This window comes from Prevotella corporis DSM 18810 = JCM 8529, assembly GCF_000430525.1.
GTDB lineage: Bacteria > Bacteroidota > Bacteroidia > Bacteroidales > Bacteroidaceae > Prevotella > Prevotella corporis.
On the sequence record NZ_AUME01000007.1, the window covers coordinates 1 to 111,167 of the forward strand.

At 46.3% G+C, this 111,167-nt stretch carries 88 protein-coding genes, 1 tRNA gene, 1 pseudogene and 1 riboswitch; of the genes and pseudogenes, 51 read left to right on the top strand and 39 right to left on the bottom strand.

Features of this window, described 5'->3' with window-relative positions; translation table 11 throughout:
- Positions 1–672, top strand: a pseudogene (locus H515_RS0101835) (relaxase/mobilization nuclease domain-containing protein); the annotation flags it as partial.
- A 372-nt stretch (positions 673–1,044) separates the two neighbouring features.
- On the opposite strand, the gene H515_RS0101840 reads toward H515_RS0101835, so the two are convergent.
- Entirely contained in the window at positions 1,045–2,367 is a 1,323-nt protein-coding gene (locus H515_RS0101840; protein WP_028901504.1) for an SLC45 family MFS transporter, read from the bottom strand.
- Between the two features lie 246 nt (positions 2,368–2,613).
- On the bottom strand, positions 2,614–3,639 hold the full coding sequence (locus H515_RS0101845; protein WP_025875153.1) for a LacI family DNA-binding transcriptional regulator: 1,026 nt from the start codon (positions 3,637–3,639) through the stop codon (positions 2,614–2,616).
- 265 nt (positions 3,640–3,904) lie between these two features.
- Here H515_RS0101845 and H515_RS0101850 point away from each other — a divergent pair, with 265 nt between their 5' ends.
- The 5 genes from H515_RS0101850 (at position 3,905) to H515_RS0101870 (ending at position 13,165) form a co-directional block, all read left to right on the top strand.
- Entirely contained in the window at positions 3,905–7,012 is a 3,108-nt protein-coding gene (locus tag H515_RS0101850; RefSeq protein WP_081410106.1) for a SusC/RagA family TonB-linked outer membrane protein, read from the top strand.
- Between the two features lie 21 nt (positions 7,013–7,033).
- Entirely contained in the window at positions 7,034–8,650 is a 1,617-nt protein-coding gene (locus H515_RS0101855; RefSeq protein ID WP_025875152.1) for a RagB/SusD family nutrient uptake outer membrane protein, read from the top strand.
- A 72-nt stretch (positions 8,651–8,722) separates the two neighbouring features.
- Positions 8,723–9,922: a SusE domain-containing protein gene (locus H515_RS0101860; RefSeq protein ID WP_028901506.1), complete on the top strand. Its 1,200-nt coding sequence runs from the start codon at positions 8,723–8,725 to the stop codon at positions 9,920–9,922.
- A 52-nt stretch (positions 9,923–9,974) separates the two neighbouring features.
- Positions 9,975–11,027 (top strand): Outer membrane protein SusF domain-containing protein, encoded by a 1,053-nt coding sequence (locus tag H515_RS0101865; RefSeq protein ID WP_025875151.1) that lies wholly within the window; start codon positions 9,975–9,977, stop codon positions 11,025–11,027.
- 122 nt (positions 11,028–11,149) lie between these two features.
- The gene (locus tag H515_RS0101870) at positions 11,150–13,165 is read left to right on the top strand and encodes an alpha-amylase family glycosyl hydrolase (protein ID WP_025875150.1); all 2,016 of its coding nucleotides are present in this window, start codon (positions 11,150–11,152) and stop codon (positions 13,163–13,165) included.
- 213 nt (positions 13,166–13,378) lie between these two features.
- On the opposite strand, the gene H515_RS0101875 is transcribed toward H515_RS0101870, so the two are convergent.
- The 4 genes from H515_RS0101875 to H515_RS0101895 form a co-directional block, all read right to left on the bottom strand.
- Positions 13,379–13,951: a hypothetical protein gene (locus H515_RS0101875; RefSeq protein WP_025875149.1), complete on the bottom strand. Its 573-nt coding sequence runs from the start codon at positions 13,949–13,951 to the stop codon at positions 13,379–13,381.
- A 703-nt stretch (positions 13,952–14,654) separates the two neighbouring features.
- The gene (locus H515_RS0101885) at positions 14,655–15,587 is read right to left on the bottom strand and encodes a peroxiredoxin family protein (RefSeq protein WP_028901507.1); all 933 of its coding nucleotides are present in this window, start codon (positions 15,585–15,587) and stop codon (positions 14,655–14,657) included.
- 37 nt (positions 15,588–15,624) lie between these two features.
- Positions 15,625–17,331 carry an ABC transporter ATP-binding protein gene (locus tag H515_RS0101890; protein ID WP_025875143.1) on the bottom strand — a complete coding sequence of 569 codons (1,707 nt, stop codon included), beginning with the start codon at positions 17,329–17,331 and terminating at the stop codon, positions 15,625–15,627.
- Between the two features lie 19 nt (positions 17,332–17,350).
- Positions 17,351–18,238: an NAD kinase gene (locus H515_RS0101895; RefSeq protein WP_025875141.1), complete on the bottom strand. Its 888-nt coding sequence runs from the start codon at positions 18,236–18,238 to the stop codon at positions 17,351–17,353.
- Positions 18,239–18,439: 201 nt separating this feature from the next.
- Between H515_RS0101895 and H515_RS0101900 the strand changes: the two genes are divergently transcribed.
- The 4 genes from H515_RS0101900 (at position 18,440) to H515_RS0101915 (ending at position 23,127) form a co-directional block, all read left to right on the top strand.
- Complete coding sequence (locus tag H515_RS0101900; protein WP_025875139.1) at positions 18,440–19,009, top strand: DJ-1 family glyoxalase III; 570 nt, start codon at positions 18,440–18,442, stop codon at positions 19,007–19,009.
- Positions 19,010–19,024: 15 nt separating this feature from the next.
- Positions 19,025–19,696, top strand: coding sequence for a 2-C-methyl-D-erythritol 4-phosphate cytidylyltransferase (locus tag H515_RS0101905; RefSeq protein WP_025875137.1), 672 nt, complete (start codon positions 19,025–19,027; stop codon positions 19,694–19,696).
- 78 nt (positions 19,697–19,774) lie between these two features.
- Positions 19,775–21,871 (top strand): ATP-dependent DNA helicase RecG, encoded by a 2,097-nt coding sequence (recG, locus tag H515_RS0101910; protein ID WP_025875135.1) that lies wholly within the window; start codon positions 19,775–19,777, stop codon positions 21,869–21,871.
- A 263-nt stretch (positions 21,872–22,134) separates the two neighbouring features.
- Positions 22,135–23,127, top strand: coding sequence for a peptidoglycan DD-metalloendopeptidase family protein (locus H515_RS0101915; RefSeq protein ID WP_025875133.1), 993 nt, complete (start codon positions 22,135–22,137; stop codon positions 23,125–23,127).
- 302 nt (positions 23,128–23,429) lie between these two features.
- Here H515_RS0101915 and H515_RS13685 read toward each other — a convergent pair whose 3' ends face one another.
- The 11 genes from H515_RS13685 to rplM form a co-directional block, all read right to left on the bottom strand.
- The gene (locus H515_RS13685) at positions 23,430–23,855 is read right to left on the bottom strand and encodes a hypothetical protein (protein WP_025875129.1); all 426 of its coding nucleotides are present in this window, start codon (positions 23,853–23,855) and stop codon (positions 23,430–23,432) included.
- 98 nt (positions 23,856–23,953) lie between these two features.
- Positions 23,954–24,724 carry a glycosyltransferase family 2 protein gene (locus tag H515_RS0101930; RefSeq protein WP_028901510.1) on the bottom strand — a complete coding sequence of 257 codons (771 nt, stop codon included), beginning with the start codon at positions 24,722–24,724 and terminating at the stop codon, positions 23,954–23,956.
- On the bottom strand, positions 24,721–25,995 hold the full coding sequence (locus H515_RS0101935) for a glycosyltransferase family 4 protein (protein WP_028901511.1): 1,275 nt from the start codon (positions 25,993–25,995) through the stop codon (positions 24,721–24,723). The genes H515_RS0101930 and H515_RS0101935 overlap by 4 nt, the downstream gene beginning before the upstream one ends.
- Before the next feature lie 403 nt (positions 25,996–26,398).
- A complete protein-coding gene (gene ispF / locus H515_RS0101945; RefSeq protein WP_025875125.1) occupies positions 26,399–26,893 on the bottom strand; it encodes a 2-C-methyl-D-erythritol 2,4-cyclodiphosphate synthase in 495 nt (164 codons plus the stop codon).
- Between the two features lie 20 nt (positions 26,894–26,913).
- On the bottom strand, positions 26,914–28,098 hold the full coding sequence (gene porV / locus H515_RS0101950; protein WP_028901512.1) for a type IX secretion system outer membrane channel protein PorV: 1,185 nt from the start codon (positions 28,096–28,098) through the stop codon (positions 26,914–26,916).
- 85 nt (positions 28,099–28,183) lie between these two features.
- Positions 28,184–31,738 carry a type IX secretion system sortase PorU gene (porU, locus tag H515_RS0101955; protein ID WP_025875123.1) on the bottom strand — a complete coding sequence of 1,185 codons (3,555 nt, stop codon included), beginning with the start codon at positions 31,736–31,738 and terminating at the stop codon, positions 28,184–28,186.
- A gap of 43 nt (positions 31,739–31,781) precedes the next feature.
- On the bottom strand, positions 31,782–32,399 hold the full coding sequence (locus tag H515_RS0101960) for a fumarylacetoacetate hydrolase family protein (protein ID WP_025875121.1): 618 nt from the start codon (positions 32,397–32,399) through the stop codon (positions 31,782–31,784).
- Positions 32,400–32,900: 501 nt separating this feature from the next.
- Entirely contained in the window at positions 32,901–33,899 is a 999-nt protein-coding gene (gene tsf, locus H515_RS0101965; protein WP_025875117.1) for a translation elongation factor Ts, read from the bottom strand.
- 104 nt (positions 33,900–34,003) lie between these two features.
- Complete coding sequence (gene rpsB, locus H515_RS0101970) at positions 34,004–34,852, bottom strand: 30S ribosomal protein S2 (protein WP_025875115.1); 849 nt, start codon at positions 34,850–34,852, stop codon at positions 34,004–34,006.
- Positions 34,853–35,095: 243 nt separating this feature from the next.
- Entirely contained in the window at positions 35,096–35,482 is a 387-nt protein-coding gene (gene rpsI, locus H515_RS0101975; RefSeq protein ID WP_025875113.1) for a 30S ribosomal protein S9, read from the bottom strand.
- 9 nt (positions 35,483–35,491) lie between these two features.
- The gene (gene rplM, locus H515_RS0101980; RefSeq protein ID WP_025875111.1) at positions 35,492–35,956 is read right to left on the bottom strand and encodes a 50S ribosomal protein L13; all 465 of its coding nucleotides are present in this window, start codon (positions 35,954–35,956) and stop codon (positions 35,492–35,494) included.
- Positions 35,957–36,643: 687 nt separating this feature from the next.
- Positions 36,644–36,828, top strand: a riboswitch (cobalamin riboswitch).
- Positions 36,829–36,990: 162 nt separating this feature from the next.
- Here rplM and H515_RS0101990 point away from each other — a divergent pair.
- The 9 genes from H515_RS0101990 to H515_RS0102030 all read left to right on the top strand — a co-directional run bounded on the left by H515_RS0101990 (position 36,991) and on the right by H515_RS0102030 (position 49,304).
- The gene (locus H515_RS0101990) at positions 36,991–39,003 is read left to right on the top strand and encodes a TonB-dependent receptor plug domain-containing protein (protein WP_025875109.1); all 2,013 of its coding nucleotides are present in this window, start codon (positions 36,991–36,993) and stop codon (positions 39,001–39,003) included.
- An 11-nt stretch (positions 39,004–39,014) separates the two neighbouring features.
- The gene (locus H515_RS0101995) at positions 39,015–40,169 is read left to right on the top strand and encodes a YncE family protein (protein WP_028901513.1); all 1,155 of its coding nucleotides are present in this window, start codon (positions 39,015–39,017) and stop codon (positions 40,167–40,169) included.
- Entirely contained in the window at positions 40,166–41,410 is a 1,245-nt protein-coding gene (locus H515_RS12805; protein ID WP_051274617.1) for a hypothetical protein, read from the top strand. The genes H515_RS0101995 and H515_RS12805 overlap by 4 nt, the downstream gene beginning before the upstream one ends.
- A 38-nt stretch (positions 41,411–41,448) precedes the next feature.
- Positions 41,449–43,164 (top strand): DUF5074 domain-containing protein, encoded by a 1,716-nt coding sequence (locus tag H515_RS12810; RefSeq protein WP_081410103.1) that lies wholly within the window; start codon positions 41,449–41,451, stop codon positions 43,162–43,164.
- A gap of 149 nt (positions 43,165–43,313) precedes the next feature.
- Positions 43,314–44,408, top strand: a complete 1,095-nt coding sequence (locus tag H515_RS12815; RefSeq protein ID WP_154653617.1) for a PKD domain-containing protein — start codon at positions 43,314–43,316, stop codon at positions 44,406–44,408.
- 39 nt (positions 44,409–44,447) lie between these two features.
- Positions 44,448–46,070, top strand: coding sequence for a DUF5074 domain-containing protein (locus tag H515_RS14785; RefSeq protein WP_081410104.1), 1,623 nt, complete (start codon positions 44,448–44,450; stop codon positions 46,068–46,070).
- Positions 46,071–46,564: 494 nt separating this feature from the next.
- On the top strand, positions 46,565–47,521 hold the full coding sequence (locus tag H515_RS0102020; RefSeq protein WP_025875096.1) for a glycosyltransferase: 957 nt from the start codon (positions 46,565–46,567) through the stop codon (positions 47,519–47,521).
- A 35-nt stretch (positions 47,522–47,556) separates the two neighbouring features.
- Entirely contained in the window at positions 47,557–48,276 is a 720-nt protein-coding gene (locus tag H515_RS0102025; RefSeq protein ID WP_025875094.1) for an IspD/TarI family cytidylyltransferase, read from the top strand.
- Positions 48,273–49,304, top strand: coding sequence for an NAD-dependent epimerase/dehydratase family protein (locus H515_RS0102030; protein WP_028901514.1), 1,032 nt, complete (start codon positions 48,273–48,275; stop codon positions 49,302–49,304). Before H515_RS0102025 ends, H515_RS0102030 begins: the two co-directional genes overlap by 4 nt.
- A 443-nt stretch (positions 49,305–49,747) precedes the next feature.
- Here H515_RS0102030 and H515_RS0102035 read toward each other — a convergent pair whose 3' ends face one another.
- From H515_RS0102035 to tsaB, 7 genes are all read right to left on the bottom strand, one after another.
- The gene (locus tag H515_RS0102035; RefSeq protein ID WP_025875092.1) at positions 49,748–50,578 is read right to left on the bottom strand and encodes a LicD family protein; all 831 of its coding nucleotides are present in this window, start codon (positions 50,576–50,578) and stop codon (positions 49,748–49,750) included.
- Positions 50,579–50,613: 35 nt separating this feature from the next.
- Positions 50,614–52,014, bottom strand: coding sequence for an RIP metalloprotease RseP (rseP, locus tag H515_RS0102040; protein WP_025875090.1), 1,401 nt, complete (start codon positions 52,012–52,014; stop codon positions 50,614–50,616).
- 60 nt (positions 52,015–52,074) lie between these two features.
- On the bottom strand, positions 52,075–53,232 hold the full coding sequence (locus H515_RS0102045) for a 1-deoxy-D-xylulose-5-phosphate reductoisomerase (RefSeq protein ID WP_028901515.1): 1,158 nt from the start codon (positions 53,230–53,232) through the stop codon (positions 52,075–52,077).
- Positions 53,233–53,296: 64 nt separating this feature from the next.
- Entirely contained in the window at positions 53,297–53,818 is a 522-nt protein-coding gene (rimM, locus tag H515_RS0102050) for a ribosome maturation factor RimM (protein WP_025875088.1), read from the bottom strand.
- A 148-nt stretch (positions 53,819–53,966) separates the two neighbouring features.
- Positions 53,967–55,280, bottom strand: coding sequence for a UDP-N-acetylglucosamine 1-carboxyvinyltransferase (gene murA, locus H515_RS0102055; RefSeq protein WP_025875086.1), 1,314 nt, complete (start codon positions 55,278–55,280; stop codon positions 53,967–53,969).
- Between the two features lie 2 nt (positions 55,281–55,282).
- Positions 55,283–55,888 carry a DUF4290 domain-containing protein gene (locus tag H515_RS0102060; RefSeq protein ID WP_028901516.1) on the bottom strand — a complete coding sequence of 202 codons (606 nt, stop codon included), beginning with the start codon at positions 55,886–55,888 and terminating at the stop codon, positions 55,283–55,285.
- 131 nt (positions 55,889–56,019) lie between these two features.
- A complete protein-coding gene (gene tsaB, locus H515_RS0102065; protein WP_025875084.1) occupies positions 56,020–56,712 on the bottom strand; it encodes a tRNA (adenosine(37)-N6)-threonylcarbamoyltransferase complex dimerization subunit type 1 TsaB in 693 nt (230 codons plus the stop codon).
- Positions 56,713–57,201: 489 nt separating this feature from the next.
- On the opposite strand from tsaB, the gene H515_RS0102075 reads away from it, so the two are divergent.
- The 13 genes from H515_RS0102075 (at position 57,202) to H515_RS0102135 (ending at position 70,544) form a co-directional block, all read left to right on the top strand.
- Complete coding sequence (locus H515_RS0102075; protein WP_025875080.1) at positions 57,202–57,438, top strand: hypothetical protein; 237 nt, start codon at positions 57,202–57,204, stop codon at positions 57,436–57,438.
- A 41-nt stretch (positions 57,439–57,479) separates the two neighbouring features.
- A complete protein-coding gene (locus H515_RS14390; RefSeq protein ID WP_154653618.1) occupies positions 57,480–57,677 on the top strand; it encodes a hypothetical protein in 198 nt (65 codons plus the stop codon).
- Positions 57,678–57,944: 267 nt separating this feature from the next.
- A complete protein-coding gene (locus tag H515_RS0102085) occupies positions 57,945–58,823 on the top strand; it encodes a YicC/YloC family endoribonuclease (protein WP_025875078.1) in 879 nt (292 codons plus the stop codon).
- A 319-nt stretch (positions 58,824–59,142) separates the two neighbouring features.
- Positions 59,143–59,715: a guanylate kinase gene (gmk, locus tag H515_RS0102090; protein WP_025875075.1), complete on the top strand. Its 573-nt coding sequence runs from the start codon at positions 59,143–59,145 to the stop codon at positions 59,713–59,715.
- Positions 59,716–60,291, top strand: a complete 576-nt coding sequence (gene nadD / locus H515_RS0102095) for a nicotinate (nicotinamide) nucleotide adenylyltransferase (RefSeq protein WP_025875073.1) — start codon at positions 59,716–59,718, stop codon at positions 60,289–60,291.
- Positions 60,292–60,363: 72 nt separating this feature from the next.
- Positions 60,364–62,220, top strand: coding sequence for a phosphoethanolamine transferase (locus H515_RS0102100; RefSeq protein WP_025875071.1), 1,857 nt, complete (start codon positions 60,364–60,366; stop codon positions 62,218–62,220).
- A gap of 37 nt (positions 62,221–62,257) precedes the next feature.
- On the top strand, positions 62,258–63,379 hold the full coding sequence (locus tag H515_RS0102105) for an acyltransferase family protein (protein ID WP_025875069.1): 1,122 nt from the start codon (positions 62,258–62,260) through the stop codon (positions 63,377–63,379).
- Positions 63,376–64,401: an acyltransferase family protein gene (locus H515_RS0102110; protein WP_028901518.1), complete on the top strand. Its 1,026-nt coding sequence runs from the start codon at positions 63,376–63,378 to the stop codon at positions 64,399–64,401. The genes H515_RS0102105 and H515_RS0102110 overlap by 4 nt, the downstream gene beginning before the upstream one ends.
- Positions 64,398–65,276 (top strand): decaprenyl-phosphate phosphoribosyltransferase, encoded by an 879-nt coding sequence (locus tag H515_RS0102115; protein WP_025875067.1) that lies wholly within the window; start codon positions 64,398–64,400, stop codon positions 65,274–65,276. The genes H515_RS0102110 and H515_RS0102115 overlap by 4 nt, the downstream gene beginning before the upstream one ends.
- Position 65,277: 1 nt before the next feature.
- On the top strand, positions 65,278–66,240 hold the full coding sequence (locus H515_RS0102120) for an HAD-IB family phosphatase (RefSeq protein WP_025875065.1): 963 nt from the start codon (positions 65,278–65,280) through the stop codon (positions 66,238–66,240).
- A 561-nt stretch (positions 66,241–66,801) separates the two neighbouring features.
- Entirely contained in the window at positions 66,802–68,148 is a 1,347-nt protein-coding gene (locus H515_RS0102125; protein WP_025875063.1) for a DUF6080 domain-containing protein, read from the top strand.
- Complete coding sequence (locus tag H515_RS0102130) at positions 68,145–69,578, top strand: DUF6080 domain-containing protein (protein WP_036891443.1); 1,434 nt, start codon at positions 68,145–68,147, stop codon at positions 69,576–69,578. The genes H515_RS0102125 and H515_RS0102130 overlap by 4 nt, the downstream gene beginning before the upstream one ends.
- Positions 69,579–69,581: 3 nt before the next feature.
- On the top strand, positions 69,582–70,544 hold the full coding sequence (locus tag H515_RS0102135) for a glycosyltransferase (protein WP_025875061.1): 963 nt from the start codon (positions 69,582–69,584) through the stop codon (positions 70,542–70,544).
- Here the strand turns inward: H515_RS0102135 and H515_RS0102140 are convergent.
- The 7 genes from H515_RS0102140 to H515_RS0102175 form a co-directional block, all read right to left on the bottom strand.
- Positions 70,541–71,983 (bottom strand): lipopolysaccharide biosynthesis protein, encoded by a 1,443-nt coding sequence (locus H515_RS0102140; protein ID WP_028901520.1) that lies wholly within the window; start codon positions 71,981–71,983, stop codon positions 70,541–70,543. The genes H515_RS0102135 and H515_RS0102140 overlap by 4 nt on opposite strands.
- A 114-nt stretch (positions 71,984–72,097) precedes the next feature.
- Positions 72,098–72,907, bottom strand: a complete 810-nt coding sequence (locus H515_RS0102145) for a TIGR02757 family protein (RefSeq protein WP_025875059.1) — start codon at positions 72,905–72,907, stop codon at positions 72,098–72,100.
- A gap of 20 nt (positions 72,908–72,927) precedes the next feature.
- Positions 72,928–73,392 carry a thioredoxin-dependent thiol peroxidase gene (gene bcp, locus H515_RS0102150; RefSeq protein WP_025875057.1) on the bottom strand — a complete coding sequence of 155 codons (465 nt, stop codon included), beginning with the start codon at positions 73,390–73,392 and terminating at the stop codon, positions 72,928–72,930.
- Positions 73,393–74,128: 736 nt separating this feature from the next.
- On the bottom strand, positions 74,129–76,282 hold the full coding sequence (locus H515_RS0102155) for a helix-turn-helix domain-containing protein (RefSeq protein ID WP_025875056.1): 2,154 nt from the start codon (positions 76,280–76,282) through the stop codon (positions 74,129–74,131).
- Between the two features lie 522 nt (positions 76,283–76,804).
- Positions 76,805–78,220, bottom strand: a complete 1,416-nt coding sequence (locus tag H515_RS0102165) for an aspartate ammonia-lyase (protein ID WP_025875049.1) — start codon at positions 78,218–78,220, stop codon at positions 76,805–76,807.
- 666 nt (positions 78,221–78,886) lie between these two features.
- On the bottom strand, positions 78,887–79,876 hold the full coding sequence (locus H515_RS0102170; protein WP_025875047.1) for a GNAT family N-acetyltransferase: 990 nt from the start codon (positions 79,874–79,876) through the stop codon (positions 78,887–78,889).
- 54 nt (positions 79,877–79,930) lie between these two features.
- Positions 79,931–80,746 (bottom strand): glycerol acyltransferase, encoded by an 816-nt coding sequence (locus H515_RS0102175; RefSeq protein ID WP_028901521.1) that lies wholly within the window; start codon positions 80,744–80,746, stop codon positions 79,931–79,933.
- Positions 80,747–81,007: 261 nt separating this feature from the next.
- Here H515_RS0102175 and mraZ point away from each other — a divergent pair, with 261 nt between their 5' ends.
- From mraZ to ftsZ, 13 genes are all read left to right on the top strand, one after another.
- A complete protein-coding gene (gene mraZ / locus H515_RS0102180) occupies positions 81,008–81,493 on the top strand; it encodes a division/cell wall cluster transcriptional repressor MraZ (RefSeq protein ID WP_025875045.1) in 486 nt (161 codons plus the stop codon).
- Positions 81,490–82,446, top strand: a complete 957-nt coding sequence (gene rsmH / locus H515_RS0102185) for a 16S rRNA (cytosine(1402)-N(4))-methyltransferase RsmH (protein ID WP_028901522.1) — start codon at positions 81,490–81,492, stop codon at positions 82,444–82,446. Before mraZ ends, rsmH begins: the two co-directional genes overlap by 4 nt.
- A complete protein-coding gene (locus tag H515_RS0102190) occupies positions 82,427–83,095 on the top strand; it encodes an FtsL-like putative cell division protein (RefSeq protein ID WP_028901523.1) in 669 nt (222 codons plus the stop codon). Before rsmH ends, H515_RS0102190 begins: the two co-directional genes overlap by 20 nt.
- A gap of 3 nt (positions 83,096–83,098) precedes the next feature.
- Positions 83,099–85,252, top strand: a complete 2,154-nt coding sequence (locus H515_RS0102195; protein ID WP_025875043.1) for a penicillin-binding protein — start codon at positions 83,099–83,101, stop codon at positions 85,250–85,252.
- 42 nt (positions 85,253–85,294) lie between these two features.
- Positions 85,295–86,752, top strand: coding sequence for a UDP-N-acetylmuramoyl-L-alanyl-D-glutamate--2,6-diaminopimelate ligase (locus tag H515_RS0102200; protein ID WP_025875041.1), 1,458 nt, complete (start codon positions 85,295–85,297; stop codon positions 86,750–86,752).
- Positions 86,753–86,801: 49 nt separating this feature from the next.
- Complete coding sequence (locus tag H515_RS0102205; protein WP_028901524.1) at positions 86,802–88,073, top strand: phospho-N-acetylmuramoyl-pentapeptide-transferase; 1,272 nt, start codon at positions 86,802–86,804, stop codon at positions 88,071–88,073.
- A gap of 78 nt (positions 88,074–88,151) precedes the next feature.
- On the top strand, positions 88,152–89,483 hold the full coding sequence (gene murD, locus H515_RS0102210; RefSeq protein ID WP_025875040.1) for a UDP-N-acetylmuramoyl-L-alanine--D-glutamate ligase: 1,332 nt from the start codon (positions 88,152–88,154) through the stop codon (positions 89,481–89,483).
- Between the two features lie 43 nt (positions 89,484–89,526).
- Positions 89,527–90,792: an FtsW/RodA/SpoVE family cell cycle protein gene (locus tag H515_RS0102215; protein WP_025875039.1), complete on the top strand. Its 1,266-nt coding sequence runs from the start codon at positions 89,527–89,529 to the stop codon at positions 90,790–90,792.
- A gap of 460 nt (positions 90,793–91,252) precedes the next feature.
- Entirely contained in the window at positions 91,253–92,356 is a 1,104-nt protein-coding gene (murG, locus tag H515_RS0102220; RefSeq protein ID WP_025875038.1) for an undecaprenyldiphospho-muramoylpentapeptide beta-N-acetylglucosaminyltransferase, read from the top strand.
- An 8-nt stretch (positions 92,357–92,364) separates the two neighbouring features.
- Positions 92,365–93,744 carry a UDP-N-acetylmuramate--L-alanine ligase gene (gene murC, locus H515_RS0102225; RefSeq protein ID WP_028901525.1) on the top strand — a complete coding sequence of 460 codons (1,380 nt, stop codon included), beginning with the start codon at positions 92,365–92,367 and terminating at the stop codon, positions 93,742–93,744.
- A 3-nt stretch (positions 93,745–93,747) separates the two neighbouring features.
- The gene (locus tag H515_RS0102230) at positions 93,748–94,596 is read left to right on the top strand and encodes a hypothetical protein (RefSeq protein WP_025875037.1); all 849 of its coding nucleotides are present in this window, start codon (positions 93,748–93,750) and stop codon (positions 94,594–94,596) included.
- 24 nt (positions 94,597–94,620) lie between these two features.
- Positions 94,621–96,066, top strand: a complete 1,446-nt coding sequence (gene ftsA, locus H515_RS0102235) for a cell division protein FtsA (RefSeq protein WP_025875036.1) — start codon at positions 94,621–94,623, stop codon at positions 96,064–96,066.
- A gap of 50 nt (positions 96,067–96,116) precedes the next feature.
- Positions 96,117–97,430, top strand: coding sequence for a cell division protein FtsZ (gene ftsZ, locus H515_RS0102240; RefSeq protein WP_025875035.1), 1,314 nt, complete (start codon positions 96,117–96,119; stop codon positions 97,428–97,430).
- 588 nt (positions 97,431–98,018) lie between these two features.
- Here ftsZ and recO read toward each other — a convergent pair.
- The gene (gene recO, locus H515_RS0102250) at positions 98,019–98,744 is read right to left on the bottom strand and encodes a DNA repair protein RecO (RefSeq protein WP_025875031.1); all 726 of its coding nucleotides are present in this window, start codon (positions 98,742–98,744) and stop codon (positions 98,019–98,021) included.
- Positions 98,745–98,859: 115 nt separating this feature from the next.
- Here recO and H515_RS0102255 point away from each other — a divergent pair.
- The 5 genes from H515_RS0102255 to H515_RS0102270 all read left to right on the top strand — a co-directional run bounded on the left by H515_RS0102255 (position 98,860) and on the right by H515_RS0102270 (position 102,981).
- Positions 98,860–98,931 (top strand) — tRNA-Glu (locus H515_RS0102255).
- Positions 98,932–98,958: 27 nt separating this feature from the next.
- On the top strand, positions 98,959–99,213 hold the full coding sequence (gene rpsT, locus H515_RS0102260) for a 30S ribosomal protein S20 (RefSeq protein ID WP_025875030.1): 255 nt from the start codon (positions 98,959–98,961) through the stop codon (positions 99,211–99,213).
- A gap of 31 nt (positions 99,214–99,244) precedes the next feature.
- Positions 99,245–99,373 (top strand): hypothetical protein, encoded by a 129-nt coding sequence (locus H515_RS15180; RefSeq protein ID WP_262499219.1) that lies wholly within the window; start codon positions 99,245–99,247, stop codon positions 99,371–99,373.
- A gap of 161 nt (positions 99,374–99,534) precedes the next feature.
- A complete protein-coding gene (gene gyrB / locus H515_RS0102265; RefSeq protein WP_025875029.1) occupies positions 99,535–101,505 on the top strand; it encodes a DNA topoisomerase (ATP-hydrolyzing) subunit B in 1,971 nt (656 codons plus the stop codon).
- Between the two features lie 609 nt (positions 101,506–102,114).
- A complete protein-coding gene (locus H515_RS0102270) occupies positions 102,115–102,981 on the top strand; it encodes a helix-turn-helix domain-containing protein (RefSeq protein ID WP_036890555.1) in 867 nt (288 codons plus the stop codon).
- A 109-nt stretch (positions 102,982–103,090) separates the two neighbouring features.
- Here the strand turns inward: H515_RS0102270 and H515_RS12830 are convergent, their stop codons facing one another.
- The 5 genes from H515_RS12830 to H515_RS15185 all read right to left on the bottom strand — a co-directional run bounded on the left by H515_RS12830 (position 103,091) and on the right by H515_RS15185 (position 107,856).
- Positions 103,091–103,726, bottom strand: a complete 636-nt coding sequence (locus tag H515_RS12830) for a DUF3109 family protein (protein ID WP_025875027.1) — start codon at positions 103,724–103,726, stop codon at positions 103,091–103,093.
- A gap of 136 nt (positions 103,727–103,862) precedes the next feature.
- Positions 103,863–104,528, bottom strand: a complete 666-nt coding sequence (ung, locus tag H515_RS0102280) for a uracil-DNA glycosylase (protein WP_025875026.1) — start codon at positions 104,526–104,528, stop codon at positions 103,863–103,865.
- Between the two features lie 67 nt (positions 104,529–104,595).
- Positions 104,596–106,116 (bottom strand): 2,3-bisphosphoglycerate-independent phosphoglycerate mutase, encoded by a 1,521-nt coding sequence (gene gpmI, locus H515_RS0102285; protein ID WP_025875025.1) that lies wholly within the window; start codon positions 106,114–106,116, stop codon positions 104,596–104,598.
- 420 nt (positions 106,117–106,536) lie between these two features.
- On the bottom strand, positions 106,537–107,697 hold the full coding sequence (locus tag H515_RS0102290; protein ID WP_025875024.1) for an energy transducer TonB: 1,161 nt from the start codon (positions 107,695–107,697) through the stop codon (positions 106,537–106,539).
- 27 nt (positions 107,698–107,724) lie between these two features.
- On the bottom strand, positions 107,725–107,856 hold the full coding sequence (locus H515_RS15185) for a hypothetical protein (RefSeq protein ID WP_262499218.1): 132 nt from the start codon (positions 107,854–107,856) through the stop codon (positions 107,725–107,727).
- Positions 107,857–108,152: 296 nt separating this feature from the next.
- Here H515_RS15185 and H515_RS0102295 point away from each other — a divergent pair, with 296 nt between their 5' ends.
- The gene (locus tag H515_RS0102295) at positions 108,153–109,325 is read left to right on the top strand and encodes a hypothetical protein (RefSeq protein WP_036890551.1); all 1,173 of its coding nucleotides are present in this window, start codon (positions 108,153–108,155) and stop codon (positions 109,323–109,325) included.
- Positions 109,326–109,560: 235 nt separating this feature from the next.
- Here H515_RS0102295 and H515_RS0102300 read toward each other — a convergent pair whose 3' ends face one another.
- Together H515_RS0102300 and H515_RS0102305 are read right to left on the bottom strand one after the other, a co-directional pair.
- Positions 109,561–110,748 carry a nucleoside recognition domain-containing protein gene (locus H515_RS0102300; RefSeq protein WP_025875022.1) on the bottom strand — a complete coding sequence of 396 codons (1,188 nt, stop codon included), beginning with the start codon at positions 110,746–110,748 and terminating at the stop codon, positions 109,561–109,563.
- A gap of 100 nt (positions 110,749–110,848) precedes the next feature.
- The coding region (locus H515_RS0102305) for an IS30 family transposase (RefSeq protein ID WP_028901526.1) at positions 110,849–111,167 on the bottom strand (319 nt) is incomplete at its 5' end.

Sequence of the window (111,167 nt, forward strand, 5' to 3'; positions counted from 1 at the left end):
AATAGGGCAGCAAAAGTGGCGGAAGAAATAAGCAGAGAGAAAGGCTTGACCATTGCAAAGGAGGTCAAGGCAGAAAAGAAATATCAAAAGACAAAAGCAAGTCCAACGAGAGAGCAAACCAAGAAAGAGGTGCAGCAAATCTGTTATGCCCTGCTTGACAAGTACAAAGGAACAGGCGTCACGGGGCATTCCATGTTCCTTTATGAATTGAACAAAAACGGCATTACCATAGAGCGTATGAAGAACAAGCAGGGCAAGGTATATGGCTTGAAGTTCTCATACGCAGGGCAATCCTTCAAGGCTTCCGAAATCGGCAGGGAGTTCGGCTACCATTCCTTGCAGAAGAACTTTGAAGCAACCAACAAGGAAGAATCAAGGAAACCACATCTAACAGTACAAGAGCCGACAGAAAGGAAAGAACAACCTGATGCAGGCTATCAGCTCTTACCTCCAAGCCGTTCCTCTATCTCACGAGACAATGACACCTCACAAGTGCAGAATCCCATTGGTGCAGTGGCAGACACCATCGTTAGTGCAGTCGATAATGTGGTGGAAGGGTTGGGCGATTTGATTACACCTACTACGCAAGGCAATGACTATGCCGAAGCTGCATGGCAGCGCAAACTCAGATACCAAGCTAACAGAAAGAAGAAACGTGGAAGGGGATTATAACTCACGCCTGAACAAAATGCAGAAAGAAGAATATCTCATTAAAAATGCTTGTTATTCGGTAACAAAGTATTATCTTTGCAAACAGAATAACAAGCGTTCTTTGTTAGGCAAAAAACAGCGAAGCCAAGTAGCTCGCTCGTTTCCAAATCGTTACCTATTTAGTTTCGCCAACATGGTAACTTCTTTATTTTCAATGAGTTGTATTTTAAGAATTATCTTGCCATGCGAGAGACCAGCTTTTAAGAAACGGCTGTGAAATTATTTGACAAACATAGCCACTTCACGGTGCGAAAAACCGCAGAAAGAACGAGCCCCACCTATAAAAATAAATGGGAACTCGCTGCTGATAATTGAAAATAAAGGTTGTCAAACTTACTCACTACTGGTATCTTTGATGATGGAGACGGAGAGCGCTCCTAAGCCGAGGGCCACACCGGCAACTATCATCATGTTACTCTGAACAGCTCCCACCATGCTGAAGATGACTCCACCGATGGAGGCTGCAATAATTTGGGGTATGCAAATCGTACCATTGAACAATCCAAGGTAAGCTCCCATGTGTCCGTAGCCCTCCAGCGCGTTGGTGACGAAAGTGAAAGGCATGGCCAATATAGCCGCCCAAGCGCAACCAATGAGGATAAACGGCACGAACATGACATACTGGTCGTGGACGAAAGCCGTCATGACAAAGCCGACACCACCGATGGCAAGCGAAAAACTGTAGGCCAACTTGCGATTTTTGAACTGCGGCAACACCATCGCCCAAAGCACCGATCCGACAGCCTGAACAGCGAACAACACTCCCACCCAGTTGCCGGCAGCCTGATAACCCTCGCTGGCCACTTCGGTAGTATTCCAGCAGTTGGCTGCAACAGTTCCGTTGGTGTAAGTCCACATATACATGAAGGCAAACCACGAGAAGAACTGAACGAGGCCAACCTTCCAAAAAGTTGACGGAGCATTCTTCAGCAAGTCAATCCAATTCGCCTTCGACTCGTTGTCGGCTTCTTTCAAATTGTGATACTCAGCATATTCCTTGGGAGGCATCTCCTTCACCTTGGCAGTGGTATAGATCACACAAAGAATGAGGATGGCAGCACCGATATAGAATGAATATATCACCGAATCGGGAATAACACCCGACGGAGCTGTGTTGGCAATGCCGATGGCCGTGAAAAAGAACGGGAAAACATAACCCACCAGCGAACCGGCATTGCAAAGGAAACTCTGGATAGAGTAAGCAAGGGCTTTCTGATTCTCGTTCACTTCGTCGCCTACAAGCATCTTGAACGGCTGCATGGCCATGTTGATACTCGTGTCGAGGAACATCAATGCAATCAGCCCAAAAACCATCGCCGTCGAAACCGTCATGCCCAACGAACCGGCATTAGGCAAGAGGCACATGACCAGAACCGCAACCGCTGCTCCTACGAACAGGTAGGGAATGCGACGGCCGAAGCGTGTCCATGTCTTATCAGAAAGAGTTCCCACGATGGGTTGAACAACGATACCCATTAAAGGAGGCAAAATCCAAAAGTAGTTCAGATTGTGCGGATCAGCTCCCAAAGTAGCGAAGATTCGAGAAATGTTGGCACTTTGCAAAGCGTAGGCGATTTGCACACCAAAGAATCCGAAACTGAGATTCCAAAGCTGCCAGAATGTTTTGTCCGAGCGCAATTTTAATTCATTATTCATAGTTCACAATTCATAGTCGCTCATCACAATCTGCTTTAAAAGTGAGTGTGTGGGCTGTTATATACTGATTTTTATCAAATTTTACCTTTACCTTAACCCTTATAATTCATGATGCATAATTTATCATCAGTAGTGCATCCATACTATATTTTAAGTCATTGTGCACAATGTAAGTAAATTTTCTTTCCACGTTTCCAAATCAGAGGATATTCACTTTGTCATTGTTCGACATTCATGAATTAAAAATTACTTTGTCGTACCTCTCACAATCAATCTTGTGCGAACCACCCTCTTCTCCACAGACTCCATAGGCAACACGCCTTCCACCTTATCAATGAGAATGGTCACAGCTTCCTCCCCTACCCGTATGCCACGCTGTTCGACAGTAGTCAACATGGGGTCGCAAGCGATAGCACGCTCGCCGTTGGTGAATCCACAGATAGAGACGTCGTCGGGCACACGCAAGCCATGCCGCTTGCATGAGTAAAGAATACCGATTGCCGTGTCGTCGTTCACGGCAAAAAAGGCATCGGGCGGATTCGGCATATTAAGCATGTCGGGGGTGACGACCTCTGCATCGGTACGGTTGTCGCAAATTCTCATCAACTGTTCATCTGGTTGCAAGCCGTGTCGCAACAAAGCATCCTTGTAACCATTGTAACGGTTCTTTCCAATTTCAAGATTGAGCGACACTCCGTAATAAGCAATACGTTTGCAACCTGTGTCAATCAAGTGTGTCACCGCCGAATAAGCCCCCATATAGTCGTCCACCACCACACGGCTGGCATTCACCCCCGTACTGATACGGTCGTAGAAAACCAAGGGAACACCCTGACTCATTAAGTATTTGAAGTGGTCGTATTTCATCGTGTCTTTTGCCTGTGATACGATTACACCACACACTTTGTTCTCATAGAACGATTTGCATATCTTCACCTCGCGCTCGTATTTCTCATTGCTCTGCGCCACCATGATGCGATAGCCGCGTGCTGATGCCTCCTCCTCTATGCCTGCAAGCACTGACGAGAAATAAAAATGAGCAAATTGAGGCACGATAACCCCTATAATTTTCAGCGGTTGCACCTTGCTTTTGCGCAAAGTCTCCGCAAGAACGTTTGGATAGAAATTGTGCTCACGGGCATAAGTTTTAATCTTCTCTCGCTTTTCGGCGGAGATACGGGGACTGTCTTTCAATGCACGAGAGACTGTTGCAACAGAAACACCCAGTGCCTGTGCAATATCTTTCATTGTCAAATTTCCACCTTCTTTCATAGATTCGGTCTGTTTTAGTCAGAACTTTCATTGTGATAGGGCAAAAATACACATTTTTACAATAATGTTGACCTATATCAATTATTTATTATACATTTGTCAATGCAAACGATTGCACAAGTTAAATAGCATTTTTAAAGAAAAAAAAGTGCAAAACATGTAGAAGAAGGCTAACTTTGCCAACAGTAAGCCCTAAACAGGCAATTAACCTAACGTATAGACAAAAGTATTAATTTAATCAATTTATAACTTTACTAACAAAATGATGAAGCAGGTAAAAAGCAAAATTCCCGTCAGAATGCTGACCCTTCTACTTGGGCTCATTCTGTCAATCAGCGCCTTTGCACAGTCAACTGTCAATGGCCATGTTAAAGATGCTACCGGCGAACCTGTGATCGGTGCCTCCATTCTAATCAATGGAACCACTGATGGCACAGTGACCGACCTTGACGGTAATTTCGTTCTCAACGTACAGCCAGGTGCCACACTGACTATTTCCTACATCGGATATCAGAAGCAGCAGGTAACGGCCGTTGACGGTATGGTAGTAACCCTTCAGGAAGACGCTGCACAGCAGCTGAACGAAGTGGTAGTAATCGGTTATGGAGCCGTCAAGAAGAGCGATCTCACTGGTTCCGTACTCGCTATGAAACCAGACGGAAAGAACAAGGGTGTGATTGTGAACCCACAGGACATGCTGGCCGGAAAGGCAGCAGGTGTGAGCGTCATTTCAAATGACGGTACTCCAGGTGGTGGTGCACAAATCCGCATTCGCGGCGGCGCATCTCTGAACGCATCAAACGACCCTCTTATCGTGATCGATGGTCTGGCCATTGACAACAATGGTGTAAAGGGCGTTTCCAACATCCTCTCAACAATCAACCCTCAGGACATTGAAAGCTTCAACGTCTTGAAGGACGCATCGGCAACAGCCATCTATGGTTCACGCGGTTCGAATGGTGTCATCATCATTACGACAAAGAAAGGTCGCCGTGGTCTCAACATTTCTTATGCAGGAAGTGTTACCATGAGCATGAAGAAAAAGACAATCGACGTGATGGATGGCAATCAGTATCGTGACTTTATCAAAAACATCTTCGGCGAAAACAGCGACCAATACAGAATGTTGGGTACAGCCAATACCAACTGGCAAGATGAGATTTATCGCACGGCATGGAGCCACGACCATAACGTTACTGTCTCTGGCTCAACACAACTGGGCGAGGCCAACAGCCTGCCTTACCGAGTTTCAGTTGGCTACACAGACCAGCAGGGTATCTTAAAGACATCTGATTTCAAACGCTACACAGCTGCTGTGAACTTGAGTCCTTCGTTCTTCAACGATCATCTGAACATGAACTTGAACGCAAAGGGCATGTATGCCAAATCTCAATTCGCTGATGGTGGTGCGATTGGCGCTGCTGTTTGGATGGATCCGACACAGGCAATCAACGCATTCACATCGCCTTTCCACACGGCTATGCCAGGAATCGATCAGACTCTGAGCAACTTCGGTGGTTACTTCCAGTGGCCAACCGACGGTTCTGCACTGAACGACAAGACGTGGAAATACACCAAATTCAATGAAGCCACAGCCAATCCTCTCTCACTATTGAATCTCATGGACGACCATGCGAACAGCCGCCAGTTCATCGGAAGTGCTGACTTCGACTACAAAGTTCATGGTTTCGAGGACCTACGCCTCCACCTCACATTGGGTGCCGACATAGCAAAGGGTAAGCAAACGACTAACAAACTTCCAGCTTATCCAGGCTCTATCTACTACGGATCATACGGTTCTGAAGAGATTTTCAAGCGCAACCTGTCATTGAGTGCTTACGCTCAGTATTTCAAAGACTTCAACGAAAAGCACCACTTTGATATCATGGCCGGCTATGAATACCAAAGTTTCTATCAGAACAAGAACAACGACTACGTAGGCTATTATGCTTCAACCAACAATGATGCGTCATTGGCTGGAACAGCTTGTCCACACACTCCTTATTACTTTGCAACCGACCACTATCTGGTGTCTTTCTTCGGCCGTGCAAACTACACGCTGATGGATCGCTACATGATAACAGCTACTGTACGTGACGACGGTTCTTCACGCTTCAAGAATCACTGGGCAATCTTCCCTTCATTCGCCTTCGCATGGAAAATCAAGGATGAAAACAAGTTCAGAGATATCAAGTGGCTTTCTGACTTGAAGCTCCGTCTTGGCTGGGGTATGACTGGTCAGCAGGAAGGAGACGTTGCAGACTATGGATGGGTTGCTACCTACGAAAAGAGCACTGGTACCAACGGCTACTATCCACTCATCGATATGAACGGCGACGGTAAGATTACAGCTGAAGACGGTATTCTCTATCGTCCGGCTAACCGCACTCCAGACTTGAAGTGGGAAACAACCACGACTTACAACGTAGGTCTCGACTTCGGATTGTGGAATCAGCGCCTCTCAGGAACAGTGGATTGGTACTTCCGCAAGACTACTGACTTATTGAATTACGCACCATACGCAGCTATGGGCTTGTTCAAGAACCAAGCATGGCAGAACATCGGCTCGATGAACAACACCGGTGTTGAAGTTCAGCTCGACTGGAAAGCTGTTCAGGCAAAGGACTTCTACTGGACTATCGGCTATAACTTCACTTACAACTACAACAAGATTACCGATTTGAGCGGTGTTACAACTGGTGGAATGCCCGTTCAGACAGGCGACGATGCTGGAGGAATTTTCAACAAAGTCTTGGCGCACCAAGTTGGATACGCAGCCAACTCTTTCTACGTTTACCAACAAGTTTACGACAAGAATGGAAAGCCAATCGAAAATCAGGTGGTTGACCGCAATGGCGATGGCCAGATCAACTCTGCCGACCGCTATATCTACAAGACAGCAGCTCCTCCTGTTACAATGGGCTTGACTTCTCGCATGGATTACAAGAACTTCGACTTCGGTTTCACACTCAGAGCAAGCATAGGCAACTACGTATTCAACAACATTGAATCGACATCTGCCAACATGAGCCCAGGCTCTATCTATGCTCAGAATGCTTATCTCGCCAACCGCCCAATCATGTCATTAGAAAAGAACTGGCAGACAAACGAGAATACTGCACAGCAATCAGACCTCTATGTCCACAATGCCAGCTTCTTGAAGGTTGACAACATCACATTGGGTTACAGCTTTACCGACCTTTTCAAGTCTGATTCATGGAAGGGAATTGGCGGACGTATCTACGCTACAGCAGCTAACGTATTTACATTCACCAAATACAATGGAATCGACCCTGAGACAAAAAATGGCATCGACAACAACCTTTACCCACGTCCATTCTCAGTTATCTTAGGTTTGAACCTCAATTTCTAACACATTTTAATTGAAGTAACAATGAAAATATTTATAAAAAATATGATTCCAATGGCAACACTCGCATTAGCGATGAGCCTCTCGTCATGTGTCGGTGACCTCGACAATGCTGAGAATCCTAAGGATCCCAACATCAGTACGGAGTACAAAGCCGTAGGCGAGTATAACAAGTGTTACGCAAACTTGGCTCTTCCAGGCAATGGCGGTGCCAACGGAGACTCCGACCTCGATGGTTACGATGGTGGAACAGCGGGATTTATCCGCCAAATGTGGAACGCCAACGAGCTTTCCACTGATGAGGCCATTTGTAGTTGGGGAGACGCTGGCATCGCAGAGTTCGTCTATAATACATTCGGAGCTTCTCATCCGATGACTGCAATGTACTATTATCGCCTGACAACGGGTATCACTTATTGCAACGATTATCTCCAGAAAGCCAGCGATTACGACAAGACTATGACGGCAGAGATTCGCTTTATCCGCGCTCTCCATTATTTCTATCTGATGGATGCCTTCGGAAACATTCCTTTCAGTCTGACAACAGTGGAAAAACCCAGACAGGCTACACGAAAGGAAGTTTATGACTTCTTGGAGAAAGAACTTTTGGAGATAGAGCCAGACTTATTGGAAGCAAAAGCTCTCACCTCAGATCAACCTGGTTATGGTCGTGCCAATAAGGCTGCCGACTGGATGCTGTTAGCACGGCTTTATCTCAATGCCGAGGTTTATACAGGTACTGCGCAATGGCAGAAAGCGGCAGACTATGCCAAGAAAGTCATGGACTCTGACTTCCAGCTCAACACCACTCCCACTGGAAGATGGAGTGCTTACCAGAAACTCTTCATGGGCGACAATGGCGAGTCAAGCGCAGCGAAGGAAATCATTTTCCCAATCAAGGCCGACGGTTTGACCACGACGAGCTATGGTGGCTCGCTCTATGTCATTGCATCTACCTTCGACGGCAAGATGCATGCTGACAAGGAGAACCCAGATGCAACAAACGGCACGACAGGAAACTGGGCAGGAAACCGCGCCCGTCCTGACCTCATTGCCAAGTTCTTCCCAGCGGGCAATGCGCCACAGGTTCCATCTTACGAAATGACTGCCAAGGCATCTGACGACCGCGCCATCTTCTGGGGTGCTGACCGTTCGCTTGACAATGCCACACAGTCAACCTTCACTGATGGTTATGGTGTTGCGAAGTTCCTGAACTTCCATTCTGACGGCACAAGGACTCACGATGCGCAGTTCCCTGACATGGACTATCCTTTGATGCGTGCTGCCGAGGCTTACCTCATGTATGCTGAAGCACAGGCACACCTCAACGGTGGAACAGCAACGGGTAACGCTGCCAAAGCCATCAATGCTCTTCGTGAGCGCGCCAACAACCCTAACCTCAAGACAGCTTACACGCTAGATGAGATCTGCGACGAGTGGAGCCGCGAGTTCTACTTTGAGGGAATGCGCCGCAACACCCTTATCCGCTTTAACAAGTTTGGTGGAAACAACAATTACAACTGGACTTGGAAAGGCGGTGCAAAGAGCGGCCGCAACTTCGCAGCAACACGTAACATCTACGCCATACCAGACAAGGACTTGAGTGCCAACACTAACCTCAAGCAGAACCCTGGTTACTAAGAGTAAACAAACAAGGGATAGTCGGTTGAATCCCGACAGTTCCTTGCAATAAAAACAAAATACTGAATAGAAATGAAAAAGATATTTAGTCTAATCATGTTGGTTTGCTGTGTAGGCATGTTCACAGCCTGCTCCGATGACAGAGACGACAATCCTGTTCTTCAGCAGCCAGAGACATTCACACTCAACCAACCGGCTTATTCTGCAGGCGTAGATCTCCAGAATGCCAAATCAATCGCTTTCACATGGTCGCAACCTGCCTACGGGTTCCCAGCAGGAACAGAGTACCAGCTACAGGTTTCCAACAATGGAAAGTTCACCAAGGAGCTTGATGTCAACGCTGACCCAGCAACACAGCTCGGTGTAGCCGACCACGTGACGCTGCTCGAATCATACAAAACTTGCGACGGTCCGTTGTTCACCAAGGACATGGCCAAGGCTCTTCAGCAACTAAACGCCTACGAGGAAGGCAAAGTTCCTGCCACAGACGATGTGTGGGTACGTTGCGTTGCTAGCACCAAGGGAGCGGAGAAGGTTTATTCCAACGCTGTCAAGCTCAGCGTAGTGCCTTACTATGTTGAGCTCAAGGATGCTGTTCCTGCCACATGGTACCTCATCGGCAGTTGCATTGGGGACGGCAAATGGACCAATGCCGAGGCAGCTATTGGCGTTTCGATGATGCCACTTTACACAAAGGCTGGCGAAACCTACGACAAGGCAACCGGAGACGGCAAGTTCGAATACACAGGCTATTTCCCTGCTGATGCCAACTTCAAGATTGTCAAGACTCCAGGCGACTGGGATCACTACGTATGGTGTACCGACGGAACACCTCTTGGAACATCTCTCCGCAACGGTGGCTCTGACCCAGGCAACATCACTGTTCCTGCAGCAGGCTATTACACCATCACGCTCGACACGAAGGCTCTGAAATGCGTCATCAAGCCCACTGCCTCTACACCGTCGGCAACCTATGCAATGATTACGATGCCTGGCACACCGAACGGTTGGGATGCAGCTAATGGAAACCCAATGACACCAGTATCGGCATCACCCGAAAACCACGACTGGTTCACCACAATTACCTTCGATGCCAACGCACCTGCCGACGGCGGTACCAAGTTTGCCAAGGGTAGCTGGGACGAAAGCTGGGGTATCGCGGAATTCCCATTCGGAATCGCATCTGGATCAGCTAACATTCCTTACAAGAAGGGAACTTTCAAAGTGTTCTTCAACGATTACACCAAACAGTTCTTCTTCATTGAACAGTAATAAATAAAGTTTTATGCGGAGCTTCGGCTCCGCACACTTAATAAGATTCAACATGAAAAAGTTAGTATATTTATTAGGTCTCGTCCTTCTCGCAAGTTGTGGAGGCAGTGAGGATTACACCGATTGGGCCAACCCTATCTCTCACGAACAAGAGGCTGGCAAGACTGTGAGCTTCACCGCAACAGCCGAAACTTCGACCATCAACTTTGCAAATGTCACTACAGACTCTGTGAAGTTGTTCACACCCACGGTCAACTCTGAGGATGCCATTGCTTCCCAGACCATGACCATCACTCTCTATAATGCGGACAAGACAGCAAGCTACGTGCTCTATCCCAACGCAAACGGATATGTCAGCACAAGTGAGTTGCAGAAAGCCGTTGAGAAACTTTATGGCAAGGGGGGCGACCTCCGCAACATACCAGCAACTATCAAGAACACCACTGTTCTCACAAGGGGAGAAGCGTTCACCAACACGGTTGACGTCACCATCAAGGCCCAGCTCATAGCACCCAAGTTCCCTGAATTCATTTATCAGGTAGGCAACAACAACGGCTGGGGCGACGCAGGTGTTAACAAGATGCGCAGCCCAGAAATGGATGGCAAGTACTTGGGTTACTGCTACCTCGACGGTGAGTTCAAGTTCCGCAGCCATGAGACTACATGGGACGCTCCTGACTGGGGAATGGGAAGCACAGAAGGCTCACTGGTTGAGGAGGGTGAGAAGAACATCCCTGCCGTAGCAGCTGGATTCTATCGTGTCGAGGCAAGTCTCGCCGACGGTACCTACAGCTACAGCCCTATCATGATCGGCATCATCGGAAGTGCAACACCCAATGGTTGGGACTCTGACGTGAACATGACTTACGACAAAGCAGAGAAGGCTTGGACATGGACGGGCAATCTGGTTGCAGGCGAATTGAAATTCCGCGCCAACGACGACTGGGCTATCTCTTGGGGTGGTGCCAACGACGACGCTTTCAACTTCAACAACCTGACGGAATTCAATGGAAAGAACCTCAAGATCGAAGAGGCGGGCAACTATACTGTCAAACTCTATATTTCTTACGAAGGCAACCATAAAGTAGTCTTCAAGAAGAACTAACAGACTGACATTGCTTTCATAACCACAATGAGGAGAGAATGCTCAGTGCATCCTCTCCTTTTTTTCGCAATATGCCAGACAAATAAATACCAAACATCAGACAAACATAGAATAGAAACATCATGAAAAAAATATTTACGCTGCTTACATTATGCTGCATTGCTCTTTCCTCACTCGCGCAAGGGTGGCAAGACAACTATAAAGGTGTAATGCTGCAAGGATTTTATTGGGATTCCTTCGACGATACAAAATGGACCAACTTGGAAGCACAGACAAATGATATCGTGGACTTCTTCGACCTTGTATGGATTCCTCAAAGTGCCAAACCAAGCCATAATCCTTCAATGGGCTACGACCCTCTCTATTGGTTCAGCGACTACACCAGTTCGTTCGGAACGGAAAAGGAACTGCTTAGCCTCATCGACACATGGAAGAAAAATGGGATAGGTACGATTGCCGACATCGTCATCAATCATCGTGGGAACGTGAGCAACTGGTTCGATTTCCCTACGGAGACCTACGAAGGAGCAACCTATACCATGCGAGCAACCGACATCGTGAAAGACGATGACAAAGGAAAAACTCAAGCCGAAGCCACGAAGCAGGGCGTCTCGCTCAGCCAAAACAACGATACCGGAGAGGGATGGGATGGCATGCGCGACCTCGACCATCACAGCCCTAACGTACAAAAGACGGTAAAGGCATACCTCAATATGCTGATCAATAAATTTGGTTACTCAGGTTTTCGCTACGACATGGTAAAAGGCTACGCCGGTAGTTTCACCGGGCTTTATAACACTGCCACACAACCACAATTTTCAGTAGGTGAATATTTCGACAGTAACCTTGCGAAAGTGAAAAACTGGATAGAAAGCACCCGGACAGGGGGCGTCATCACCAGTGCCGCTTTCGATTTCCCACTGCGATATGCCATCCGCGATGCGGTGAACAACGGCAATTGGGCTGCATTGGACGGACAAGGATTGGCAAAACTCCCCGATTATGCTCGCTATGCGGTAACCTTCGTAGAGAACCACGACACGGAGGATCGAGGAGGCGGCAACACGCAAGACCCGATAAGAAACAACATTTCGGCAGCCAACGCTTACATCATGGCCATGCCGGGAACACCTTGCGTTTTCCTGAAGCATTGGCAAAGCTGCAAGAAGGACATCAAGAACATGATAACCGTGCGCAAACTATTAGGCATCAGCAACCGAAGTACGTCAACCAAACTCGTCAGTGGCAACGATTTCTATGCCATGGTAACAAAGGGCGACATGGGCAACCTGTTGACTGTCGTGGGGCCGGCGGCTACTTTCGCCACACAATCGAAATGGATAAAAATCACCGGTGGAGAGAATTGGGCATATTATGCCGACAAGAACACGTCGAGTTTCGCTTGGGCGGATCTGCCAAGTGGAAGTTACGATGGCGTACAAAGCGTCACGCTGACAGCTGTTACGGGAAATCCGAATGCGAAGATTGTTTATACTATAGACGGAAGCGACCCCAAAGCAAGCAGCTCCATGGCTGAAAACGAATCGAAGATAACCATTCCGGAAGGAAAAGCCACCACGCTGAAAGTCGGTTTGCTCATCAATGGGACTGTTACCGGCATTAGCACTCGCCACTACGACATCGTTGATTTCCAACCTTACGACATCAGTGTATATGTAAACGCAGATAATGCGGACGACACATGGGCTGAAGCTAAGACCTCAAGCCCGACTCCTTCCATCAACTATTATTACTGGGGAAGTGCGACAAGCAGTCCGTGGCCCGGCAACGCGGTAACAACTACCACGGAGATAGGTGGAAAAAGATATTTCGTAAAGCAATTCCGCATCAACTCTTCGTCAGATGCCATCAACTTCGTGTTCAACATGGGGATGAACAAATCGCAGACAGTGGATGTGATGAACATCCGACAAGACACCTTCATCGACATTTCATCGCAGAAAGACGATTGGAAATACAAGGTAAACACCACGACAGCCATCCGGGGCATCAAGTGCGAGAAAACTGGAAACAAAAACGAAAGTTCCTATTATTACACTTTATCCGGGCAACGACTCAAGAAGCCGGTACAACCGGGAATTTACATCCATAAAGGCAAAAAAATAATAATAAAATAACGGCACATTCCGAATCGAAACAGAGATTACTAAAAAAAGGAATGCAACTCTTCAAAACAGAAAGCTGAACACTCAAAAGATTTTTTTTGCGAAAAATACTTGCGAAAGGTAAGCACTAAAAGTCTAAAAGGTCATCTTCCACAATACGAAAGATGACCTTTTTTCTTCGTCCAATGCTCATCACCTCCGCCAAAGACGACAGATGAGCGACAATCAGAACGTTAAACCAACACCAAACGACAGCGAGTGACGCGTGGCAGCTTCCTCGCTAAAAGTCGCTGTTCTCGAAAATGTTTCAATCCTGTAGGTAGATACGTCGTCAAAGCATTTCAAGTTGTATGCAATTTGAAAGTTCACTCCTAAATGCTTTGCGAAGTTATAAGTATAACCAATACCCAGACTACCGGTGAAGCCTTTATTATAATCCCCCACCTTTACGGCATAGCCCAAATCTGAGAAAGCGTAAAGCTCCGGAACAGTCTTTATGGCTTTACATCTCACTGTGGCAAAAATCGGCATGGAATTGTGCGAAGGATTCGTATAACAATCCAAGCCCAAGCCCACTCCTGCAGACCAAAGAGGAGAAAGGTCGTAACGAGCAGTGAAACGCAAAGAGTTTCCGCCCATTTTGTAAGTGTCGCGATGGAACGTTCGATTCATAAATTTTTCAGATAAGCCCAAATAATAGTGGTAATCTAAATCAAAATGAAATTTACTCTGCCCTTGTATGGCTGACACACAACCGAAGAGCAAGAATATCGCCAAAAGTCTTTTTCGTAGTTTCATATCAATTGCTTTTATGTTATTTTTTTAGTTTAATATCAGTATCCCGGCATAAATAGAACATAAGCACACAAAGTAAAAATAAGAAATCTGTTTTTAACTTCGTCATACTTTAATGGTTCAAAATGAATTTAATAGTAATATGCTGCAAATGTAAAAAAAAAAATCTTACTAACAGAAATCTTCTGTTAAATTATATGAATATTATTATCACGAAAACTAAAAACCGGGAGGCTGCCAAGAATCATTTGTTGGTTATTACCGTTGCAGTACTCGGAAGCCAACTTGTCCGTTCCGCCGGCAGGCTAATGGGGTAAAAAACACAGCAATGATGAGAGGAAAATTACAATAAGGTAATCTATCGTAAATCAGCTGTTTACAAACCATCCCGCAAAAGCTAAGGTATTGCAGCGTAAAAGCTGAGCGTTTGAAGAGGAAAAGCTCAGCTTTCGCAAACTGATAGTTTTCACATGAAAAAAACTGCCGACCGTTTCAATGTGTTGATGTCTCAAAAGCAATAACTGAAGGAAAGAAATCTACCCTGCGAAGTTTTCCTTTCGGGATAAAAGGCATTGAATGTTATGTCCTTGTATATCATGTGGCGACGCATTGTGAAAATGTCGGGATTGGAACAAACATAACCTATCAAAAAAATTGAACAGACGGTAAAGAGGACCTCCCTATGAGTATAGGGAGGAGAAAGCTATCAGTCTTTCTTTTTACCAGCTTTCTGATAAGGATCGAAAGGAACGGTAAGAGTGATTTTCCCCATTACGAGGCGCCCGTTCTTCTCCGCCGGTTTCCAATTGGGCATTCGCTGCACCAAACGCACGGCTTCGGATTTGAAGAATGTTTCCGCATCGATTAAGATTGCCTGTTGTTCTTCGGGTGTGAGTTTCTCGAATTTCGGGTTGTTGGCTTTCAGTCCGTTCACCTCCAAAGCTCTTGCGCCGGAAGTACTGCCATCAATCTCTATGTTCAGCGATACCAACACATTGGCTTCCACTCGCCACTTGCGCGTCTTCATCGTATAAAGCTCGTTCTCCATAAAATAGGCTTGCATGGCGGAATCACCACCAACGTATTGCGGAGCCACGTCTGGGTTTGAGGTATTTAGCTTATTTTTCAATCCTTCTAAGACCGCATGCAGCTTTTCTATCTGCACTGTGCCCAGCATCACTCGCCCATTGGGGTCGATGAGATACAGGGTCGGAATCCAGTCAACTTTGTAGAGACGGTCGATGTTGGTCTCCTTCTTCCATTTCTTGAGTTCGCTCACCTGCGTCCAATTCATCTGATACTTATCCCAGTAGGTTTTAACCCACGATTCCTTGTTGATGTCGAATGAAATGCCGATAAACCGGACATTATAATCGCGAAAATCATTCCACAATTTCTTGACGTCGGGGATTTCCTTTCTACAATCAGGACACCACGAAGCCCAAAAGTGGAGAACCACGTAATTGCCACGGTAGGTGTTCAACTTGATTTCCTTGCCATCGGCAGTGAGCAATGTGAAGTCGGGGGCCATTGTGCCTGGTTTCAGAAGTTCCTTTGCATACTGTGCATCGGCATCTTGCGCCCTCATGATTGCGATGGCTGCGAAGATAAAAAGTGCTGATAAAAGTATTCGTTTCATATCTTGTTTATTTGGTTATTACTTATTCAGCCAGTGGCTATAGTGTCGGTTCGGAATTGTGGGTCACCTTCTCAATCGTAAGCGTCTGGTCGCAGTAATCTACAAGGGCCGGACGATGGGTGACGAATATGACCGTCTTGCCATGGTTGGCGAGAATGTTCTTGAGCAACTGGCGTTCTGTTTCGGGGTCGAGTGCCGATGTAGCCTCATCGAAAAGCATGATGGAGCGGTTCCTAAGCAACGAGCGGGCTATTGATATGCGCTGCGCTTGTCCCTCGCTCAGGCCTCCTCCCTGTTCGGAGCATTGTGTTTCGAGCCCTTCGGGAAGGTCGAACACGAAGTCGGCACAACTTTTCCGCAGCACCTCTTTCATCTCCGCTGTCGTTGCATTCATCTTTCCCAACAAAAGATTCTCACGTATCGTACCACTCATGAGGGTGTTTCCCTGTGGCACATAGACGAAATTGGCCCGGAGGAGCGGACTGAGGTTGCGGCTTTCCTTATCGTTGTAGATTTCAACCTTACCCGTCTGTGGACGGAGCAGTGCCAGAATCATCCTAATCAGCGTTGTTTTCCCAGAGCCTGTCTCGCCTAAGATTGCAGTGCAGGATCCTGGATGGAAGTCGAATGAGAAGTTGTTGATGACGTTTCCATCGGCCTTGTCGTAACAGAAGCTGACGTTGCTGAACCTGATGCCGCACGTTCCTTCCATCGTGATGGAGTCGCCCTGCTCTTCCAAGGGGTTTTCCTCAAGTTCCATCAATCGCTCGACGGCTGTAAACACTGACACGAATGACGGCACGAGGCGGGTCAGTTGCCGTGCAGGACTCTGAATGCGGTTGACCAATTGCAGGAAAGCCGTCATTCCACCAAAAGTAAGCGTAGCGGCAGAAAGGCGAAAAGCTGCCCAAGCGAAAGCTACCAAATAGCCGAAAGAGAATCCAAGGTTGAGCACGAGATTGGAAAAGACCGAGAATTTAGTGCGCTTCACCACCTTGTTGCGAAGCTCACTCTGCGTGTCTTCGAGCCTATCTACGGCCGCACCGTCGCCCTCCAGTGTCTTGATGAGCATTCGGTTCTGTATGGTCTCCTGCAAAACGCTCTGCACCTTCGAGTCGGAATTTCTCACCTGACTCGTCAGACTACGCATCTGTCTGATATAAATCTTGCTGAGGAGCACGAAAAAGGGAATCATGATGACGATGAGCACCGCCAATCGCCAGTCCATGAGCAATAAGTAGCAGAATGCTCCGAGGAACATGGCCAACGTTGACAGGGAGCTGGGAATGATTTCGGTGAGAAAGTTCACCACGTTCGTGACATCGAACTCCAATCGGTTGAGCACGTCGCCCGAATGGTGGGTTTCCTTTCCATGCCATTCGGAGCGTAAAATGCGGTCGAGGAGTCGCTGTTGCATTCGGTTCTGAGCCTTGATGCCCAAGATATTGGAAACCCACACCGATGCGATGTTAAGCCCAAAACTACAAAGGATGAGCATCCCCATCAGCAAAACCGCACTGATGATATCGCCTTCCACCTCGTGTGATGCCACATCGATGGCATGCTGCACCGCCCACACTGACGCAAGCGACACCACCACACTCAAAAGACCGATGGAGGCATTGAGCACCGCCTGCAAACGGTTGCCCCGCCAGGCAGTCCACAGCCAGCGGTAGATTTCTCCCGTCTTGTATTTCGTGTCGGGAATTCTCAAAAGTGCTCTTATCTTTGAATTGAAATGCATAGTCGAAAGAATGGAATTATTATTCCCTACTGTCAGCTCCCCACATCAGTTTGGAACGCAGCGTCGAGAAATAACGGTGGTTGTGCCGCTTGACAATCCGTATTCGGAAAGGTGCTTTGGCAATGGTCACCGTCGTCCCCTCATCAACACGCTCCGAACGCCCATCTATGGCAGCGAGGAAGCTGTGACTGCGACTCTCCACCTCAAGCTTGATTTCCATGTCATCGCCTATCACGATGGGGCGAATATTCAGACTGTGTGGCGCAACAGGTGTCAGACTGAGGATACCACTGCGTGGAACCATGATGGGTCCGCCGTTGGAAAGCGAATAGGCCGTTGAGCCAGTGGGAGTGCTGATGATCAGTCCGTCGGCAAGATAGGTCACGACATATTCGCCTCCCACGCTCACACGGATGGAAATCATTGAAGCTGTGTCGCGCTTCAGTATGGCAATGTCGTTCAGGGCAAAGGGATAGTCACGGAATTTCTCACTGTCGGTTGACAATTTGATGACTGACCGCTCTTCTATATCGAAGTTTCCCACATAGATCTCGTCGAGCATCTCCAGAACTTCGCCAGGCAATACGTTCGCAAGGAAGCCAAGCCGCCCCATATTGACACCGATAATAGGGATATTTTTCGCACCTACCTTGCTGGCAGCACGGAGAAACGTGCCGTCGCCACCAAGGGAAATGGCATAGTCGGTTTCGAAACTGTTGCCCTCAAACACCCCCGCCACTGGTAAATCCCCGTTCAAATCACGACAAAGGTTCCGATAGAAGGTTTCCTCTATGAACACATCGGCATTGCGCTTGGACAAATAGTCAAGCATCTCCCACACCTGCATCAACTCCAAAGCCTTCCGATCATTTCCAAAGATAGCAAAACTCAGTTTCTTGTCAGCCATAGAATATTATGTTTTTTAAAATCTTTTATCGCTCCTATCCACATTATCACGTGAATATTTTGTATATTTGCATGTGTTAAAAAAGAGCTGGAGAAGATGGAGTTTTCAACATCGGCAAAACATCCCAACTGCTTTTGACAACATATTGCTATGCAAAAATAAAGATTTTTGTTGACAACATGAAGATAAAACCAAAATATTATGGCTAAAGTATATGAATTCCTTGCCAACGGCTTCGAGGAAATAGAGGCTCTGGCGCCACTGGACATCCTCCGCAGAGGAGGTGTTGATGTTAAAACCGTGAGTATTACAGGCAGCGAATTTGTCGAATCGGCACATGGTGTCACCGTCAAGGCTGACCTCATCTTCGAGAACACCACTGGTTTCGGCGATGCCGATATGCTGATGATTCCTGGTGGCATGCCTGGAGCGGCGAACCTAAACGCCCATGAGGGGCTTCGCAACCTGTTTTTGACACACAACGAGCAGCACAAACTTATCGGAGCGATCTGCGCAGCCCCAATGGTGCTGGGTTCGCTGGGCATCGTCAAGGGCCGTAAGGCAACCTGCTATCCAGGATTCGAAAAGTTTTTAGACGGCGCAAGCTACACAGCCGAGCTGGTTACGGTGGACGACAACATCACAACGGGCAAAGGTCCGGCTGCGTCATTCATGTATGGCTTTTGCATTCTTGAGCAACTGACCTCGAAAGCAGTAGCCGAGGACGTGAAAGCGGGCATGCTCATTAATGAATTGATTGCATTACGTTAAGACTTCGCCCTAACTATGAACTATATTATTATTGTCGCAGGCGGAAAAGGACTGCGCATGGGCAGCGAGACTCCTAAACAATTTCTGCCCATCGGTGGCAAGCCCATACTGATGCGTACCATAGAGCGTTTCAAGGCATACGACAAGGAGATGAAAGTAATCGTTGTTCTGCCCGAAAGCCAACAGTCCTATTGGAAGGAACTATGCGGAGAATACGACTTCAACATTGAACATCAGATTGCCAACGGTGGCAACACACGCTTCGAATCGTCAAGGAACGGACTGGCGATGATTCCCGAAAGCGAGGATGGGCTGGTGGGAATACACGATGGAGTCAGACCTTTCGTATCACTACAAACCATCGCACGCTGCTACGACGAGGCTCTCAAAACATGTGCGGCCATTCCAGTGATGCCAATAACCGAGACACTGCGCATGATCGAGAAGAACGGAAACTCCAAAAACGTGCTTCGTAGCGACTATCGCAGCGTACAGACGCCACAGGTGTTCAACATCATGATGCTGAAGATGGCCTATGCACAGGAGTTCCAAGATTCGTTTACCGACGATGCAAGCGTGATGGAACAATTTGGCTGCAAGGTGTCGATGGTGGAAGGCAACTGCGAGAACATCAAGATAACGACACCAACCGATTTGAAGTTTGCAGCAACTTTGCTGAATGAATGACAGAGGGAGCATGACGCAAAGGATGGATTTCCCACGCAGCGAAGGATAGTCGCCACAACAAACAGCAGTCTATCAATAATGGATATACTCTCACAAGACATCATGTACCTGACGGGTGTTGGCCCGAAGCGCAAGGAGATTCTGAGCAAAGAGCTTGGAGTCAGCACCTACCGTGACCTTCTTGAGTATTATCCTTACAAATACGTTGACCGAACCAAAATCTACCTCATACCAGAGCTGGTGCCCGACATGCCGTTCGTGCAGATCAAGGGACACATCCTCAGCTTCGAGGAGTTCGAGATGGGCAGACGCAAGAAACGGGTAGTGGCCCATTTCACCGACGGGCATGGAATCTGCGACCTCGTATGGTTCAACGGAACGCAATATGTCTATAAAAATTACATCATCGGCAAAGAATACGTAGTTTTCGGCAAACCGGGCGTCTTCGGCGGACGCTTTCAGTTCACCCACCCCGACATTGATGATGCCTCGGAACTGCAACTCAACGACATGGGGATGCAACCTTTCTACTCCACTACGGAGAAGATGAAGAAATCGGGGTTGACCTCGCGCACCATCGAAAAGCTGACGAAAACCCTCATTGGCAAAATAACGACACCCCTGAAGGAAACCCTTCCCGACTTCATCATACAGCGTCTGCATCTCATTTCGCGCGATGAAGCCATGAGAAAGATCCACTATCCGAAATCAATCGAGGACACCCAGAGAGCGAAAGTACGCCTGAAGTTCGAAGAACTCTTCTATGTGCAGCTCAATATATTAAGGTATGCGAGCGACCATAGACGCAAATTTCGAGGATACGACTTCAAATCGGTAGGAGCACAGTTTAATTGGTTCTACTCGCACAACCTACCCTTCGAGTTGACAGGTGCACAGAAACGTGTGATGAAGGAAATTCGGGCCGATATGGGTAGCGGGCGACAGATGAACCGTCTGCTACAAGGCGACGTTGGGTCAGGAAAGACACTCGTTGCCTTAATGTCGATGCTCATTGCCATAGACAACGGCTACCAAGCCTGTCTCATGGCGCCGACGGAAATACTTGCCGAGCAGCATTTACAGACCCTCAAGGACTTCCTGAAAGGCATGAACATCAACATTGAGTTGCTGACGGGCATCGTGAAGGGCAAGAAGCGCAAGGAGGTTCTCGACGGACTTATCGACGGCTCGACCAATATCGTTGTGGGCACGCATGCGATTATTGAGGACAAAGTACAGTTCAACAATCTTGGACTTGCCGTCATCGACGAGCAACACCGCTTCGGAGTGGCGCAGCGTGCCAAGCTGTGGAGCAAGAGCGCCAACCCACCACATGTGCTTGTCATGACAGCGACACCCATTCCCCGGACTTTGGCAATGACCATCTATGGCGATCTCGACGTCAGTGTCATCGACGAGCTACCTCCAGGGCGCAAGGCCATCCAGACAATCCACAAATACGACAACCAGACAACGAGCCTCTACAACGGCATTCGACAGCAAATCAACATGGGCAGACAGGTTTACATCGTCTTTCCACTCATCAAGGAAAGCGAGAAGATGGACCTGAAGAACCTTGAGGCAGGCTACGAAGGGCTGAAAGAAGTCTTTCCCGAATTCCACATGAGCAAAATCCATGGGAAAATGAAAGACAAGGAGAAGGAGGCAGAGATGAGACAGTTTGTTGAGGGCCAGACACAGATTCTCGTTGCCACCACGGTGATAGAAGTAGGTGTCAACGTCCCCAACGCCAGTGTGATGGTTATCCTCGATGCCCAGCGGTTCGGCCTCTCACAACTACACCAGTTGCGCGGAAGAGTGGGTCGTGGAGCGGAGCAAAGCTACTGCATACTGGTCACCAGTCACAAACTCACGAACGAGACACGACGGCGCATCGATATCATGTGCGAGACCAACGATGGTTTCGAGATTGCCGAGGCTGATCTGAAACTGCGTGGACCAGGCGATCTTGAAGGCACACAACAGAGTGGGATTGCGTTCGATTTAAAAATTGCCGACATAGCGCGCGACGGTCAAATCGTACAAATGGCACGCAATGAGGCACAAAAAATCATCGATGACGACCCCACTTGCACGAAAATTGAATATAATCTGCTCTGGAATAGACTAAAAGAGTTAAGAAAAGCAAATATAGACTGGGCAGCAATATCATAAGAAAAGATTACAAAAACGTTCGGTAACCGTCGGTCGTATAGGAATTACAAGTTTATTTTCTTGAAGCAAATTATTTTCGTTTTTATGTTAAAAACCACCTAAAAACTGTTAATCAGAAAATGTTTCCTTGATTTTTTTGTTAACTTTGCAACGCTTTAATACATTTAGTTGGCCTTTTGTATTGTTCAACTTTGGGATTTAAAGGAAAGGAACAGATGTATGTTCCCATTTATTTTTATAACCGAAAACAAAGTAACTGAAAAATGACTTTCGAGAAGATAGTTAAAACATTCGCATTATCAGCAGTATTAGCTTTTGCAGGAACATCTGCAAACGCACAAGACTTGATAGCCAGACAAGCTCCAGTTGACCGTAGAGCAACAAGCATCGATACCATCGTTATCAATCGCTTGCAAGAAGCTGAGGAAGCAGAGAGCCCCTCGGCCATGTTATACAATGACTGGAACACAACGAGAACACATAGTTCAGGAACACTTCCAGATGTTTTCAGAATAGACTTGAGAGGTTTCCACATGCCTACGCCAAGCCGTGTCATCACGAGCAATTACGGTCGGCGTTGGGGACGCGCCCATAAAGGCCTCGATATCAAGGTCTATATCGGCGACACTATTCGCGCAGCTTTCTCTGGCAAGGTGAGAATCGTAGGATATGACGGCCGAGGATACGGAAAGTACATCGTGATTCGTCACAATAATGGACTGGAGACCTACTATGGACACCTATCAAAGCAAATCATTCATAAGAACCAATTGGTAAGAGCTGGCGACCCGATTGGCTTGGGTGGCAACACAGGCCGGTCAACGGGTTCACACCTCCACTTCGAAACACGTTTGTGTGGCGTAGCCATCAACCCAGCATTGATGTTCGATTTTGCCAATCAGGACGTCACAGGCGACTTCTACACTTATCGTAAAAGCACTGTCAACAGCGAGTCAGCGCGCGCAACAGCTCTACGTGGCAAATCATCGAGCCTTGGTTACTCACGCAAGAATATACAGGGAAATGGCAGAGGCGGCAGCTACTACAATCGGCAGACGACCGACTATTCCACAAGGAACTCACACGTTGTAACGACATCTAACGGCGGTCAGATTCTATACCATAAGGTTTCTGACGGAGACACATTGGAATCGATTGCCGAACAGCACGGAATCAGCGTGGAGAAGCTCTGCAAACTCAACCACCTTGGCAAATACACACGCGTGGTGAAAGGGCAGATACTTAGATACAGTTAAAAAGGACACACCTAAAGCATTTGAAAAACTATCGTTTCTGAAAAGCAATGGTGCATGGATAACCGTCCATGCACCATTGCTATAATAGCAAATCACTTCATCCCAATTTATTGCTGATCGGTGAATTATTTCGCTCAGCTGATCTCTTGTATGGTAAAAGCTCATCTTTCGCCTTGCGAAAGGTGAGCTATCATATCACGATAGATGACCTTTTAGAAGAGGCCATCTATCACATTGAATATCAACACCTTTACAAAGAAAACATTTTAATGACTGCTTCAACCTATTAGAATTCAAATGAACTAATGATTTATCTGATGGTTGGAGACTGCATCGCTTGCTTTGTTCAAAGTGTTGCTTACTCCCTTGCCGACCTTCTTGAGAACCTTTTTCCCACTGTCGCCAGCCTTTTTGGCTATCTTGCTGATAGCCTTAGCCTCACGCTTCATGAAGTTATTCAAACCCTCGCCAACCTTGTCAAGCCCGTTCTTTATCTGCTGCTCTGACGAATCACGCTTGCAAGTTTGCCGGTTGTCGGGACACTGGCACTGTTTTTTTGCGCACGCAGCAGTATCAGAGCAACAAGAATGACAATGTATGGGCTTTTGCGCCTCAACTGTCTTTACCTGTTGGGAGGAGTCACACACCACATTTGACTGCGCAGCGATAGGATTTGTACAACTCAAAGCAGCGAACAATAGGGCTGCCACTGTCATAATTTGCTTCATAATCAATTCTGTTTTAACGCCATATAGATTTCTCCTAAACGCTATAAGCAGTAAAACTGATATATGGAAATGTTGGTTTTAAGAAAATCTAACAACTTTTATTTCCTGACAATAAACCACAAGTGTTTCAGTATGGTTGTGAAAATACCGTAATGACGGCACATGACGCGAAAGCGCTCAATGAGCGATGCACGGTGGTGGATAGTTGTCTGTCCCTCCTGCATGTAATAGGCTACCACGGCATGAATATTTCGCAGCAGGAGTCCTTGTTCTTGTCCAGCTTTCATGACCCGAATACACCAGTCCACGTCAGCGGAATACCGGAAATGTGTATCGTAAGGAATGCCACGGGCAATGTCTAAACGTGCATAAAAAGCTTGATGGCACACAAGCATACCGTCCTTGAACGATTCCCATGTGAGGTCCTCTGGAGGCTGAAGATGGCGATGAAAGAGGAAATTACCATTCTCATCGACGATATCAGTGTCGCCATAGAGCACCGCTGGGCGTTCCTCGCCGTCGCCAGCCTCAGCAGCCAACGCCACCAACTCCAACGTATCGGCAGCGGGGAAACAGTCACCGGCATTCAGGAATACGATGTAATCGCCCGTAGCACGCTGAAGGCCCTTGTTCATGGCATCATACAACCCATCATCGGGCTCACTGGAAATCCTTATCTTGTGCCCATTCTCGGCCTCATCGGACGCAATCTTGTAAGTCTGGGCAATTTTCACGGTGCTGTCCTTCGAAGCCCCATCAACAATCAGGTGCTCCACATGAGGAAAATCCTGCATCATGACACTGTCCAAAGTGGATTGCAATACTTCGGCAGCATTATAGGTAATCGTTACGACTGAAATTGTAATCATATCTGGTAGTTATTCATAGCCAAAGCCTGGTTGTAAATCTCTATATACCGCATGGCCACATTGTGCCGGGAATAAGAGCGCTGCACCTTTCGCACAGCTGCGACAGAGATTGCCTCATAGTCTGCTTCGTCGAGCACCCAGCGGATTCCACGGGCAAGGTCGTCAGAACTTCGAGCCGAAGCCACATAGCCATTGGTATGGTGGTCTATCATCTCAGGGATGCCACCCACACGGAAGCCAACACATGGCACACCGCATGCCATTGCCTCCATGATGGTGTTTGGGAGATTCTCCGAGAGTGACGGTAGAACGAATGTATCCACAGCATTGTAGATATTGACTATCTGCGCCTCGTCACTGACATAGCCCAAAGGAAACATCTGCATGCGGAATTGCCCATCAAAATCATCGGATTGTCCGCCGAGAATGACAAGTGCGGTATTGTCGCACATCTCTGGATAGGTATCTGTCAGTTGGTTGCACGCCTCTATCAGATAGCTCATACCCTTGTTGACATTCGTAGCTCGTTGAGCAACAAAGAGTATCAACCGCTTCCCTTCTGGAAAGCCACACAGTTGCCGTGCCAGTCTTTTATCATTGGGGTTGAACATTTGTGTGTTGATGGGATTGGGGATTGCTGTGACAACCTGATTCTTCAGCAGACCGCTCGCCTTTGCCTCATTGGCAAGCCATCGGCTGCAAGCGACGAATGAGATATTGGAAGCGTTGTAGAGTTTTTCTTTCTTCTTCCATACCTGATAGGAAAGATCGTGCGACGAGCCACCATTGGGCAGATACTTGCAATGACCACAGTGAGTCTTGAAGTTGTTGCACCCCAGCGACAAATGACAGATGGCTGACGCAGGCCATAAGTCGTGCATGGTCCACACTACTGGCTTGCCAGTTCTTAATATCTTCCTGATGTTTGAAAGGGAGAGCATGCCTTGGTTTATCCATGAGAGGTGGATGACATCGGCTTCCTTGAACTCCCTAAGCGACGTAATATCTGTTCCAGAATTGGCGATGTCTAAGGCGAAAAGGTGCTTTCGAGAGAAACGCAACTTGAAAAAAACGCAGAAGCGCTCCCACAGGAAATGCCACTTGGTACCCAAGCCTTTTCGCAAACTGACGACTGTAATGTCATCGGTAAGTTTGTCGCGGACCAGCATCTTTGCCTTTATCCCATTATGGTTGAGTGCGTCCTTCAAACGGCTGGCTGCAACAGCTGCCCCACCAGTCTTTTCGCTTGTATTAACAATCAGTACTCGCATTGTGTTACAAAGGTAATGTAAAAAAAATAAATAGTAGAAAGATAGAGAAAAAAATGATAGTTGTAAGAAATCACCCTTCCTTTGGAATAAGAATCGAGGTTGATTGTGAATTTGACATACATCAAGAAAATGCTAATATTCCGACAGTTGTCAAACAAATATTTGGTTTTACTTCAAAACCACAGTAACTTTGCAACGTCAAAAGGTTAATAGATTGTTTAGGTTAGTAGTAATAGATTTAGGTTTTTAGTTATTTATTAAAGGTGAAGTTTAACAGATTGTTTAAAGGATGACAAAGGAAACCGTGAGGTTCCCTTCTAATTAGAAACATTTTCGTTAAACATAAAAAAAACGCTGAAGCTCGCAGAGAGTTTCAGCGTTTGCTTTATTTCACGGTTTGTATTCAATACTTGCTTATCAAACAAACGGCATAAGCAGCCATACCTTCTTCGCGCCCCACAAATCCCATGCGCTCTGAAGTTGTTGCCTTAATGGAGATATCATCCTCATCACAGCCGATAATTTCAGCCATGCAGACTTTCATAGCGGGAATATGAGGATTGATTTTCGGTTTTTCGGCACACACGGTCGCATCTATGTTGCCCACCTTATAACCGTTGGTTTCCAATAATTCAACCGTCTTTCGCAGAATCACTTTAGAATCCATGCCGAGAGTCTCCCCTGCAGTATCGGGAAAGTGATAACCAATATCACGCAAGTTGGCCGCTCCCAGCAGAGCATCACAGATTGCATGAATCAAGACATCTGCATCGCTATGGCCCAAAAGACCCAGGGAATGATCGATTTTGACTCCGCCCAGATAAAGATCACGGCCTTCTACCAATTTATGGACATCATATCCCATGCCCACACGAATGCGGAGAAAAGAATTTGACATAACCTACCGTTACTTAAAGTTTATCTTCTGTTGAACAAGTCCTTAATTCCGTCCATATCAAATGCCAGCGAGAAACGCAAGGTCTGGTCGAGTGGATTGCTCTTTGCTGTTGCAATAACGTAGCCAGCATCAAGAGAGAACACACTCATGCGGAAGCCAGCACCAACGGTGAAATACTTGCGGTTACCCTTGTTCTGACTTTCATTGTGATAACCGGCACGAAGCGAGAATTTGTCGTTATACACATACTCTGCACCAACGCTCCATTGGATTTCCTGAAGCTCTTCCGACACACCATTGGGGGCATCGCTGAAGCTCTTGAATATACCAGAAATGGATGAAATATCGTAATAATCTCTTTGCAAACGGTCCTGATAATCAGTCTCTGACTCATTGTTCTCAATATCGCGCTTGGGATAAGTGGGAACCAAAAGTTTATTAGCATCAGCAGAGATTGTGAAACGATTGAACTCATCAATAGGTATCATCAAGGCAGCACCCAGACGCAAGTTGGTAGGAATGAACTCTGAACGACTGTCACCGCCAAAAGTAATCTTCGAACCAATATTTGAGATATTCAATCCCAAACCTAACTGACACTCACGGCTGCCCAAGTTGATGTAATTCTGGTAATAAGCCGAAATATCCGCTGCAAAGGCAGATCCAGGAGTCGTCTCTTCTGTGAAATCGTAGGTAAGATCCGAATAAATCCAACGTACGGCGGCACCCAGAGAGAACCTTTCGCTCAACATCAAGGAGTAGGCCACATCCACCGACATCTCATAGGGCTTGATAGTCATATCGGCAGAACCGTCCTGACTGCTGCTCGTCTGCACCTCTCCCAGCGAGAAGTAACGGAGAGAGCCTGACACAGCACTGTAATCGCCTATTCGATAATATCCCGCCATATAGGCTAAGTCCATATCGCTCACCAGCTGACGAAGCCATGGAGTATAGTTGAGCGATACGCCGGCACGAGAAATCGTAAAGGGATATTTAGCCGGATTCCAGTATTGTGAATAAACATCAGGATCTGTCGCAACGCCCACATCTCCCATACCAGCAGCACGGGCATCAGGAGCTATCATCTGCGATGTTACAGCATGATTGACTGGATTAAAAATATCCTTCTTGTCCTGTGCCGAAGCGGTAATGGCAAAAAGGGTAAGCAAGAACATGCTCACTATTCTAAAAGACTTATTCATTCTATTGTTCAATTTTTCTGATTCTTTATCAACTCCCAGTGCGCCGGTTTAGGCGGAACACCGATGTGAAAACGCACAAGTAGGACTATTTATTGTTTATGACAATCAGTTTCTTTGCCTTCGACTCCTTCACCGCCCCGCCATTACTTAGGCGGACACGATAAAGATAAACACCTGTTTGCAAGCGTGCGCCGCCTTTCACAACCAAGTCCCAATCTACCGTGATGGCATTCCCTGTAGAAGTTCCACTGGCAGAATGGCTCCAAAGGAGACGACCTGTAGTATCAAATACATCTATCTCAACACCCACATCCGAACCGGTATAATTGTGGGTGACAATAAATGTGGTATGCGTCGTAGCGGGATTGTTGGTGCAGCTGATTTCCTCAATATCGGGGGCCAGACCCTTAACAACGTTAAAGTCGAGGACAGCCGTTGACGAGTTGTTCAGGATGTCCCACACACGGAACCTCAGCTGATGCCGGCCTTCTGGCAGCTCTGGAATACTGAAGTAGGTCTTTCCCTTCGTATAACTACCGAAATCAAATGTGAAATTGTCATTCAGATTATAAGTGCGGGCCATCTCACCGTCGATAACAAGCTGGATATCATGTCCCACACCGTTGCCTGTAGCATTGATACCATTTCTGTCTGTCACTTCCGCAACAAAGTATGGTGTGCTGTTCACATTGCCACCATTGACAAACGAAGGCTTGTTAAGGTAACAATAGATAGACGGTCCTATAGAATCATTGCTTACTTGTTCAGAACCGTTGACGTTGAACCTCTCCTCTGATCCATTGGCCATGAGCGTGTGGTCATTGTTAACCGCATAGATATTGATCAATCCTGCGCCATCGGCGTAGTTAAGGTCACGCGGAACAGCAAAGGTAAAGCTGAAATCGCCATTTTTCACACTGTCTGAACCATTGTAAAGAATCTTCTGACGATCATAATAGACAAAGGCAGAGTTGGATGTTTCCTCTTGCTTCTTACAGGTAATCAGCTCTCTTGTATCCCGTACTGTTGCCGTCATCAAGCCATTGAAATCACTGACCTTATCATTTCCGCGTGCTACATGACCTTTCACCTTTACTATCGCCCCACCTTTAAGAACTATTTGACTGCCTCCACCCACAGGAATTCCGTTAATGGAATCGATAACAGTAATTAGAGCCGGAAGATTCAGCGAGAGTGCGGGGTCGCCCAACAAAGAATATTGCAACTTATTGCGTGTCTTGTCCTGTCCAGTGTTTATCATTTCCATCTTCGCCAACCGCTGCGCCTCTCCCAAAGTGGTAGGTTTTCCGTCAGTGAAACTCAGCACATGCTTCAAGAAAGCCGTATTAATGGATTTATTATAGTTGGCAAATACTGTGCGTGTCGTGCCCCAAAAAGCCACTGAACCACCCTTTTTATTCAACATGGCCTCCTCTCCCAACGTGGCAGTAGTACCATCAAACGGCATGATATCGCAACTTGCTGTAATCCATAATGGGAGATTCTCATTGGTGAAATTGGTGAAATCGGTGATTCTCAATACCGCCTCATGCGAAATTTGTATCTCTGATCCATGCCCGGCATAATCCATGATAAGCGCACCCTGTGCCTGTTGCTGCTTGATGAGTGCCGAAACATCAGGGTATGTGTTACCTGTCGATGACGTAACACGCTTGTAGGCATCCCACATCACTTTCTTCACCAAATATCCTGGATAAGAACTCATGATGGCTTCGGCTGTCTGATTCACGTCATGCATGTGCAGATTGTCGTTACCATCGTCCCCCATGAACATTATGACATTCTGCCACGCACCAGCGTTCTTGTTGGTTGCGTAGTTGATAGTCTTATCCACCATTGTTCGAGCATCAGCAGCATTCGAAACAGGGAATCGCCCTACCCCAATGTCTTCTTTGTCGCGGCTAAGCAAGTCGGCACCTTCGCCGTCGTCCATCAGTGTGAACCACCCATCGTTGACATAGCAGTCGGTTGCGCTGAATGAGTTTTCACTCTCGTAAGCCAGTAGATAATCATTTGGATTGAGCTGGCGACAGTCGGGGGTCAGCATACGGTTGTCCCACACACAATCGCCGAACAAGAGGAGCGACTTCGGCAATTCCTTCTCTGTAGATGCTCTGTCGTACATCATCTTCATGTAACGGCGATATGCCATTGCATCTGGCGTACCGCTTGAGAACTCATTGTAAAGTTCGTCAGCAGGCACAATGCGGACAGATATCGAATCGTGCTGTTCGTGGAATGCCGCCAGTCGTCGGGCCTCCTGCAACCATTTCTGACTCGTTGGGATGATAATCACCATATCAACATTGTCATGTGCATGGAGGTCTTGGTTCGTAATGTTGTGCACATACTCAGGAACGGCAAACGAACCACTACCCAAACGAGGCGCAGGTCTTGGAGTGTCGTACGTCATTGACAGATAATCGAGACGTGCAGGACCACCAGAGACAGTTGAAATCCTTACAGAATCGACATTCTGAAGGCCTCGCACATCGAAAACACGCTCGGTCTCATAGCCAAAATCGTAGGAGTCGCTCGGCTTTATCTGAATTTTCCCGAGCGAAATACCATTCACTTCCACATCCACTACCGTTGTATTCTTACCCGTCGTCACACCTATCGCCAGTTTTCCGTTGCTGGCCTTGGCTGCGTTTGTCAAAGTATAGATGTGTGATTTACCCACGGCTATCGGCGTATTCTCAAAGAGATTCCGTCCACCATGATACCAACTGAAGTTATCTACCTCATGAAGGGTGTGATAATCATCAGCCATAGGATAGACACTGGCCAGAAATTCGGCAGAATCAACGGTCAATGGTGCACTCTCATTTTCAGTAAGAAAGTAATATCCGTAATCGGAATAGGGGTTTCGGGTTCGCTTCGTGGCGGTGTTACTGTCCCAACTGACTGGGCCACGACCATAAAAGAGCCTTTTCCCACCGACAAGACAAGTCGGAATCTCTCTTAAATCGTCAGTAGCTTGTATATGAGCAGCTGTCAGTCGCTCATTCTGCATATTGCCACCATAGCCATAAATCTTCACTTTGCTCAAGTCGGAGAAGCCGGCCTGTTTGGTGACAGCTGCCGTTAGGTTATAGATGCCATTTGCCGGCACACGTATTTTCGCCCACTTGCCAGAAGCCAGCACCGAATGTTCAGCATATTTTGGCATGCCAGCAGGGACTTTGGCAGCCCTCAAGCCATGAGTTTTCTTATTATAGCTGACTGGCTTTGACGTCAGTGCTATCATGAAACTAACCAAAAACTGCTTTTTCCCTCCCCGTTCAACAATCGGAACAAGCGAGAACTCCAATACTCCTCTCTTCCGCTCCACCACAATCTGCTGGTAAATTTCAGGCAATGCCGGCGGCACTTCAGCTGTCAGGGCATGATAAAGAGCCACATCGCGCTTGTTCATATCAATGAACTCCGGATACCTGATTTCCAATTGATAGGTGGAGTCAGCATAATTTTCACCTATGGGAATGGAATAAGTGAAGCGTGGCAGAACGGAGTCAATGGTTACATCCTCAACCGTCAAGTTGAAGAAGCGTTGTTTTTGAGCGTAAGCAGAAAAACAAAGCATGAACAGAAATAAGCCTAATATCGATCGTTTCATTTATGTTGCTATTAATAGTTGAGGGATAACGGCCGAATAGTAATTACTTACAGCGAAAGTCAAGTACTTTTCGATCCTCTATATATCCTTCAAGGTGGTCGTTAATCTGAACCGGACCACAGCCTGTCGGGCATCCCGTATATAACAAGTCACCTGTCTTGAGCGTAAAGTAACGGCTGATGTAGCTAATCACTTCATCTATTTTGCAGAGCATATCGCAAGTACAGCCTTGCTGCACGGTCTTTCCGTTGATATCAAGATGAAAGCGAAGTCTTTGTATGTCAAGAAGCCTCTCTTTATCCACCCAACTGCCTAAGACGGCAGCCCCATCGAAACTCTTAGACAATTCCCACGGGTGTCCCTGCTCCTTCAATTTCTTCTGCAATTCGCGTGCCGTGAAGTCAATCCCCACCGTAACGGCATCGTAATACCGATGTGCGAAACGTTCCGGGATGGTCTTTCCCAACCTACAAATGCGCACCACGACTTCCGTTTCGTATTCTATCCGCCCCATGTCGTCAGGGATGAAAAACGGTTTACCGTCTTTTAAAAGTGCGGAATCCGCTTTTAGGAATATCACCGGCTCATTTGTTTTTGATAACGTGCCGTGCAACGATTTATTGTGTTCGGAATAATTCATTCCTATCGCAAATATTTTCATCTTAAATTATTTTGAAGATTGAATACAATGGATTAGTCATCGGGTGAGAACCGAGAAGCGATTCTTTTCCCTGCAAAGATATGCAATTTGTCAGAAAATAAGGAAGCTGACGTCCTAAAATTATCTATCGCCAACCATTTCCAACATAAAACAATCCTAAAATTTCTCCATTGAAACACCAAGTCTAACTTGTAGAATACTTATCCTATAAGACGCTTAAAAAGAAAAAAGTTTAAAAGAAATCGCTCATTTGAAAAATTCGCTTTCTTTATGTTTTTAGACAGAACGAAAGCCACGTGTTGTGTTGGCATTCAGATACCATTATGATGACTATAAGCTATCCTTTGCTTTCTTTTAGCATGAGAAAAGATATAATGACAGATTTGGGTTAAAAGCAAACGAAGAGAAACGACTGACCACCGCTTTAAATAAAAGGAGTTGTAAAAGTCGAGATTCGCACTTTTACAACTCCTTTTTTTATATCCTCAGTAAAGGAAAAGCTTATTCCGCAGCGAGAGTGAAGCGTTTGTAAGCAACCACTTTAAGGTCCTTATCCTGACTCTTCAACCAGTCTGCCACGTTAATCTTATCGCCATCGCCAAACTGGAACTCCTGATCAACAAGGCAATTGTCCTTGAAGAACTTGTTCAAACGACCCTTAGCGATATTCTGAATCATGTTCTCGTTCAGGTTGGCAGCCTTCTCCGCACCCACAGTCTTCTTGATTTCGAGTGCTTTGTCGGCATCCTCACGAGTCAGCCAACCTTTATTGATGTTCGACTCAATGTGCTCTTCGCTATCAACGAGGTTGGCATTGATGCCGGCTTTTTTGATAGCCGAGTTAACAGCCTTCTCCACCTGTTCTTCCTTTGTTTTTTCAACAGCCACCTTGTATTCCTCTTCTTTTACCGATTGTGGAACGGAAGCTTCATCGAGAGCCACCGGTTTCATGGCAGCCACCTGCATGGCAATCTTGTGAGCCGCATCCTCATTATTACCACTTAGCTGAACGATGGTGGCAAGCGTGTGTTTGCCCATGTGGTCATAAACAGAAAGGTTATCGCCCTCAATGAAGTTATAACCATCCAGTTCCATCTTCTCACCCGTGATTCCGGAACGCTGCTGAACGGTGCTTGCGGCATCCTCGCCGTTCGCCAATTTCAACGCCTTCACCTCATCGAGAGACTTAGCCTTAGCTGCAACAGCAGCGTCGAGAATTTCACGAACCATATCGACAAAATCCTTACCATTGGCAACGAAATCGGTCTCACACTTAACAGCCACCATAGCAGCAAAGCCATCAACAGCTTTCACGAGAACGCAACCATTGGAAGTCTCGCGGTCGGAACGTTTTGCGGCGATTGCCAAACCACGTTCGCGGAGCAAATCTTTTGCCTTGTCGAAATCGCCCTCTGCCTCGGTAAGAGCCTTCTTTACATCTGCAAGACCGGCACCGGTCATGGCGCGGAGCTTCTTAATATCATCAATAGATACAGCCATATTCTTTTTTCTCTTTAGATTTATGTTTAAAAATGTGGGCGTTGGCGACCATCAGCGAGCATGTTGCTCACAAGCGTTCACCAATGCCCAGATATAGTTATTGATTATTCAGCAGCTGGAGCTTTCTCTTCAGCAGCTACTTCTTTAGCCGGAGTCTCTGCCACGGGAGCCTCCTCAGCAGCAGCCTTGCGTGCGCCACGCTTTGGTTTAGCCTCAGCGGCTTCCTCTGCCTGTTCTGCAGCGGCCTTCTCATCGGCCTTTTCTGCCTTACGCTCCTCAAGACCTTCGGCAATGGCACCGCAGCATGCGTTGAGGATTGCCTCAACAGAATCCTTGGCATCGTCGTTTGCTGGAATCACGTAGTCGATGTTGCGTGGGTCTGAGTTGGTATCAACAATACCAAAAACAGGGATACCCAGGCGGTTGGCCTCTTTGACAGCGATGTGTTCCTTCATTACGTCGATAACGAAAAGTGCAGACGGCAGACGTGTAAGGTCGGAGATAGAACCTAAGTTCTTCTCAAGCTTGGCACGCTGACGTGAAATCTGCAAGAGCTCACGCTTTGAGAGATTAGAGAATGTTCCATCGTTCATTAACTTATCGATGTTCGTCATTTTCTTAACAGCCTTGCGAATGGTAGGGAAGTTGGTGAGCATACCACCAGCCCAACGCTCGTTCACGTATGGCATGTTAACCGATGCTGCCTTCTCTGCAACAACGTCCTTAGATTGTTTTTTAGTAGCGACGAACAAGATTTTCTTACCGCTCTTGGCGATACCCTTGAGAGCCTCTGCAGCTTCGTCAACCTTAGCTACTGTCTTGTGAAGGTCAATGATATGGATGCCATTGCGTTCCATATAGATATATGGCTTCATGGCTGGGTTCCACTTACGATGGAGGTGGCCGAAGTGGCAACCTGCCTGCAACAATTGGTCAAAATTCGTTCTTGACATGTTTTTTCTTTTTTGTTTGTTTACTTTCTTTTTAATTCTTTCTTGGCGAATAAGCTTCGCCAGGCTTTGTTAGAATCAACCGGTGGGTAGTCCCCGATTTGGAATCTCACCAGTTTAGATACTAAACCATTCTCCCCAGACTTTGCCATTTAAGCCCTGCCTCTGAATCGGCTTGTGGCCTACACTGAGGCCAGCAGTTGGATATCACGCACAACGACCAGTGGGCAAAGTCCACAGAAAATATTAACGCTTGCTGAACTGGAAGTGAGCACGTGCTTTTGGCTGACCTGGCTTCTTACGCTCCACAGCACGGCTGTCGCGTGTCAGGAATCCGTGATCCTTCAAGTTTTTCTTGTCTTCAGGGTTGATTTCAACGAGTGCGCGTGCGATAGCGAGGCGGAGAGCTTGGCTCTGTCCTGTAAAGCCGCCACCATAGAGGTTAACCTTGATGTCGTACTGGCCTTCTACACCGAGCAACTGCAATGGTTGTTTAACCACATATTGCAGGATAGCTGATGGGAAGAACTCAGTTATATCTTTCTTGTTGATTGTAATCTTGCCTGTACCTTCTGAGAGGTAAATACGAGCTACAGAGCTCTTGCGGCGTCCAATTGTATTAATTACTTCCATCTTTACCTATTATTTATACTGGTTAATATCAATTGACTTTGGCTTCTGTGCCTCAAGTCCGTTGAGTTCTGTACCCTCAATAACGTAGAGGTTGTCCAACAAATGACGACCGAGAGGGCCTTTTGGCAACATACCCTTAACAGCGTGGCGAACCATCTTGTCGATACCACCCTTGCGTGCGCGGAGCTGGGCAGGTGTGTTGAAGCGTTGACCGCCTGGATAGCCAGTATATCGTGTGTAAAGCTTGTCAGTTTCCTTCTTACCTGTGAAAACTACTTTTTCGGCATTGATAATAATTACATTGTCTCCACAATCAACGTGCGGAGTGAAAGTTGGCTTGTACTTTCCGCGAAGCAACTTAGCAACTTTAGAGCAGAGACGACCAACAATCTGGTCTGTAGCATCGACTACAACCCACTCTTTCTTGGCTGTTTCCTTGTTCACGGAAATAGTCTTGTAACTTAAAGTGTCCATTCTAAAAAATTAATAATTTTACTACTAAAAAACGTTTTCTAATTTTGCCCGTGTGATTCTCTAACCGTGCGGCTCGGCCAAAAGCCACTACTATTAACACACATCGTGCAGAGGGCTCTAAGTACACCCTCGAAAATAATCGGTCTGCAAAATTACTCATTTTATATACCAGAATCACTATCGTCAGGGATTAATTCCGTTCATTTATTATTATTTAACACGAATCACATTTATTAACAACCAATCGCTGACATAACATTATTATATGTGTAGCCATTCAGAACGCATCTTACCGACACCCAGCGTCACGATTTTGCCAACCATGAATCGGAAGGGCACCAACTGATGTGCGATAGGTCAGCAATGACCGTGCGAAAGCTTACCTTTTGACACTCGTTTGATGACCAAATGGTGACCAAAAGCTAAGCTTTTGAAAAGCAATTTCCAACATACTGATTTACAACCAATTAGAAATCGCATTCCAAAATCTTGTTTTTCTATTCGCTTTATCCCCAACAGCAGCTCGGAGCGGAACTACAATCCACCCACCTGAAACAAGCATCCACTACCTCCCTCATGGTTTTACAAGAAATAGGAAAATGAACTCAGATTTCAAAATGTCCTCGTTATTTTTCCCCATTCACTTGATATTTATTACCTTTGCATCTGTGAATGAACCGCATAAAGCATTATGAAATAATAAAAGATGTCACGAACTATGCGGTTAAAGGGAATCCGGTGTGAATCCGGAACAGTACCTGCTGCTGTAAGTCCTAATTATTATCGCTGCACAAAACCATTGGTTGCACCAACAACTGAGAAGGAGCAGAGAGATAGGGATAAGTCAGAATACCTGTTCACCAATCAAGAAAGCTACCGCGGGTTTCGGTTAGAGCAACAGTAAATAGTATTTTCACCAACAATTTCTGTTTCTTTATTTGAATGCTTGTAGTACGCTTTGATGCTGCCACAACTAAAAGCCGAGCTCATAATTTTCGGAATTATATTTTTAATCGCAATCAATAAAAACATATATGTATAGAAAGAATCTTTTACTGATTATTTTTTTTAGTATCGCATTAGGGGGATTTGCTCAAAACGAGAACAAAACAAAGAGCAAACTGGACAGCCTTCATCACTTGGAGGAGGTTACCATTGTCGCCAATTATGTGCAAAAAACAGTCGTTCCATCGCAGCAACTTAACGGAAAGGAGTTGCGCAACATGAACTCTCTAAATGTTGCTGACGCCTTACGCTATTTCTCTGGTGTACAGTTGAAAGACTATGGCGGTGTCGGTGGTATCAAAACCATCAACATCCGAAGCATGGGCACCAACCACATGGGAATATCCTACGACGGCATTCAACTGGGAAATGCGCAGAACGGACAGATAGACTTGGGGCAATTCTCACTCGACAATATAGAGTCCATCTCGCTCTATAACGGTCAGAAAAGCGACATACTACAAGCAGCTAAAGATTTCGGTTCGGCTGGTTCTGTGTATATACGAACAAGAGTTCCGGTGTTTGCCCACAAAGAGAGCTATCATGCACGGGGAACCATACGCATAGGTTCATCTGACCTCATCAATCCTTCGGCACTCGTAGAGCTTAAGCTCAGCGAGAGGCTGAACGCTCAGCTCAGTACGGAGTGGATAAACGCAAGCGGCAAATACAAGTTTCGCTATCGCCGCGTAAATCCTGCCGGCGAATTGGCCTACGACACCACCGCAATACGACAAAACGGAGACATCAACGCTACTCGTCTGGAACTCAACCTGAACGGACGTACCAACCATGGCGACTGGCATGCGAAACTATATAACTACAACTCCGAACGTGGAGTTCCCGGTGCAATTGTAAACAATGTTTGGCGCAGAGGCGAGCGCATTTGGGACACCAACTCATTCGCACAATTCAGCTTCAACCATACCATCAATAAATTTACAACACTGAACCAAGGGAAATACTCATTCTATCGTACCCACTACGTAAACAACGATGACAAACAGATAAAGATAGACAACCTCTACAAACAGCGGGAAGTTTACTTTTCGTCAGCCAACATGTATTCTTTCCTTCCGGAGCTGAAAGCCTCTGCCAGCTATGACTTCCAATGGAACTCGCTCGATGCGAACGTTTATGGTTTTGCGAAGCCTACCAGACAAACCCACATGCTGTCATTGGCAGCAGCCTATCATTTAGATTGGATAAAATTACAGGCAAGCGGTTTGGCGACTTATATCCACGATGCACTCGACGGTCAGGAAGCTCCAAGCGATAAATTTGTGTTCACACCTGCCGTGATTATGGCCATCCACCCATTCAAGTCGAAGGATTTCTCTTTCCGTCTGTTCTACAAGAAAAGTTTCCGTATGCCCACATTCAACGACCTTTATTATGCTGACATGGGAAACTCTAAACTGAACCCCGAACACGTAACCCAATACAATGTAGGAATGCTCTACGAGCACCAGTCGCCGGAACGATTCTTCACCAATCTTCGTTTCAGCGTTGATACGTATTATAATAAGGTGAAAGACAAAATCGTGGCTTATCCCAAAGGGCAACAGTTCCGTTGGACAATGCTGAACCTTGGCGAGGTGGAAATCAAAGGTATTGACGCTTCTGCCCAAGCAACTATCAATCCCATCAAAGACCTTTATCTCACGCTGCGCACCCAATACACCTACCAACATGCAATCGATGTCACCAATCCCGCTGACAACTATTATCGGGACCAGATTCCTTATATTCCGCACCATTCGGGTAGTGCCATCTTCAATGCAGAGTACAAAGGCTGGAACTTGAACTATAGTTTCATTTATGTGGGTGAACGCTACAACCAGCAAGAAAACATTCGCTACAATTACACACAACCATGGTACACAAGCGATGTATCTCTTTCAAAGACTTTCAGAATAAGGAACGTGAACATGCGGGGATTGTTGGAAGTCAATAATCTATTCTCGCAAGATTATGATGTCATTATCAACTATCCAATGCCCAAGCGCAACTATCGGTTCACTGTAATGGTGGAAATCTAACATAAAAGACTATGAAGAAATTTTGGTTTATCATGATATTAGCGATATTCGTATTCTACTCTTGCAGAGAGGACGAATTGGTAGTGCCCACCGAATACGACATCATCAATGATCCACCTCTTCCGAACAGCAAAGTGCGCGGTTTCTACCTTGTGAACGAAGGAAACATGGGAAGCAACAAATGCACCTTGGATTACTTCGATTATCAGACAGGACTCTACGCACGTAATTTCTACGCGGAACGAAATCCTAATGTCATCAAGGAATTAGGAGATGTGGGAAACGATATACAAATATACGGCTCAAAGCTCTATGTTGTGGTCAATTGCTCACACAAGGTTGAGGTATTGGACGCTCGTACAGGTGTCAGGATAGGGCAAGTAAACATCCCCAACTGCCGCTATATCAGGTTTTACAAGGGTGCGGCGTATGTCAGCGCATACGTCGGACCGGTACTCATCGACCCTACAGCACCCAAAGGCGCAGTATATAAGGTTGATACGACTTCTTTGGCAGTGAAAGCAAAAGTGACTGTGGGATATCAACCTGAAGAAATGGAAATAATCGATGACTATATGTATGTTGCCAACTCCGGAGGATACCGCCCACCTGTTTACGACAATACTGTGTCGGTCATACAAATGGAGGACTTCAAACAAGTTCAACAGATACCTGTGGGCATCAACCTCCACCGACTGAAGAAAGACAAGTACAAGAAACTGTGGGTAACCTCTCGTGGTAACTACGAGAATGTGCCTTCACGTCTCTTTGTCCTGAGCAAGAGACCGGGCTACAATCAGATGATTGTTACCGATACCATACCGGTAGCATGCTCAAACATGGCTTTCTATGGAGATTCCCTTTATTATTATGCAACTGAATGGAACAACTACACCCAGAAGAACACAATAAATTATGGAATCATCAACATAAAGACCAAGAAAGTGGTGAGCAAGAACTTCATCACCGATGGAAGCGAAAAAGACATCACAATCCCCTATGGCATAGCCATTCACCCGGAGACAGGCGATATTTTCGTCACCGATGCTAAGAATTACGTGTCGTCCGGAACGCTCTACTGTTTCGACCGGAATGGCAAACGAAAATGGAGTGTCCGCACCGGGGATATACCTGCACACATTTGTTTTTTAAAGACTCGAAAATGAATAAAGTAAAACTATACCTCATAACTATTCTCTGCGCAACCTTTTCGTTCTTCATGACAGGCTGTACGGAAGACCCTGCTATGGTGAATCTCGGAATAGATGACACGTATTACATCTATAGAATGCAGAAATTGGGACTCCATTCGGAGTTTACCGGCGAAGAATACAAGTGGACGTTACACCTGCCCGATGGCAGAGACTCGCTCTTAAGTACTCAACGTGACTATATTTTCCTTGCAAAAGACGAGGGAAAATACAAGATAACTTTTGAAGTCATTGATCCAAACACCCCCTACCACCACGATTTTGAAGTAAACGTGATGCATGAGGAAGTAGAATACAGCCGCTATATTAGCCATGTTTATGAGTATATGCCGGCCCCGGGACAATTTGTAAATTATATTCCCGAATATTTAAATGGGGACAATGCAGAGGCTATGCGCATCAGAGCGGAAGAAAGCATTACAGGAAAGAACGATGTATTGGTATCCTTAGGAGGCTTTGGAGGATACATCATATTTGGGTTTGACCATACTGTAGTGAATGTTCCTGATGCGTTAGACTTTTATATCCAAGGCAATGCCTTTTACGAGCTTATTGAACCGGAAAAGAAGGGTGGGTCATGCGAGCCCGGCATTGTAATGGTCTCCTACGACACCAACATGAATGGGAAACCCGACGATGAATGGTACGAGCTGGCGGGTAGCGAGTATTATAAACCCACAACCATTCATAATTATTCCATCACTTACACACGACCGGATCCAAACAAGAAACCGGTGAAAGACGACTCTGGCTTCCTGACCGATTTGACATACGTGCCGTGGACGGATTCAGAGGGGAAGAGTGGCTATATTGCCAAAAACAGCTTCCATACCCAACCATATTTCCCACAGTGGGTTGCCAACGATCAACTGACATTTACCGGCACGCGACTGCCAAACAATGCAGTGGACAAGAGTGGGCAAGGCAGATACTACGTACTCTATTCCTACGAATGGGGATACGTGGATAATCACCCGGCTGAATTAAAGGATTTAAGCAGCTTTGACATCTCATGGGCTGTGGATAAGAATGGGAAGCCTGTCCACCTGCCTGGTATTGACTTCGTAAAGGTCTATACGGCAGTAAATCAGTATTGCGGTTGGATTGGTGAAACAAGCACAGAGATTTGCCGAGGAGAGGATCTTCACATCAAGGAGCCCAATGGAGTACCTGACGACCCAATCCCCGGAAATTAATATTTAGCGAAACAATTCCATCATAAAAAATTAAACTTATGAAAAAGAAGCTACTCATCAGGTTATTTCTGCTACTGACGATGTTCCCGGCATTTACAATAGGAGCATTGGCACAGACAGATGATATAGACTACACCACCGGAGTCTTCTTTGTCAATGAAGACTGGTACGGTCATCAAAATTCCACGGTCAACTACCTCACGGAAAAAGGAGAATGGGTTTACCGTGTTATCCAAAAAGAAAATCCGGGCATGGAGTTAGGCTGTACCAATCAGCACGGCATCATCTATGGCGACCGGTTCTATCTCATTGCCAAGCAGGAACGAGACCCGGGATCCAAAATTAAAGGTGGACGCATTACGGTTACTGATGCCAAAACCATGAAAGTTATAAAGCAACTGGACAAGATTGATCCTTCGGGGAACACTTGCGATGGACGTGGATGTTTAGGAGTTGATGAGAACAAAGTCTATATCAGCACGAGCAATGGCATCTGGATATTCAACAGCAATACTTTGGAAGTAACAGGTCAAATAAAGGGCACTGAAAATCCATTCGCAGCTTCAGGAACAGGTGGCAATGCCAATCCTGGCAACAAGGCACTCTACTGGGGACAGTCAGGTTGCATGGTTCGGATTAACGACTATGTATTCTCTGTTCATCAGGAATACGGCGTTCTTGTGATAGACCCCTCTACGGATAAGGTGATTAAGGTAATTGACATGAAGTCGCTAATAGACACATTCAACGAATATCTCGCAGAGAAAGCCAAGCTGAAAGATGACGCCGAACCTTGTGTTGGCAGTTCTTTGGTAATGGCAAAAGATGGCAGCTTATGGGTTTCTGTTACTTTGAACAAAGACGGCTATGGCAATATGTTGCCATTTATTGTGCGAATCGATCCCATTAGCTTTGGGACGGAAGTCGTTTACATTAGTCCCGACACCGGAAACTATCCCCCTGCATCATCATGGTACGCATGGACACCTGACGGTTTCTGTGCCTCCAATGTAGAGAATGCACTCTATTGGAATGGGGGTGAGAACTCATGGTTCAGTAATAGTAAGATTTTCAAGTTTGATGTTGATACTCGCACGGTAACCAATATTATCGACCTTGACAAGCAACCTGAGAAGTGGAAGCTTTACGGTTGCTCCATGCGTCCACACCCCATAACCGGAGATTTGTACATGTCGCTATTCAAAGGAGACTTTGCCGACAACACCTACAAGACTGTGAGAACCGACAAAGACGGCAAGATGCTTAAGGAGTATCCCATGATAAAGAACTACTGGTTCCCATCTCTTCCGGTATTCCCCGATCTAGAGGCACCAATCCCCAATGACTTGGGCATAAAGAATATAGATACCGATGAGGCTTCCATAAAGATTTCCCTTTCAACACTGGCACATGATGCTGACAATATGGATGCAGCAATGGTAAAGACTGTTGAGAAAGTGAGCGACAATAGCAAATTCAACGCTGAGATAAAGAATGGGGAACTCATCGTAACTCCAAAGACAAAGTTTACATCTGAAGAATTTGTGAAGATAAAAATCAACAGCAACGGAAAGATAGCTTACGCAACCATCAAGCTCAACTGTACTACCAATGGCATTGAGAATGTTCAGAACAATGATGTCAAGGAAATTAAACGCTATAATTTATCCGGTCAAGAAACAAACAAAAGAAATGGAAGGATTCAGATTATTCGCATGAGCGATGGTACAGTGAAGAAAGTATTTGTGAAATAACTTGAGGGTTTGTCATCGGAGATAAAAGGCTCTCCGATGATGAATCTTGTAAAGTTACCACAAAGATGATGAATCCTGTAAAGGCCTGATAGATGATATGGAAAGAAAAGTATAACTACCTAATTTATATAACCAATAAAAGCAAGATAATGAAAAGAAAGGTTTACACAAGCATTTTATTCAGCTTGGCAACATTAACGGCAACAGCTCAAACACAGGAGATAGAAGTGTTGGAGTATCATCCCGCACCGGGACAGTTTGTCAACACGCTTCCAAATGCCGATGAGACAACCACACACGAAGAGATTTGTCAAAGGGCAACTAAAAACCTCAACAACAAGGAAATGGTTCATCTTGGCACTTACGGAGGGTATGTAACCGTAAAGTTCGACCATCCCGTACAAAACAAGAAAGGTTCCGACCTCCGCATCTTGGGCAACGGCTTCTATGCCAATGCCGATCCGGTCTATGGAAAGGAGACAATAGGCGGAAGCATTGAGCCGGGAATCGTCTATGTAGGCGTGGGCGACAATGTGGAAACAGCACAATGGTATGAATTGGCAGGATCGGAATACTACAGAGGACGGCAGATTTTCGACTTCACCATCACCTATCACAAGCCGACGGCAGAGTCAGGGGAGCACAATCAAGAATGGTCCACATACGACAACTACATCAAGTGGGAAGCCACATGGACGGAAAACGGTGTAAAGAAAGATTCTACGGGCTATCACATGAAGAACTCTTTCCATGCCCAGACCTATTGGCCTTATTGGGAAAAGGGAGAGACAATGACCTTCTCCGGCAGCAAGTTGCCCAACAATGCCATCGACCAATCGCACGTTGGCAGATATTGGGTGCTGTATCGTTACTCAAAAGACAGCTACGGCTACGTGGATGGCTCCACCAACGAAGAAGACGCTGCCACATTCGATCTCGACTGGGCAGTAGATAAGAACGGAAAGCATGTGGACCTGACGGAAGTTAACTTCATAAAGGTTTACACAGGCATTTTCCAATACTGTGGCTGGTTGGGCGAGACCTCGACAGAGGTTGCCGGTTTTGAAGACCTGCACTTGATACCGGGCTACGATGACAACCCTATCATCATTCCGACAAGCATCACTGCGCCACAGGCTGAAAGGAAATACGATGGTGCTTTCTACGATTTGACAGGACGCAAGGTAGAACACCCGAAGAGAGGCATTTACATACAAAATGGCAAAAAGATAGTTATCAAATAGGAATAGATATATCAACCAATAATTTTAAAACTTATAGTTATGATTAAAAGATTTTACATTTTCTTGGTTGCGTTGCTGTCGATAACGGTAATGCAAGCACAAAGTTTCAGAGAACAAAAAACGCCTTGTGTGCAGACAAATAAAGCTCCGGTGGATTACACCAATGGTGTTTTCATCGTAAACGAGGACTGGTTCGGTCATCAGAATTCAACGCTTAACTTCATTAGCAACGATGGAGAATGGACTTACCGTGTCATTCAGAAAGAAAATCCAGGCAAGGAGTTGGGAGCAACAGCGCAGTATGGTACCATCTACGGAGATAAATTCTACATCATCTCGAAGCAGGAGAAAGATCCAGGTGCATCAATTGTGGGTGGTCGTTTGACTATTGCCGATGCCAAGACCCTGAAGATGGAGAAGCAACTGACCACGTTTGCAACCAACAGCGAAGGCAAGAGCATTGCCGACGGTCGTTCGTTCCTTGGCGTTGATGAAACCAAGGCATACATTGGTACAACCAACGGTATTTATATCTTGGATTTAACCACCAATGAAATCAAAGGACAAATCAGCGGTGCCGAAGGCAGTGCCACCGACCTTTATTCCGGGCAGATTGGCAACATGGTTCGCGTTGACAACAAAGTATATGCCGTACATCAAACCAAAGGCTTGATTGTCATCGATGCAATTACAGACAAGGTAAGGAAGGTGATTCCGGCAGAGGAAGGCTGGGGCTTCGGCTCTGTGGTTCTTTCCAAAGACGGAAACTTGTGGCTCAGTCTTGCAGATAAAAATGGAAGCGGTAAGGCCGACACACGCATTGTTAAGCTGGATCCGAAATCACACAAGAAAGAAGTTATCACCCTTCCGAAAGGTACGTTCGGCCCTGCCAACTCTTGGTATGCGTGGACTCCTGACGGCTTCTGCGCAAGCACACAGCAGAACGTTCTTTATTGGAATGGTGGCGAAAGCAGCTGGTTCAGCAACAAGACCATCTTCAAGTACGACATCGACAAGAAGGAATGTACTAAATTTATCGCAATCGATGACCCATGGAAACTCTACGGCTGCTCCATGCGTGTACACCCCGTTACAGACGAATTGTACGTCAGCCTGTATCAAGACTTCGGTAACCAAAGCTATACGTTGAGAAAATATGACACAACCGGTACCATCATCAAAGAATACCCAATGATTGCCAACTACTGGTTCCCGTCATTGCCCGTATTCCCCGACAACTTTGCTCCTACTGCAAAAGACCTTGGTGTCATTCCTGTTAGCAATACAAAGAGAACAAACATCAAGTTGGATGATTTTGTTGAAGACAAAGACAACTTGCCAGCTTCTATCATCATGACAGTGAAAGAAATTAGCGATGCCGATCTCTTTGATGCCAAGATTGTTAATGGTTATTTGTCTATCAATCCTTTGGTTGAACCTGAAGGCGAGCAGACAGTTACAATCAAGATTAACAGCAATGGCAAGATCATTGAAAAGGTGGTTACCATAGAGTTTATGACCAATGAAGCACTCGGTGTTAACGAAATTGAAACTGAAAACGAAACGAAAGAGAAGGTAATCTACGACCTGCAGGGCCGTCGTGTGAAGAATCCACAGCATGGCATCTACATTGTAAACGGCAAGAAAGTTGTTTTCAAATAATGAATAATCTCACACCCGCCAATCGGTTTCACAATCCATGAGAACCGGTTGCGCAGTGTGTAACCGAAATAGAAAAGGCAGCGACCCATTGACAAAGGTCGCTGCCTTTTCATTTTTGAAACAGCGAGTGCCCTGCACCCACAGAAAAAAGAATCGTTTGCCGGAGGATTTCTGATTCCGAACCATCGGGCATTAGATACCGAAAACCGCCTCGTCATCACCATGAAATAACATGACAAAAAAGGGACCAAAACACTCTTTGCAACCTATTGATAATCAGGGTGATACAAATTGTGATTTAAAAGGTTAGCTTTTGCACTCCAAAAGGTAAGCATTTACGACGCAGAAGGTAAGCTTTTAAAAAGTGAAAGGTAAGCTTTCAGAATGAAAAACAAGCGAAAAGATTGTGGCAATTAATTTTGAGCATCTACTTATTACGCAATATTACGCTGACTTTGGATTATTTTTCATACATTTGCAGTACATTATCACCTATGGCAAACAACAATTTCAAGACCGTATCGGTAATCGTCTGCACATATAACGGTGCCAAATACCTGAAAGAACAGGTAGATTCCATCATCGGGCAGACCTACCCCATTCGGGAAATCATCATACAAGACGATGGCTCGACCGATGAAACCGTGGCAATGGCACAGGCTTACAAGGCAGAGTACCCAAATGTTCAGGTGTTCAGCAACACAAAGAACATGGGCTTCAATGCCAATTTCGAGACAGCCGCCCGACGAGCCACGTCCGACTTCATTGCCATTGCCGACCAAGACGACATCTGGTATCCGACGAAAATAGAGAAACAGGTGGCTGCCATTGGCGACAAGGACATCTGCTTCTGCTGCCATCACAGAGGCAAATCACCCGAAAAGTCGGTCTATGTTACCCCACAATACAGCCTTGAGGCACTCCTCTTCACGGGATTTGCCGGACACACGATGCTCCTGCGCCGCGAGTTTGCCCACAATCATGCCAACTGGATAAGCTACATCCACTACGACTGGTCGCTGGCCATCAATGCTCAGCTGCAAAGAGGCATCGTGCGCATCGACGAACCACTGAACTGGCACCGCTCCCACTCGGAATCCGCCATAGCACAGGAGAACAAATCGCACGGAATAGACAACAGCCGGATGTCGAAAACGGAACCTTACACAAAGGGCTATGCCAACTATCGGCAACTGCAAGGAAAACGCAACTGGCAAAAGCTCTATCAATACATCTGCGAAAGAAGCACAACAACACAGCCGTTGGCTCACCGCATGGCGGGACTGATGCTAAGAAAAGACTTGTGGGCACTCGTGCAACTGTGCCTCATCTGCGCACGGCACCGCGACAGCATCTATTACAACGGGAACGCAAAAGGACTCATGGGCTGGATTCGCGGATTCTTCTATCCGCTCATCTTCACCTATCACAACGTGCAGTACGACTTGTGAAACAGAAATCATCGACAACCAACAAAACGAACAATATGAACATCGCATTATTAACCGCAGGCGGCACGGGCAACAGAATGGGACAGGACATTCCCAAACAGTTCATGACAATAGACAACATCCCCGTCATCATCTACACGATGAAAGCTTTTCAGGAGCATCCGGAGATAGATGCCATGGCCGTGGTTTGCCTTCAGGGCTGGGAAGTGGTGCTGCAAGCCTATGCCAACCAATTCAACATAACGAAACTGAAATGGATTTTCAAAGGCGGCAACAGCAACCAGCAGTCCATTCTCAACGGTTTGGAAGGCTTGAAAGCAAAAGGTTGCAAAGACGATGATATTGTCTTGGTACACGACGGCGTGCGTCCATTAGTGTCGGAGCGCATCATTTCCGAGAACATCGCCAAATGCCGGGAGTTCGGCTATGCCGTGACGGGACTCGTGTGCAAGGAAGCCATCATGGAAGTGAAGGGCGATTGCCTGTCGAACATTTCCATACCGCGCGAGCGACTCATCCGAACGCAGACGCCACACACCTACCGACTGAAGACTTTACTCGATGCACACGCCGAAGCCAAGGCACAAGGCATAGAGAACACGGTGGCATCCTGCACCTTGTTGGGTGCATTGGGCATCGACGACCAGCACCTTGTCGCCGGTTCTGAGCGCAACGGACTGAAACTGACGCAGACGGAAGACGTTGAGTTGTTTAAGGCATTGAAAAATACGGATAAGGAATATTGGTTGAAATGACAAGCGACTACCGACATCAATTGGAGCATGTGGCCAAGACTGATTTGCCTTGGCAGTTGCTCGACGGAGCAAACATCCTCGTCACAGGGGCAACCGGGCTCATCGGAGGATGTATTGTCGATGTGCTCATGTGCCGTACCACTGGTGACTTCCACGTTTATGCGGCTGGCAGAAATGAGGCAAGGGCGCAAAAAAGATTTGCCAACTACTGGCACTCTCCCCGATTCCACTTCCTCGCCTTCGACGTCACCAAGGAACTGGATACCGACATCGATTTTCATTTCATCATCGACGCGGCAAGCGGTGCCTCGCCAAGCGCCTATGCCTCCGACCCTGTAGGCGTAATGAAAGCCAACTTTTACGGAGTCAACAATCTGCTTTGCTACGGCAGCAGTCACGGACTGCGCAAGTTTGTGTTCGTCTCATCGGGCGAAATCTATGGCGAGGGCGACGGCAGCCCATTCACCGAAGACTATAGCGGCTATGTAAACACGGCAACACTGCGCGCCTGCTACCCGTCGTCGAAGCGTGCAGCCGAGACGCTCTGCGTCTGCTATGCCCATCAGTACGGTTTGGATGTGAGCATAGCCCGTCCGTCGCACGTCTATGGCCCTTATTTCACCGAAAACGACAACCGTGTCTATGCCCAGTTCATCCGCAACGTATTGGCAGGCGACGACATTGTGATGAAGAGCAAGGGTGAACAGTTCCGCTCATGGTGCTATGTGGTCGATTGTGCTTCAGCCCTCCTCTATCTGCTGTTGAAGGGCGAGAACATGACTCCCTACAATATAGCCGACCCGCACTCAAACATCACCATACGAGAGTTGGCTGAAACCATTGCGTCAATTAATGGAAAGAAAGTGGTTTTCGACATTCCTGACAAGCGGGAGAAGTCGGGCTTCTCAATCATCAAGAAGGCAACGTTCGACACCTCACGGCTTCAGGCATTGGGCTGGACCATAGAGGGGAGCATAAAAGACAAGCTGCGGTTCACCATAGAGGAGCAGAAGCACAACGGCCTTTAGCCCTTTGCGTGATTTTGCGTCATCGTCGGCTTGCCCCGCACAATGGTTGGTCAGTTGGCGGGGCGATGAAGTCGGGATCGTTGTTCTTCTGTTTTTGTAAATATTTTTCAGAATCGCATGGTAATGACTTTGCCATCGCATGCCAATAGTTCATCTTTCGCATTGCAATAGGTCACCTTTCGTATGCCAATAGATCATCATTCGCATACCAATAGCTCACCCTTCGCCAAAGAAAGCACAACGCACTAATTACAAACCACTTACAAAGCATTGGATAAAAGACTTATTTGTAAAGATTTTTCACCCAGCCACGGTGTTCGTCGGCTCAACGAATCAGTGTGGTTCGTTGCGTGGCGATGATACAAAAATAGTGTGCGGCAGACACAGGGCTGACCGATTCTTTCGACAAGGGAATGGAAAGCAAACAAAAAAAGTCCCTATTGCTATAGGAACTTTATTGTAACTTGATGGCGGTTTCGCTTGTCTCTGGGTGGCAATGCCATGTAATCGCCATAAATTATCTTGCAGAAGTCTGCTGGTTGGGCCGGCCCGTTGTATTCCTTTCCCTCGAACGAGATGGGCTTGTAGGGCCTTACAACTTCGACGGGAAAGCGCTCATAGAACCATGTGCCATAGGTGTGCATGAATTTTCCACGCTTGCCAAACAGATGGCCGATGAAACGGAATACGGGAAATACGCATTTTTCGAGAATTTTGTAACTCCATCTGGCCAGCAACGGGTGGTGCGGGGCTATGTCGAGATTGACTTTCACCGCCAATTTGCCGGCTATGCGCTGCAAACCTGACAGAATGCGGTCCTCATAGGGAAAGATATCAATGTGGAGTCCTCTGTATCTCATGTTCTCCAATGCCCTTCTGTCGCGCGATTGCTCATCCTCGGTACTGACATGCTCGCTCTTCAGATCACGAAAACTTGCCCAAAACTTCAGATAACCCTCATCGGTGGTGTTGTCCTGAAGCAGGTATTGAGGATGAGGATGTTGCTTCAGATAGTCGCAGAATCGCTTGTAGTCTTTCTGACTGACCACGATATCGACATCGTCGTCCCAAGGAATGAAGCCCCCATGACGCAAAGCGCCCAACACATTCCCACCATCCAATCGCCAACTCACATTGGCCTTGCCAGCAGCCTCAGCCAAATAATCGAGCATATCGAGCATACGCAGTTGCGCACGCCTAAGCACCGAGCCGTCGGGGTTATAGTCGCGTCGTAGGGTCTCTTGGGTTTCGCCAGTATTGAAGGTCGTTGTCATTCCTGTTTCCTTGTCGATTGCCGTACCATCTCACCCTACATCAATCCAATCCATCGCAACACATCGTTCAGATTGGCGACAATCATCAGTAAAATAAGAATGGTGATACCAGCATATTCAGCACGTATCATGAACTTTTCGGACGGCTTACGACGTGTGATCATCTCATAGAGAAGGAATACCACGTGACCTCCATCGAGTGCTGGAATAGGAAGAATGTTCATGAAAGCAAGGATAATGCTCAGGAAAGCCGTCATGTTCCAAAACATATACCAGTCCCAAAAAGGTGGGAACATCTTGCCAATGGAACCGAAACCTCCGAGACTCTTCGCCCCATCAGCCGAAGCGAGATAACGGAAGTTGCTCACATATCCGCGCAAGATATTCACTCCGTACTTCACTCCTGCGGGGAAACTGGCCAAAAACGAATAATTCTCCTGCGTTGGCTTGTAATAGTTGGCAAGGGTGCTTTGCAGTACGCCGAGTTTCATTTCAGGATTGAGCATCATTCTCACCGTGTCTATCTTGTCAGTTCCGGCGCGTTGTACCGTCAGAACCACATTGCGCAGTGCCAAGGAGTCTTTACGGGTCTCCTTTACCGAAGCCACATCGCTCAAAACACCCATCTGGTAATTCATCTCCGCCCACGTCTCAACTGGTTTTCCGTTGATAGATTTCAACAGATCGCCCTCCTTCAGGCCGGCTTTCTGCGCTGGTGAGCCACCCATCACACTGTCAATGCGAGCCGGAATGTAGGGTTCGGCGAAAAGTGGACGGTTCTTTATCATCGACAACATATCCATATCGCCAGGCATGGCGATACGTTTCTTCTTGCCGTTACGAAGCACATCGACATAGTTTGATTGGGCAATCTGACGGAAGAAATCGCCATTGACATTGGCATACTCGCGGAACGCTCCCTTGTCGGTGCCTATCATGACGTCCCTATCTTGGAATCCAAGGGCCTTTGCCTCATCGTTGAACACCATACCCATCGACATATCAGCCACCTTATAGTAGCTTTCGCCCCACGTAAACATGATCATGGAGTAGATGAAGAGCGCCAGCAGGAAATTCACCAGTACACCACCAATCATAATCAGCAAGCGCTGCCATGCCGGTTTTACACGAAACTCCCACGGCTCTGGGGCTTTCTTCATCTGTTCGGTGTCGAAACTCTCGTCGATCATTCCAGCAATCTTGCAATATCCACCCAAAGGCAGCCAGCCGATGCCATAGGTGGTGTCGTCTTTCTTGGGCTTCCACTTGAAAAGCATGCCGTTCCATTTGCCGATAGCTACATCGAAGAACACGAAAAATTTCTCTACTCTCACGCCGAAGAGCTTAGAGAAGAACATATGTCCACCCTCATGAAGGAGGACAAGCAAAGAGATTGCCAAAACAAACTGGAGCAATCTAATCAGAAATGTTTCCATTAATTATTGTCTATTCTTATGTTTTATTTATATTCTATTGATTACCTTGCCACTGTTCAATTACCTCCCAGACATCAATTCCTGTGCCACTTTGCGTGATTCGGCATCGGTCTGCAGATAAACGTCAAGGTCAGGACTCTTGTCGAAGGACACTTTTGACATCGTTTTCTCGATGATTTCGCCCATTTCGAGGAATGAGCACGCCCCGTTCCTGAAACCCTCGTTAACTATTTCGTTAGCCGCATTCAATATACACGGCATGTTTCCGCCCTTAGAGATGGCCTCATAAGCCATGGCCAGACAGCGGAATTTTTCAGTATCAGGCTCAAAGAATTCCAACGGCTGGCGGAACAGGTCCAGACGGTCACCATTCAACGACAAACGCTTTGGGAACGAAAAGGCATACTGTATCGGCAGACGCATGTCGGGTACGCCCAACTGCGCCTTCACACCGCCATCGGCAAACTGTACCGCACTGTGGACAATCGACTGTGGATGTATCAACACCTGAATCTTCTCTGCCGGCACGCCGAAGAGCCATTTCGCTTCTATCACCTCAAAGCCTTTGTTCATTAATGATGCCGAATCGATGGTGATTTTCGCACCCATGTCCCACGTCGGATGCCTCAATGCATCGGCTGCGGTCACTGTCTGGAGCTGTTCGCTGGAGAAAAGGCGGAACGGACCTCCCGAACAGGTGAGCAATATCTTCTCTATCTCGTTCTCATCCTCCCCCACAAGACTCTGGAAAATGGCACTATGCTCACTATCTACCGGTAATATCGGAGCATGATAGTCAAGCGCCAACTTGCAGATAAGTTCTCCAGCGACCACGAGCGTTTCCTTATTTGCCAGGCAAATCTTCTTTCTTGCCTTGATAGCATTGATGGTTGGCTCCAAACCGGAGAACCCTACCATTGCCGCAAGTACCATATTGATGGGCTCTGCCTCAACTATCTGCTTCAGAGCGTCACTTCCGGCATAAACTTTTATATCGGGTTGGTCCTCCAACTCCTTGGTAAGGGCTTCATAATGGTCGGCATTGGCAATCACAACTGCCGCCGGACGGAACTTGCGAGCTTGTGCGGCAAGTTCTCTCCAATGATTGTTGGCCGTCAGTGCATAAACCTCGTATAGGTCGGAGTGCTGCTCTATCACATCAAGAGCTTGCGTTCCGATACTTCCCGTTGAGCCAAGAATACATATTTGTTGCTTCATCATTCTATATTCACTGCTCAAAATCCATCATTTAGCACAACGGAGATTGAACGTTACATTAATATCAGAGTTCCAGAAGTCCATCTGGAATCTCCATTTTGATTATTCTTTTCTCTGTATCTACTTCCCTAATGAGGTCCTCTCTGGCAGGTATTAACAGTTGTTTGCCGTCATCTGTCGCAACCTCAAACAAGGTATTCAACGTCGTTTCATCGACTGTCTCAATGTGTCCGATGACCTTTCCCGTCCTGCTATCCACCAAACAGTATCCGATGATTTGAGCCCAGGACACTTGTCCGTCCTCGTCCTCGGCAAGAGAGCGTGGAAAATAGACCTCTGCCCCTGTAAGTTCGCGCGCTCTTTCCTCAGTATCGATGTCGCAAAACTTCACCAATACCGTCTCGTCGGTGCGGAAACGATACTCCTCCATGAAGAAAGGCACAAGAATACCTTCCATATCGAGCAGCAAGTAGTCAGCCTCAACACGGTCGAACACATCATCGGCGAAACGAATGCACACCTCCCCACGAACACCGTGGGGCTTTCCGATGACACCTATCTTATAAACGGTTTCTCGTTTTATCATCTATCTTGAAGGGTTTGGTAGATTTTGGAGTTGAACGAGTCAAGGAAGGACTTGCGTTACCGAAGACTATGGAGCAGAGAAGCTGGCACATTCCAGCAAGACATCTGTCCAAATACCGAAAGTTTCATACCCTCTTCACCTCCGTTGCCTAACATATATCCACCCGTTGGATATGCGCACCGAGTGCGTTCAGCCGCTCCTCGATGTTCTCATAGCCACGGTCTATCTGCGTGATGTTGTCGATTCGGCTCGTTCCCTTTGCCGAAAGGGCAGCTATGAGCAACGCAATGCCAGCCCGTATATCAGGACTCGACATGCGTCCGCCTCTCAACGTGCGACGATGGTCGTGACCTACGACCACCGCACGATGCGGATCGCAAAGAATTATCTGAGCACCCATGTCGATAAGCTTATCGACGAAGAACAAGCGGCTCTCAAACATTTTTTGATGGAAGAGCACACTGCCCTGCGCCTGTGTGGCAACGACGAGCAACACTGATATCAGGTCGGGCGTGACACCAGGCCACGGTGCGTCGCTGATGGTCATTATCGTTCCATCGATGAACGAATCGATGCAGTAGTGTCCTTGTTTGGGAATAAAAAGGTCGTCGCCTTCCTCAATTATCTGTATGCCAAGCCTACGGAATGTGTCAGGAATGATTCCAAGATTCTTCACCGACACATCTTTGATTCGTATGCCATCGCCTATCATGGCTGCCATACCGATGAACGATCCCACCTCAATCATGTCGGGAAGGATGCGATGCTGGGCACCATGAAGGCTGCTCACACCCTCAATGGTGAGCAGGTTGCTGGCGATGCCACTGATTCGAGCACCCATTTCGTTGAGCATGTGGCACAGTTGCTGTATGTACGGTTCGCACGCAGCATTGTAGATGGTAGTTGTTCCCTCAGCCAATACCGATGCCATGATGATATTTGCCGTTCCCGTAACGGAAGCCTCATCGAGCAACATATTGGTTCCGACGAGCTTATCGGCTTTCAACTCATAGACGTTCCTATCCTCAACGTGAACGAACCGTGCGCCGAGGTTTCTGAATCCAAGGAAATGGGTATCCAATCGGCGGCGACCGATCTTGTCACCACCTGGCTTTGTGATGGTGGCTTTGCCGAAACGCCCCAACATGGGTCCGTAAAGCAGTACGCTTCCACGGAGCGATGCGCATTTCTCAACAAACTCTTCGCTCTCCAGGAAATCAAGGTTCACGTTGCCAGCCTTGAACGAATACTCGCTTGGGGCAAGCTCTCTCACTTCGACACCTATGTCTTTCAACAACTTTATAAGATTTTTGACGTCGAGGATGTTAGGAATATTCCTAATGACGACCTCCTCCGAAGTCAGCAGAGTGGCACAAATCACCTGCAGTGCCTCATTTTTGGCACCCTGGGGGATTATCGTACCTGACAGGCGGTGTCCGCCTTCTATCATAAAGGCCTCCATACCTACCGTTTCTTTTTATTGTTATTGCGCGGCTGTATCAAATCGCGTGCGTTGATTTTATCAAATTTGAACGTGTCGAGGTCGAGCTGTACCTTCCCGTCGGTGAAGCGAGCCAAATCAGAAGCCACCTTCTCATCGTCGGAAGAGCCATGCCCCCACTGTATAAGGCAGCGTTTCATTTGATTGGCCACCACACGAATGAGCTCAGTGCGCTCATCGCCCTCCTCCATATTCTTCAGCTTTTCGAACAGTTCAAACATCATTTTACCATAGTGTCGAACAGGGATTTTCGACATGGGATAAGTCATCGGTTCAGGCTTCGAGGCTATTTTCATGGCCTGCGAGACATCAAAGGGATAGTCGATATCCAGCTTGAAGTCAGCCATCAATGCCAAATGATCCCATAGCTTTTGGATATGGTCAGCATTACCATGGTTCTGCTGGTTCATTCTGTCCATGATCGAGATAATGGTCTCGGCGCAATCCTGTCGCTCTTCCTTGGTAGGGAGGGTCACACAGTAAGCTACCATATCCTGAATCTCACGCCCATATTCGGGCAACACTAATTTCTCACGCTGGGTATTGTAATCCAATCCGTCAATATTCATTGATTTCTATTTTTATTTTCTAAATGGAATGCGCTGGGCAGCATGTACTAAAAAGCCATGAAAGGACACGAAGTAGTCAATCTTCACCGACTCTATTTCACTGCGACGCACATCATTTGCAAATTCAAATCCTACAACAGGGGTTTCGCCTGCTTTGCCACGAAGTCCTTCAGGTACATGGGCACAAAGTAGGCCACATCCTCAAATTGCTCCAAAGCCAACCGTTTCTCTGCCAGTGGCAGCATATTCTTGGCCAACGGCTCAACTCCCTTTATCAGATGGGCATTGGGGTGATTGATAACGTCCATGCATTTCTCAGCACCATTGCCGAAAAAATAGACTGGTCCTTTGTCGAGATACTCCCGATAGGTATTCTCATCGACGACATCGGCCTGAATGGGGCGGACCTCCTTCAAAGCACGGTCGAAAACCTGAGCATAAACCTCCATCCGACGCGCATCGAGCATCGGGACCAACAGTGCGTTTTCCTCCATCTCCTCATGGCGAAGCAAGACAGGAACACAGAGAAGTTCGAGCGTGGGGACCGCTATCAACTTGACATCGATACCGTAGCAGATGCCTTTGGCCATCGAGGTGCCGATGCGCAAGCCCGTATAGGAACCCGGACCGCTGCTGACGGCTACGGCATCGACTGGAATAGCGTGGCTGTCGGCAAACGACAAGGCCTCATCGACGAACGTTCCAAGACGCTCACCGTGATTCGGACCACTGTGATCTTCCTGTTCGTAGATGCATGCGCCATTTTCACTCAAGGCAACGGAGCACACATTGGTGCTTGTTTCTATGTTCAATATACAAGACATAATTCGTTTCTCTATTTATGAGCAACGGCTCCACCGATTGAGAGCCAGCTCTTCAAAGTGCAAAGATACGGTTAAATTTTGAATATTCCACACCTTATAGATAACAAATTAAAACTCATTGTGTTTATTTTCGCTATTCAAAGGATTGTAAAAGACCCGCTCCAACTGACTGAACTCTTGTCAGACGATGAGAAGAGAATAGATAACGAGAGACGGAAAGTGACTCTCAACACGGCATCTGAAACGAAAATTATTGACAAAACGCATTGTCTATTGCTCATCTGTAACAAGTTGAACATCAGTAAATTAAATTTCACACAACAAAAGGTGACCTATCGCACGATCAAAGATGACCTTTCGCAACACAAAAGCTTAGCTTTTACTTCGATTTGGATTAGCATTCGGAAAACGGAGGCAAAACCATGGTAAAAAAATCAGACAAATAAATATTGACGGCTGCTTTCTGAACACATCGAAGATAATGTGACAATGGATGATGCTCCTTCAACATCCGACAGGAAAAATTTGGTATTTTCGGTAAAATTGGGTAACTTTGCATTGCTGAGCACATCAGCCAAAGGCGAGGCTAAAGACAGTCCCATCCTGCCGTTGCTGCCCAGTCGGACGACAAAGCGCCAGCAAGCGATGACGAACGACAGGCCGCACGGCTACAAGCCGTTAATCTTCGGGCAGCAAAACACTACCCGACGCATGGCTATCCATTGACATGACACCCACGTTCAGAACCCACCGAAAAACAATCATCTATGAGCAAGCCTACAAAGCGTAATCTGATGGTGACTGGAGGATGGTTATTCCTTCTTGCGACCGTTGTGGCCTTATTGCTCTTCGGCGAGCGGTATTTTCAGGTTTCCGATTCATTTTTCACGGTTTCATCGATAGTTTTCTGCATTATCACCATCCTTTTATTGACAGAAAAGGCGCAGAACAACGCAAGCATTTAATCACTTGCCTTGCCTACAACATGGCATCGGTGACACTCATGTACACCCAAATTGCCCATTACGGCACTTCGCTGCTAATATTCGTAGGGCAAATTTTAGCGAATCTTCTGCACACGTCCATCATTCTACTTATTGCCATTGTCAGATTTTTCACAAAAAAGAAATAGTATCACAAAATTAGATAAGAATTTGATAACCTTATTAAACTGTCTCTTGGTATTTTCACCCCTTTTTCGTACATTTGCAGAAATAAAAATGTAAAAGCCAATGATACTATCCATGACAGGCTACGGGAAAACTGTCGTAACCTACAAAGAAAAGAAGATCAACGTTGAAATAAAATCGCTGAACAGCAAGACACTTGACTTGTCAACTCGCATAGCACCGCTCTACAGAGAGAAGGAAATGGAAATCAGACAAATGATTTCACAGAGACTTGAACGTGGAAAAGTTGACTTTTCGCTCTGGATTGAGAAAGACGCCGTGCTCGACGCGACACCCATCAACACGAAATTGGTGGAAAACTATTACCGGCAGCTCAAGACTATTTCGGAGCAGGCTGGCATTCCCGAACCACAAGACTGGTTCGCATCACTGTTGCGCCTGCCAGACGTGACTACCAAAACCGAGGTGGAAGTACTCGACGAAGAAGAATGGGCTTCGGCAAAGACGGCCATCGACGAGGCCATCGCACACCTTATAGCCTTCCGTACACAGGAAGGGGCCGCATTGGAGAAGAAATTCAACGAGAAAATAGACAATATCGAGTCGCTACTCAAGAGCATTGAGCCTTTCGAAGAGAGCCGAGTTCCTAAAATAAAGGACAGAATCATCGAGGGATTGAAGCAGATTCCAGCCATCGACTACGATAAGAACCGACTTGAGCAGGAGCTTATCTACTACATTGAGAAGCTCGATATCAGCGAGGAACGCCAACGACTGACCAACCATCTACAATACTTCCGCAAGACAATGCGTGAAAATGGACACGGAATTGGCAAAAAGCTCGGTTTCATCGCTCAGGAAATGGGTCGGGAGATCAACACCACAGGGTCTAAAAGCAATCAGGCGGAAATGCAAAATATAGTCGTCATGATGAAAGACGAGCTGGAACAAATCAAGGAACAGGTGCTCAATGCCTTGTAGTCTCCCCCAAACTCTCCGAAAGGAGGAGAGCTCATTTTAGGTGTTAACTCGGAGAGTATTCAGAGTTTGGTCGCACTCAAATCCGAATTTAAAGAGAATATATCATACAAACAAATACCTACAAATGCCCAAGCGAAGAGATGCGCAAACATCCACAAAAGGGTAAAATAGTTTAATTGGAGGTAAATCAGAATAATCAGGCCAAGGTATCATCAACGAAGTGGTATCATTCGTCATTAACTATATAAACTTATCCCCATACAGTCCTTAGGGACATCATCTCCTTTCGGAGGAACATGGGGAGGCTTTCATTCTTAAAATGTCAGGCAAATTAATCATCTTCTCTGCCCCATCTGGCGCAGGTAAAAGCACAATCGTTCAATGGCTGATGAAAGAACACCCAGAGTTCAATCTGGCTTTTTCAATCAGTTGTACCACACGCGCTCCACGCGGAACGGAAAAGAATGGCATCGAATACATCTTTCTTTCACCCGATGAATTTAGGAAGAAAATCGAAAACGACGAGTTTCTTGAATACGAGGAGGTATATAACGACCGCTTCTACGGCACAATGAAATCGCAGGTGGAAGAACAGTCAAATACCGGACAAAATGTAGTGTTCGACGTTGATGTGAAAGGTGGCTGCAACATCAAGAACTACTATGGCAACCGCGCATTGAGCATCTTCATCCAGCCTCCATCGATTGCCGAGCTCCGCAAGAGACTTGAAGGTAGGCAGACCGACACGGCTGAAGCCATCGAGAATAGGCTTGCCAAAGCTGAATATGAGCTAACTTTTGCCGATAAATTCGACCATATTGTCATAAACGACAACTTGGAAAAGGCAGAGGAAGAAACCTATCAGATTCTAAAGAAGTTCTTGGAAGAATAAATGAAAGTAGGAATTTACGGAGGCTCATTCAACCCCATCCATAACGGACACATCGCACTTGCCGAGGCGTTTCTTCGTCAGGCGGAACTCGACGAGGTATGGTTCATGGTGTCTCCGCAAAACCCACTAAAGGCAAACGCAAGACTTCTTGACGACAAAATCCGCTTTAAGATGGTGCAAAAAGTGTTGAAACACAAACGGAATCTCATTGCCTGCGACTATGAGTTCCATCTGCCGAAACCTTCTTACACATGGGACACCCTTCAACGTCTGTCAAACGACTTCCCGCAACACCAGTTCACATTGCTCATTGGTAGCGACAACTGGACGGCGTTCGACAGATGGTATCACCATGAGGACATCTTGCAGAACTATAAGATTGTCATTTACCCAAGATTGGGCGATGAAATCGGCAAAAATGAGCTACCCGACAGTGTCTCACTGCTCAACGCAGAGTTCATAAACATCAGCAGTACGGAGATAAGAGAACGCATAGCCAATGGTAAATCCATCGACCATTTAGTACCAGCCGAGATTGCAGTTGAAGTGACAAATGCTTATTCACACCAGTCTTAATTACTAATTCAAAGTGCAAAATGATGTAATTTAAATAATTTGCACTAACTTTGCATCAAACTATGTGTGTTGATGAAAATCATTAGGTCAATTGGAGTTTTGCTGAACAAGGTGTTTGCCCCTATCAAGCAGAACGCCTCATTCTTTTTCTTTATGTTCCTCATCGGAATTATCGTTTCATACGAGGAACTCCCAAAGGACACCCCATCTGCAGAAGTATATCAAAACCTGTGGCTGGAGCTTTTTCTCGACCTGTATGTAATATGCTTATTCCTGATGATTTTTCCCAAGAGAATCCGCCGATGGATAGCCGGGGTATTTTATGTGGTAGCCTATACAACCACTATCATCGACCTTTTTTGCTGGGACAAGTTCCAATCTACACTGAATCCATCGATGCTGTTGCTGGCAGCGGAGACCGACAAGAGAGAGGCAAGTGAATTTTTCAACAGTTACATCACAGGCGACTTGATTTATTCGGGCATCGGCCTCATCTTGCTCATCATTCTCTTTCATATCTTCGTTTCAATATGGTCGGTTTTTCGGCGCAAGTTCCCAGACTGGATAACATCGAAACTTGACAAAGTTAATACTGTTTTTCAAAAAATCCAGCCCGCATTCGGCTGCTGCACCTTAGTGTTATTGACATGGGCAGTAATCAGTTCAGCCCACAACAAGAAGGAAATGGCAGACATGTTCTCACAGAAAACCATAGGTTCGGTGGAACATAAGCTGACCTCACCCAACACTGCACAATTCTATCTGCCAGTATATAGACTCGCATTCAGCATCTTTGCCAACAAGTTGGCCTCACAACAAATCGACCGTCTCATAGAGGCAAGAGATCAAGTGCGAGTGGACAGCTGCTCATTCAAATCGCCCAACATCGTTTTGATTATCGGAGAGAGCATGGGACGCCATCACTCGCAACAGTATGGTTATTTCATGAAAACAACACCACGACAGGTGAAACGCGAACGGTCAGGTTTGCTCGTGCCATTCAGCGATGTGGTGTCGCCATGGAATCTCACCAGCTTCGTGTTTAAGAACATTTTCTCGCTGCACGTCACAGGTCAGGAAGGAGAATGGTGCGACTATCCACTGTTTCCGCAGCTTTTCCGCAAGGCCGGCTATCATGTATCGTTCATCACTAACCAATTCTTGCCACAGGCCAAGGAAGCTGTTTATGACTTCAGCGGCGGTTTTTTCCTCAACCACCCTGAGCTTTCGAAGTCCATGTTCGACACACGCAACGACGAACTGCACCAATTCGACGAGGGATTGCTCGATGATTACGACAAAAAACTGAGCCACGAGAACAAAGAACATAACCTGATCATCTTCCATCTCATAGGGCAACATGTGTCATACAAACTTCGTTACCCAAGCAACCGACATCATTTCAAGGCCAACGACTATAGCGAAAAGAGGGCGGACCTCATCAAGAAACAGCGGTTCATGCTCGCACACTACGATAATGCTGTGCTTTACAACGACTCTATCGTAGATCAGATTATCAAACGGTTTGAGCACAAGGATGCGATCGTCATCTACATGCCCGACCACGGCGAGGAATGCTACGAAGGCAACAGGGGTTTTATCTGCCGCAACCATTCGGCTGAGATTGATTACGACCTCGCACACTACGAGTTTGAGGTGCCGTTCTGGATCTACTGCTCACCGAAATACGTTGCAAGGCATCCCAAAACTTTCCAACAGATAAAGAAAGCCAAAGACAAACGCTTCATGACCGACGACCTACCTCACCTTTTGTTGAACCTTGCCGGTATTGGAGTGAAGGATTATCATGCCGAATACGACATCCTCAGTCCCGATTACGACGAGATGCGTCCACGCATTCTAAAGAATAAAACTAACTACGATGATTTGGTAAAGGAGCATCGGCAGAAAACAATGAAGAAACCGTAATTTTTTCAACCATCTGCACACAACGCAACTACAATAAATGGAAATAAAACGCAATAGCAACATCAACAAGAACGCTGACCACCAGCTCAGCAAAATGGAATGTAATGCCATGAGAGGCATTGCCATTCTGGGCATCGTTCTTCACAATTATTGCCACTGGCTTGCCCCCATCGTGAAAGAAAACGAGTATCAGTATAACCAACACAATGTTGATTGGCTCAATCAAGTCATGTCAGCTGAGTGGTCGAGCCTTACTCTTTTCCATGTGATTTCCTTCTTCGGACATTACGGTGTGCCCATCTTTCTGTTCCTTTCAGCCTACGGACTCGTTATGAAATATGAGCAGCCCAAAACGGTAAACACGTCAGAGCCTACTGCAATCAGCTTTATCAAATACCACTGGATAAAGCTTTTCCGTATGATGATAGTTGGTTTCGCAGCCTTTGTCCTCATTGATGCCATCACTCCCGGGCAGCATCGTTACACCGTTCTCGATATTATTGGACAGTTGGGATTGTTCAACAACCTTCTTTCAGCCCCAGACGACATTATCTGGCCTGGTCCTTATTGGTTCTTTGGATTGATGTTGCAACTTTATATTGTCTATCGCCTCTTCCTCTACAAGCGGCATTGGAGTTGGCCTGTGGCATTCGTTATCGTCTGTACCATCATCCAATTGGCTTGCGAGCCCAACGGCGAGGCGCTCAACCGCTGGCGCTATAACTGCGTCGGTGGAATGCTGCCGTTCTGCTTAGGACTTCTTTACGCAAAATACATGAAGCCCACCACGCATCCAGGTCTTTATCCATTGTGGACAATCATATCTCTGATTGCCATTTATTTGTTGAGTCTCAACCAATATACTTGGTTCATAGTACCCGTATTCGTATGCACTGCGGCCCTCTGCGGTGTGAAGTTCATCAGTCGCACGGCATTCTTGAGCTTGTTCAACCAATGGGCGATTAAACAACTCTCATGGATTGGGAGCATTTCAGCCGCTCTTTTTATTTCACACCCTATCACTCGGAAAATCATCATACCCATCTCACGCACAGGAGATTATTGGACGGGATTATTATTGTATATCGTCACGTCCATTTGCCTCGCTTGGCTTTTCAAAGAGTTGATGAAACGCATTCCGTCCCCTAAACTAACATGATGAAAAAGAACATAGAACTCGGCAATATCAGTCGCTATCGAGGCGAGCTCATGGGCTTGGCGATCATATTCGTTGTGCTTTTTCATGTCGGTTTGCCAAGAGAGGATATCTTTTTCGGACTTCGCAGAATGGGAAACATCGGTGTTGACATTTTCTTATTCCTCAGTGGCATCGGGTTATGGTATTCATGGTCGAAAACACCTTCTACCCTGACATTCCTATTTAAAAGATTTTTGCGTGTCTATCCGGCGTGGATTATCATCGCTGCCTTTTACTACATTCCCGATATGATATGCCCTGACCTTGTAAGACATGGCGGTCACAGCACAAATATCATCGATTTAATCGGTGATATTACAATTAATTGGGACTTTTGGTTGAACGATGAGCTCACATTTTGGTACATTCCGGCAATCATGATGCTTTATTTGTTTACGCCCGCTTACATTCAGCTCATCATTAAGCACCCCACCTATCGCTGGCTGCCAGCATTGATGATGGCGTGGTGCATTGTATTGCAATACGTATCCCCGATACATGATGCAGTTGGTCATATTGAGATTTTCTGGAGCAGAGTTCCCATCTTCCTTTTGGGTATCAATATGGGGGCTGCAGTCAAGGAAAAGAAAACAATCGAAGGTTCATCCATCTGGTTAATAATCATCACTTTCATCGGGACACTCAGTACTTGTATTTATTTGGAACAGGTCAAGCATGGCCATTTTCCACTCTTTTTGGAGCGTATGCTTTACATTCCCCTCACCATCACTGGCATAATATTACTGAATGAGCTGCTATCGAAAGCTCCAGCTTGGTTTCACAAGGTTTGTGTGTTCATCGGAGCCATCAGTTTGGAGATTTATCTCATTCATCATCATTTCATATTGATTTACATTGAACAACTTGGCTGGTGTTACTGGGCTAAGTTCCTCACAGTTCTTGCCCTGGCATTACCACTTTCATGGTTACTTCACAAATTGCTTGAAATAGCCATCAACCCCATAGAAAGGAGGATAAAATGATAAATTTATGCCGATTAATCCGCCCAAAACAGTGGATTAAAAACACAATAGTGCTGCTACCTATATTTTTTGGAGGGGCATTGTTGAGAGTAGAGGCCCTCTACGCCGGTTTCATCACAGCCCTATCATTCTCGTTCATCTCGTCTTCTATCTATTGTCTGAACGATATTATCGACTTAAAGGATGACCGCAGGCATCCCGTCAAGTGTCAACGCCCACTTGCATCAGGAGCAATCAGCGTCGTACAGGGTTTTATCATCATGGCATCGATGGTCATTCTGTCGATGATTACGTTGTTTTTGCTCCCAGACAATCAAATGAAAACGGCTGGTGTCATATTCTTCTATTGGGTGTTGAACATCGCCTACTGTCTGTTCCTCAAGCAACATGCCATCATTGATGTGTGCGTGATAGCATTCGGATTTGTGTTGAGAATCATTTCGGGAGGTCTGGCCACAGGAATCGGATTGAGCAAATGGATAGTGCTGATGACTTTCCTCCTGATGCTATTCCTTTCGTTTGCCAAAAGACGAGACGATGTCCTCAGAATGAACGAGACGGGCCATGCACCACGAAAAAACACGAGCCGTTACAATCTAACTTTCATCAATCAGGCCATCACAATCACCGCCAGTGTCACGCTTGTTTGCTACATTATGTACACCATGAGCCCAGAAGTGATAGCCAATTTCCACACGAGCAACCTCTACCTGACAAGCGTATTCGTTCTGTTGGGATTGCTGAGATACATACAAATCGCAGTGGTTGACAAGAAAAGCGGCGACCCGACTAAGGTTATACTCAACGACCGCTTCATTCAACTCATTGTTTTGGGCTTCGGCCTGACTTTCCTTATCATCATCTATTTCCTTTAAAATGAGAGTTTACGCATTCGACTTTGACGGAACACTGACTAAAAAAGACACATTCATTGAATTTATCGAGTATGTGAAAGGCTATGGTAAAACTTTTTGGGGATTTTTCCTCTTCTCACCAATCCTCATACTCATGAAATTGAAACTTTACCCCAACTGGAAGGCAAAGCAACAGGTGTTCGCTTGGTTTTTCAAAGGCATGCCAATCGATGAATTCGATGATTATTGCCAAAAATTTGCTCGCGACCGACAGAAAATTATACGTCCTGGAGGACTGGAAGTTATAAGGAAAGCGATTGCCGAAGGCGACAATGTAGTAGTCATTACGGCAAGTATTGAAAATTGGGTGAGGCCCTTTTTCAAGGAATTTGGCGATTCAGTGCAAACAGAAGGAACACAAATAGCAGTCCGTCACGACACTATAACAGGCGATTTCCTGACAAAAAATTGCTATGGGGAAGAGAAATTGAAACGCCTTCTACAGGTTTTTCCCTACCGCCACTCCTATCAACTAATAGCATTCGGCGACAGCAGTGGCGACAGGCATCTGCTTTCAGAAGCGGATGAAGCACATTTCCAACCATTCAGAAGCAAAAGACGGGTGCAGATGGGCGAGATAGTTCGCTTCGGCATGGTAGGAATCCTCGCAACTGCCATACAGTATGGAATTTATCTGTTATTCTTAAGATGGGCCGAGCCACGCATTTCCAATACTATTGGCTATGCCGTCAGTTTTGTTTTCAACTATTTTGCGTCCACCTATTTTACATTCAGGGTGAAATCAACTGCCCGTCGGGGAGCCGGCTTTGCCTTTTCACATCTTGTCAACTACTTACTGCAAACAGGAACGCTCTCCCTTTTCCTATTGATGGGTTTGCAAAAAGAGTATGCAATGATACCTGTCTTCGGTATTTGCGTACCTATCAACTTTCTTTTGGTCAGGACTTTTCTCAAGAAGAAATAGGTAAAACGGGCTTTTCCCATTCCAATTCGCCCACAGAATCTGAGCCAAAGCAAGTTATGTCTTATCTATTCATTGCAGATGAAGGTACTTTCTTGTTTCATTCCTCGAAAATAGAAGATACCTACTTGCAATAGTGACCTTAAGATTTTTATTATTTAATCTATAGGTGCTCAACTTTCACTTTTCGAAAGCTCACCTTTTGCAATGCGATAGGTCATGAATGACAGTGCAAAAGGTCACCTTTTACATCACGATTGGTACCACATTGACTATCAGTACATTACAGAGCACCCTCTCTTCTCTGTTTTTGTCATATAAAAGCGTGGCAATGGCGAGGCCACACATGTTCGATTTCAAGGTTTTATTCGCCGTAAGATATCTCAAGCGAAACGTTATAGAATGTAGTTATGTGAAGATAAAATTAGCATCCAATCATGAGATTTGTCCTATTTTGCATACGCCTCCACACAACAATTCAGCACACTGCAGACTTTCTTTATCCCACAGGCTTATAAATCACAGATTTTTATGTAAATTTGCAGAATCAAACAGATTTGATAGATGTCGGCATTAGGAATCTTTAAAGTCAAAAAGGAAGAGCGATGGTTAGCACTGGCAATGCTATTGGTGTTCATTTCGTTCAATGCGCTCCTCATTGGAAGCCATTATGGTGTCTATACGATGGGGGCGCACGATGGTTTTTGGACCATTTTCACGAAGAACTTCAGAATGTCAGGCTACGACAATTGGTCGTGGATAACCATTTCAGGAATGCGTATCCACTTCGAGACATCGCGACACCCACTCTACCTGACCTTACTCTACCCCATGTACCTGGTGAATCATTGGCTCATCTACAACGTGGGTACGAACTTCGCTGTTTTTTTCATGGCTTTCGTCATTGTGATATCGGCCTTCTATTCGGTCATTTTCATGTATCGCATACTCAGAGAGGTGCTTCAGCTGAGCCGATTTGATGCCACTTTGCTCACCCTACTGATGTTTTCATTCGCCCACGTCATGGTTCCGACGATGGTTCCCGACCATTTCATCATCTCGATGATGCTCCTGCTAATGACATTCTACATCAGCGGAATGAAAATGAGAAAGGGTCGGTTGCTGCGCCCGTGGCAAACGGCCGTCCTCCTATTCTTCACTGCGGGCATGGCCACGTCGAATGGTATCAAAACACTGATAGCAAGCCTTTTCACCAATGGCAAAAGAACTTTTCACCCCAAATTTATTTTACTCGGAATCGTGCTGCCCGTCGCCACGCTCATTGGAATCCAACAGTGGCAGTACTATGCGCTTGAAGTGCCACAGAAAGAGGTAATTCGCAATATTGAGATAAAAAGCAAGCAAAAGAATCCCGAAAAGGTTAAATCTTACACCAAGCAACGAACAGAATGGCTCAACCAACATACGGGGGAGAACATGAGCGAGGGAGTAATCGGAAAGCTTATGGATATCTCAACTCCGCGAATGGAAACACTTATTGAAAATTTCTTTGGCGAATCCATACAACTCCACCAACAACACCTTCTCAAAGACGTCTCTTGGGATAGGCCCATATTTGTAAAATATAATTGGACAGCCAACTATATCATTGAAGGTATCATCGTTCTTTTGTTCATTTTGGGCGGTTTTATCGGACGAAGAGAGCGATTTTTCCAAATGTTGCTTCTTTGTTTCTCATGCGACATTGCCTTGCACCTCATCCTCGGATTTGGCATCAATGAAGTCTATATCATGACAACGGGTTGGATCTTCATCGTTCCGATAGCTTTCGCCTACTTGCTGCAGATTCTTGCATTTGCCCCGCGGCGTATTTTCAGATTTCTTTTACTCGCTCTGACCGCCTGGCTGTGGGTGTATAATGGAGGACAAATCATTGATTATCTGATATGAGCATAGCAGACTTGTTTAAAATAAAGAAAGACGAACGATTGGCGGGTGGACTTTTTCTCCTCTGGCAGATAATCCTCAATGCGTTGGTGATAGTACGTTATTTCCCATCGTTCTCACATCCGTCGAGCGACTATTACAAGCTGTTCATCAAAGGTTTTCATCTCTCCGGCTTTGATCCACTCACCTATTGTGTCGTTTCTAACTGGTACACCAGCTTTGATGTGCACCGCCATCCCCTTCTGGCCTTTTTCTACTATCCAGCCTACGTTGTCAACAGTACACTGATAAGCGTCACGGGGCTTAATTTTGCCCAAATCATCGTGGCCATTGTGCTCATCACCAGCAGTTTCTACGCTTTCATCCTGTTGATGCGAATATTTCGTGAGCTGATAGGTCTCGAACGAAACGATGCTGTTGTGCTTTCGTTTCTTCTTTTCTCATTCTCACACATCATGATCGCAGCCATCAGCCCCGACCACTTCATTATTTCGCTTTTCGTGCTGGTGCTTACCATCTACATTGCGGGCAAACAGATGAAGGAAAAGCGAAAAATGAAGAAGTGGCAGACCATTCTCCTATTTGTAATCACTGCCGGAATATCGCTCAACAATGGGCTCAAGATCTTCATAGCCAATTTTTTCACACGCGGAAAATCATTCTTCAATCCATGGAACCTTATTTTTGCGATACTGTTGCCTGCCTCAGCCATGTGGTTATTTGGAGAATGGGAGTACAGGACTTATGTTAACGATTCTGTAAAAGAACGCAAACAGAAACAAGCCAAGGCTGTCAAGGAAGAAAAAGAACGGATGTTCACGGCTTTCAAAGACACAACCACACTGAAAGACAGCACCAAAATTTCCAATTCGTTTAAACAAATATGGAAGGAACACCGACAGGCCGTGCTAAGAAAGCGCGCCAACAAGCCGGCAAACCGCCACACAGGAAAACCTATCAGCAAGAATAGTTTCATGATTTGGACAGACATCACGACACCAAGAATGGAAACGGCAATCGATAATCTGTTCGGAGAGTCCATCCAACTTCACCAGAAACACACCTTGGAGGATGTTTTGGTCAGCCGTCCGGTAATAGTCGGCTACGATTGGATATGGAATTATATTGTCGAAGGACTGATTTTCCTCCTTTTCATCGTTGGATTGTGGTGCGGAAGGCACAGCAAACTCATGTGGATGGTATTCTCTTTTGCCACCATGGACATGGTTCTGCATATGGGACTTGGGTTCGGAATTCCCGAAATCTACATCATGGCCGCACATTGGATTTATGTCATCCCCATCAGCATGGGCTTTTTAATGAAGGCTGTTAATGGAAAGTATCGGCAGGGACTACGTTTCACGCTGTATTCGCTCACGGCTTATCTCACGGTTTATAACGTTTACCTGCTCGTTGACTATCTTTACCTATAAAATATGGAAGAAAAGCCCAGCGTTTCCGTCGTCATGTGTACCTACAACGGTGCAAAATTCATACGCGAGCAAATAGCGTCCATCTTGCAACAGACCTATCCTCTGCACGAAATCATCATACAGGATGACAATTCCGATGACGAAACGTGGAGCATACTGTCGGAATGCGCAGCTCGAAATCCAAAGATAACCATCTATTCCAACGAGGAAAAGCACGGAGTCAACGGCAATTTTCTTTCAGCCATGAAGCGGGCGAGCGGCGATTTCATTGCCATTGCCGACCAAGACGACATTTGGGAGACCGACAAGATAGATATCCAAATGAAAGCTATTGGCAAAAATCTCCTCTGCAGCGGACATTCGAGGCCATTCTCTACAGACGATGCCTTTGCATACTTTGACGAACGGCACAGAAACGTGAATGTCATCCGCATGATGTTCCTTGGCTTGCCCGGACACACGATGCTCCTCAGACGTGAGTTGATGGAGCAACTGCCCGACAGTAGCCATCCCATTTTCGAATACTCGATGTACGACGCAGCCCTGTCGATTATCGCTGCCGCGCACGGACGAATCATATATGTGGATAAGATTCTGGTAAATTTCCGCCGACACACAGCAGCCACAACCTATAACAACTACAGTAGGAATCTTCCCACTTGGAGAAATGCACTCGGCAGTCTGATTTGGGGATGCAGAAACTATCGAAAGACGAGAGAGAGGATACATCCGCTGTTCGAAGCGAAGCTGAAACTGCTGCAAAACATCCATACCGACAACGCCGACTTGAAGGAAGCAAGGAAAATCATGGAGCTGGAAACAAGCTACAGCTTATCTGCTTTCGTCCGATTGCAGTACCATTGTATCAAGAACAGCCGAAAACTATTCCACACCGAGGGCAAAGGATTTGTCAGAATAGTGCGGGCTGCGCTCTATCCCGTCATGCAATTACAAATGTACCGTTAACCTTTGTTCCGTCTGAAATAACCAATACACTCATCGAGCATCCTTGAGCCAGTAAGCTTCATCACCAATAAATAGAGTAAGCCTGCAACAACGATTCGCATCAACAGAAGAACGACGAGATTTGAGACTGGCATAGTCAAGAAATAGGTTGCCACCATAACGGCAAGAGTGATGAGAAGATAGGGGCAAATATCAAGCATCACATCAAAAAGCCTCACCCCTATCTCACGATTGGCAAAATATTGCCAGACAAAAAGCCAGAGGATGTTGACTGCCGTATAGACACTCACCATGAAAACAATGCCCTTGGCGTAACAACCGGCCATCAAACCAATCTGCAGCACTATCAGGGCAATCGTGCACCACATATATATATCAGACTTTCCACGGCTGATCATGAGGTTCTGATACAAAGTATAGAAAGGCAGGAAAGCACCACTGACACAAAGTATCTGCAAAAGAGGGATACTGTCCATCCACTTTTCTGACACCAGAACGATAATAAACTCATGGGCAACCATCGCCAGTCCGAACATCGCCGGGAAGGCAAGAAATGCCGTGAACCGCAGCATCTTACGGAAAACAGCCACCTGCCGCTCACGGTCGTTGTTCACTTCAACGAGGATAGGCTGTGCAACTTGCGCCGTAGTTCCCGAAACCAATGTACTCGCCATGTTGTCCCACTTGAAGGCCTGTGTGAAATTACCCACGGCATTGGCCGGATAAAGACGGCCAAAGATGACTGTGAGGAAGTTTTGGCTGACAGTGTTGACAACTGTTGTGATAAGAATCTTGTAACTAAAAGAAAACATCTTGCGAATCGGTGTAAAATCGACTCTCAACGACGGTCTCCAAGGCACGAGCAGAAACCTTCCGAGACTCGTCAGCGCAATATAAAGCATCTGTTGCCAAGCCAAACTCCAGTAAGCATAGCCCTTCAGTGCGAGGATGATGCCCACTGCACCTGACACGAGCAGCGAAAGGGTACGTAAAATGGCCGTCTCCTTCACCATCAGGTTTTTGAAAAGGTAAGCCGTCGGTGCAGTTCCAATGGCCGAAAACAAAAGAGTGGCAAAGATAAAACGCGACAAATCAATCAGTTCGGCATGATGGAAAAAATCGGCGATGAGTGGTGCACATAGGAAAAGCACGATATAGGAACACCAGCTCACAAGAGTGCTAAACCAAAAAACAGCATTATAGTCGTTGTCGGTAGCCTTTTCAAGGTTGGCCAGTGCCGAAGTGAACCCGCTCTCCTGCAAGGCTGCTGCAACAGCGGTGAAAATAGCCAACATTCCCACAAGTCCGTAGTCAGAAGTGGAAAGAATACGACTCAGGCAAACTCCAATAACGGCGTTGAGAATCTGCATTGCGCCACTGTTCAATGCGCCCCAAAAGAGTCCCTTGGCTGTTTTTTCCTTCAATGTTTGCTGTGTCATTGCTTGCTATTTGCTGCAAAAATACGACTATTTGTTTATTCTGCAAAGGGAAAGGCTGCTTTTCGAACTTATAATTAATAGGAATTTAGAACTATTCTCATGAAAGAAGAACGCTTATTTGGTATTGATACCATATCCAAACAATGCGAAATCGCCTCTCAAAGGGTCATCTGGAAAAATCCTCAGCAACTTGTCTGTCAGCCGGCGGGCAACCACCATGCTCACCGACTTACCTTCGATGAGCCCCAACCTAAGACCCTGATTGAGCACATGGGTGTCGAGAGGTATTATCAACGACTTTTTGTCGATGAAATCGGCCCAAATTCCCAAATCCACTGGCGAAGAATTGCGCACCATCCACCTAAGAAACATACACACACGCTTGCAACAAGATTGTGTATTCTGTGGCACAATTCCTTTAATTTGCCTATCGGAAAAATAGCTACAAAGGCTCTCAATGGCATCAATGGCGTGGATTTCAGATATCTGTTGTCGATTTTCGGTCGTCAGACAGTTTTCCACGGCATACTTTCGATGAACAAAAGCCTCTATATAGTTTCGCAAGCTCCCGTACTCCAATAACATTTCACGAAGAGCTTGGAAAAAATCAAGCATCATCCGATTGGTATATAATCGATAAAAACAGGCGGAATCATCGGGAATATCACGTTGAAAAGCACCCGTCGAAATCCATTCATAGGGCTCTCCGTGGGCACTATCGAGCAGAAACTGGATTCGTGGCATGAATACCGTTCGCGAACCATAACTCAAACAGGAGGCGATGAATGCCATCGTCTCCTGATTCCGTTCACCCTTCACCTGATGCATGAACCACGAAGGGTCGCCATGGATAAATTCACGGCATTCGTATAGCTGGGCATAGGCTTGGAGATCTTGTCGTACTTTTGCAGTGACTCGCTTCAAATCGACAACCTTCTTATGCCTTATTTCTGCTCGGCAGCAGCCAGAATCTGCTCAGCGTGCTCCTTAACCTTGATTTGTTTGGGAGTGAAAATCTCCTCTACCGTTCCGTCTGTTCCGATAATGAACGTTGTTCGGAAAGTACCCATGTAGCTGCGACCATACATTTTCTTTTCGCCGTACACTCCAAATGCCTCGTTTAGCTTTTTGTCAACGTCAGCAATCAGAGGAAAGGGCAGATCGTACTTCTCTATAAACTTCTTGTGCGATTTCTCATCCTGAACACTCACGCCTACCACGGCATAGCCTCGCTTCATCATCAGCTCGTAGTTGTCGCGTAGGTTGCAGGCTTGCGACGTACATCCAGGAGTAGAATCCTTTGGATAGAAGTAGAGAACCAACTTCTTCCCCTTGAAATCGCTGAGTGATATTTGCTTTCCATCTTGATCTGTGCCAAGTATTTCCGGCACCTTATCTCCTATTTCCATCATGATTTTTAATTTTTAAATGTTATTGCAAAGATAGAAAATTATTCCCATATAAAGCTAAATCAAACCATTTTATCTCCCTTTGATTGTATTGAGATGACATTAAATTCCCAAAAACTTATCGCAATCAACCGTAGATTTATGTCTCGATAGACTGCCACTTACCAAATATGACCGCACACTTACAAGTCAATGCCAAGCAACGGCAATCTAAAAGGTGACCTTTCGGTCGGCGAAACCTTACCTTTTATCTTGCGAAAGTTCACCTTTTGAAATTCCATTCCAACAAGCTTGATTTCCAACAGTTTACAGACACAATCCTACTTACACCTTAAGACGTCGACGAAGACAAGGTATATAAAACAAAATAGTCTATATCTGCTCACGCAGATATAGACTTTGCCACTTAACTAAATAACTCAAAAAATTACTTGACTCAATTCTCATTGGCTCATTATCGTCACGAGAACTTACCAACTACATTTGTTTGACTATTAACTTACTAATAACTATTTCGTCTGTTGTTAATCAAATAATTTGAATTGATATTACAAAGGTATTAATTTTTCTATCAACAACAAACTTTTTATGGATTATTTTTTCTTAAACATGACAAATTGCTGGTTATAATATCATTAATGGTGCATAATTTGGTGTTTTTATCCTCTTTATTAGATATTTTGTATTATTTAACACTGCATTTAAATACTTTTCGGAAGAATGAAATTCCATTTTGTCATCTCTTTTCTGCGAGTGCTAAACGAATGTCACTATATGATATATCATCCTTACAAATGCTTTTGATGGCCGTCAATCCCGACAAGGGACCGACTGCTTTGATGATTCTGCGCAGATAGTTTGCCTTTTTATTGCCCAGCACATCATCAAGCTTCAGCTCACGAGTGGCAACGTATCGGGAAAGATGGCCAGAGATGGTAGCAGCAGTCAGCCCACGCTTTTTTGCGATTTCATCGATCGTCATACCCATTTTAAAGAGTTTGAAGGTAACCACATCAGTCTTCTCCTTCGGTGCTTTTGCCTCCTTTGCCTTTCGTTTCATTCGTCTCCGGGACTTCTCGTCGTCATCAGACATACCCGACAAGATTGCCTCTTGTTTGGCTTTCAGGTAAATATTTGTTGAGAATCCATCGTGCATGATGTCCTCAAGCGTCAATTTTTTGAGCCTATAGCTCTGCTCAAGGTCGGCTATTGCATTCTGAAATCGACTCACACCCGTCTTGTTGTTGCTCTCTAACGGCTTTGTTGTTGCGATGAGACGCTCCAATAGCTCGGTCAGTTGGCTGTGAAAGTAGAGTGCACTTCTTTTGATACGCTCTTGGAAAGCATCGCTGTGCAACTCTTCGTTGCCCATTCCGTTGATGACGAGTTGCCATTTCTGAGCCACGGCTACAATGCGCTTATCCAAGTCGACAAGTGTCATCTTATGCAGCGCATGAACCTTCTGGTATTTGTAGTAGAACTCCGAGACGACGCGAAAAAGTACGGTTTCATCGCTGACTATATCCATAAAACTAAAAAGTTCGAGCAGCAGAAACCGATAGTAGGCCTCTTTCAGTTGGGGGAGATTCGCAATGCTTTTATTAGCCAATTCGGTCTGCGTGCTGATGTAGTCGCTCACTCGCTGGTCGTTAATAACGGCCGACTGGGCAATGGGCGATGCCAGCACGAGTCCCTCAAGCGTACGACAGCGGCTCAAAGCCACATATACCTGTCCGGAGGCAAAGGCCTGTTGCGCCTCGATGATGGCATGATCGAAGGTCAGCCCCTGGCTCTTGTGGATAGTAATGGCCCATGCGAGCCGTAAGGGGTACTGGGTGAAGGTGCCTTGCACCTCTGATTCTATTTGCTTGGTTTGCTCATTAAGCGTATATTTTGCATTTTCCCACGTATTCATCGGCACTTCTATGGGTATTTCGTCGCCTGGACAGAGCACGTGAATGTGGTTTTGATCAATGCTGATGACGTGTCCGATGCGACCGTTGTAAAACTTTCCACCAGCATCGTTGTGGATAAACATCACTTGCGCTCCGCGCTTGAGCGTCAGTTTGTAGTCTGCAGGATAGTTGTTGTCAGGGAACTGTCCGCCAATCTCTGCCACAAACGTGAACTCTGGTTCATCCAAGCTGAGCATCTGACGGCGGTTGAAGTCGTCAGCCATCCGATTGTGCGTGGTAAGGCGGATGTAATCGCTCTCGACCGTTGGCTGGAAGTGTGGCAGAAAACGCTGGTTAAGCAACTGGAGGTCGGCTGTCGTCGCCTGTCCGTCGCGAATATGATTCAGAATGGTGATAAAGGTGTCGTCCTGTTGTCGGAAAACCTTGCTAAGTTCGATAGTCACGTAGTCGATACTTCTCAAGGCATGCGAGCTGAAGAAATAGGGTGTGTCGTAATATTTCCGCAACAACGCTTCCTCGTCGGGACGTACAACGGGTGTCAGCTGCTGCAAATCGCCAATCATCAGCAACTGAACGCCACCGAATGGCTTGTCGTGTTCACGGTAGCGGCGCAGCACCGAGTCGATGGCATCAAGGACATCAACGCGCACCATACTGATTTCATCGATAATGAGCAAGTCGAGCGTCCGCATGATCTTCCGCTTTTCCTTGCCAAAGGCAAATCGTCTTTGTATCTGGACTTCAGGAACAAAAGGTGACAGTGGCAGTTGGAAGAATGAATGAATAGTCACGCCACCCGCATTGACAGCAGCCACACCTGTTGGGGCTACGACGACGATGCGCTTTGTGCTGTTTTCCTTCACCGCACGCAGGAAAGTGGTCTTTCCAGTGCCAGCTTTTCCCGTCAGGAATATGCTAATTCCCGTATGCTCAACAAAGTCCCAGGCATTTCTCAGTTCGTCGTTCTTCACCATATACTTACTATTCATTAACGATTAGCAAATGTACGGAAAAAATATGCGTCAGCCAAATTCTGCTATTGACAAAAGTCAATTGTCTTGACTTATAGCAAAAAAACGCAGATTTACCGCAGATTTACAGACCAACACTTGCCTAACTCTGCTGTAAGTACTAACTTTGCACCCGTAAAACAGTGGATAAAATTAATTGAAACGGGAGCAAAGGGTTCCCAGAAAGGTAAAAAAATTATGATAACAGTATTATTAGTAATAGCAGTTGTAGCTGCTACCGTAGCACAGGCCATCAATGTCAATCGGAATTTGACTGCCTGATTAGAGAAAAGAAAGTTGAGATTAAAAAGATAAAAAAGTCCCGGTATCATCAGTAATGACATGATATCGGGACTTTTCCTTTGTACCAAACGACGGGTGATTTGACAACTCCAACGGTCGGTTTCGACACCAACAGACAGAAAAGAAATCGTGTGGAATCGGACCATGCCTCATCCACACGACTCACTCATGAAGTATATTTCATTATTTTACTCTTTCCTCAGAGCCCAACATGTGCTCCGGAGAAAGAATCTTGTCGAGCTGCTCCTTTGCAAGAACACCCTTTGCAAGCACGAGATCATAAACAGAGCCACCTGTCTCAAGTGCTTCCTTGGCAATCTTCGTACTGTTCTTGTAGCCGATGTATGGGTTAAGAGCAGTTACAATGCCAATAGAGTGTTTCACCATCTTGCTTGTGTGCTCTGCATTCACTGTGATGCCGTCAACGCACTTCTCACGCAAGGTGTTCATTGCATTTGTCATCCATGTGATGTCTTCAGTCAGACATTGCATGATGATAGGCTCCATGACGTTCAACTGCAACTGTCCGGCCTCAGCAGCCATCATGATGGTTGTATCGTTACCCATCACTTTGAAGCATGTCTGATTGGTTACTTCAGGAATAACAGGGTTCACCTTGCCAGGCATGATACTTGAACCAGGGGCCATTGGAGGAAGGTTGATTTCGTGAAGACCGCAACGTGGGCCAGAAGCCATCAAGCGGAGGTCGTTGCAGATCTTTGAGAGCTTAACAGCCAAGTGCTTCATTGCCTGACTGTAGCTTACATAATCACCTGTGTCAGGAGTAGCAGCAACAAGGTCAGAAGCAGCTTTGAACTCCATGCCGGTCAACTCTGTGAGCTTCTTCGCACAGATTTCGGGGAATCCTGGAGCAGCATTCAGACCTGTTCCGATAGCTGTGCCACCCATGTTGATTTCGTGAAGCAATGCCGCAGCAGCATTCAGGTTCTTGATTTCACCTTCCAACGTGTTGGCAAAAGCGTTGAACTCCTGACCAGCGGTCATTGGAACAGCGTCCTGCAACTGTGTACGGCCCATCTTGATTACGCTCTTGAACTCCTCTCCCTTAGCGCGGAATGAGGCAACCAGCTTTGTCAAAGACTCAACGAGGGTCTTATTCATACGGATCAATGCCAAACGGATTGTTGTTGGATAAGCATCGTTGGTTGACTGACCACAGTTTGCATGGTCGTTAGGTGCGCAATATTTGTGTTCGCCCTTCTTATGACCAAGAATTTCGCATGCACGGTTAGCGATTACTTCATTAGCATTCATATTCACCGACGTTCCAGCACCGCCTTGTACCATGTCGGTAACGAAATCTTCGTGGAATTTGCCATCAATAATTTCGCGGCAAGCCTGTGCCATAGCATCGCAGATCTCGTCGTTGATTTCACCTAACTGGCGGTTTGTTTCAACAGCAGCCAACTTTACATAAGCGGCGGCGATTACATAATCTGGATAGTCACACATTTTCATGGTAGAAATGCGGTAGTTGTTTACCGCACGCTGGGTCTGAACACCATAATAAGCATTGGCAGGTACCTGAAGTTCGCCCAAAAGGTCACTCTCTACGCGGAATTTTGTTTCTTTTTCCATTCTAAATACGTTTGTTAAATGAGATTGTTAGTTTAAGCCTGTTTCTATAAGGCTTAGGTATATAGTTATATTACTTGTTTTTTTTATTAGATTACTTCTATAAATTATTGCAAAAATAGTAATTTATTTATGGGGGGCGCTCATGAAAGTATAAAATCCTTCATGACATTAACTATCTTTAACGGCATTTTATCAAAGGTAGCAAGACAATCTAAATATTGATAAAAACGTATAATTACATTTTGATAGATAATTATAACAATACGACTAATTTAATAATCATCAACCTTATAATATGAACTAATTTCATCGTACTTTTATTATGAAAATGAAACAGGTCATCATTAATATTGATAGCAAAAGAAAAGACACATTTTAAATTTAAGAAAAGCAAATATAGGTATCTGAAAACGAAAACGGATTTTCGAAATATTGTTTAAAACTAAACAATTATAAATATAAAATATCATGCAAACAATTCTCCATCCTTGGACAAACAAATAGCAAAGGGGTAGCTTTTGAAGAGCGAAACATAAAAAACTTTTTCACAATCTGTTACAAAATGCATCCTCAAAAGTAATGTGTAAAATAATATTACTTTAATTGATTTTCTCCCAAAAACAGGCTCGCAAACCTACAATTCTCCAGCAAGGAATTTACAAATTTTTATTTTTCCTGATAAATCACGTTGTTTGCACCACTTGTGAAATTGAGAGCCTCCGGATGATCCTTCACGTAACTCTCTATGTGACGGATTCGTTTTTCTTCAAAAATCTCATCAACTGCTATCAAAATGCCTGTCTCTTCGACATCGCCAAATCCATAGTTGATGGCCGTACCAAAAAGTTTCATCGTCGGCGACAGGTTCATATAAGCATTCACCAATGGCGGGATGTTGAATCCCGACTGACGAATTTCACGGTTCAGGATTCGATAATCCTCCTTGAAGGTTTTGCCTGTGAAGAATGTCTCAAGCTCCGACTCAGGAGTATCGATTTCCAACGGTTTAATCGGGATAATCAAATCGTCCTTATCATCAAAATACTTCTTGAGGAAATAGAGAATCAAGTCGCGTCCCCTGCGGATGTACGAGGGGTACATGGTCATCTTTCCGAAGAAGTATTTACATTTGGGGTTGAGCACTATCAAAGCTCCAAGACCGTCCCAAAGGTTGTCAAGCGCAAAGATACTCTTGCTGTTCCTACGGGCATTCTGGTATTCGAGCGACACGAAGGAACGCCCCAGCTCAACGGTATAGGGAGCATACTCCTTCATGAACTTATCGGAGAAGTGGAACATGTGACTGGTAGCCAGCATCGGTTGTCCGTCGCCATCAAGCTGCCAGTCAGCTCCGAACACGTAGCGATAGCCCCCGATGATTTCCTCGGCTTCCGGATTCCAGACGATGAGTTGCTTGCAACAACCAGGCATCAAATCGAATTCATCTATGTCCTTGGCCTTTCCAGTCCCACCACCAGCACTTCGGAAGGCTATCTCGCGCAGTCGGCCAATCTCATCCATCACGTGAGGCGCCTCGTCTGCCGAAATCACATAAATCTCGTTGTGGCTCTTATTGGTCACACGCAGCAGTCTATCAGAGATAAGCTCACTCTTCAGGAGTTCCTTATCAACAGGCTGGATAATTTCTTCTTCCATAACATCTGGTTTTTATGCTTCCTCACTTTGTTCCTGATCACGACTCGTCAGCATTTACAGCTCATAGACCTTATCCTCGACGAATTTAGCCCATTCCATCGGTGTTTTACTCCTGTCGAAAGTCTGCCACGGGATAGGTTTTCCGAACGATATCCTGAATGTCTTTCCTACGTTTTTATACATCTCATCGACGAGAAACAGCATTGCGATGTTCACTTTCTTGATGTACTTGTCGCTGAAATGAGCTATTCTGTAGAACCGTTCTGAATTTTGTCCGCTGAAGAAAATCGGAACGACATCGCGCTTGTACTCTACACTCTTCGTGATAAAAGTCTTTGTCCAAGGAAGATCGTGGATTTTACCGTCAATCTTTCGGCTGTTCAACCCAGCTGGGAACATCAGCATGTGGTTGTCGCTTGAAAATCCAGCCTCAACCATGCGAGGAAAATCGCGGTTCTGCTTGCCAGTCTTGTTGATGCCGATACTCACTGGTCTTAAGCCAGGAAGGTTGAGCAGCAAGTCATTGACAAGATAACGGAATTTCCCATCATAATGCCGTCCGATGATTGAGCCCAAGGCCACTCCGTCCTGCCCGCCCAACGGATGGTTGGAAACAAAGGTATATAACTTGCCGTCGTTCTTGTCGGGCAAATTCTCAACTCCTTCGAGCTGAAGTGTCATATCAAGATAGCGTACACACTCGGTAAGCCACTCTGTTCCAACCTTGTCTCTACTTTCCCACAAGAAACGGTTTACCTCGTCCTCGTGAATGATACGTTTCAACCATTTGACGACAAAGCCTGGCACGTATTTGGACTTCGCACCCATTTTCCCCGCAAGTATTTTGTCAATATCGATGGTTTTCTCCATATCTCTTGTTAGCTCTCAAATCTTATTACTGATGCAAAAATAAAGAAACCTTTTGAAATAAGAGGATTTTTTTACGAGAAAATGTAAAAAATTCACAAATTTGACACAGGCATTACCAAGTTGTTTAAAAGCCAATCACAAACGTTCGGCTGTTAAAATTCGCAAAAAACCAGTTTTTACACAAATATTGTGGTGTATAGTGGTGAAATGTGGGGAAAAATACTTAACTTTGAAGCGAGTTTAGACAATAAAGAGGTACACATGAGATTTTTAGGAAGCATAGAAGCAAAGACTGATGCGAAAGGAAGAGCCTTTCTGCCAGCCAGTTTCCGCAAGGTATTGAGCACTTCCAACGAAGAGTCGCTTATCTTGCGAAAAGATGTCTTTCAAGACTGTCTGGTGCTTTATCCCGAATCTGTGTGGAACAACATGTTGGACTGCCTGCGCCAGAAACTCAACCGTTGGAACAAACGTGATCAGATGATATACAGGCAGTTCGTGTCCGATGTCGAGATGATAACGCTTGACGGAAACGGGCGTTTCCTGATTTCCAAGAGATACTTGAGAATGGCTAACATTGAGCAGCATATCAAGTTTATCGGCATGGACGACTGCATTGAAATATGGAATAACGACAGCCGGGAACGTTTCCTCGATACAGAAGATTTCAGCAAAGCTCTGGAGGAGGCCATGAGCGATACAGACACTGCCAACAGCCAGAACGAAGAAGCAAAACTCTCAAAATGATCAGGACTGCCGAGACATATCATGTTCCCGTCTTGCTAAAGGAAAGCATCGACGGTCTGAACATCAACCCCGATGGCATCTATGTGGATGTCACCTTCGGAGGTGGCGGGCACAGCATGGAGATTCTCTCAAGACTGAGCAGTAAAGGCCGTCTGTTCAGTTTCGACCAAGATGCCGATGCCGAACAGAACATCAGAGACATCGACGGACAACAGCAAGGAGTGGGAAAATTCACTTTTGTCCGTTCCAACTTTCGGTATTTGAAAAACTGGATGCGCTACTACGGAATCGAAAAAATTGACGGACTTCTTGGCGACTTGGGAGTGAGCAGTCATCACTTCGACGACGAGGAACGAGGATTCTCGTTCCGATTCGATGCCCCACTCGACATGAGAATGAACAAACGAGCTGGCAAAACCGCAGCCGACATACTGCAAGATTATGACGAGGGAAGGCTTGCCGATTTGTTCTATTTGTACGGAGAGCTCAAAAAGTCGAGAAAGATTGCAGCAGCTATTGTCAACAGAAGAAAGGAGAAGCCCATCCTGTCAACAGCCGACTTTCAATCCATCGTCGAGCCGCTATTCAAAAAAGAGCGCGAGAAGAAGGAAATGGCAAAGCTTTTCCAGGCCCTTCGAATAGAAGTGAACCACGAAATGGACGCCCTTCGAGAGATGATGCAGGCGACCCAAGAGTATTTGAGGCCTGGAGGCAGAATCTCCATCATCACTTACCACTCGCTGGAAGACAGAATTGTCAAGAATATGATGAAGACAGGCAATGCCGAAGGAAAGGTTAAACAGGATTTCTTTGGAAGAATAGAGTCCCCTTTCCAACTCATCAACAATAAAGTGATTGTCCCCAGTCAAGAGGAGCTGGACAACAATCCACGTAGCCGCAGCGCTAAACTCAGAATTGCAGAAAAGAAAGAAGATGGACGACAACAAGATTAACATCAATGATCCGGAAATAATTGGTGAGCCGATTCTATCGAGTGACTCAGAGATTACGGTTGATGCCGTGGCGATAGAAGAGCTGCGACAGACTACCACTGAGATAGTCTCAGAAGGATTGGAGACTGAGATCGATAGGAAGGAGAACGTTGAGGAAATTCCCATCGAGACTCTGGAAGAGAAAGCGTTGCGCCAAGAGGAAGAGCAAAAGGAAAGAGATAGAAGAGAGGCAGAATATAAGGAACAGGTAAGAATTGCTGCCGAAGAAGCTGCACTGAAAGCAGCCATAGCTGAACAGGCACGGGAGGACGAGCAACCATCATCAGCCAACTTCACACTGAAGAAGATTATTGGCGGAGATATTCTTTACGCACAGCTTCTCAGAAACAATATATGGCTGATTATCCTTGTGGTATTCTTCATCATTGTCTATATTTCCAATCGCTACAGCGTCCAGAAAGACCTGATAGAAATAGACAAATTGAGTCTAGAACTTGAAGATGCCAAATACCGTGCACTTTCAAGCAGCAGCCAACTGACCGAACGTTCGCGAGAGAGCCATGTGTTGGAGATTCTGAAAACAAACAAGGACAGTGTTTTAAAGATGTCTGACCGTCCACCATTCATCATCAATGTACCAGACAAATAAGATATGAGCAAGTTCAATAATCGAAAAATCATACCCCGGTATAGTGTCATTGCCATTGCAATGTCACTGTTTTCCGTGGCTATCCTCAGCAAGGCAGTCTATACTATGACTGCCAAGCGGAATTATTGGATGGAGGTATCTTCGAAACAGAAAAAAGACAGTGTCCCTATCACACCGATTCGAGGAAACATTCTCAGTTCTGACGGAGAACTGATGGCCAGTTCTTTGCCAGAATTCAAGATATACATGGACTTCGATGCCCTGAAAAAGGCAGGCAACGACACTGCTTTTGTCGATAGTATCGATTACATAGCCAAAGGGTTGAATGAGATTTTCCCAGAAAAAAGCGCTCAACTTTTCAAGAAAGACCTGATGGAAGCTCTTGAAGGAAATCGCCGTCACTTCGCCATTTGGAACAAACGAATAGACTATAACACGTTCAAGGAGGTGCAGAAACTTCCCATTTTCCACCTTTCTATATATAGAAGTGGATTCCATTGGGAAGAATTTAATGCCCGCCGCCGACCGTTCGGTTCACTTGCAAAGCGCACTGTAGGCGACTTGTATGGTGCAAAGGACACGGCAAGATGCGGACTTGAGCTCTATTACGACAAAATTCTGCGAGGAACGGATGGCGTGAAACACCGTAGAAAAGTAAGAAACAAGTTCCTCGACATCACCGACACACCTCCAATCGACGGCGCAGACATCGTCACAACGATTGATGTTGGCATGCAAGACCTTGCTGAACGAGCGCTCATCGATGAGCTAAGACAGATTAATGGCAATGTCGGCGTTGCCATAGTCATGGAGGTTGCTACCGGAGACATCAAGGCTATTGTGAACCTCGACAAGTGCGATGACGGCGAATACCGAGAAATCAAAAATCATGCGGTCAGCGACTTGTTGGAACCTGGCTCGGTTTTCAAGACAGCCTCTATAATGGTGGCACTGGATGACGGAGTAGTTGACACCACCTACAACATTGAAACGGGAGGCGGTGTATGGAATATGTATGGACGAGACATGAAAGACCACAACTGGCGCCGCGGTGGCTATGGAACATTGATGCTCCCATGGACTTTGAAATACAGTTCAAATATCGGTGTAAGCCGTATCATCGATCTGCATTATCACAAGAATCCAGAGAAATTCGTTCAGGGAATTCACCGAATGGGCTTGGCAGACGACTTAAAAATTCCTATCATCGGCTACTCTCCGGCTAAAATCCGAATGCCACAGAAGAACAAACGTAACCAATACACCAACTGGAGCGCAACGGCTCTGGCATGGATGAGTATCGGTTACGAAACCCAAGTACCACCGATATCGACGCTTTCTTTCTACAATGCCATCGCGAATAACGGAAAAATGATGCGCCCACGCTTTGTCAAACAGGTAATCAAAGATGGTGAAGTCGTTATCGATTATCCTCCACAGGTGCTTCATGAGAGAATTGCAAAGGAATCAACCATTACCCAAATCCAGCGCATTTTGACCGAAGTAGTATCGGAAGGATTGGGAAAGAAGGCTGGCTCCGACAAGTTCTCTGTGGCAGGAAAGACCGGTACGGCACAGATGTCGAAAGGAGCGTTGGGCTACAAGTCGGGTGTGACGAACTATTTGCTTAGCTTTGCGGGCTTTTTTCCAGCCGACAAGCCACGTTATAGCTGCATTGTGTGCATTCAGAAGTCAGGGCTGCCAGCTTCTGGAGGTGGTATGAGCGGCGTCGTGTTCCATCACATTGCCGAAGGCATCATGGCACAGAATCTGAAACTAAGCGTTACTGACGCCAGAGACTCAGTGTCATTGCTCATTCCTACCGCAAAAAACGGAAATCTGTTGGCTACCGACTATGTTCTCAATTTCCTTGGCTTCAATGTCAAGAACGGATGGAACGGCGCTTATCCATTTGGCACTCCCGTATGGGGAACAGTAGAGAGCAACAAGAGTGGCGTGATGCTGAACAAGGCTGGCAGCACCAATAACTACACAGTCCCTGACGTCCATGCTATGGGAGCCCGTGACGCAGTCTATATTATGGAAAGACGGGGAATAAAAGTGAGAGTCAACGGGAGAGGGAAAGTACTCCGACAGTCGCTCGCTCCTGGTGAAAGGATCAAAAAAGGCATGATTTGCATTCTGTCGCTCGGATAAATGGCGACACTTATTTACGAGAAGAAAATTAAGAATCAGAATATGAAATTAAGTGATTTACTGAAGACTGTCAAACCACTAACCATCAGTGGTAAGACCGACATTGAAATTGCAGGCATCAACATTGACAGCCGTAAGATAAAGGACGGCCATCTGTTTGTAGCCATTAAGGGTACACAGACAGACGGGCATCGCTTTATCCCGAAAGCGATAGAGCTTGGCGCAACCGCCATCTTGGTTGAGGATATGCCAGAGCAACTTTCAGAAGGAGTTACTTACATACAGGTGAAGTCAACCGAAGATGCCGTGGGGAAAGTCGCGACGATTTTCTACGGAAATCCCTCACACAAGCTGAAGTTGGTGGGAGTTACAGGCACAAATGGAAAAACCACCATTGCCACATTATTATATAATATGTTTCGAAAGTTCGGCCACAAGGTAGGCCTTCTCTCAACGGTATGCAACTACATTAACGACGTTGAGGTACCAGCCGACCACACAACCCCCGACCCTATCGAGCTGAACATACTATTGAGCAGAATGGTTGAGGCAGGATGCGAGTACGCTTTCATGGAATGTTCGAGCCATGCCATTCACCAAAGGCGCATTGGCGGACTGAAATTTGCCGGTGGTCTGTTCACCAATCTCACACGAGACCACCTCGACTACCACAAGACCTTCGAGAATTACCGTAATGCAAAGAAGATGTTTTTCGACGACTTGACGAAAGACGCTTTCGCCATAACCAATGCCGACGACAAGAACGGCATGATAATGGTACAAAACTGCAAGGCAAAAGTAAAGACTTACTCCGTTAAACGCATGGCAGATTTCCGTGCGAGAATCTTGGAGTGCCACTTTGAGGGAATGTACCTTGAGGTGAACGGCAAGGAAGTGGGTGTGCAATTTATCGGAAAATTCAACGTCAGCAACCTTCTTGCCGTTTACGGTTGCGCCATCATGCTGGGCAAACAGGCCGACGAAGTCTTATTGGCGCTCAGCACACTGAAGAGCGTCAACGGCAGGTTAGAACCCATCAATTCGCCCGAAGGCTACACAGCGATTGTTGACTATGCCCATACGCCTGACGCATTGGAGAACGTGCTGATAGCCATCCACGACGTACTCGATGGCAAAGGTGGAAAAGTAATCACCGTTTGCGGAGCAGGAGGAAACCGCGACAAGGGTAAGCGGCCGCTGATGGCTGTGGAAGCAGTCAAGCGGAGCAACAAAGTGATACTGACCAGCGACAATCCACGCGACGAAGAGCCACAGGCCATCATCGACGACATGATAGCGGGTCTCGACAATACGCAGAAGAAAAAAGTACTCAGCATTGTTGACCGACGCGAGGCTATCCGCACCGCTTGCATGATGGCTGAGAAGGGAGACGTGATACTCGTGGCCGGAAAGGGACACGAGACCTATCAGGAAATCAATGGTGTCAAGCACCACTTCGACGACCATGAGGTCATAAAGGATATATTTGGCATTCAGTAAACTTCAAGGATGAAAGTCCTACTGGGCGCAACAACTTAACAAAGATATTATGCTATATTACATTTTCCGATGGCTCGATCATTTTGGCATCAGTGGCTCACACCTCTGGGGTTACATCAGTTTCAGGGCCATACTGGCGCTGATTCTGGCTTTGGTCATCTCTGCTTGGTTCGGCGAGAAATTCATCAAGTATCTCAAAAGAAAACAAATCAGTGAGACTCAACGCGATGCAAGCATCGACCCGTTTGGTGTCAACAAGATTGGCGTTCCCTCAATGGGAGGTATCATCATCATCGTGGCCTTACTCATACCCGTGCTGCTTCTTGGGCGATTGCGCAACATCTACCTCATCCTAATGGTTATCACCACCCTGTGGCTGGGACTTCTCGGAGGTATGGACGACTTCATCAAGATATTTCGACACAACAAGGATGGACTGAAGGGTAAGTACAAGGTGGTCGGTCAAATTACCATTGGCTTGATAGTGGGCCTTGTCCTTTGGGCCTCACCTGACGTCAAGTCGAACATCAACCTTGAGGTGATGCAGGAAAATGGACAGGAAATCGTGGTGCAACACAAGGAAAAAGCTGAAAAGACGCTCAAGACGACCATCCCTTTTATGAAGGACCACAATCTCGACTACTCTAAAATCATGTCCTTCTGTGGCAAATACAAGACGGCTGCCGGTTGGATTCTGTTTGTCGTGATGACCATTTTCGTGGTGACAGCCGTGTCAAACGGCGCCAACCTGAACGATGGAATGGACGGGATGTGTGCAGGCAACTCCGCCATCATAGGTGTGGCACTCGGAATCTTCGCCTACGTGAGCAGCCACATACAATACGCAGCCTACTTAAACATCATGTACATACCAGGATCGGAGGAACTGGTGGTATTCTTCATGGCATTTATTGGTGCACTGATTGGATTTCTCTGGTACAACGCTTATCCGGCACAGGTATTCATGGGCGATACAGGAAGTCTGACGATTGGCGGCATCATCGCAGTCGGAGCCATCATCATCCACAAGGAATTGCTATTGCCTATTCTTTGCGGAATTTTCTTCGTCGAGAGCCTAAGCGTGATCATACAGGTGTATTACTTCAAGACAGGAAAGCGGAAAGGCATCAAGCGACGCATCTTCAAGCGCACGCCAATTCACGACAACTTCCGCACACAGGACAGTCAGCTCGATCCCGACTGTCAGTATGTTGTCAAGACACCGCACTCGGCCATCCACGAAAGCAAGATTACCATCCGTTTCTGGATTACGACCATCATCCTCGCGGCCTTAGCCATCATCACATTGAAGATAAGATAGAGATAAAGGGGAAATAGAAAACAACAGCTGGGAGAATGGGGTGACAACCAACCCAGCCGATGGAACAAACAAAAAATTATGAAAAGAATAGTTGTTTTAGGAGCAGGCGAAAGTGGAGCAGGTGCAGCCGTACTTGCTAAGGCAAAGGGCTTCGACGTGTTCGTTTCGGATATGTCGGCCATTAAGGACAAGTACAAGAAGCTGCTCAACGACCATCACATCCAATGGGAAGAAGGACACCACACTGAGGAAAAAATACTCAGTGCCGACGAGGTCATCAAGAGTCCAGGCATACCGAAGGAAGCCCCGATGATACAGAGGCTTATCAAGCAGGGCACACACATCATCAGCGAGATTGAATTTGCCGGCCGTTACACCAACTCCAAGATGATATGTATCACCGGGAGCAACGGAAAGACAACGACCACAAGCCTCATCTTCCATATATTCAAGGATGCCGGCTACGACGTTGGACTGGCCGGAAACATCGGGAAGAGTCTGGCTTTGCAAATCGCCGAAGAGCCTCATGCCTATTACATCATCGAATTGAGCAGTTTCCAACTCGACAACATGTATGACTTCCATGCCAACATTGCCATATTGCTCAACATCACACCCGACCACCTCGACCGGTACGACTTCAAGTTCGAGAACTATGCCGACGCAAAGATGCGTATCATCCAAAATCAGACGGAGGAGGACAGCTTCATTTATTGGAACGACGATCCTGTCATCAAGAAGGAACTGGAGAAATTCGACGTCCGAGCCGTGCAATACCCCTTCTCTGAACTTAAGGAGAAAGGCTGCATCGGTTATATCGAGGAAGGACAGTACACCATCGAGGAGCCCACTCCTTTCAACATGGAGCAAGAGTCTCTATCGCTGACTGGCAAGCACAACATCTACAACTCGCTGGCAGCCGGTATAGCATCGAACATCAGTGGTATCAAGAAAGAAGACATCCGCAAGAGCCTGAGCAACTTTCCGGGTGTCGAGCACCGCTTGGAGAAAGTGTGCAAAGTGGCTGGAGTGCAATACATCAACGACTCAAAGGCTACCAATGTCGATGCCTGCTGGTATGCACTGGAGAGCATGAGAACCCCGACCATTCTCATTATCGGGGGCAAGGACAAAGGAAACGACTACAGTGCCATCAAAGACCTTGTAAAAGAGAAGTGCGTAGGACTGGTCTATCTGGGAGCCGACAATAAGAAACTACACGACAATTTCGACTCACTCGGCATCCCTGTGCGCGACACCCACTCCATGAAAGAGTGCATAGAGGCTTGCTACGAGATGGCGAAGGCTGGCGACACAGTGCTGCTCAGCCCTTGTTGCGCCAGTTTCGACCTGTTCAAGAACATGGAAGACCGTGGCGAACAGTTCAAGACATTGGTCAGAGCACTGTAGGACCTGAGAAAGAAAATAGGTAAATAAATCCTTATCGACATAAATGAGCAACTGGTCACTTAGCAATATTTTCAAAGGGGACAAAGTAATCTGGATGGTCTTTTTCTTCCTTTGCATGATAAGCATCATTGAGGTTTACTCCGCCTCAAGTTCGTTGTCGTACAAAGGCGGCAACTACTGGAGTCCTATTCTCAAGCATGGCGGCACCTTGTTCCTTGGTGCGTTCATGATGATAGTCGTCATGAACATCAAATGCCGCTACTTCAAGCTGGCAACTCCCATCCTGCTTATGTTCTCGTTCATCACACTCGTTTGGGTGTGGATTGCGGGAGAGACCACCAACGGTGCCAACCGTTGGATAACGTTCATTGGCATACAGTTCCAACCATCAGAAATTGGAAAGGGGGCACTCATGCTGGCCATCTCTCAGATACTCAGTGCCATGCAGACAGACAAGGGGGCTGACAAAAAAGCCTTCCAGTACATCCTTATCGTGTCGGCATTCATTATCATCCCCATCATCTTTGAGAACCTGTCAACAGCAATGCTCATTTCATTTACCGTCATTCTGATGATGTTCGTCGGACGTGTGCCGCTGAAACAGATTGGCAAACTGCTCGGTGTCATTGCGCTGATAGCAGTGTTGGCACTATCGTTGGTCATGCTTGTGGGAAAAAACAATCCACAAGTGAGCACGAAACAGAACCTCACGGAGCAAACCATACAGGAGACAGAGAAGAAAGAAGGATTGGTTGACAAGCTGTTCCACCGTGCCGACACGTGGAAGGCGCGTATCTACAAATTTTTCGACAACACTTATGTTGCCCCGAAGGATTTCGACCTCGACAAGGACGCACAGATAGGGCATGCCAACATTGCCATAGCATCATCGAATGTCGTGGGAAAAGGACCGGGGAACTCCACCGAGCGCGATTTCCTCTCGCAGGCTTTCTCGGATTTCATTTATGCCATCATCATTGAGGAGATTGGCATTGAGGGAGCGGCGCTCGTGGCCCTACTCTACATCGTACTGCTTTTCAGGACGGGAAAGATAGCCAACAAATGCGAGAATTCATTCCCCGCATTCCTCGCCATGGGTATCTCATTTCTACTGGTGACGCAAGCCCTGTTCAACATGGCGGTTGCCGTTGGACTGGCCCCCGTAACCGGACAGCCACTGCCACTGATTAGCAAGGGTGGAACATCGACCATCATCAACTGCATCTATATCGGGGCTCTGCTCAGCATCAGCCGATTTGCCAAACAGCGAAGCGAGGAGAACGACTCGACAAAAACTGACCAGCAATAAGGTGGGAATAGCCACGAATATTGTTCATCGAAATCAGTTACGGCATTGACAACGACTATCCGCATGCCGCTCATGCAACAACCGAACATGCATAGAGAGATCATTGTCGCGCAGGCATTGACAGAATAAAGGAAAAGAGAAAAATGGACAGTCAATCCTTTTAAAATTGAAATTATAACGACCTGTAAATCAACAGTGTAAAAATTCAAATCTAAAAGCTGACCTTTTGCAACATGAAAGCTGACCTTTTGAGCAACAATCGATGACCTTTTGGTTCTCGGAAGATAATGAAAGGGAAGTCCGTTGTGAAATTATTTTACAATGACCGCTCAAAAAATCAAGAAGAGAGGCAGAACTTTAGACTAATGAGGTTTCTGGCATCAGATTTGGGTTAAAAAGGTCTGAAAATTAGAAAAAGAGAAAAAAAATGATTAACTTTGTCAGTTAATAGATAAGTACAATGGACGAAGGGTTAAGAATCATTATCAGCGGAGGCGGAACTGGCGGACACATTTTTCCCGCCATATCAATTGCCAACGCCATCAAAGCTAAACATCCAGATGCTAAAATACTCTTTGTAGGAGCAGAAGGGCGAATGGAAATGCAGCGAGTACCTGCTGCCGGATATGAAATCAAGGGCCTGCCCATCAAGGGTTTCAACAGGGCCAACAAACTAAAGAACTTCAGCGTTCTGATAAAACTTTGGAAAAGTCTCAGACTTGCCAGGAAAATCATTAAGGAATTCAATCCGCAAGCTGCCGTAGGAGTGGGTGGATATGCCAGTGGTGCTACCCTTTACGAATGCTCAAAGATGAGCATTCCTTGTCTGATTCAGGAGCAAAACTCATACGCTGGGGTAACCAACAAGTTGCTTGCCAAGAGGGCGCAGAAAATTTGCGTGGCCTACGAGGGTATGGAACGTTTCTTCCCAGCCGACAAAATTATCATGACGGGCAATCCGGTACGGCAAAACGTACTGGAGTCGCCACTCGATCAGGAAGAAGCGCGCAAGAGTTTCGGGCTGAGTCCGACAAAAAAGACCATACTTCTGGTAGGGGGAAGCCTCGGAGCACGAACTATCAACCGCTCAATCATGGAGCATCTTGACTTGGTGGAGAAGTCTGACGCACAATTCATTTGGCAAACGGGCAAGTTCTATCACCAAAGCATCGTTGATGCCATAAAGGGCAAGGAACAACCCAACCTGAAGGTGATGGACTTCATCAGCGATATGGGGACGGCCTACAAGGCTGCCGACCTGATTATCAGTCGTGCCGGAGCAAGTTCCATCAGCGAATTTCAGCTCATCGGCAAACCGGTAATTCTCGTCCCCAGCCCCAACGTGGCCGAAGACCACCAGACCAAGAACGCCATGGCGCTCGTCAACAAGGAAGCAGCTCTGTATGTCAAGGATGCTGACGCACCAAACACATTGCTTTCGCTGGCGCTTCGCACCATCGCCGACGACAAAAAACTAAAAAGTCTGAGTGAAAACGTGAAAAAAATGGGGCTGAAAGATTCAGCCGACATCATTGCCGACGAGGTGATGCGTCTGATAAAATAATTGGAACAATGGAACTCAAAGATATAAAAGCCGTTTATTTCGTAGGAGCTGGGGGCATAGGCATGAGTGCGATAGCCCGCTATTTCCGCCAGAAAGGGCTCGTGGTAGGAGGATACGACAAGACACCATCCGACCTTACACGACGATTGGAAGAAGAAGGCATACGTCTGCACTACGAGGAGGACGTCAATCAGATACCCGAAGAATGCAAACTGAAGGAATCTACACTCGTCATCTACACGCCAGCCATTCCCGCAACACACAAGGAACTTGCTTTTTTCCGTGAGAATGGATTTGAAATCGAGAAGCGTGCACAGGTGTTGGGCAGACTGACACAGACCCACAAGGGGCTATGCTTTGCCGGAACACACGGCAAGACCACCACTTCGACGATGTGCGCACACATCATGCACCAGAGTCATCTTGACTGCAACGCCTTCCTCGGTGGCATATCAAAGAATTATGGCACCAACTACATCTTGTCAGACAAGAGCGATTACGTGGTGATTGAGGCCGACGAGTTCGACCGATCGTTCCATTGGCTACGGCCCTGGATGAGCGTTATAACATCGACCGACCCCGACCATCTGGACATCTACGGAACAAAAGAGGCTTACCTTGAGAGCTTCCGCCACTACACTGAGCTGATTCAACCTGGAGGAGCCTTGGTCATCCACAAGGATTTGGAGATGCGACAGAACGTGCAGCAAGGCGTAACAGTGTATGAATACAGCCGGCACGAAGGAGATTTCCATGCCGACAACGTGAGAATAGAAAACGGAACGATTCACTTTGACTTCGTTTCGCCCGTCGAGAATGTAGCCGACATAGAGCTGGGACAGCCCGTTCCCATCAACATCGAGAACAGTGTGGCGGCTATGGCTCTGGCCCAACTTAACGGATGCTCTGCCGACGAGCTGCGTAACGGAATGAGGACATACGCAGGGGTTGACCGCCGCTTCGACTTTAAAATCAAAAACGACCGGCATGTGTTCCTGTCCGACTACGCACACCACCCGAAAGAAATACTGCAGAGTGCCAAAAGCCTCAAGGAGATATACCCCAACCGTAAGGTAACGGTTATCTTCCAACCTCATTTATACACCCGAACGCGAGACTTCTATCAAGAATTCGCCGACGCTCTAAGCCATTTCGACGAGGTGGTGCTCACCGAAATCTATCCGGCACGTGAAGAACCCATCCCGGGAGTTAGCTCGGCGCTCATCTTCGAGAACCTGAAAGAGGGAGTTGAGCGTAGGATGATATTGAAAGACGAAGTCATCGACTTTGTAAAAGAACACGACTTCGATGTACTTGTGGTACTGGGCGCTGGCAATTTGGACAACTATGTCCCTGAAATTGCCGAAATCCTAAAAGGAAAAGAATAGAAAATGCGCATTCATTGGAAGAAGATCATCATCTGCATACTGGACGTCGTCCTGGCATTCTATCTGGTCATGGCTATCACATCTTGGAATACGCCAGACAAAAGCAACCGTGTGTGCACGAAAGTGGATATTAACATCTCCGACTCCAATAACGCAGGATTCCTCAGCGCTGAGGAAATAAAGCAAATTCTCGTAAAAGAACAGCTCTATCCGCTCAACAAGCAAGTGAAATTCATTGAACCACGGAAAATCGAGGAAGCACTGAAGGTAGGGCCATTCGTGAACACCGCACAATGCTATGTCACCGAAAACGGGCACGTGAACATTAATATCTCACAGCGAATGCCAATAGTCAGAATCAAAAGCAGTAAGGGCGACGACTATTACCTTGACGACAACGGTGGAATATTGCCCAACTCGAAATACACAAGCGACTTGATTATCGCCTCAGGAAACATCAACCAGTGGTTTGCACATTACGGAATTGCTCCACTTGCGAAATCGATCAGCAAGTCACAATTCTGGCTTAACCAAATAGAACAAATCAATGTGCTCGCCGACAGAGGTATAGAGCTGGTGCCAAGAGTGGGCGACCACATCCTCTTCATAGGCTATCTACCCATGAAGAAGAACAAAGCAGAGAATGAAGCGGCAATAGACGAGTTCGTTCAGAGAAAACTCACCCGACTGGAGAAGTTCTATCGCTATGGACTCTCACATGCGGGGTGGAACAAATACTCATACATCAACGTGGAGTTCGACAACCAAATCATCTGTAAACGTAAGCCTTCCACAAACGAAAGCCAAGAGGAAGCAGTGGCAGAAGAGTATCAAAACGAAGCAACAGAATAAAAGAAGAAAAAAATATTTACGTGTATGGCAGAATTCATTGTAGCCATTGAACTGGGCTCATCAAAGATTACAGGAATCGCCGGCAAGAAAAACCTTGACGGAAGTATCTCTGTGAATGCCGTTGTCAAGGAAAACGCCTCGCAATGCATCCGCAAGGGCGTAGTCTATAACATCGACAAGACAGGGCAGTGCTTAACCAATATCATCACAAAACTCAAGAAACAACTGAAACACGAGATCTCTCATGTTTACGTAGGTGTCGGAGGACAGTCTATTCGCAGCGTGAAGAATGTCATTGTCAAAGAACTCCCTGGCGAGACGATCATCACCAGCGATATGATCAATGAGCTGATGGACGCCAATCGCAACATGACCTACCAAGAACAGGAGATTCTTGATGCCGCCACACAGGAATATAAGGTTGACAACCAATACTCCATCGACCCCGTGGGCATCAAGGCCAACCATCTGGAAGGCAACTTCCTGAACATACTTTGGCGCAAGTCGTTCTACGACAACCTGAACAATTGTTTCGAAAAAGCAGGCATTGCAATCGCGGAGATGTACCTTGCGCCACTCGCTTTGGCAGACAGCGTGCTGACAGAGGCCGAGAAACGCGGTGGATGCGTGCTCGTTGACCTTGGCGCTGATACGACAACCATATCTGTCTATTACAAGAACATCCTCCGTCATTTGGCCGTCCTACCACTCGGCTCTGCCAATATAACCAAGGATATTGCCAGTTTGCAGCTGGAAGAAAAAGATGCCGAAGCCATGAAGCTGAAGTATGCGAGCGCTTACACCGACAACAACGAAATCGACAATAACCTCAGCTATCCCCTTGACGCAGATAGAACAATCGAAAGCCGCAAGTTCATCGAGATTGTAGAAGCCCGCGTGGAGGAAATCATTGAGAATGTAATCTACCAGATTCCCCCAGAGTTCATAGACAAGCTCTTAGGTGGTTTCATTCTGACTGGCGGCGGCTCGAATTTGCGGAACATCGAACGTGCCTTCCGCAACCATACACACGTAAACAAGATAAGGATTGCGCAGTTCGTATCACACACCATCACCTCAGGCGATGCCGACATCAATGCGAAGAACGGAACAATGAACACCATTCTGGGATTGTTGGCAAAGGGAGACATGAACTGCGCCGGTGCTGAAATCAATCCTGACAAGTCGCTCTTTGAGGAAAACAAGACAACCACCTCAAGCACGACCGACATTCACCAAACCCCTCGCAAGCCAACCGAAATAGGACAGGGAGTCGTCCTGACAGCAGCCGAGAAAGAAAAGGCAGAGGCCGAGAGACGCAGACTGGAAGAGGAGGAACGCAAGCGCAGGGAAGAAGAGGAAGAGAGAATCAGACAGGAAGAGGAAGAAAAGCGAAAGAACAGCTTCTGGGGCAAGTTGAGCCGCAAAATCAAAGACTTTAGCGGTTCTATCCTCGAACCCGAAGATTAATGATTGCAGAAAGATTGGTAAAGAAAGAACATAAGAAAGGAAATACTGTTATGGCAGACAACAATAATAGAATGGAGATTCTCGATTTCGGCGAACCTGAACAGAACAGCATCATTAAGGTTATCGGAGTCGGTGGTGGAGGTGGCAATGCCGTCAACCACATGTACAAGGAGGGTATCCACGAAGTGACATTCGTACTATGCAACACCGATGCCCAGTCGCTCAACGATTCACCTGTGCCCGTCCATCTTCAGTTGGGCAAAGAGGGCCTCGGCGCAGGCAACAAACCTGCTAAGGCGAAGGAAGCAGCCGAAGAAACACTCGACGATATCAAGAAAATGCTCAACGATGGGACCAAGATGGCATTCATCACCGCAGGAATGGGCGGAGGAACCGGTACGGGAGCAGCCCCCGTCATTGCACGGTTGAGCAAGGAACTGGGAATCCTCACAGTCGGAATCGTCACCATTCCCTTCCGCTTCGAGGGCGACAAGAAAATCGACCAGGCACTCGACGGCGTAGAAGAAATGTCGAAACACGTTGACGCACTTTTGGTTATCAATAACGAGCGCCTTCGCGAAATCTATCCAGAGATGAGCGTCCTCGATGCCTTCGGAAAGGCAGACGACACACTAAGCATTGCTGCGAAGAGCATTGCTGAAATCATCACCGTCCACGGTCTTATCAACCTCGACTTCAACGACGTTAGGACAGTTTTGAAAGACGGTGGCGTAGCCATCATGAGCACAGGCTATGGCGAAGGCGAAGGCCGCGTGAAGCAAGCTATTGAAGATGCACTCAACTCACCGTTGCTCAACGACAACGACATATACAACTCAAAGAAAATATTGCTTTCCATCAATTTCAGCAGCGACAACACTGAGAATGCGGGACTGACAATGGAGGAAATGAACGACGTCAACGAGTTTATGGAACGCTTCAGTGGCGGATTTGAACTGAAATGGGGACTTGCACTCGCCCCAGAGCTCGACAAGAAGGTGAAAGTGACCATCCTTGCCACTGGCTTCGGTATCGAAGATGTTGACGGAATGGGAAGCCACCTGCTCAAGCATTCACAAGAAGAAGCCGCTCGCATAGCCGAGGAGGAGGAGCGCAATGCCGAACGCCGCGACCGCCGTGAGCGTTACTACAAGGACAACAACAACTCACAATACAAGCGCCGTCCGCACATCTACCTTTTCTCACCTGACGACCTCGACAACGAAGACATCATCCTCGCAATCGAGAACACTCCGACCTACAAGCGCACCAAACAGATGATAAAAGAGTTGAAGGCAGCGCCTGAAAAGACGGAGGACGAAAGTCAAGGCGAAATGGTTCAAGGCACCATCAGCTTCACTTAATCAAAAATAAAGACAAGAAACTAATACTCAAGGGGATGTGTCGAACCGACATATCCCCTTGATTTGTATAGCCACCAGCCCCAAAAAACACTTCGACTACAATCTTTTCCATCACCTTATTTGACAAATACCGCAGGATAGTACAGCAACAGTGCCAATTCGGCCAAAAAGTCATTACCTCTGAGCTGATGACACGTGGCATGAGAAATTCACTCCCCTACCCCGACAAATAAGCTATCGCACCATCGGAATCCGCCATTAATACCTTTGCTGATTTCATTTGATTGCCAAACAGCTTGTTTGTTGTTCTTCTGAAGACGTAGCGGACTACAGCGAGAGAAAGCAAAAGGAGAGTTTCTGACAGCCGAATGAAAGCAGTCAGAAGGCCTATTATCATCGTCTAAATCCTGAAAATACGATCAGACAAAAGATGTCGGATGATAAAAGGTCAGCTATCGCCAAGCAAAAGGTCAGCTTTTACAATCCAAAAGCTTAGGTTTTGCAATCCCCTTTGTATAATATTGAATTACTGAAAGTTACAAAAGCAGTGGCATCTACTTTTTAATAAGTCTTTCCAACACAGTGATTTCACGCAAAAACTTCTTTCAAGATTTTAAAACTTTGCAGTTCAGGCATATTAGGCACGTGCAACCGATAGTAACGCAGTGCCAGTTCGGTGAACCGATTGCGGTCTGTGTGCGATAGTTTGAAGAGCTGCATCGTCTCATAGTCCATTCTCATCAACTGATTTACTCGGCTGGCATCCAACGGTTCAAGAAAATCGGAATGCAAAGGCGCCACTCCCACAAAGCAACCATTACGCAAATCAAAGTAACAATCTGGCTCATATTCATTCAGATTGGGATAAAAGCCGATGAAACGGCTCAAGCGCATCATGAAAACAAGATGGAAATTGGCATAGTTCGACACCGAACCGTCGAGCCATTGCAAGCTGGTGACAATGTAATTGAATAAGGATCGATTCTCCTGCTCGCCCTTTGTCACGTGAAAAAGGAACTCCGAGAGAAACAACATGACACTCGATTTAACAGGATCGATGGGAATGGACAAATAAGGCAGTGCTATCCTGACATCCTTGATATGCTGAAGATTAGCCTTTTGCCGGTAGTCGAATTCGATATCCAACACCGTCATGGGCTGAAAAAACTGCTTCTTCACCTTTGCCTTTGATGTTTTGGGAAGGCGCACCATAAAAGACAGACGCCCCCACACATCGGTGAGAACCTCGACAATCAGCGACGAGTCGCCAAACTTGATTTGATGCAATACAATTGCACTCGATTTTGTCAGCATAATTATGGATTGGCATACAAAAGTACAAAAATATCTACTCATTTGAAAAAATAACCGCTAAAATTTGGATGATTGAAATAAATCAACTACCTTTGCACCCGCAAATCAAAAGCATGGTCCCTTCGTCTATCGGCTAGGACACAAGATTTTCATTCTTGCAAGAGGGGTTCGATTCCCCTAGGGACTACGAAACAAATAATAAGAGAACGTAAAGATGGCAAATCACAAATCATCACTTAAAAGAATCCGCCAGGACAAGGCTAAGTCGCTGCACAACAAATATTATGCAAAGACAATGCGCAATGCGGTTCGTAAACTGCGCGCTATTTCAGATAAAGACGAGGCTATTAAGCTTTACCCTTCAGTGCAGAAGATGCTTGACAAACTTGCTAAGACCAATATCATTCACAAGAAAAAGGCAGCAAACCTGAAGTCAGGCCTATGTAAGCACATTGCCGCATTGGGCTAATAGGCTCTACAGTCATAGCTAATAAAGAATAATGAAGGTCGTAATCCAGATGGATTATGACCTTTTCCATTTGGAATTTGACAAGAAGGCATTATCATCAGACACCTCATTAACCACCACAGCATATCCACCAATGAATCTTCAAGTATCTGCAATTTAACAATACGTTAAACTCGACAAGAAGATTTACAACCTTTCCAAAATCAGCACATGCCCCAATGAGCTATTTGGGTTAATAAAAAAAGCCGTTATTTATCCTTGATTTATTTCTATAATTCAAGGATTTTTTGTATCTTTGCCTATCAATATTCTAAAGAGAAAATGGCAGATATTATAGAAAACGAGAACAATTACTCGGCCAGCAACATTCAAGTGCTCGAAGGACTTGAAGCAGTGCGCAAACGCCCAGCCATGTATATTGGCGATATAAGCGAAAAAGGTCTCCACCATCTTATCAACGAAACAGTAGATAACTCCATCGACGAAGCGATGGCAGGTTATTGCAGCCACATCGAAGTGACCATCAACGAAGACAATTCCGTTACCGTTGAGGACGACGGACGCGGTATTCCAGTTGACGAACACGAGAAACTGCACAAGAGTGCACTTGAAGTCGTTATGACAGTGCTCCATGCCGGCGGTAAGTTCGACAAGGGTTCCTACAAGGTCAGCGGAGGTTTGCACGGTGTCGGCGTAAGTTGTGTGAACGCCTTGTCTTCTCACATGATGTCTCAAGTTTACCGTGAAGGCAAAATCTACCAACAAGAATACGAACAGGGCAAGCCTCTCTATCCAGTAAAGATTGTCGGTTCAACCGACAAAACGGGTACACGCCAACAGTTCTGGCCAGACAAGACCATCTTTACGACCACCATTTACCAGTGGGACATTGTAGCACGGCGCATGCGTGAGCTGGCTTTCCTAAACGCTGGAATCAAAATCACACTGACAGACCTCCGCCCTGACGAAAACGGAAAGACCCGTCAGGAAGTGTTTCATGCCAAAGAAGGATTGAAGGAGTTCGTGAGATACGTTGATCGCCACCGTACCCACCTTTTTGACGACGTCATTTACCTAAAGACCGAAAAGCAAGGCATCCCCATTGAGGTTGCAATCATGTACAACACTGATTACAACGAGAACATCCACTCTTACGTAAACAACATCAACACCATAGAGGGCGGAACCCATCTCACTGGTTTCCGCGCCGCACTGACCCGTACCCTGAAGTCTTATGCCGACAACGACCCTCAAATATCCAAGCAGATAGAGAAGGCAAAGATTGAGATTACGGGCGAGGACTTCCGCGAAGGGTTGACCGCAGTGATTTCAATCAAGGTCGCTGAGCCACAATTCGAGGGCCAGACCAAGACCAAATTAGGAAACAGCGAGGTTTCAGGAGCTGTCCAACAGGCCGTGGGCGAGGCGCTATCCTACTACCTTGAGGAGAACCCCAATGAGGCAAAGCTGATTTGCGACAAGGTAATACTGGCTGCCACAGCACGTATTGCAGCGCGCAAGGCCCGCGAGAGCGTACAGAGGAAGAACGTTATGACGGGCGGAGGACTTCCGGGAAAGCTGGCCGACTGCTCTAACAAAGACCCAAAGGAATGTGAAATTTTCCTCGTCGAGGGTGATTCAGCCGGTGGTTCGGCAAAGCAAGGTCGCGACCGTTACACACAGGCGATTCTCCCACTGCGCGGTAAGATTCTCAATGTTGAGAAAGTGCAGCGCCACCGTGTATTTGAGGCAGAGTCTGTGATGAACATCATCCAGTCGATTGGTGTCCGTTTCGGCGTGGAAGGCGAAGGCGATTTCGAAGCCAACACCGAGAAACTTCGCTACGACAAGATAATCATCATGACCGATGCCGATGTCGATGGCTCTCACATCGACACGCTGATTATGACTCTGTTCTACCGCTACATGCCAAAAGTCATCGAAGAAGGGCATCTGTACATCGCCACTCCACCACTCTATAAATGTACTTATAAGAAGATAAGCGAGTACTGCTACACCGAACAGCAGCGTCTTCAGTTCATCGACAAGTATGGAAACGGCGTCGAAGACGGAAAGACAATCCACACACAGCGCTACAAAGGTTTGGGAGAAATGAACCCAGAGCAACTTTGGGAAACGACAATGAACCCCAAAACCCGTCTTCTCAAGCAGGTTACCATCGAGAACGCCACTGTTGCCGACGAGATTTTCTCCATGCTGATGGGAGATGACGTTGAGCCACGTCGCGAATTTATCGAAGAAAACGCTACTTATGCCAATATCGACGCATAAGCTGTCCGACTGGGCTTGACCAGCTGACAACAACATAACAATCCCCTTTCAGAAAGAAGGCCAAGAAGCAAAGATTACCGACTCACATCGTTCTGCGCTGACACCTCTTACTGAAAGGGGATTTTTCATTGTCACTCCTACCCCAAGACATAGATTACCGAACTGCCAAACCACTTTGAGAAAGGTCCTGTTTTCAATCTTTTCTATGCTCAAAGAAGATGATTGATAAAGGAACGTGTAACCAACTGATTCTTTGAACATTAGAAAAGTTAAAGCAAAAGCTCACCTATGGTCGTTCAAAAGCATATCTTTTGAACGGTCGAAGGTGAGCTTTTAGTTTGCCATAGCTGACCTTTTTGCAGAGCAAAGTTCAGAGTGATGTGACAAGAGACGGGCATTCAGACAAAAAGACCAATCAATATTAGTATAAAGGGAATAGTTTTATTCAAAATTCAGTAAACTTATCAAGATGTTCCCGATAAGCTAATCTTCATCCGATAACAATGTTTGTAGCGTAAATTGTCTATTTTTCCTCATAAATTGTTCGTTTTTTACAAATAAATCTGTAAATTTGCAATCGAATACATGTAAATTAACCGAATTAAACTTATGAGAGAAATTTATGTGGAAATGGTAAAAAGGGAATTTCCCTTAGGCTACAATGTTGACGATGAGTTCCTTCTGTACGACAGTTCAACAGGTATTCCCGTGCTGCAAGAGACCTCACGCTTGAAATGTCTGGTCCTCGCTCTCTGCACAGATGGTGAAATAAGCTACACAGTTGACACAGAGCAGTACGTTGCCAGTGCTGGCGACATTCTGATTGCCAACGAAGGGCAGGTTGTAGGCGACTATTGGGCCAGGCCAAACACAAAGGGCGTGATGCTGATTGTGTCTAACAATTTCTTCCAAGATATCGTGAGCGGCATCAGCGACTTGTCAACCTTGTTCCTATTTGCACGCCGGCATCCCGTCTTTCATCTTGAGCAGAAACTTGTCAAGGAGCTGATAACATACAGCGAGAGCATCAAGCACAAGATAAACGACACTTCCCATAAGTTCAGACGTGAGTTGGTAGCCACCATTCTCAAGGTTCTCATCTATGACATGTCGAATGTCATCTACAGTGTACAGCACATTCAGAAACAAGGAAAGACCAGAGCAGAAGTCATTTTCTCAGAGTTCATCAAGCTGGTGGAGAAGGATTTCCGCAAACAACGTCGCTTAGGATGGTACGCCGAGCAACTTTGCATCACGCCGAAATACCTCTCCGAAACCGTCAAGGGTGTCAGTAAACGCACCCCCAGCGACTGGATAGACTACTATGTCATGCTCGAAATACGGGTGATGCTCAAGAACAGCAAGATGAGCATTAAGCAGATTGCCGAAGAACTCAACTTCCCCAACCAGAGTTCGCTCGGAAAATACTTCAAGGAACACTACGGAACAAATCCCTCTCACTTCAGAAGGAGTTAAGAAAGGGCCATCTACAAAGTCCTCAACCGCAAGCTATCTGAGTAGCACTCGTCAGGCTGCTTGCGGTTTTCGGTTTACTATTGATGGATAACGAATGGATTTGAGCTAATCAAACAGCACAGTCGAAGCCCGCATCAGGGGATGGTTGCAGCGGATTCAATATCTGGTCGGCCACCGATTCCAACTCACAGTACCATGCTTCGCCGAACTTACGAATGAGAGGAGCTTTCAAAAACTTATAGACTGGCAAATCCAACTCCTGACCTTTTTTCACCGCAGCCTTGCAAACATCCCAGCGATGATAGTTGATGCCAGTGAGACCATTGTCGAATTGTTTCACTCGAATCGGATAAAGCGCACACGAAAGCGGTTTCACAAATGCCGTCTTGCCAGCCCTGAACGAGCGTTCCAAGGCACAAAGGCAACAATCCTTCTCATAACAGGTAAAGACACAGTCCTTTCCGTTGACAATACTTGTCACCAAATCGCCCTCCTCGTCAGTATAAGCCACGCCCTGCTGGTCGATAACGGACTGTGACGAGGCATTCAAATCACTCCATACGACATCAAGAGCTTCCTCGATTGCCCCTATTTCATCAAGAGTGACAGGCGCACCAGCATCACCCTCAACGCAACAGATACCCTTACAGGCATCAAGATCACAACAAAATTTCTCCGTAAATATGTCTGGCGAGACAAGTACGTCGCCTATCTGCAAGATAGGCATCATCGATGTTCTACTCATTAGCGTAACTTACACGTAAAAACAGAAAGGAAAGCTGTCTGCTTTTTAAACGGTGCAAAGTTACAATAAAGAGGGAAAAAATTGCAAAAGTTATCTGATTTTTTATCAATCAGTATTGAAAAATAATTCGTTCGCCCTACCATTTAATGGGCATAAGTCCATTTTCTTCCAAATAAGCATTGCAACGTGAGAACTGATGCTGACCAAACCAACCGCCACGGTTAGCCGACAGGGGCGAGGGATGTACCGATTCCAATATACAATGCCGAGTGCTGTCAATCAGATACTTCTTGGAACGGGCAAAGCCTCCCCAGAGCATGAACACAAGATGATCACGATTCGCACTGAGAGCCTTGATGGCAGCATCGGTGAAAGTTGCCCATCCCAACCGTTGATGGCTATTGGCCATGTGCGCCCGGACAGTAAGTGTGGCATTGAGCAAGAGTATTCCTTGTTCAGCCCATCGGGTAAGGTCGCCCGACTTCTGAACTGTCACACCAAGATCCTGTTCAATCTCCTTGTAGATATTGATGAGCGACGGTGGCATGGCTATCCCCTCAGGCACGGAAAAGCTCAATCCCATGGCCTGACCTGGCTCATGATAAGGGTCTTGACCAAGAATCACTACCTTAGCCCTGTCGAATGGACAGAGATTGAAGGCATTGAATATCAATTTTCCTGGCGGATAGCACGTCGTTTGCCGATATTCTGCACGCACACTGTCAGTCAATTGGTGGAAATAAGGTTTCCCAAATTCAGCCCGAAGTTGCTGTTTCCACGATCCTTCGATTGCAACCATCATCAGTCAGTTGGTAAAAAAGACAGCCCCATCAGAGTTTTGTAACTGACAGGGCTGTTCTGTTAGTGAATTATTTATCCTCTATCAGGCATTCGCCCGTCATTGCTTCCGGTTGTTCCAATCCCATAATGTGCAGGATTGAGGGAGCCACGTCGGCCAGACGGCCAGGCTTCACGCGTGCAGAGTTGTTGTCTGTCACATAGATGAATGGCACTGGGTTCAGCGAATGGGCAGTATTTGGGGTTCCATCCTCATTAAGCGCATTATCGGCATTGCCGTGATCGGCTATGATAATTGCCTCATAATCGTTCGACTTAGCAGCCTCTATAACTTCCCTCACACAATTATCAACGGCATAAACGGCCTTTGCTATCGCATTCATCACACCAGTGTGGCCCACCATGTCACCATTGGCAAAATTGACAACGATGAAGTCATACTTGTTTGTATTGATAGCCTCCACCAGTTTGTCCTTTACTTCGTAGGCACTCATCTCTGGTTTGAGGTCGTAGGTAGCCACTTTTGGCGAGGCCACAAGGATACGGTCCTCCCCTTCGTAAGGTTCCTCACGGCCACCGTTGAAGAAGAATGTCACATGGGCGTACTTTTCTGTCTCGGCAGTGTGAAGTTGCTTCTTGCCCAGCGAGCTGAGGTATTCGCCCAGCGTATTGGTCACGTTCTCCTTGGGGAACAAAATATGCACGTTCTTGAAGTTGGCATCGTATGGAGTCATGCAATAATACTGCAAATCCTTGATGGTGCTCATGCCTTCCTCTGGCATATCCTGTTGCGAAAGAACAGTTGTTAATTCCTTAGCACGGTCGTTTCGGAAGTTGAAGAAGATGACCACGTCACCCTCCTTGATGGTTCCGTCAACTGTAGAGTTGTTGATGGGCAGGATAAACTCATCGGTGACATCGCTGGCATAGCTTTCTTCCACGGCCTTCACCATGTCGTCAGCCTGTTTTCCCTTGCCTTCTACGAGCAGGTCGTAAGCCTCTTTCACTCGATTCCAACGCTTGTCGCGGTCCATGGCATAAAACCTGCCGATGATGGAAGCGATATGCGCTCCATTGGCATCGCAAACTTTCTGTATATCCTTCACAAAGCCAGCCCCGCTCTTCGGATCGGTGTCGCGACCGTCCATGAAACAATGCACGTAAACGTCGTTCAGGCCGTACTCCTTGCCTATTTCTATGAGTTTGAAGAGATGATCGAGAGACGAGTGTACACCGCCGGTAGAAGTCAGCCCCATCAAGTGAAGCTTCTTGCCCGTCTTTTGGGCATAGCTGTAGGCATTGATGATTTCGGGATTCTTGAGAATATCGCCGTTCTGACATGCCTTATTGATTTTTACGAGATCCTGATAGACAATGCGTCCGGCACCGATATTAAGATGCCCCACTTCGGAGTTACCCATCTGTCCGTCGGGCAAGCCGACGTTTTCGCCTGACGCTTGCAGGCAAGAATGTGACGAAACTGCATTCAGATAGTCGAGGTAAGGGGTCGGTGTGTTAAAGATGACGTCGCCCTTGCCATGTTTTCCGAGTCCCCATCCATCGAGGATCATCAGAAGTGCTTTTTTTGCCATAATTACTTTATTCCTTTCTTAATACCTATTTTAGGTTACAAAGATACTGAAAAAGAGCCAACTGACAAAGAAAAAGCCGAAGGAAAAAGTTGACCGCTGAGGACTGGTTGTCGCAAAGGGCATGAATCGTTGTCAATGACTCGGCCACGACTGGCTGACGATTAGCAATGCTGGCTGGTCTGACAGTCTTCGCACTACCCTTTCGCAAATGTCACGAGTGCTGACAGCCACCCGTTTTTTTAAGATTATTCTACCATACATTGTAGAAAGCTAAGCTTCGGAGTTGTCGAAGGTCACCTATCGTCTTGTCATAGCTGACCTTTTGAAGTGCGAAAGGTGACCTTTTACAATACCGATGATAATTATATGATTATCAATGGGTTAGAAACAGAACATAAAAACGCGAATTGTCATTTTTTTTCACCATAACTGAAAACGAACAACAATAGGAAACCAGCAGCGCACAGGCTTACCTCCTTGCCGGCCAGGGATGAAGCGTGGGAATTGGCGCACCAACTTCAGGACCTCCACCTCATAAGGAGCATCGGTGCGCCGGAGCAACGTTGGACAGGTCAGACTTCCATCGGGTTCTACCACCACTCTCACCACAATGCGCCAAATGGCACAGCAGTCAATAGCATGGGTGGGCCACTGCAGATGTTCGATGATGAATTTGTCCATCGCCAGCCTCCCTCCAGGAAACCGAGGCATCTCATCGCATAGGGTGAATATCGGCTCCGAGTGGGTGGAAGTCGATCCACTGAACGGCACCGTCACAGCGGCATTCACATTGACGCCCAAATAACGCTGGCCGTTGATTTGACTCTCCTGCCACGGATAAACCGCAATCAAGGCATTGGAAATAAGCGATTTGACACTGTCCTCCTCGGCTTTGGACAGCGTATCGGAGCCTAAACGGAGGATAGACACACGGCACGAGTCGGCAAACTGGCGACAGCTGCTCGGAAATAACTGTATTTTGGTGACAATACGCTTGCCCTTTAAATTGGGGAACATGGCCAAAGGCAAGAAACGCCCTATCGAATCAGAATTCAAAACCTGACGGAGGGTGTAGCCGGGGTATATCTTATTGTGGTAGGGCTTTCGTCCAACCACTTTCCCACGCTCAACCTTCAACACCACTTCGTTCTCATAATTACGCTCGAAGCCGTAATGTATATAACGGAGTAATTTGCCATCAGCTATCCGCAAATCGTCGGTGACCCACGAAGCCACCACCCTTCCATTGCGCAGATATCGTCTGAAAATTCTGTTGAACGACTTGTTGTCCAGCCGCCTATGGCGTCCTTTCAGCTGATAAACCACACTGTCGAGCAAAAGGCGGTCGTTTTCGATTGACCAATATCCCGTAAATCCATCCCAATTGGCTGTTGACCAGCCATAATCTTTAGGCAAACGGTGGCGCACTTTCGCCCTCAAGATGGCATCAAAGGAAATGGGACGAGCCAAGAGTTGCCACGTTTTGCCTTCGTAACGGACGACATCGGCCGACTGTCCGGTTGCAAATAAGAAGGGCGTTTGCAAGAAAAGCACACACAGTAACAAAAATCTGTATCGCATAATTGTTTGGTTATTGAGGGTTATTTTTTATCTTCTATCAAGCTGAACAGTATCGCTTACATTGGCCAAGACACGAATCCACACTCTTGCCAGCGACAGACTGGCATGCTTGGACTGATGTGCCAACAAAGTTACGATAATTATGTTAAATATACTCATTGCCTCACGCTTTTGATTGTTTGGTTGAAGCATTACGTTTTTTAAACTAAAAGTCGTGCCAAGGCTTAAATGCAGTCACCTCGCCACGACTTTATGAAATGCAGATGACAATTATTGGAACTTTTGTCAATGCAAAGATAATTCTCAAGAAACAATTATGCAACACCGCCAATGGCACTGACACAAAAGCGAATCGTACACTACTGTCTATCAACCACTTGTCTATTTCTCAATCTGATTTCTGACACAAGTTATATTTGGCTGTTTGACAGATAATTAATATCTTTGCCCTTGAGATGAAAAAAATAACAGGAATAGTAATTGTGGCTTTTGCATTGGCAGCCTGCAAGCCGTCGAATGCCCCGAAATATCCGGCTGGAGCTGATGGCATCACCCGGATGCGGCTCGACAGCGCACGATATTTCATGGACCGACACAACACCCGACGGGCGATGATTCAGCTGAAAGCCGCCGAGAAACATCTGCCAGAGGTGAATGAGGATTCTCTGAAATTCGTCACTTACTTAAGTATTGCCCAAATCAACGCACAAAACGGTGCCTACAAGATGGCCCTCACATACTACTTGGGTGCTGAAAAGCATGCCAACGACGTGAAAAGGAGTCACAGACTGGCCGACGTGTTTCTGGGAAAGGCGGCGGTGTACAACCAAATGGGAATGAGCGACACTGCAAGTCTGTGGGTAAAGAAGGCCGAAAAGTTCAGACCACGTATCAGAAAAGACCAGGAAAGATATATAGAAACACTGAAGAAACGCATACAAAACAAGCAAATTTTGGCGGTTTCATCGGATAAAGACGTCGAAATAGTGCAGATTCAGAACCGGTACGAAACAACGCTCGCACAGCGTGACGCACTCGAACAACGATTGTACTTTTCGTATGCAATCATCGCTCTGCTGCTCTTGACGGCCGGAATCATCGTCTGGTTCAGGTATCGGATGAGACAACAACTCGGCAGATTCAGACTTCGGCTGAGGGAAATAGAGCAGAACATACAGGGAGTACTACTGCAAAAGAATGCCACTATTGAGGAAATGAAAGCCAGAATTGACGATGGAATGGCGGAAATTGAGCAATTGAAGGGCAATATACACGGCAATGCCGAAAATATGAAAACGCCCGAATCCATCGAACAAATCAAGTTGGGAATAAACACGCTATACACCATCTCGAAAGGTGGCAACCTTTCGCAGATGGGAAAGAAGGAGCAACAGGCTCTGATGGCGGTAATGAGAAACATAAACTACGACTTGGCTTGCATGTTGAACCATCCCCGATATGCGCTTACACCGAAAGAGACTTTCTATTGTATCATGGAGTACAATGGGAAAACAGAAGAGCAGAAAGCCGAAGCCTTCTGCTGTAGCAACCAAGCCATACGCTCCATCAAGAGTAGGCTCAGCAAAAAGATGGACATAGGGATGCTTAGATTCAATACAAATCATTAAGTCAAAATCGGTTATTGGCGCCTTTGTTGATTATATTTGATTACCGCACAGTCTTTTTTGCCGTCTTTCATGAGGAGGTATCGAGATAAGGCAAGAGAGAACAGCAAGAAAGCTGCTGACAAAGCAATTCAAATCAGTCAAGAAACAACATTGTCATCATTTCATTGTGAGACTGTACCCGAACGACCTATGAGGATAAAATATAGGAATCTATTGCCAATCAGCCCTGTAAGAACTACAACAAAGCATAGATAAGATAAAGCCAATGGGCTGTCAAGGCCGCTGCCAGTCCGCCGATGGTATGGGAAAGGATGGCCTTCGATGTCAGTTCGCGATACCCTATCGTGTCGAGCATTGCCGTATGGGTGCTGAGGAATCCACTCCAACACATGCCAATACCTGTGAACACGGCAATGGCATTACCATCAATCCAGCCCTGTGCCACAAAATTGGGAACTAAACTCAATGCGGCACCTACAGCTCCAAGAGCGGTAATGGGGAAGGCGACCTGATGTGGGTCAGAGAATCCAAACAGTGGCTCAAGCAACCAATTGAGCTTGTTGGCCACCTCTGGCAAAATGGCAATTCCCTCATAGGCTTTTCCCGTGAAGCTGCCATCGGCACTCGGTCCGAAAGTAAGAATCATAACGAGCGTGGAGATTATCAGCACTCCGGGAATGATAGATACTCCTACTTCCACTCCTGACTTTCCGCCATCGAGCAACGAGTTGAGAGTGCGGAGAAATACTGACTTTTCCTCCTCATGTTCGACACGCTGTACCTGTTTGGCAAAATGTTCAGAGGCAAGCGCATCCTCGGTTCTGTACTGTGGGTACGACTTGAGAACAAAATACTGCATACATCTTGTTGACACAATGCACCCTATGCACGCACCGAAGAAACCCAACAGAGGCTCAAAAAAATAGCCATGCCCAAGCATGAACACAATAACGATGAGCCCCATACCAAAGGCTGTTCCGAAATTGGTGAGCGAAATATACTGAAACTTTTTAAAATAACCACTGAAATGCTTATCCTGCGCAAGGGTGATGATGGCAGGATTGTCGGAAAGGAATGTCAGGACCGCTCCTAACGATGCCACACCAGGCAGTCGGAACAAAGGACGCATAAGCGGACGGAGTAATTTCTCTATCAAATCCACTACCCCAAACTCAACAAAGAGTTTGCCCAGCGCTCCCGTGAGCACACAGATGGCCATCAGATAAAAACATGTGTTGAGCAACAGATCGTGAGCCGTGTGCATAATGGTGTTCAACATTGGGGCAACGCCCATCACCCAGCCGATTCCACCGAAAAGGGCTATGATAATCAACAGACACAACACACCATTGGGAAGGATTCCCTTGCTGGTTTTAGACTTCTCGCCTTGCTTGAAATTATCTTTCGAGTTTGAGTTTTCCATAAGTAGTTTTTAAATCGGCGATAAAATTAATAGATTTTTTATTAATACGCAATTTTTTTCAAGACATTTTTGCTCGTAGAGTCAACCAGCAAGTGCAAAATTACAAAACGTGTTTGAAGAACTCGCACTTAGGTGTAGAAAAGTTTAATTTTTCTCTCGGTCTTTCGTTCAATTTCTTTTGTATCGACATAATTCTCTTGTCTGTGTAATGTTCAAACGAATCCTTTTTCGGTATATATTGTCTGATTAGTTTATTTGTATTCTCAATCGCTCCCTTTTGCCAAGAACAATATGGATCAGCGAAGTATACGGGCACGCCTAAGAACTTGGTAATGTCCTTATGTGCTGCAAATTCAGGTCCGTTGTCTGTTGTAATGGTCTTCAGACAGTCCTTGTATGGTAGCAGCAGTTTCCTAACT

Bases quoted from the DNA above. Each gene is read 5' to 3' on its own strand.
- H515_RS0101840 (WP_028901504.1), bottom strand. From the start codon at position 2,367: ATGAATAATGAATTAAAATTGCGCTCGGACAAAACATTCTGGCAGCTT.
- H515_RS0101845 (WP_025875153.1), bottom strand. From the start codon at position 3,639: ATGAAAGAAGGTGGAAATTTGACAATGAAAGATATTGCACAGGCACTG.
- H515_RS0101850 (WP_081410106.1), top strand. From the start codon at position 3,905: ATGAAGCAGGTAAAAAGCAAAATTCCCGTCAGAATGCTGACCCTTCTA.
- H515_RS0101855 (WP_025875152.1), top strand. From the start codon at position 7,034: ATGAAAATATTTATAAAAAATATGATTCCAATGGCAACACTCGCATTA.
- H515_RS0101860 (WP_028901506.1), top strand. From the start codon at position 8,723: ATGAAAAAGATATTTAGTCTAATCATGTTGGTTTGCTGTGTAGGCATG.
- H515_RS0101865 (WP_025875151.1), top strand. From the start codon at position 9,975: ATGAAAAAGTTAGTATATTTATTAGGTCTCGTCCTTCTCGCAAGTTGT.
- H515_RS0101870 (WP_025875150.1), top strand. From the start codon at position 11,150: ATGAAAAAAATATTTACGCTGCTTACATTATGCTGCATTGCTCTTTCC.
- H515_RS0101875 (WP_025875149.1), bottom strand. From the start codon at position 13,951: ATGAAACTACGAAAAAGACTTTTGGCGATATTCTTGCTCTTCGGTTGT.
- H515_RS0101885 (WP_028901507.1), bottom strand. From the start codon at position 15,587: ATGAAACGAATACTTTTATCAGCACTTTTTATCTTCGCAGCCATCGCA.
- H515_RS0101890 (WP_025875143.1), bottom strand. From the start codon at position 17,331: ATGCATTTCAATTCAAAGATAAGAGCACTTTTGAGAATTCCCGACACG.
- H515_RS0101895 (WP_025875141.1), bottom strand. From the start codon at position 18,238: ATGGCTGACAAGAAACTGAGTTTTGCTATCTTTGGAAATGATCGGAAG.
- H515_RS0101900 (WP_025875139.1), top strand. From the start codon at position 18,440: ATGGCTAAAGTATATGAATTCCTTGCCAACGGCTTCGAGGAAATAGAG.
- H515_RS0101905 (WP_025875137.1), top strand. From the start codon at position 19,025: ATGAACTATATTATTATTGTCGCAGGCGGAAAAGGACTGCGCATGGGC.
- recG (WP_025875135.1), top strand. From the start codon at position 19,775: ATGGATATACTCTCACAAGACATCATGTACCTGACGGGTGTTGGCCCG.
- H515_RS0101915 (WP_025875133.1), top strand. From the start codon at position 22,135: ATGACTTTCGAGAAGATAGTTAAAACATTCGCATTATCAGCAGTATTA.
- H515_RS13685 (WP_025875129.1), bottom strand. From the start codon at position 23,855: ATGAAGCAAATTATGACAGTGGCAGCCCTATTGTTCGCTGCTTTGAGT.
- H515_RS0101930 (WP_028901510.1), bottom strand. From the start codon at position 24,724: ATGATTACAATTTCAGTCGTAACGATTACCTATAATGCTGCCGAAGTA.
- H515_RS0101935 (WP_028901511.1), bottom strand. From the start codon at position 25,995: ATGCGAGTACTGATTGTTAATACAAGCGAAAAGACTGGTGGGGCAGCT.
- ispF (WP_025875125.1), bottom strand. From the start codon at position 26,893: ATGTCAAATTCTTTTCTCCGCATTCGTGTGGGCATGGGATATGATGTC.
- porV (WP_028901512.1), bottom strand. From the start codon at position 28,098: ATGAATAAGTCTTTTAGAATAGTGAGCATGTTCTTGCTTACCCTTTTT.
- porU (WP_025875123.1), bottom strand. From the start codon at position 31,738: ATGAAACGATCGATATTAGGCTTATTTCTGTTCATGCTTTGTTTTTCT.
- H515_RS0101960 (WP_025875121.1), bottom strand. From the start codon at position 32,399: ATGAAAATATTTGCGATAGGAATGAATTATTCCGAACACAATAAATCG.
- tsf (WP_025875117.1), bottom strand. From the start codon at position 33,899: ATGGCTGTATCTATTGATGATATTAAGAAGCTCCGCGCCATGACCGGT.
- rpsB (WP_025875115.1), bottom strand. From the start codon at position 34,852: ATGTCAAGAACGAATTTTGACCAATTGTTGCAGGCAGGTTGCCACTTC.
- rpsI (WP_025875113.1), bottom strand. From the start codon at position 35,482: ATGGAAGTAATTAATACAATTGGACGCCGCAAGAGCTCTGTAGCTCGT.
- rplM (WP_025875111.1), bottom strand. From the start codon at position 35,956: ATGGACACTTTAAGTTACAAGACTATTTCCGTGAACAAGGAAACAGCC.
- H515_RS0101990 (WP_025875109.1), top strand. From the start codon at position 36,991: ATGTATAGAAAGAATCTTTTACTGATTATTTTTTTTAGTATCGCATTA.
- H515_RS0101995 (WP_028901513.1), top strand. From the start codon at position 39,015: ATGAAGAAATTTTGGTTTATCATGATATTAGCGATATTCGTATTCTAC.
- H515_RS12805 (WP_051274617.1), top strand. From the start codon at position 40,166: ATGAATAAAGTAAAACTATACCTCATAACTATTCTCTGCGCAACCTTT.
- H515_RS12810 (WP_081410103.1), top strand. From the start codon at position 41,449: ATGAAAAAGAAGCTACTCATCAGGTTATTTCTGCTACTGACGATGTTC.
- H515_RS12815 (WP_154653617.1), top strand. From the start codon at position 43,314: ATGAAAAGAAAGGTTTACACAAGCATTTTATTCAGCTTGGCAACATTA.
- H515_RS14785 (WP_081410104.1), top strand. From the start codon at position 44,448: ATGATTAAAAGATTTTACATTTTCTTGGTTGCGTTGCTGTCGATAACG.
- H515_RS0102020 (WP_025875096.1), top strand. From the start codon at position 46,565: ATGGCAAACAACAATTTCAAGACCGTATCGGTAATCGTCTGCACATAT.
- H515_RS0102025 (WP_025875094.1), top strand. From the start codon at position 47,557: ATGAACATCGCATTATTAACCGCAGGCGGCACGGGCAACAGAATGGGA.
- H515_RS0102030 (WP_028901514.1), top strand. From the start codon at position 48,273: ATGACAAGCGACTACCGACATCAATTGGAGCATGTGGCCAAGACTGAT.
- H515_RS0102035 (WP_025875092.1), bottom strand. From the start codon at position 50,578: ATGACAACGACCTTCAATACTGGCGAAACCCAAGAGACCCTACGACGC.
- rseP (WP_025875090.1), bottom strand. From the start codon at position 52,014: ATGGAAACATTTCTGATTAGATTGCTCCAGTTTGTTTTGGCAATCTCT.
- H515_RS0102045 (WP_028901515.1), bottom strand. From the start codon at position 53,232: ATGAAGCAACAAATATGTATTCTTGGCTCAACGGGAAGTATCGGAACG.
- rimM (WP_025875088.1), bottom strand. From the start codon at position 53,818: ATGATAAAACGAGAAACCGTTTATAAGATAGGTGTCATCGGAAAGCCC.
- murA (WP_025875086.1), bottom strand. From the start codon at position 55,280: ATGGAGGCCTTTATGATAGAAGGCGGACACCGCCTGTCAGGTACGATA.
- H515_RS0102060 (WP_028901516.1), bottom strand. From the start codon at position 55,888: ATGAATATTGACGGATTGGATTACAATACCCAGCGTGAGAAATTAGTG.
- tsaB (WP_025875084.1), bottom strand. From the start codon at position 56,712: ATGTCTTGTATATTGAACATAGAAACAAGCACCAATGTGTGCTCCGTT.
- H515_RS0102075 (WP_025875080.1), top strand. From the start codon at position 57,202: ATGGATGATGCTCCTTCAACATCCGACAGGAAAAATTTGGTATTTTCG.
- H515_RS14390 (WP_154653618.1), top strand. From the start codon at position 57,480: ATGAGCAAGCCTACAAAGCGTAATCTGATGGTGACTGGAGGATGGTTA.
- H515_RS0102085 (WP_025875078.1), top strand. From the start codon at position 57,945: ATGATACTATCCATGACAGGCTACGGGAAAACTGTCGTAACCTACAAA.
- gmk (WP_025875075.1), top strand. From the start codon at position 59,143: ATGTCAGGCAAATTAATCATCTTCTCTGCCCCATCTGGCGCAGGTAAA.
- nadD (WP_025875073.1), top strand. From the start codon at position 59,716: ATGAAAGTAGGAATTTACGGAGGCTCATTCAACCCCATCCATAACGGA.
- H515_RS0102100 (WP_025875071.1), top strand. From the start codon at position 60,364: ATGAAAATCATTAGGTCAATTGGAGTTTTGCTGAACAAGGTGTTTGCC.
- H515_RS0102105 (WP_025875069.1), top strand. From the start codon at position 62,258: ATGGAAATAAAACGCAATAGCAACATCAACAAGAACGCTGACCACCAG.
- H515_RS0102110 (WP_028901518.1), top strand. From the start codon at position 63,376: ATGATGAAAAAGAACATAGAACTCGGCAATATCAGTCGCTATCGAGGC.
- H515_RS0102115 (WP_025875067.1), top strand. From the start codon at position 64,398: ATGATAAATTTATGCCGATTAATCCGCCCAAAACAGTGGATTAAAAAC.
- H515_RS0102120 (WP_025875065.1), top strand. From the start codon at position 65,278: ATGAGAGTTTACGCATTCGACTTTGACGGAACACTGACTAAAAAAGAC.
- H515_RS0102125 (WP_025875063.1), top strand. From the start codon at position 66,802: ATGTCGGCATTAGGAATCTTTAAAGTCAAAAAGGAAGAGCGATGGTTA.
- H515_RS0102130 (WP_036891443.1), top strand. From the start codon at position 68,145: ATGAGCATAGCAGACTTGTTTAAAATAAAGAAAGACGAACGATTGGCG.
- H515_RS0102135 (WP_025875061.1), top strand. From the start codon at position 69,582: ATGGAAGAAAAGCCCAGCGTTTCCGTCGTCATGTGTACCTACAACGGT.
- H515_RS0102140 (WP_028901520.1), bottom strand. From the start codon at position 71,983: ATGACACAGCAAACATTGAAGGAAAAAACAGCCAAGGGACTCTTTTGG.
- bcp (WP_025875057.1), bottom strand. From the start codon at position 73,392: ATGGAAATAGGAGATAAGGTGCCGGAAATACTTGGCACAGATCAAGAT.
- H515_RS0102155 (WP_025875056.1), bottom strand. From the start codon at position 76,282: ATGGTGAAGAACGACGAACTGAGAAATGCCTGGGACTTTGTTGAGCAT.
- H515_RS0102165 (WP_025875049.1), bottom strand. From the start codon at position 78,220: ATGGAAAAAGAAACAAAATTCCGCGTAGAGAGTGACCTTTTGGGCGAA.
- H515_RS0102170 (WP_025875047.1), bottom strand. From the start codon at position 79,876: ATGGAAGAAGAAATTATCCAGCCTGTTGATAAGGAACTCCTGAAGAGT.
- H515_RS0102175 (WP_028901521.1), bottom strand. From the start codon at position 80,746: ATGGAGAAAACCATCGATATTGACAAAATACTTGCGGGGAAAATGGGT.
- mraZ (WP_025875045.1), top strand. From the start codon at position 81,008: ATGAGATTTTTAGGAAGCATAGAAGCAAAGACTGATGCGAAAGGAAGA.
- rsmH (WP_028901522.1), top strand. From the start codon at position 81,490: ATGATCAGGACTGCCGAGACATATCATGTTCCCGTCTTGCTAAAGGAA.
- H515_RS0102190 (WP_028901523.1), top strand. From the start codon at position 82,427: ATGGACGACAACAAGATTAACATCAATGATCCGGAAATAATTGGTGAG.
- H515_RS0102195 (WP_025875043.1), top strand. From the start codon at position 83,099: ATGAGCAAGTTCAATAATCGAAAAATCATACCCCGGTATAGTGTCATT.
- H515_RS0102200 (WP_025875041.1), top strand. From the start codon at position 85,295: ATGAAATTAAGTGATTTACTGAAGACTGTCAAACCACTAACCATCAGT.
- H515_RS0102205 (WP_028901524.1), top strand. From the start codon at position 86,802: ATGCTATATTACATTTTCCGATGGCTCGATCATTTTGGCATCAGTGGC.
- murD (WP_025875040.1), top strand. From the start codon at position 88,152: ATGAAAAGAATAGTTGTTTTAGGAGCAGGCGAAAGTGGAGCAGGTGCA.
- H515_RS0102215 (WP_025875039.1), top strand. From the start codon at position 89,527: ATGAGCAACTGGTCACTTAGCAATATTTTCAAAGGGGACAAAGTAATC.
- murG (WP_025875038.1), top strand. From the start codon at position 91,253: ATGGACGAAGGGTTAAGAATCATTATCAGCGGAGGCGGAACTGGCGGA.
- murC (WP_028901525.1), top strand. From the start codon at position 92,365: ATGGAACTCAAAGATATAAAAGCCGTTTATTTCGTAGGAGCTGGGGGC.
- H515_RS0102230 (WP_025875037.1), top strand. From the start codon at position 93,748: ATGCGCATTCATTGGAAGAAGATCATCATCTGCATACTGGACGTCGTC.
- ftsA (WP_025875036.1), top strand. From the start codon at position 94,621: ATGGCAGAATTCATTGTAGCCATTGAACTGGGCTCATCAAAGATTACA.
- ftsZ (WP_025875035.1), top strand. From the start codon at position 96,117: ATGGCAGACAACAATAATAGAATGGAGATTCTCGATTTCGGCGAACCT.
- recO (WP_025875031.1), bottom strand. From the start codon at position 98,744: ATGCTGACAAAATCGAGTGCAATTGTATTGCATCAAATCAAGTTTGGC.
- rpsT (WP_025875030.1), top strand. From the start codon at position 98,959: ATGGCAAATCACAAATCATCACTTAAAAGAATCCGCCAGGACAAGGCT.
- H515_RS15180 (WP_262499219.1), top strand. From the start codon at position 99,245: ATGAAGGTCGTAATCCAGATGGATTATGACCTTTTCCATTTGGAATTT.
- gyrB (WP_025875029.1), top strand. From the start codon at position 99,535: ATGGCAGATATTATAGAAAACGAGAACAATTACTCGGCCAGCAACATT.
- H515_RS0102270 (WP_036890555.1), top strand. From the start codon at position 102,115: ATGAGAGAAATTTATGTGGAAATGGTAAAAAGGGAATTTCCCTTAGGC.
- H515_RS12830 (WP_025875027.1), bottom strand. From the start codon at position 103,726: ATGAGTAGAACATCGATGATGCCTATCTTGCAGATAGGCGACGTACTT.
- ung (WP_025875026.1), bottom strand. From the start codon at position 104,528: ATGATGGTTGCAATCGAAGGATCGTGGAAACAGCAACTTCGGGCTGAA.
- gpmI (WP_025875025.1), bottom strand. From the start codon at position 106,116: ATGGCAAAAAAAGCACTTCTGATGATCCTCGATGGATGGGGACTCGGA.
- H515_RS0102290 (WP_025875024.1), bottom strand. From the start codon at position 107,697: ATGCGATACAGATTTTTGTTACTGTGTGTGCTTTTCTTGCAAACGCCC.
- H515_RS15185 (WP_262499218.1), bottom strand. From the start codon at position 107,856: ATGAGTATATTTAACATAATTATCGTAACTTTGTTGGCACATCAGTCC.
- H515_RS0102295 (WP_036890551.1), top strand. From the start codon at position 108,153: ATGAAAAAAATAACAGGAATAGTAATTGTGGCTTTTGCATTGGCAGCC.
- H515_RS0102300 (WP_025875022.1), bottom strand. From the start codon at position 110,748: ATGGAAAACTCAAACTCGAAAGATAATTTCAAGCAAGGCGAGAAGTCT.